Here is a 115,343-nt window from a genome sequence, read left to right on the forward strand (position 1 = left end):
CTGGCGCAGGTGCGCGGCTTCCGCGGCGCGACGGAGAAGGAAAGCGATCTCACCGGGCGGCTGCAGGCCGATCTGGAATATCTGGCGGGCTGGAGCATCTGGCGCGACATCCGCATCATCTTCGCGACCGCTCGTGTCGTGGTCCACGACCGGGCCTTCTGACCGGACCCTGACGGACCTTCATCTGCCCCAGCACTGACCGGCGGAAGGCAGCTATGCTGCACCCCGCCCTGCGCCTGGACCACTCTGCGCCCAGAGTGACCGCGCCCATAATACGCGCCGGTTTCCGGCATGCGAATTTTGCCCACCATGGTGGATCCGGACGCCCGATTGCGCGTTCTTTCGCCGAATCTCGCTTTGTCTGGCGTATGACACGAGTCGTCCGGTTCTGTACCGGCTTGGCACATCGGCAAACCACTGCCTTCGGATCATTGCTCCGCCGGATTGACCTGCTAATTGAAAAGTCACGAGGGTTGGTAATCCGGCTAGTCTTGATAACCGATCTGAAACGTCAGTGCATCAATCCGCAATCTCTTCTTCAATCTTACTTGTCGCCGGAGGCACTATGCGCCGTGACGCCCGATATGCTGAAACGGCTGAAGGCCTTCATGCAAGCGTAGTGCTGAGCACTTCAGGTCACCGCAGCCCTTCACCTGCGACCGCGCAACAGGTCCATGCCTACCCCTTGGCCGTGACACCTGGTCGACCGGACATGCGCGCCGTACCGGACGTGCGCCAGATCCTGGGCGTAAATGTCGCCGCCTTGTCCAGCCCGCAGGCGATCGACCTGATCGTCGACAAGGTTGCGCGGCGGCAATCGGGCATGTTCGCATTCTGCAACGCCCATACGGCAAACCTGGCGAACAGCCGGGCCGATCTGCGGGAGGCGCTGCGCCACGCGACCGTGTTCAATGACGGCATCGGCGTGGATCTCGCCAGCCGCCTGCTGTATGGTGCCAGCTTCCCCGACAATCTGAACGGCACCGATCTTACGCCGGCACTGCTTGACGCCCTGCCGGCCGGAACCCCCGTTTTTCTGCTGGGCAGCCGGCCAGGGGTGGCGCAGGATGCCGCGGCGCTGCTGGAACAGCGCCATGGGATCAGGATTGTCGGCGCCCAACATGGCTACTTCTCCCCGCACGAGGAGCCGCAGATCGTGCGGCAGATTGCCGATTCCGGCGCGAGCCTGGTGATCGTGGCCATGGGCAATCCGTGGCAGGAACTGTGGGCTATGCGCAACCACGCCGCCTTGTCGGCGCCGGTCCTGTGCGTGGGCGCCTTTCTGGACTTTGCCGCCGGGCGTGTCGCCCGCGCGCCGCAGATCGTGCGCAATCTGCGGCTGGAGTGGGGCTATCGCCTGCTGCAGGAGCCGCGCCGTCTGGCCAGCCGCTATCTGCTGGGCAATGGCACCTTCCTGCTGGCGGTGCTGCAGCAGCGCGCGGCACGCCAGGTGATCGCCGATGCGGTGCCCGCGACACAAGGTTGGACGGGACCGAACGAGGAATGAGAATCCTGGTGCTCGGCGGTTCCCCCCGCCATTTCGGCGGGGTGGAGACGTTCTGCAGCCGGGCCATGCAGGCCCTCTCCGACCATCTGCCATCGTCCAAGGTCCGCCACGGCGGCACATATACCGCCTATCTCTCCGCCCGTACCCTGCCTCAGCTGCTCGGCGGCATCGGCGGGGTGGTCCGGTTCCGGCTGGGCGGCCGGGGCGTGGTATGGCTGCAATATGTGAACCTGCCGGATCTTGCCTACATCCTGATCGCGCGGGCGTTGGGCCTGCGGGTGATGGTGACGCCGCATCTGGGCCGCAACTGGCGCTCGCAACGCGATCCCCGGCTGCGCGCGCTCAGCCGCATGCTGCTGGGGCGCGCACAACGGATCGCCTTGCTGGCGCCGACCCAGGCGGAGGAGATCGCCCTGCCGGCTGACGTGCCGCAAAGCGCGATCAGCACCTTTCTGCCCGCCGAAGTGCTGCAGCCGGTCCCGCGCGCGGACGACACCGGACCGCTGCGCCTGCTCCATGCCAGCCGCCTCTCGCGCGAGAAGGGCACGTTCAAGGTGATCGAGGTGGCCGCCGCCCTTCGGGATCGCGGCGTACCGTTCACGCTGGAGATCGCCGGCGGCGCGGACGAGGCGACCTTTGTGCGATTGCGCGCCATGATCGCCGACCACGATCTGGCGGATAGCGTGACCCTGACGGGCCTGATCGCGCCGGCCGCGCTGATGGATCGGCTGCGTGCCAGCGACGTGCTGGTGCATCTGTCGACCATCGATTCCTATCCATTGATCATGCTGGAAGCGCTGGCCTGCGGCATGTTTCCGATCGCTCTGGACCTGGCCGGAGCGCGCGACATCGTCGGCCGGTTTGACGGGCTGATCGTGAATCCGACGGCGGATGTGGCGGAAACGGCTGCCTTCCTGGCGACGGCGGATCCGGACGCGCTGCGCCAGCGGGGGCAGGCGCAGGCCGGCAATGTGCGCGCCGCGCTGGGCTGGCCGACAGCCGCCGCCCAGCTGGCGCAGGCATTGCAACAGACTGCGGATTGAGGGCGGATCCGACCTTGCCGGCGTTTGACCCGTCAGCAGCTCCGCCGTCAGCCCGCCTTCCGGGCGAGGCCGATGATCATCATGCCATGATGTCGCCAACGTGGTAGGCCAGCGTTGCCGGCGGGCCGATCACCTGCAGCCGGCATGCTACAGTACAAGGTTCGGATAATGGCGCCCGCAAGGCCGAAACTGGTTCACCTTCAGACGCTGCGTGGGGTCGCCGCATCCGCAGTGGTCGCCACCCATGCGCTGGAATATCCGATCCGCCGCGGAAACCTGCCGGACGAGACTTACCGGCTGGCCTGGGCATTGGGATGGCTGGGCGTGGCGGTGTTCTTCGTGATCAGCGGGCTGATCATGATCCACAGTGCCCATGGCGAGTTCGGATCGGCCGAGGCGGCCCGCCGCTTCGCCCTGCGCCGCATCGTCCGCGTGGTGCCGCTGTACTGGCTGGCGACGATCCCCTTCGCCCTGGCGCTGGTCGCGCGGGGCGAAGCGCTGACGGCTGACATGATCGTGCGGTCGCTGCTGTTCATCCCCTATGCGGGTGCGGGAATGGAGGCGGCGCGGCCGATCGTGGGCCAGGGCTGGACGCTCAATTACGAGATGCTGTTCTATGCGGTGTTCACGGCCACGCTGCTGCTGCCGCGCCGGGTCGGCCTGCCTGTGCTGATCGGATTCTTCCCGCTGGTGATTGCGCTGCGGTCGCTGGTCTGGCCGTTGGTGCCCTATCGCGATCCGACCAGTCCGCTGCCCTTCTGGTCCGATCCCGTCACCCTGCTGTTCGTGATCGGCCTGCTGATCGGGCTGGTGCAGTTGCGCCGGGTGCGCTGGCACGGCGTGCGGCACCCGATCGCCGCGACGATGCTGGTGCTGGGCGCGGCGATCGCGATCTTCCTGGCGGCGGGCGGCGGCTTTCCGATGCCGATCTGGTGGCAGGCGCTGTTCGCGGTGGCAGGCGGGCTGTCGGTCTGGCTGTGCACCAGCCATGCGGGCCATCGCTTCCCCCGAGCCGGACTGCTGGCAGAAGCGGCGGGCGATGCATCCTACAGCACCTATCTGTTCCATCCGCTGATGCTGATGGTGCTGTATGCCGTGTGGGAACGCACACCGCTGGCGACCATGTCGGCCGGGCCCGTGCTGTTCGTCGCACTGGCGCTGGTCGCGTGCAATCTGGCGGGCTGGCTGATCTTCCGCTGGCTGGAACGGCCGCTGACCCGCTGGCTGGCGGCACGGACCGGGCGCAAGCGCGCGCCGCTTCCCGTGGTGGCCTGATCAGGCGCCCGGCACGCCCCGCAACCAGCGGCGGGCGAAGCGCCAGGTCCACCATAGATAGACCACCGCACCGGCAACGATGCCGCCAATCGACCACAGCGTGCCCGCCAGCAACACCAGCGCGGTGACCGCGACCACGCTGCCCAGCGCGGACCAGACGCTGGCCATGGCCAGGTCGCGGAACTCGCCGGCGGCCTGCAGCAGCACGCTTTCCGGTGTCTGCAGCAGGCGCAGCAGCGCGAACAGCGCCCATAGCAGCGACGCGATCACCAGGAATTGGAGGTCGTAGGCGGGCGGGAACAGCAGGTCGGGCGCCCACAGGAACAGCGCCGCACCGACCGCGATCGTGCCCAGCCAGATGCCGATCAGCGCCAGCCGGAACACCAGCAGCGAACGCGGGATCGCGGCATGGTCGCCGGCGCCGATCGTGCGGGCCAGCATCGGCCGCTCGAAATCGGCCAGGGCGTTCTGCGCCACGTTGACCGGGCGCAGCAGCAGCGCGCTGGCCGCAATGGGGGCGAAGGCGGCGGCGCCGCTGATCGCGGTGACGATATAGACATGGGCGTTGGCGGTCGCTTCCGTGGTCATCACGCCCAGCAGCGCCCAGCGGGACTGGCCCTGCCAGATCGTGCGATAGTCGCGGAGCGCTGCCCGCAGCAGCGCCGGCCGCCAGCCGCCCAGCCGATCGAGGTAGAGCCGGCCGAACGGCACCAGGCCGGCCGCCGCCCCCGCCAGCAGCGCCAGGTAGCATGACAGCTCCACATCCTGCCCCAGCACGCCCGCCAGCAAGGCCAGCACAGCCACCACCACCACGCTGTAGAGCAGGTCCGACATCATCGTGCGCGCCTGCCGGCCATGGACATAGGCAAAGGCGCGCCCGAACCAGCGCAGCAGTGCCACCGCCCCGAACAGGGCAAAGCAGGCGGCACTGATGCGCGGTAGCTCCAGCGCCAGACCCAGCCCGGCAAAGACCGGCACCGACAGGATCGCGCCATGCAGGTTCAGGCGCAGCAGCGTCCCTTCCCCTGCCTCCCGTGCGGCTGCATCGCCACGGGCCAGGAACACCGGCAACGGCGCGCAAAGCAGCGCGCTCCAGATCCCCCAGCTCAGTTGCGTGGCGACCAGCAGGAAGGAGAAGGTGCCGAAGGCGGCGGGCGGCAGCAGCCGCAACAGCACCAGCGCCAGGCCGAAATGGGTGATCGCGACCGCAATCGGCCCGAGCGCTGCCGCGATGTAGCGTCCGGCCTTGTCCGCCAGCCAGTGGTTCATGCCAGTTCGGTTCGGTCTGCACGCACGGGCGGGCGGTGGATGTCGGATCGTCCGGTGACCACCTGGCCCGGTCGCCACCAGCTGCCGCACAGCCGGTTGGTCACCGCCACGGCGATCACGATCATGACCTGTCCGAAATGATCGGGCCACAGGATCGTCGATTCGGTCAGGTTGTGGAACAGGGAGAAGATCAGCACCCCCAGACACACGCCTGCCAGGTCCCGCGCAGCGGCGGGCAGGGTCAGCAGCTTGGCCAATGGCAGCACGAACAGCACGCCTATCGCCAGCACTGCGCCCGGAATGCCGATCTGCATCACCAGATCCAGATAGCCGTTGTGCCCTTCCGCGATCATCGTCGTGATCCAGTGCGACGTGGTGTAGCGGTAGACCGGAGAGGTCGGCCCGACGTTCCAGACCGATCCGAAGCCGGCACCCAGCCAGGGATTGTCCGCGATATAGTCGACCATCACCCGCCAGATCTGGATGCGGCCGGTGAACGCGGCCAGGCTGCTGTCCAGTTCCAGCAGGTATGGGGGCACATAGGTCCACGCCGCCAGTACCGCAGCCGCGCCGCCGATCGCCAGCAGCGGCAGCAGGAACACCCGCCATTGCGGGGTATAGAGCTGGTACAGCCCGCCCGTGACGATGCCGATCCCGACCAGGCCGATCGCGGTCTTGGACTGGGTGCCGTAGAGGAATATTGCCGCCAGCCCGATGCAGCCGATGCGCACCAGCAACGGCAGTCGGCCCACGCCGAAGCATAGCAGGATGATCGTGACCGCCGTAAGCAGCCCAGCGCCGTTCTTTTCCGGCATGATTCCGCGCCAGGCCCCGACAATGGAATCATCCAGGATCACGCCCCGGAAGCGGTGCACCGCCACCGGTACCGTCGCCACCGCCACCAGATTGGCGACCAGCAGCCCCAGCGAGACGTACAGCACCACCGCCAGTGCCCGCCGCGGGCCAAGCATGTCGACCGAGCGGAAACACATCCAGATCACCAGCACCGCCAGCACCAGCCGGCGCAGGCCTACCCCCGGCGCCACCGACCAGCCGAGGCTGGCAACGCACCACGCCAGCAGGATCAGGACCGACACCGGCACGGCCAGCAGCCGCGCCGGCTGGCGCAGCGGATCGGCAGTGACCAGCATGAGGCCCACGCCCACCAGATAGAGCAGCTGGCGCAGCACATTGCCTTCGCCGCTGAAATCGTTGGCGACCAGGATATCGCCCGGCAGCAGGGTCAGTCGCGTGGCGCTGATGAACACCACGCCGCCCAGCACGATGGCGGCCAGCGCCTGGCGCAGATCGTCCAGCGACAGCTCACGCCAGCCGCGCAGGTCAGTTTGTTGCATGGTGGCTCCGGCGGGTTGCGCGGCACGGAGTAGCAGGCGGCCGGATAAGCGGCAATCGCACACGGCGAAGCGGGCGGTCCCGATCTGTGCCAGAACCGCCCGCCAGATGCTTGTGCCTGCCCCGCCCCGCGCGGCCGGGATCAGGCGATCATCAGGTCGCCGCTTCCCAGCATCAGGTTCGCCGCCAGCTGGGCTACGCTCACCGCAGCACCGGCGCCGGCCCCGTCGGCATCGAACAGCACCATGCCGCTGGCCGCATCATAGGTCAGCGTGGCGGCACCTGAGCCGAAAGCCGTGCTGGCAGCGATGACATCGCCGCCGCCGCCCAGATCCAGCACCAGCCTGTCCTGCCCGGCGGTGAAACCGTCGACCGTCACGGGCTGGTCGCCGGCGGTGAGATGGATGATGTCGGTGCCGTAGCTGGCGATCACGTGATCGGCGCCGCCGCCGGTCAGCACCAGGTTGCGCCCCGCCGCCAGGTGCAGCGTGTCATCGGCCGCCGTGCCGTAATAGGTGCGGCCCGTCATTGCCCAGGCGCTGTCGAAATCGGCCTGCACGGTCACTCCGTCCGCCTGTACCCAGCGCTGTTCGGCGCCCAGGAAGCGGTCATTGCCGTCATGATGCCGCACGGTTAGCACGCCATCCGCATCCATCGTCGCCACGGTGTATCGGTCCAGCGCACCATCGACGCCGCGCTGCTCGACCCGCGTGAGCCCGCCCTTGGGGCCCGTCACTTCAACCGTACTGCCGGTCAGGCTGCCATCGGCTGCGTAGTAGCTGGTGGTGGTGGCATTGCCGGACACCGTCTGCAGCTCCCGCCCGGCCACCTGCCATTCGGCATCGTACAGCAGGGTCTCCGTGCTGCCCGCGCCGCGCTGAAATTCGTGCGCGAAGCTCAGCAGCGCGCCAGTGCTGTCGTAGGACGCGAGGCCCAGCGCATCGCCCTGCTGGAAGACGGCGTCGTGTCCGGTCTGCACCCCCTTGGCATCGAAGTGCTTGGTGAAGACATGGCCGTCCGGCGCGGTGACGATGATGTCCCAGCCGGTCAGCGTACCGGCGGTGTCGTACTGGCGGATCAGGGGATCGCCCACGGCATCCTCATGCTGGCTGGTATAGCCGGTCAGCAGGCCGAACTCGTCATGCACGGCCGTCAGCCCCGGCGTGCCTGCGTCGGGGTTCGGCGCCTGCACATCCAGAACCTGCGCGCCCGTGCCGTCCACCAGGGTGGTCGTCAGCGTCCCGTCCGCACCCTTGGCGGTCATCTCGATATCGAAGGCATTGATCGCCAGCGATCCGACACCGCCGATGATCTCCGCCCCGAAATGCACGGAGGCGAGCCATTCTTCCTGGCTCACGATGCCCAGCTGCTCCAGCTCCGCGAACAAGGCGACCAGATCGATCGTGCCGGCCATCAGGTCGTCCGCCAAGATCACCGCGGTGTAGGTGCCGACATGCCAGACCTCGGCATCGATGCCGTTGACCTGGAATTCGCCGACCTTGTCGCCCCAGGGCTGGAATTCGTGCGCATGGGTCCAGATCATGATCTCGTTGGTGACCTCGCCCCCGCCGCCATGCGGCACGCTGGTCAGCCAGATGTCGTAGGCGATGTTGAAGCTGCCCGTGCTGCCCGCCATGGTCGTGTCGAAGCTGGTGGTCAGCGACTGGATGGATGACAGCTGCACGGGAAAGGTGCGGGTCGTGTCCGCCGCATTGATCACGTCGCCGAACGGCGCCGCGCCGAAGAAGACCTCCGGATAGCCGCGCACCGGGGCGTGGGGATCGGTCGTGGCCGGGAAATCCCAGTGGAACGTCGTCGCGGCGGAAACGTCGTTCGGGTCGTATGTGCTGTCGATGAAGAAATCGACATTGGGGGTCAGGCCGTGGGCACCCCAGACATTGTTGTGCACATACAGGCCGTTGGCCGCGGCCGTGCCTTCGCCGTTGATCCGGCCCAAACCTTCGGGGGTGGGTCCGCCCACGCTGGAATAGCCGAAATCGGCGGCCTGCAGATCGGCCAGCGCAATGCCGGCCAGCACCAGCGTCTCCCCGGCACCCAGCGTAATCGACACGTCGGCCCCGGCCTGCGTGGCCGCGCCCATGATCGCCGCGAAGCTGGTGAAGCCATAACCTTCCAGCCGGATCGTATCGAAGCCGGAGGTGAAGCCGACCAGCGTATCGCTGCCATTGCCGGCTTCCACCACGAACAGGTCGGCCGAGGCACCGCTATACAGCGTATCGTTGCCGCCCTTGCCGTTCAGCGTCGCCATCACCGGGCCGCCGTGGATCTCGTTGGCGGTGCTGTTGCCGGTGCCTGCGATGCTGCCCATCGTGGTCAGCCACAGCACCTCGAACCCTTCGGGCATCGTGATCGCGCCCCAGAAGCCGGCATAAAGGGTGTCGTGACCTTCACCGTCCTGTTCGACCGGCCGCGAAGTCGCCGACCAGAGATAATAAACATCGTCACCTAGACCGCCAATCAAAAGCGTGTCGTCACCACCGTGAAACAAATCATTCCCTGCAGAACCATTAATGACTTCAGTCATCGTCTAACTCCTCGAAAGTCGCCACTTTTCGGGGTTTAGGATCGAGGGGTATGAGTTAAGTCTACATTGTCAGTTAACCCAATTTAGTGCCTCTTAATGATCCATGTTGCGTGGCCCTATTAACCTAGGTGCTTTCCGCTAATGGTCCATGTTCGCCAGGGCACCAAAAGGCCCAGTGAAATCAATAGTCTGCCAGCATACGCTGGGCGATCTGCTGCCAATCGAGCCGTTCCTCGGCGGTCCGGCGGGCGCCCGCCTGCAATTGCCGCCGCAGATCCGCATCCGCTGCCAGCCCGGCCAGCGCCTCCGCCAGGCCGTCGGCATCGCCCGGCTCCACCAGCAGGCCGTTGACGCCATGCTGGATGGTGTCGGGAATGCCGCCCACGCGGGAGGCCACGGCGAAGCGGCCATTGCCCATCGCCGCGGCCAGGACGCCGCTCTGCGTGGCGCTGTGATAGGGCAGCACCAAGGCGTCGGCCGCGCCGATCTTGTCGATCACCTGGGCAGAGGAGATGTAGCCCGGCGTGACGGTGACCCCGGGCAAGGCGGCGAAATCGGCGCCCAGCCGGTCCAGCTCCGGTCCCGACCCCGCCAGCTCCAGCGCGGCCGGCACGCCCCGGGCCGCCAATTGCCGCCATGCCGCCAACAGCACGTCCAGCCCCTTATACGCCTCCATGCGGCCGAACATCAGCACCCGGAACTCCGCTGGCGGGGGCACCGGCGCGCCGGAAAGGATGGTGCCATGCTCCGTCAGGCGCAGGCGCGCATCGCGATGCGGGGCGGGGAGGTATTCCTGCAGATATTGCGTCGCGCAGGATGGCCCGTGCACGAACAGGCGCTGCACGCGGGCGCGGGTGAACCGCCGCACGGGCGCCAGGCGCGCGGCCACCCTGGCATCGCGCCCGGAATGGGGCACGGCATCGTGGATCGTCAGCGCGGTGCGACAGAACGGGCCGGCCAGCGTGACCGTCACCGCCGCCATCACTGCCTTCACCAGGCCGGACGGCTCCTGCCAATGCAGCACCTGCGGGCGGAAACGCGCGATCGCCAGCGCCAGCCCCGGCAGCTCGGCCGCGCCGAAGCGGCAATGGCGCAGCGTCACCCCGGGCGCCGCAGGGCGCGACCGATCGGCATAGTCGGCGTCGAGCCGCCCCGTATCCACCACCAGCAACACCGCCGCATCGCGCGCCAGCGCCCGCGCCAGCAGGAAGGCATATTCCTCGAAATGCGGGGCGATCATCACGATCCGCCGAATGCTGGTCATATTTTCCCCCGGAATGGCAGTGCCGAAACTTCATGCCTGGCGGCGCCTGTGACTGGCTCTGCGCCAGCTTGCCGCCACGCTCAAGCGGCAAGAGCAGCCGCGGGTCAGGGCGCTGCCTGCATCCCCAGCCGGCTGGCCATGCCCGGCGCACCGCGCGGCCGCAGCAGACGTTGCAGCGGCGCCTCCACCAGCAGGAACACCGCCGCGCCGGCAAGGCAGCAGCCGATCACCGCCACGATGCCGAAGCCCAGCAAGCCCTGTTCCCCCGCCGGCCCCAGCGCCTGCCACCCTCGCGTAATGGCCGCAAGGCACATGGGATGCACAAGATACAATGAGTAGGACGACGTCCCCAGCGCATGCAGCAGCCCCAGGCGTGGTACCCGGTTGTGCAGTTCTAGCGCCAGCGTACCCGACAGGATTGCCGCGGCCGGCAACCCCCAGGCAACGAAACGCGGCCAGCCCGGCTGCAGCACCGGCAGCGCCAGCAGCGCTGCCAGCCCGGCCGCCACCAGCAGTCCGGCAACGTGGGCGGGCAGGCGTTGCAGCAGGTCCGTGCGGGTGAACAGCCAGCCGATCGCCAGGCCATAGGCGAACTCCAGCAGGATCGGCGCGGTATAGAAGCCGGGGAGACTCGCCGGCGGCACCCGCAGCATCGACCCGGCGACGACCACCAGAGCCAGTCCGCCCAGCGCGCTCACGATGCGCGCGCGCCCCGCCAGCGGCAGGGCCAGCGCGAACAGCAGGTAAAAGTACATTTCGTAGTTCAGGGTCCAGCCGGGAATCACCAGCGGTTCCAGCGCCGGCGTCACCGGATGGGGCCAGGCGACGAACAGATAGGACGCGGTCACATGGGCGGCATCGAACCGCGCGGTCTGCAGCAGGCCGGGCGCCAGCAGCAGCAGGATCAGGGTAAAAGTCGTCACCGCCCAGTACAGCGGCACCAGCCGGATGATGCGCTGCCTGAGGAACTGCAGCGGCGTCTGCGGGCGCAGATCGGTGGTGATCCACATGATGCAGCCGCTGATCACGAAGAAGATGTCGACCCCGCCGGCCAGCCCGGTGGGCCAGCCTCCGGAATAGCCCATCCGGGCGAGCGGAGGCAGGAGGTGGAAGACCACGACCATCAGCGCCGCGATGCCGCGCAGATGTTGGATGCCGACCAGTTCGCCAGCCTTCCTCCGCATGATCTCTGGCCCTTCCGCTACGATGCACCGGCCCGTAGCCCGCCGGATCCAGGGGCGCAAACAGTTGCAGGTCAGTGCATTTTCATTCCGCGCCAAAATGAAGCAGTCCTGTCGCGGCCCGGCGCAGCACGGCGCCCTTGCTTGCCAAGGCGGAAGCCGAGGCGTAGGAAATTGCCGTTCTGTTCGCTTTCTTGATGCGTTCCGGAAAACTGGGGGTCTGTTCAGTGCGTGTCTTGATTTGCTTACTGGCCTTTCTGGTCAGCAGCTGCGCATCCTTGGGCGCCGATACCACCATCGCCAGCGGTCCGCGCTATTCCGATCGGGTGGTGGATGACGGTTACCAGCTGGGCGTGGGCGATCGGGTCCGGGTAACCGTCTATCGCGAAGAAAACCTGTCGGGCGAATTCCCGGTGGGCCCGGCAGGCACCATCTCCGTGCCGCTGATCGGGGCCGTTCCGGTAACCGAACAGACCGCCGACGCCGTCGCGGAGGCCATCCGCACGCGCCTGGCGGATGGATACCTGAAGGACCCGCGCGTCAATGTCGAACTGGTCACGCTGCGCCCGTACTACATCCTTGGCGAGGTGGGCCAGCCTGGTCGGTATGAGTTCGCCACCGGGCTGACTGCGATGAACGCGATTGCCACCGCCGGCGGCTTCACGCCCCGGTCGGAGAAGCGGGTGCTGTATATCCGGGAAGCCGGCGCCGCGGGCGAGCAGGCCTATCGCCTGTCGGCCGACCTGCGCATCTGGCCGGGCGACACGCTGCGCATCGGCGAACGGCTGTTCTAGGCAACGGCCCGGCAATCATGATCACCAGAACGACCGGCCGCCTCCGCCAGCGCGGATCACGCCTGTGTGCCTTGCTGCTGGCGGCCTGCTGCGCCCCGGCCGCACAGGCGCAAGGGCAGGCGCTGGTGCAGGACGGGATCATCATCGATCCGGTGCTTCCCTTCGACTTCGATCAGGGTCGCAACACGTCCCTGCGCGAACAGGTCATGATGGAGAACGGCCCGCTGGGCATTAGGCGCGGCACGTTGCTGATCCTGCCGCGGGTCTCCACCGGTGTGGGCGCGTCGAACAATCCTTTCCTGGCTGGCGGCGATCCCGATGGCGATGTCTTCGTGCGCGTCAATCCGAGCGTCGACGTGCGCACCGACTGGGCGCGCCACCGCCTCAATCTGAACGCTTCCGCCGTCCTGACCCGTTATGCGCGGGAGGATCGGCTGAACCGGACCGAATGGAACCTGGGCGCCAGCGGCCTGCTGAATGTCGGCGATTACGGCACTGTGGAGGCGGAGGCGCGCGTGTCCCGCGTGCAGGAGGAGCCCTACACCAGCGGGCTCGACGCCTCGACCGCGATCCTGTCACGGTTTCGCCGCGGCTTCGGCGCTCTGCGCGCCGCGCGCCAGGTGGGCCGCACCCGCTTCAGCGCCACCGCCGCGCTGGAGGATTACAGCTACGACGATCTGGAAGCCGGCGATGGCACGGTCATCAGCCAGGGCGCGCGCAACCGGCGCGACTGGACGGGTGCGGGCCAGGCCGAATACGCCTTCTCTCCCGGCGCGGTCGGCTATGTGCAGGGAAGCTATGTGGTCATCGACTACCAGCTGCCCGGCACCCCGCTGGCGCCGACGCGCGACGGCCAGAGCTGGCGCCTGCTGGCGGGCCTGAATGCGGACCTGCCCGGCCGTCTGCGCGGCACGATCGCCGCCGGCTACACCCGCCGCAGTTTCGACGACCCGACCTACGACCCCGTTTCCGGCTTCTCCGCGCAAGGGGAAGTGACCTGGTTCGCCGACCCGCTGACCAATGTCACCCTGCTCGGCCGCCGGTTGCTGCAGGAGGCGCCGATCGGCGGTGACGCCTTTTTCGAAAGCAGCGCCCGGCTGTCGGTCGACCGATCCGTCCGCCGCAACCTGCTGCTGGGTGTGTCCGGCTATCTGGGCAAGATCGAATATGGGCGCTCCCCGGTCGACTTCCGGGTTCGCCAGGCCGGCGCATCGGCCGAATATTTCGCCCCGCGCTGGTACGATGTGCGGCTGGGGCTGACCTGGACCAGACGCAATGCCCGGCCCGCCACGATCGGCGTGGCGGATTTTGACGAACTCGCCGCGTTGCTGACGCTGACGATCCATCCATGAGGACGGCCATGACCACCGACAGCTTCGACGCACAGGACAGGACCGAAACCCCGCGGGCGGGCCGTGAGCGGGCCCCGCGTACCGCAGGCGCCCTGATCGGCGGCCTAGGTGGCGCGCTGCGCCGCCGCTGGAAGCTGGCGGCTGCCGTCGCGGCGATCGTGCTGGCCGTCGCGCTGGCCGCGATCATGAGCATGTCGCCCGATTACCAGGCGGTGTCGCGCATCCGGGTCGACCCTTCCCTCAACCCGATGGAGCAGGAAGGCGCGCAAAGCGTGCTGAACGCCGAGGCGATCGAGACCGAGACGGGCCTGATGTCCTCCCGCGCGCTGGCCGAAGCGGTGGTACGCGACCTGGAGCTGTATCGCGATCCTGAATTCGCCGGCGACGATGCACTGGCGGCCGGGCCGCCATCGGCCGCACTGATCTCCCGCACCGTCAATGCCGTGCGCCGCCGCACCGGCATCGGCCGCGACCAGCTGAGCTACATCATCTCCCTGTCGTTCAAGTCCGAGGATCCGGAAAAGGCGGCCGAGATCGCCAATGCTTTGGTCGAAACCTATATCGACCTGCGCGCACGCTCTTCTTCCGGCACGTCCGAACGGCAGGCCGGCTTCTTCCGCGAACGGCTGACCGAACTGGCGAGCGAAGTCACCGTGGCCGAAAGCCGCCTGGCCAATTACCGCGCCAGCACCGGCCTGCCGCAGACCGGCAGCTCGGGCACGGTCGCCGACCAGCAGATCACCACCTTGTCCAGCCAGCTCGCCTCCGCCGAAGGCGAGGCGGCATCGGCCCGTTCCAACGCGCAGGTCGCCAGTTCGCAGCTGGCCAGCGGCAATGTGGACGCGGTCGCCGCGGTGCAGGGTTCCAACGTCATCCGCGACCTGCGCAACCAGCGGGCGGAGATCCTGCGCGAAAAGGGCGAGATCGAAACCCGTTACGACAGCCGCCACCCCGAAGCGATCCGGGTGCGCGACCAGCTGGCGGAAATCGACCGGCAGATCCTGGACGAAGGACAACGGGTGGTCACCTCCCTGCAGGCCCAGGCGCGCGCCGCCAGTGCCGAAGTGGGTGCCCTGCGCAGCCGCATGTCCTCGCTCGAGGGCCAGCGGGCCACCAACACCCGCGCCTCGGCAGAGGCCGAGCGGCTGGAGCGGGATGCCGCCAGCGCCCGCGCGCAATATGACCGCATGAACGAACTGTCGCTGGAAAGCACGCAGTCGAGCGGTGCCGTGATCACCCAGGTGGAAGTGGTCGACGCGGCCGAGCCGCCGGTCAGCCCCGACGGGCCGCCGCGCTCCGTGCTGCTGGCGCTGGCCATGATGGTCGCCGCAGGATCGGGCATCGGCTGCGCGCTGGCGGTGGAGATGTCCCGCGGCGGCCTGCGCACGATCGACGATTTCGAGAGCGTGCTGGGCCTGCGCCTGCTCGCGTCCATTCCGCTGGCGGGTCGGCGCGGCTTGCGCGGAAAGACCCGCCACGATCCGGACCCGGCCGATACGATCACCGCCAATCGCGCGACCCTGTATATCGAGGCGATCCGCAACCTGCGCGCCTCCCTGTCCCGGGCCGGTGGCGGCAAGGGCAAGGTGGTCGCCTTCACCTCCGCCATTCCGGGCGAAGGCAAGACGGAGACGGCGCTGTCCTATGCCCGGCTGCTGGCGATCAACTCGACCCGCGCGCTGCTGATCGATTGCGACCTGCGCAATGGCCGCGTGTCGCGTCGGCTGCCGCATCGGCCCGAACAGGGGCTGGTGGAGCTGCTGGGGGGCGAGATCACGCTGGAGCAGGCCGTGACGATCGACGAGACGTCCGGTCTCGCCACCCTGTCCGTCGCCGCCGCACACTTCACCAGCCAGGATCTGTTCGAAGGCCCCGCCATGGCCGAGCTGCTGGACCGCGCGCGCCGGGAATATGATCATGTCGTGCTCGACCTCCCGCCCGTGCTGGCGGTGGCCGATGCGCGCACCATCGCCCGCCATGCCGATGGCGTCTGCGTGGTGGTCCGCTGGGGTCACACAAAGCCGGACGCCACGATCCAGGCGGTGGACCAGCTGCGTGATGACGGCGTCACCATCCTGGGCGGTGCCTACACCATGGTCGATCCCGACGCGCCGGTGATGGCGGGGGGTTACTTCACCGGGGCGCTGTACCGCAGCTATTTCGGCTGACGGCTGGCGGTCGGGGGCGCCGGTCCGCCCCGCGACGGTTGGTTGACCTTGCACCTGTAAGCTGGGATCGTGCCTGCGGAGACAATCGGCACGATAGCTGAAGATAGGATGCAAAGGCGGTGCCACGGTTCCAGTATCCGCGCTATGCCGTCCTGATCGGATGCGTCTTCCTGGCCCTCTGCCTGGTGCAGCTGGCCGGGAGCCTGATGTTCTACCAGATCATCGACCGCCAGACCCTGCGCGACGATCATGCACGCCGGGTGGCCGAACTGCTGGTGGTCAGCGACCGCCTGCACGGGATCGCCCCCGACCAGACGGCCCGCAGCATGACGACCAGCCATCTGGTGGCGGAGATCTCGTCGACACCCCGGGTCACGCGCCGCCCGCGGGACGAGATGCTGGTCGATATTGCCAGCCGGATCGTCGCGTGGGAGCCGGCCCTCGCTGATCGAGCGCTGCATCTCACGCTGGTGCCCACCAGCCGGAACAGCAAGGATCTGATCGGGTCGTTGCAGCTGTCGGACGGAACCTGGCTCAACTTCCAGTCGCATGACATTTCCACGATGTGGCCGGTGGCCTGGCGCGCCAACGTCCTCACCTTCGTCCTGGCCGTTGCAATCCTCGGCATCGGGCTGGCGGTGCTGAACCGGCTGGGCGCGCCGCTGCGCCGGTTGACCAATGCCGCCGGCGCCATCGGCCACGGGCGGGAGGTCGCCATCGACGAGAGCCATGGGCCCCGCGATCTGCGCGACCTGGCCCATGCGATGAACGTGATGCAGGAACGGATCGCCCGGCTGCTGCAGGATCAGGCGCGATCGTTCGAGGCGATCAGCCATGATCTGCGCACGCCCCTCGCCCGGCAGAAGATCGCCGCCACCTTTGTCGAGGATGAGGAAGTCGCCGCGATCATCGCCGGCAGCGCGACCGAGATGGACGATCTGCTGACATCACTGCAGAACTACCTGCGCGCGCAGCACCTCGATGCATCGCCGGAGCCGGTCGAACTGAAGACCTTCCTCGAAGAACAGCTGCAGGCCTTTGGCGATGCCGTCACGATCGCCGGTTGCGACGATGCCTGGGTGACCACCTATCGCGAACCGCTCGCCCTGGCGGTACACGCGTTGGCGGAGAACGCCGTGCGGCATGCCGGGGCGGCGCAGATCGCGATCGAGCAGCGCGAAGGAGCGTGGGTCATCGCCATTGCCGACCTGGGGCCCGGCATTCCGCAAAGCTATTTCGAGGCGATCCTGCAGCCATTCTTCCGCCTGGATGCCGCCCGGCAGCGCAACACGAAGGGGTTCGGTCTGGGCATCCCGACCGCGCATCACCTGATGATGCGCTTCGACGGTGCGCTGACCTTCGAATCGCCTGCGGGTGGCGGGCTGGTCGCGCGGCTGCAGGTGCCGGTGGCCGATTTGGGCTGAGCGCAACGGTCGGCCGGTGGAGCGACACGGCCTGCGAAAAGCGGATACGAAAAGGCCGGGGCGCGCCTCTCGGCGGCCCCGGCCCTTGCCGGATCGACGAACCGATCAGCCGAAATAGGCGGTCAGGTCGGTCGTGAACGCATCCATGACCAGCACGGTGCTGCCATCGGTGAAGGTCAGGGTCGTGCCCGTCGCGCCAACCGACAGCGACTTGAACGCCTGGCCATCCTCGAACGCGATGGTGTCGCGGAACAGGCAGAACTGGGTCAGCACGTCCTGGCCCGAATTGCAGCCGAACACGACGGTGTCGATGCCTTCGCCGGTGCTCATGATGTCGTTGCCGGTGCCGCCGAACAGGATGTCGTCACCCTCGCCGCCGATCAGCTTGTCATTGCCGGCGCCGCCATACAGCTTGTTGCCGTCGCCGCCGAAGGTGCTGAGCGTGTCGTTCCCGTCGCCGCCATACAGGAAGCTCGCGCCCATCTTGTTGTGGATGTAGGCGGTCAGCGTGTCGTTGCCGCTTTCGCCGTACAGCACGTTCACCAGGCTGTCCTGCGTGGAACCATAGCCGCGCGCGGTGATGGTGTCATTGCCAGAGCCGCCCTCGGCGTAGTTGTAGCCGGTCGATCCGTCATTGCTGCGCAGCGTGTCGGCCGACAGGTAGATCGTGTCGTTGCCCGAACCGCCGAATGCCTTGTTCGTGATGTGGCCGTCCGAATTCTCGATCGTGGCTTCGAGATGGATCGTGTCGTTGCCCGAACCGCCAGTTGCGATCATTTCGGACTTCGTGGTGCGGCAACCGGTGGAATCCAGCATGTAGCTGTATCCTTCGATGGTGTCGTTGCCGTCACCACCGTCCAGCAAGATGCCAGTGTAGCTGGCGGCGCTGGCAGCCTGGACAAACAGCTTGTCGTTGCCGCTGCCACCAGATTGCCAGGCGCGCACGTCGCGCGTGTAGTTATAGCCGAAGAGCATGGTGGTGTTGAGAACGTCATCACCGCCATTGCCGAACAGCGACGTGTTGTTGTGCGTGCTGGTCAGCCGGTCATCACCACCGAGACCGATCAATATCTGCCAATCAAAGCAGCTGCGAAGCGTGAGATCTCTGTTCAAGAAAGAAAACATCGGCCATCCCCTGGTACAACAACGTCTGACTTGCCGTTAGCAAAACAAGATGCAGCTGCAAGTAAGACGCTGCAGTAGCCATGTTCCATATCGGGACGGGATGATTTGCGGAATACTCAGCCAGCTGGTCCGATCTTTGCTTGGCCGCGCAGGGCCGGGCTTGAAGGGGGATCCGTTGGGCTGCCGCGCGCCCTTGCCGATGGCCTCGCCCGCCTCCATCTGCCCGCCATGGCCGATCCTGCCTTCTTCGCCATGCCGGATGGCCGCCGCATCGCCTACCGGCTGGTGCGCGGCGCCCGCTCAGGCTCCGGCAGCGCTACCGTGCTGTTCCTGCCGGGCTACATGTCCGACATGAGCGGCGGCAAGGCGACGGCGCTGTTCGAACAGGCGCAGGCGGCCGGCCATGGCTGCCTGCTGCTGGATTACAGCGGCTGCGGCCTGAGCGACGGCGATTTCGCCGCCGGCAGCTTGACCCACTGGGCGGACGAGGCGGTCGCACTGGCAGGGGCGCTGACCGATGGTTCGCTGGTGCTGGTCGGATCGTCCATGGGCGGCTGGCTGATGCTGCTGGTGGCGTTGCGGCTGCAGAGCCGTGTGGCCGGGCTGGTCGGCATCGCGCCCGCGCCCGACTTCACCGACTGGGGCTTCGACGCGGCCGAGCAGGCGCAACTGGCCGCAGGCGAGACGCTGCTGCGTCCCAACGCCTACGGCCATCCGCCGACGCCCACGCATCCCCTGTTCTGGGCGGACGGACAGGCCAATCGCCTGCTGGATGCCCCTATTGCCCTCACCTGCCCGGCCCGGCTGCTGCACGGCCAGGCGGATGAGGTGGTGCCTCCGGCGCTGTCGCTGCAGCTGGCTGAACGGCTCGCCAGTGCGGATGTGCAGGTCACGTTGATCAAGGGCGGCGACCACCGCCTGTCCGCCCCCGAACAGATCACCCTGCTGCTGCGCAATGTCGCCGGCCTTATCGAAAGCATCCCATGACCACGCTCTCCGTCCTCGATCTCGTTCCCATCCGCGAAGGCGAAGGCGCTGGCGAGGCCCTCGCCGCCGCGGCCCGCCTGGCCCAGGTGGCGGAAGAATCCGGCTATCACCGGTTCTGGGTGGCGGAGCATCACACCATGAACGGGATCGCCGGCGGCGCCACCTCCGTGGTGCTGGCGCATATCGGCAATGCCACCCGCACCATCCGCATCGGATCGGGCGGGATCATGCTGCCCAATCACAGCCCGTTCCTGATCGCGGAGCAGTTCGGCACGCTGGATGCGCTGTTCCCCGGCCGGATCGACCTGGGCCTCGGCCGTGCGCCCGGGGCCGGGCCGGTGCTGGGGCAGGCGCTGCGCAAGGATCTGCACCGGGCGGCGGAGGCCTTCCCGCAGGACGTGCTGGAGCTGCGCGCGCTGCTGACCGGCGATACCGACCTGCCGATCGCCGCCACGCCGGGCCTGGGCGCGCAGGTGCAGATGTGGCTGCTCGGCTCCAGCCTGTTCGGCGCGCAGCTGGCCGCGCGGCTGGGCATGCCTTACGCCTTCGCCAGCCATTTCGCGCCAGATCACCTAGATCAGGCCCTGTCCGTCTATCGCAGCCAGTTCCGCCCCTCCGTCGCACTGGAGCAGCCCTATGTCGCTGCCGCCATGAACGTGTTCGCCGCGGAGACCGATGCGGAGGCGCAACTGCTCGCCACCAGCCAGGAACAGTCCTTCGTGCGCCTGCGCAGCGGCGATCCGGGCAAGCTGCCGCCGCCAGTGCCGCATTACCGCGACACGGCCCCGCCAGCGGCGCTGGCGATGATGGAACACATGATGAAGATCCGCGCCGTCGGCAGCCCGGCCACCGTGCGCGCCGCGATCGGCCGCTTTGTCGAACGGACAGGCGCGGACGAGATCATCGTGGCCGGCGCAACCTTCGATCCCGCCGCCCGCGAAGAGTCTCTGCGGTTGACGAAAGCCGCGCTCGGCTGACAGGACGCGGGAACGATAAAGTAACAGCGGCGTGACATAATCGTGCGAACAGCTGGATTTTGAGAGGACAGGCGATGGCGACCGGAGAGACTGGCCCGATGGACGATGCGGCGCTGATCGCGACCTTGCAGGCGCAGATCACGGCATCGCTGCTGCCGAACGAAGGCGGCTTCACCGGGCCGCAGCTGGCAGAGGCTGCCGCCTTCCTGCTGGAAGCCGCCCGGCAGCGTCCGCGGACGGAAGCCGCGCTGCTGGTGCGCAGCGGGGCGGAGGGGCAACGCTCCACCCGCATCGCCATCGTCAACAAGGACATGCCGTTCCTGGTCGATTCGGTCGCAGGGGCCGTCGCGGCGCAGGGTCTGGCGATCGACATGCTGGTCCATCCGATCCTGCACGTGCGCCGCGATGCGGACGGACGACTGCTGGATCTGCCCGACAGCTCCGCCGCGGGCGAGACGCGCGAGTCGATGATCTATCTGGAGATTGCGCGGCTGGACGCCCGCGCCCGCCGCGCGCTGGAAGATCAGCTGCAGGTGACGCTGGCCGATGTGCGCGCAGCCGTGGCCGACTGGGCGCGGATGAAGGACGTGCTGGAGGAAGACGCCGACCGGCTGGCCGATGGCGAGCATGCCGCGCTGCTGCGCTGGCTGGCGGCGGACCGGCTGACGCTGCTGGGCCACCAGACCATCGTGCGCGACGGTGCCGCCACGGATCTGCTGGGCATCTGCCGGGCGGGCGAGCCCGATCTGCTGGCGGAGGAAACCCTGTCCCGCGCCTTTGCCTGGTTCGATGCAGCAGCAAGTGGCCGTTCGGGCGCCGCGCCGCTGATCGTGAAGGCCAATCGCGTCGCGCGCGTGCATCGCCGCGTGCCGCTGGACCTGTTCCTGGTGCCCGTGTTCGAAGGGGGCCGTGTCGCCGCCCTGTCGATCCACGCGGGCATCTGGACCAGCGCCGCGCTGGCCACTCCGCCGGACCAGATGCCCGTGCTGCGCCGCCAGCTGGCCGACATACTGCAGCGCCATGGCCTGACGCACGGGAGCCACGATGCCAAGGGGCTGGTCCATGCGCTGACCGCGTTGCCGCACGACCTGCTGATCGGCTTCCCGGTGGACGATGTGGAGCGGGTCGCCACCACCATGATGGCGCTGACCGACCGTCCGCGCCCGCGCCTGGCGCTGGTGCAGGCCCCGCTGGAGCGGCACATCTTCGCCTTTGTCTGGCTGCCGCGCGACATGCTGGGCTCCTCCATCCGGCGGCAGGTGCAGGAACTGCTGGAACACGCCATCGGGGCGGAAACGCTGGACTGGTCCATGCAGATGGAGGGCGGCACGCTGGCCACCCTGCGCTTCGTGCTGGACGTGCGCGGCCTTGGCCGGCCGGTCGATCCCGCTGCCGTGGATGCGCGGCTGCAGGCCATGCTGCGCGGCTGGTCCGATGCGGTGGAAGATGCGCTGGGCGGACTGGAGGAGCCCGGCCGGGCGGCTGCGCTCGCCAGCCGCTATGCCGAGTGCTTCCCCGCCAGCTACCGCACCGAATATGGCGCGGCGGAGGCGGCGCAGGACATTGCCCGGCTGCGCCACCTGGCGGTGGCCGAACCGCAACGGCCGCTGGGCCGCGATGCCCGGCTGTACCGCGCGAACAACGATCCGGCGGACCAGCTGCGGCTGAAGCTGTACCAGGCGGGCGGCGCCATGCCGCTGTCCGACGCGGTCCCGGCGCTGGAGAATTTCGGATTTCGCGTGCTGGCCGAAATGCCGACCGAACTGGCCGGCGACGATGCCGACACCATTCACGATTTCAGCCTGCAGCTGACCGGCGGCGGTGATGCGGCGGCCCTGCTCGACCGGGCGGCGCCGATCGAGACCGCCATCGTGGCGGTGATCAATGGCCGGGCGGAAGACGACGTGTTCAACCGCCTGGTCACCAGTACCGCGCTGGTCGCCGGCGAGGCCGACTGGCTGCGCGCCTTCTACCGCTATCTGCGGCAGACAGGCGTCGCCTTCACAATCTACACCGTGGTCGATGCGCTGCGCGGCGCGCCCGCGGTGACGCGCGCGCTGGTGCAGCTGTTCCGCGTGCTGCACGACCCGGCCTTCGCCGGGGACCGCGATGCGGCGGCGCGGGAACAGGCGGATGCGATCACCGGCGGGCTGGCGCAGGTCAGCGCGCTCAACGATGATCGTCTGTTGCGCCTGTACTGGGCCACCATCAACGCCGTGCTGCGCACGAACGCCTTCGCGCCCGCCGGACAGGAAGCGCTGGCGCTGAAGCTGGATTCGTCGCTCGTCCCCGGCCTGCCCCGGCCGGTGCCGTGGCGGGAGATCTTCGTCTATTCGCGCCGGGTGGAAGGCATTCACCTGCGCGCTGGGCCGGTCGCGCGCGGCGGCCTGCGCTGGTCCGACCGGCGGGATGATTTCCGCACCGAAGTGCTGGGCCTGATGAAGGCGCAGCGGGTGAAGAACGCCGTTATCGTGCCGACAGGCGCCAAGGGCGGCTTCTACCCCAAGCAGCTGCCCAGTCCGGCTGTGGACCGCGACGCCTGGTTTGCGGAAGGCAAGGACAGCTACAAGCTGTTCATCCGCACGCTGCTGTCGGTGACGGACAATCTGCAGGGCGGCCGCACCGTGCATCCCGAAGGCATCGTGATCCGCGACGGGGCCGACCCTTATTTCGTCGTGGCGGCGGACAAGGGCACCGCTACCTTCAGCGACACCGCCAACGCGATTGCGGAGGAACACGATTTCTGGCTGGGCGATGCCTTCGCCAGCGGCGGTTCCAACGGCTACGATCACAAGGCGATGGGCATTACCGCCCGCGGCGCATGGATCTCGGTGCAGCGCCACTTCCTGGAACGGGGCGTGGACGTGCAGAGCGAAAGCGTGCGCGTGGTTGGCTGCGGCGACATGTCGGGCGACGTGTTCGGCAACGGCATGCTGCTCTCGAAGGCGATCAAGCTGGTCGCCGCATTCGATCACCGGCACATCTTCATCGACCCGGCGCCCGATCCGGCCGCCAGCTGGGCGGAACGGCAGCGCCTGTTCGACCTGCCCCGGTCCAGCTGGGCGGATTATGACAGCAGCCTGATCTCCACCGGCGGCGGCGTCTGGCCCCGCACCGACAAGCGCATCGAACTGTCGGCCGAGGTTCGTGCGGCTCTGGGCGTGGAGGACGAGGCGCTCGATCCCGACAGCCTGATCGCCGCGATCCTGAAGGCGCCGGCGGACCTGCTGTGGTTCGGCGGCATCGGCACCTATGTGAAGGCGCGCGGCGAAAGCCATGCCGATGTGGGCGATCCGGCGAACGATACCCTGCGCGTCGATGCGGCCGACCTGCGCGTGGCGGTGATCGGCGAAGGCGCCAATCTGGGCATCACCCAGGCGGCGCGGATCGAATTCGGCCTGAAGGGTGGCCGGTCGAACACCGACTTCATCGACAATTCGGCCGGTGTCGACTGTTCCGACAACGAGGTGAACATCAAGATCGCGCTCGCCGCCGCCAAGGCAGCGGGGCGGCTGGAAGAGGATGGCCGCCGCGCCGTGCTGCGCGAGATGACGGACGAGGTCGCCGCCCTGGTGCTGGAGGACAACCGTCTGCAGGCGCTGGCGCTGTCCATTGCCGAGCGCGGCGGCGCGGCGGCGGTGCCGTCGCTGGCCGGCCTGATCGACGGGCTGGAGGAGCGCGGTGATCTGGACCGCCGGACCGAAGGACTGGCCGGGGCGGAGGAGCTGGCGCGCCGGGCCGCGGACGGGCTGGGGCTGACCCGGCCGGAACTGGCGGTGCTGCTGTCCAGCACCAAGCTGGCGCTGCAATCCGCGATCGAGGGCAGCGAACTGGCGGCGGACGCTTCGGCCGAGCCGATCCTGCTGGCCGACTTCCCGGCCACCATGCAGGAACGTTTCCGGCCCGAGATCCTGGGCCACCAGCTGCGCCGCGAGATCGTGGCAACGTCCATCGCCAATCGCATGATCAACCGGATGGGCGTGATCCATCCCTTCATGCTGGCGGCGGAGGAAGGCGCGCAGCTGGCCCATGTGGCGGCCGCCTTTGTCGGCGCCTGCGACCTGCTGGGCATGGAAGCCCTGTGGGACGCGATCGACGCGACCGCCATGCCCGAAGCGGCGCGGCTGATGCTGTTCGACCAGGCGGCACTGGCGCTGCGCGGGCACATGACCGATCTGCTGCGCTCCGGCGACAGCACGACCCCGTCGGCCACGATCACCGACATGGCGGACCAGGTGGTCGAACTGGTCAACAATGTGGACGATCTGCTGGCGGCGGAGGCGCGCGGCCATGCCGGCGCGATCGAGGCTGCGCTGACCGAAGCGGGTGCGCCGGCCGAGCTGGCGGCGGCGGTTGCCCGGCTGTTCGCCATCGACGGCGCCATCGGCCTGGCGCGGCTGGCGCGCACTACTGGGCAGGGTCCGGTGGCACTGGCCAACGCCTTCATCATGCTGGGCGAGGAGCTGGGCCTCGACTGGGCGCAGGCCCGCGCGGCGGTGATGGCCCCCTCCGATCCGTGGGACCGGATGCTGGTGTCGGGCCTCGCGCGCGATTTCCAGCAGATGCGCTTCGCCTTCCTGCAGGCACGGTTGCAGGAACCGGCCGCCGGGCGCGATCCGCTGGCCGAAGTGCGCGGCTGGCTGGGCGAGCATACCGATGCAGTCCAGTCGCTGCGCCGGATGACCGCACGGGCGCGCGCCGCCACCCCGGTGACGCCGGCGATGCTGGCGCATCTGGCCGGGCAGGCGCGCAGCCTGCTGCAGCGATGAGCGAGAGCGGGGGAGAGGCTGGGAGCATCACCGGTGCTGACGTGGTGATCGTCGGCACCGGCCATGCCGGGGCGCAGGCGGCCATTGCCCTGCGCCAGCATGGCTTTGCCGGCTCCATCCTGCTGGTCGGGCGCGATCGCGACCTGCCATACGAACGCCCGCCCTTGTCCAAGGAATATCTGACCGGCGCCAAGAGCTTCGAACGCATGCTGATCCGTCCACCCGCCTTCTGGGCGGAACGGCAGATCGCCTTTCTGCCGGGCACCAATGTCGGCAAGGTCGATCCGATGGCGAAGCAGCTGGGCATCAGCGGCGGCCGCACGCTTGCCTATGGCACGCTGATCTGGGCCACCGGCGGCGATCCCCGGCGCCTGTCCTGCAGCGGAGCGGATCTGGCCGGCATCCATGCGATGCGCGATCGGGCGGATGCGGATCGGCTGCTGGCGGAACTGCAGGGTGGTGCCCGCCGCGTGGTGGTGGTGGGCGGCGGCTATATCGGTCTGGAAAGCGCCGCCGTGCTGGTGCAGGCCGGCTGCGACGTCACCGTGGTGGAGCAGCAGGACCGCGTGCTCCCCCGCGTGGCCGGCGCGGATCTGGCGCAGTTCTACCAGGCGGAGCACGAGGCACGCGGGGTGCGCTTCCGCCTTGGCCGGACGGTCGAATGTGTCGAAGGCGTGGACGGCCGCGTCGCCGCCGTGCGGCTGGATGGCGGCGAGACGCTGGCCTGCGACATGGCGGTGGTCGGCATCGGCATCGTCCCGGCGATCGGCCCGTTGATCGCGGCTGGCGCGGCCGGCGCCAATGGCGTGGACGTGGACGAATTCTGCCGCACCAGCCTGCCTGACATCTACGCCATCGGCGACTGTGCAGCCCATGCCAACCGCCATGCCGGCAATGCGGTGATCCGGCTGGAAAGCGTCGGCAATGCGCATGACATGGCGAACACCGCCGCGCGCGACATCTGCGGCGATCCGCAGCCCCATGATGCGCTGCCGTGGTTCTGGTCCAATCAGTACGACCTCAAGCTGCAAACCGTTGGACTCGCCTTCGATTACGATGCCACCGTACTGCGCGGCGATCCGGCGACACGCAGCTTCTCGGTGATCTATCTGCGCGCCGGCCAGGTGGTGGCGCTCGACTGCGTCAACGCCACCCGCGACTATGCGCAGGGGCGCAAGCTGGTGGAGGCGCAGGCGGTGATCGCGCCGGAGCTGCTGATGGACACGGACACGCCGCTGAAGGCGATGCTCTGAAGCCGTTCAGCATCCGTTCGCACGGGATGGGGTAATCGCCCCGGCATGACCCTCACCATCAACCGCCGCCACGCCGTCGCCATGCTGCTGGCGGGCCTTGCCCTGCCCGGCTGCGGTTCGGCGGCGGAGGCGCGGCCGTTCCGCGTGCAACTGAGCGAGGCCGAATGGCGCCGACGCCTGTCCCCTGGCGCCTTTGCCGTGCTGCGGCAGGAAGGCACAGAGCGCGCCGGCACCTCGCCGCTCAACCGGGAAAAGCGCACCGGCACCTATCATTGCGCCGGCTGCGCCAAGCCGCTGTTCGCCAGCCGCACCAAGTTCGAATCCGGCACCGGCTGGCCCAGCTTCTGGCAACCGCTGACCGGCGCGGTGGGCACGGGCACCGATTACGGGCTGGGCCTGCCCCGCACCGAAGTGCATTGCGCTGATTGCGGCGGCCATCTGGGCCATGTCTTCGATGACGGTCCGCGGCCGACCGGCAAGCGTTACTGCATGAATGGCGTGGCGATGACCTTCCGGCCTGCCTGAGGGAGCTAGCCAGCCAGGCTTCGGCTGTCGGCACCTGGCGGTACAGGGGCCGATCTGGGCGGATCCTGCGGCTTGGTCCCGTTCAGGAAGAGGTTCGACCACACGTTCAGCCGGGCGAGGCGATAGCACAGATAGCTGATCAGGAACGTCAGCGTCACGATGAGCGAGAATTCGACCGCAATCGGCCAGTCTACCGTGAACATGGCAATGCCCAGCAGCTTCAGCACCGGTTGATGGACGATGTAGATGGCCATCGCGCCCGCCACCAGGGTGGTGACGACCCGGTTCGGGCGATCGAACCAGCGCCGGGCTCCGCTCAACACCACATGCGCCATCAGCACGCCCGAAAAGGCGCCCAGGAAGCTGGTCACCGCCTTGCCGATATTGCTGCTTCCGCCATAGGTCCGGTCGACATAGCAGATGATCCCGACGGCGATGGCTGCCCCGGCCCACAGCACGGGCCGCGGCCTGGTGAAAGCCTCCAGCACCGCGGGCGCGCGCGACAGAACCATGCCGCCGACAAAATATGGCACGAAGACAAGGAAGTCGATCAGCGACACCAAGGTTGCGAGCTGGTTATCATACAGGCCGGTGACGCTCATGAAGACGCGGGTGGCCACCCAGTATGATCCGGCACCGGTCATGAAGAGCAGCAGCACGGGGGTCAGGTGCCGGTTGGTGAACTCGACCGCCCTGGCCGGTACCTGAAGGTGCTGCAGCTTCGGCCACAGATAATGGGCCGCTGCCGCCAGTGCCGAATATTCCAGCACCACGACCAGGAACCACAGGTGACTCAGCCAATGTCGCCCGGGGGTTGTCAGCAGCGTCAGGAAGCTCCGGCTCGCCTGCTCCATGTCCCGCGGTTGCGCCGCTTCCATGCCATAGGCCGTGATCCACATCTGCAGGATGTTGATGAGCAATATGCCGGCGAGCAGCGGAGCCCCGAGGCGGATGACACGGTCCTTGAGCCACTGGTCCGGCGATCTACGTGCCAGAAGAAGGCCGGCGAAGTAACCGCTGACCAGGAAGAAAGCCTGCATCCGAAACGAGTGGATCGATACTTCCAGATATTCGAGGGCCACCGAGTTATCGACCGTATAGATGCCGAAGCCAGGGGTCACATAGATCAAAGCCGAATGGAACGGGATACCCAGGAACATCAAGAATGCCCGGGCCACATCCCAATATGCTTGCCGCGCGCTGGCCTTGCTCGGTAGAACGGTCATGGCACTCTCTGCGTAATCGTGAACACTACTCAGAGCGTGCCGGCTGCAAGCTCATTCATGCTCCCGCCCCCTCGTCGCGTCGAACCGATGTGTTGCGGCGCAGCATAGTTCAGAATCTATTGTAGGTCTAAGGAGTAATTGTGTTTGCCGGACCACATTCGGCGGCCGCATCGAACCGTAAGGCAGTCGCCCGGCGTGAACGGCGTGGAAACCGCTCGCCGTTGACGACCGGCTCCTGCAGAGCACCGCCGGAAATCGGATGCGTGACGGACAGGCGGCTGGTGCGGGCGGCGGGACTCGAACCCGCACATCCAAGGGATAGGGGATTTTAAGTCCCCGGCGTCTACCATTCCGCCACGCCCGCAATGGCGGGGGCTTAATCAACGCCGGCGGCAATGGCCAGCGGCGGCGCGCCTAGTCGGTATTCAGCCGCTCACGCATTTCCTTGCCCGGCTTGAAGTAGGGGACGCGCTTCGCAGGAACGTCCACCGCGTCGCCCGTGCGCGGATTGCGCCCGGTGCGGGCTTCGCGCGCGCGCGTGGTGAAGGTGCCGAAGCCGCGCAGTTCCACCCGCCCCCCTTCGGCAAGGCGCGCGGCAATCTCGTCAAAGAAGATGTCGACGATCTGTTCGACCTCCTCCACCCGCAATTCGGGATTGTCAGTCGCCAGCGCCTCGACCAGTTCGGAGCGGATCATTGCTTTCCCCTTGGCGCAGCGCCGGACGATGTACCGCCCGACCATGCGTGACCACCAGAATGACGACCCCCGCCGTCAGCCCATCACGTTGCCGTGCCGTAACTTGCCAAAAATCAAGCGAACAGGCAACGAACTTTGCCAAGCAGTCCCACTGCCGGACATCCTTGAACCCGCGCGACAACATGCCGCAAGGATCAGGCCGGGTCCAGCAGTTCCGCCAGCCCGATGCCCAGCCGATCCATCCGGTCGCGGATGACCGGCCATTCGGCCTGCAGGAAGATCGCGCGTTCTGCCGCCAGCAGGGCATCGGCCGCGCCTTCGCGCACGAACATGCCCACGCCGCGCTGCACGCGAATCAGTCCGTCCGCCTGGAACTGCTGATAGGCCTTGGCCACCGTCAGCGGATTGGCGCCCTGCTGCGCGGCAAAGGCGCGCACCGATGGCAGCATGGCCCCTTCGGCATAGCGCCCGTCGATGATCGCGGCGGCGATCTCTTCCCGCAGGCGCAGATAGACGGGGCGGCTGTCCGGCATGGGTGCTGCAGTGCCATAATACAGCGCGGCAGGCAAGAACCGCGCCCTTTATGTCCAGCCGGTTACGCGGTGGTTACAGGGGCAACGAACATCTTGGCATTCGGCGCAGCGGCGTTAGGGTGCGCGGTTTCAGGCTGCAACGGCAGCACGCAACAGGGACACAGCAGCGCATGGCATCAGCCCCACTCCGATCGGCAGACGAAGGCGGCACGATCTTGGGCCATCCCAAGGGCCTGTTCATCCTGTTCTTCGCCGAAATGTGGGAGCGTTTCTCCTATTACGGCATGCGCGCGCTGCTGATCCTGTACCTGACGAAGCACTGGCTGTTCTCCGACGGCGAGGCCGGCGTGATCTACGGCGCCTATACGGCGCTGGTCTACATCACCCCGGTGCTGGGCGGATATCTGGCGGACCGTTACCTGGGGCAGCGCAAGGCGGTGCTGTATGGCGCGGTGCTGCTGACCTTCGGCCACCTGCTGATGGGCTTCGAAGGCGATGGCGGACAGGATCCGGCCGCGCTCAACCTGTTCTGGCTGGCGCTGGCCTTCATCATCGTGGGGTCGGGCTTCCTGAAGGCCAACATCTCCGTGATCGTCGGATCGCTGTACCCCCGCACCGACAAGCGCCGTGATCCGGCCTACACGATCTTCTACATGGGCATCAATCTGGGCGCTTTCCTGGGCTCGCTGCTGTGCGGCTATATCGGGGAGACCTGGGGCTGGTCCTACGGCTTCGGCCTGGCCGGCTTCGGCATGCTGCTGGGCCTGGTGGTGTTCGTGATCGGCAAGCCGCTGCTGATGGGCCGGGGGGAGCCGCCGGCCGTACTGCGCAAGAGCCTGGAATGGTCGCTTTACGCCGTGGGCCTGGTGGCCGTGGTCGCCTGCTGGTGGATGGTCCAGAACCAGAGCGTCGTGGGTACGCTGCTGGGTGTGTTCGGCGGCATCCTGGTGCTGTATGTCCTGGGCACCGCCGTCATCAAGCTGCCGGCGGAGGACCGCGACCGGATCTTCGCCGCGATGTTCCTGATCGTCGCGTCCATCGTGTTCTGGGCGCTGTTCGAACAGGCCGGCAATTCGCTGAACCTGTTCACCGACCGCCATGTGGATCGCGTCATCTTCGGCTGGCAGATGCCCGCATCGATGTTCCAGTCGCTGAACGCGGCCTATATCTTCATGCTCGCGCCGCTGTTCGCCTGGGCGTGGACCGCGCTGGGGCGTCGGGGGGCGGAGCCGTCCGCTCCGTTCAAGTTCGGCCTGGGCATCGTGCAAGTCGGCATCGGCTTCCTGGTGCTGGTCTGGGGCGCCAACGCGGCTGGCGCGGGTGCCGCGGTGCCCGTGCTGTTCATCTTCCTGATCTATCTGCTGCACACGACCGGAGAGCTGTGCCTGTCGCCTGTCGGCCTGTCGGCCATGAACCGGCTGGCACCGGCGCACATGGCCTCGCTGATCATGGGCACCTGGTTCTTCGCGTCGGCCACCGGCAATTTCGCCGCCGGCCTGATCTCCGCCGCAGCGGGGGGCGAAGGGCTGGAGGGCGAGGAAGCCGGCAGGGAGCTGGTGCTGGGCGTCTATTCCAATGTGGGCTGGTACGCGATCGGCATCGGCGTGGTGGTGCTGGTGATCTCCCCCCTGATCAAGCGGCTGATGCACCTCGACACGCTGCAGGACGCCTCCGCCGTCGACCATGCCATGCTGGGCGAGGACGAGCTGGCCGAACCCATCGGTGCCGGCATCCACCCGGGTGTGAAGCGGCCCTGACCGCTCAGCCGAGCAGCGCGGCGATCTGCTGCGCTGCCAGCACGGCGAACAGCAGCGCCGATCCGGCCAGCGCGCCATTGGCCCACCAGCCATTGCGCGCCTCGGCCGGCAGCCGGGCCGAGTTGTTCAGCAGCAGCAGCGTGACGGCGAGGAACGGCATGAACAGCGCGCCGAACGCGCCATAGATCACCACCAGCAGCAGCGGCCGTTCGGCAAACAGCAGCAGCATGGGCGGGAAGGTCAGCCACAGCAGGTAGAAGCGGTAGGCGCCGCTGCCTTCCCCATTGCTGACGGCGTGATCCGCGCCCGGCTCGCCACCCCGCAGCTGGTACCACCAGTCGGCGAAGAACAGGCTCATCCCCTGCCACACGCCCAGCAGGCTGGACAGCGAAGTGGCGGCGAAGCCGACCAGGAACACCACCGCCACCACCGGCCCGAACCGCGCGGCCAGCACGTCCGACAGGCCCAGCAGCCCGCGATCGCTGTCCTCCAGCGCGGTGCCCGCGGCATGCAGCAGTTCCGCCCCCACGATCATCATGGCGATGACGAACAGACCGGTCACTGCATAGGCGATCGTGTTGTCGAACCGCATCATCGGCAGCCAGGCCGGCCCGCGCCAGCCTTTAGCCTGCGTCCAGTAGCCATAGGCTGCGGTGGTGATAGTGCCGCCCACCCCGCCGATCAGCCCCAGCGTGTAGAACAGCGAGCCTTCTGGCAGCCGCCCCGTCATGCCGCCCAGCAGATCGGGCAGGCGCGGCGCGACCAGCACGGCAAGGCCGACCATGATGACGAACATCATCGCCACCAGCACCTTCATCACTGCCTCGAACACGCCGTAACGGTTCAGCGACACGAAGATCAGGCCGAAGATCCCCGCCAGCACCGCCCAGGCACCCAGGGGCAGGACGGGGAACAGGGCCGCCAGCGGCAGCGCGGTCGCACTCATCGCCGTGGCGCCGTAGATAAAGCCCCAGATCAGCACGTAGATGCCGAAATACCAGCTGGTCCACCGCCCCAGCGATCGCCAGCCGGCCAGGATGGTCGATCCGGTAGCCAGGTGATAGCGCGCCGATCCTTCGGACAGGGCGATCTTCACCAAGCAGCCGATCACCGCCGCCCACAGCAGGTCATACCCGAAGCGCGATCCGGCGATCAGCGTCGCCACCAGATCGCCCGCGCCGACACCCGTGGCCGCGACCACCAGCCCCGGCCCCAGCGCCTTCAGCCGGCCGGAACCGGTCGGCGGGGCATTCATGCCAGCCGCGCCAGCGCTTCCGTGGCGGAGCGTTCCTGCGCGGCCTGGTACAAGACGAAGGGGTCCAGCACGGCGCGGCCCAGCGCCTCCTCGAACGCCGCCTGCGATCCGCCGGCGGCATAGCTGTCCGCGGCATCGCCTGCCCCCAGATTGGAGCGGAAGATGCCGGCCGCGCTGACCGGCAGGAAATCCTCATATGTCAGCGGCGCCAAGGTGACGAACCCGTCCGCCAGCGCCTGCCCGATGCTGGTGGCGCGGCCCGGTCGATCGGTGGGCAGGAACTGCGCATAGGCCAGCCCCTGTTCGTACAAGGCGGTGAAATCGTCGGGGAAGGTGGCAAAGGCATCATCCTCCCCATCGCCCGCCCGGGCGAGGCAGCGGTCGTACAGCGCGCGACCCGCCGGGGTCAGCGCGGCGCCGCGCTGCTCGATCTCGCCGAAGCGGGCGGTGTGCTGCGCGGGTGCGTCATTGCCGCCGGTCGGCACGAACGTCTCGGACAGCGCATGGAAGCTGGTCTGTCGCAGCAGGATCGGCACGGCCCGGCGCGGTGGCCCTTCGATGCTGGCCTTCGCCGCCATGCCGCGGCGCTGCATCTCCGCCTGTGCGGCGTCGATATCTAGCGTGCGCGGGGTCAGGTGGTTGATGTGCGGCCCGGGAAAGGCGACGATATCCGCCACCAGCCGGTGCTGCGCCAGCAACGCCTGATAGGTCGCCGCATCCACGATCGCGCGGCCCTGCCAGCGGAACGTCTCCAGCGCGGCGGCAACGAAACGCTCGGCCTGGCTCGGGCGCAGGCCGCCCTCCCGCTCCGCCTGTTCGACCAGCGCCAGGCATGCCTCCGACACGATGCGCCGGCCGGCCAGGATCGCCGCCGCCTGCTCCCGCAGGGCCGCATCCCCGATCAGCTCCAGCCGCAGCAGGGAGGTGAACACGCGAAACGGGCTGGCGGCCAGCTCCGCCGGGTCGGTCGCGCGGAAGGCGGTGGAGTGGACCGGGATGCCGGCGGGGGCGAGGTCGTAGTAGCCCACCGGCGCCATGCCCATGACCGCGAACACCCGTGCCAGCAATTGCAGTTCCGCCGCGGTGCCGACGCGGATGGCGCCGTGCCGCTCCTCGCCCAGCCGCGCATGTTCTCCGCTGGCGCTCAATTGCCGGTCCAGGTCCGGGTCGCGCGCCAGCACGGTGTCGTTCACCGCCGCCACGATCTCCAGCAGGTCGCCATAAAGCGGCACCTCCGCCCGATACATGGCCGACATTGCGGCGGAGAAGGCGGCACGAATGGCGGCGGGGGCGACGGTCTGGTCCATGCCCGCATGTCTAGCGCGTCAGGCGCGGCCGGTCACATCCTTACGCTGGCGGTCGTCAGATCCGCCGCGGCCAGGATGACGATGCCGGTCAGCGCCACGAACATCTGCGGCCCGCGCAGCCGTGCGAAATAGCGCGGGGCCATGCCGTGACGGGCAGCCCGCGGATCGAACAGTAGGACGGTCAGGTACCCTGCGAACAGCAACAGCCAGGACAGGAACGGCGCCGCCCCGATCGGCAGCATCGGCAAGGCCAGCGCCAGCACGCCGCAGACGAAGCGCACCAGCATGGCCGCCAGCTGCGCCGGGCGCGGCCCGCCTTCCGTGAAGAAGCTGAGCCCGCGGGCGACGCCGGCCAGGAACAGCAGGATCGCCGCCGTCCACAGCCGCCCGGCCAAGATCGCCGCCGGCCAGCCCGCCCAGCCCAGCAGGCCCAGTGCGACGATCAGGCCGGCCGGGCCGAACGCCAGCACCGCCGATAGCGGCGGCGTCCGGTCAGGTGTGTCGTTGCGCGGGGCAGGTGAGGTCATGCAGACAGGAAATGCGCCCGCCAACATTCGTTTCCGTCGCGCGACCTTTCGTGAAATAAGATGGACCCAACCATCAAGAGAGTGGGCCTGCAATTCTGGATCCGGCATGCCAACCCTGCGATTGATCCTGATCGGGCTGGCCCTGGCGCTGTGCATCGGCTGGCCAGGGCAGGCTGCGGCAACGATCGTGCCCCTGCGCGATCAGCTGTGCCTTGCCACCGCTCCCGCCGCTCTGCCCGACGATGCCCGCACAATCTCTCGATTGTCGTTCAGCTGCGATACCTCGCAGCATGCGGCCGTTTCGGAGGACGGGTGGCTGTGGCTGCAGTTGCGCGACACGGCCGCATTGTCGACAATGCCGGCCAGCTGGACCCTGCTGACCGATCAGCTGGTGTTCAAATCGCATACTGTCCTTATCATCGGCACTGACGGTTCGGTGCAGACCGAACGCTTCGCACCGGGGCAGGTCGGTAATCGCTGGATGCCGGGCGGTCTGCTGAGGGTCACAGTCGAGCGGCCAGGTGCACAGATTGCGGCGGTCTATCTCGGTTATCGCCAGCTGGCTTCGCTGGATCCGTTGCATCGGGTATCCGCCGCCACGCCGGTGGACATGCTGTGGCTGGGCGGCACGTGGCTGGCGGTGGCCGGCACCTTCGCCGGCGCGATCGTGACGGTGCTGGTGTTCAGCCTGCTGGTGCGGACCGGTCCGCTGGTGCCGGCGCAACGTTGGTATGTGGTATGGTCTGTGCTGGCGCTGGCCTTCGGCCTGATATCGACCAACATGCTGGCACTGGCATGGCCCGCTCTGGCCGGGCCCTGGTCCTTGCGGCTCACCTATGCCCTAGTCGGCGGGACCAGCGGCGCGGCCACCATGGTGTTCCTGAGCTTGCTGGAACGGCGCAGCCTGCCCCGCTGGTTGAAGCGCACGGGAATGGCCGCCGCTGGGGGCTGTGCGCTGGCCGGCCTCGCCACGACGGCAGGCTGGCCGCTGCCGTTGCGGCACATGGAGCCCTGGCTCAGCGGCTTGTCGATGCTCAACGGGCTGGTCCTGGTGATCGGCATCGCCATCGCCATCAGCCGGCGCAGCCGTACCGTATGGCTATATCTGATCAGCTGGGCGCCGGTGCTGGTGGTGTGCTGCCTGTGGCTGGCGCAAAAGCTGCAACTGGTGACCCAGCCGGATTTGGTGAACATGAGCAGCCTGCTGGCGCTGGCCACCGAATCGGCGGCGCTGTCCGTGCTGATGGCCGACCGGGTCCGGCGGCTGAGCGGGGAGCGGGATGCCGCCGAACAGGCGCGGCTGCGGCTGGAGGCGGAAAGCAGCGCGTTCCGCCGTGCGGCGCTGACCGACCCGCTGACCGGCCTGGGCAACCGTGCCGCGTTCCAGGCGCAGCTGCGCCGGATGGCGGAAAGCAACCTGCTGCCCGATGCATCGCCCGCCCCTTTCATGCTGCTGCTGGTGGATGTCGACCATTTGAAGCAGATCAATGACCGGCTGGGCCATGATGCCGGCGATCGGCTGCTGATGGCGGTGGGTGCGGGGCTGGCGATGGCGGCCGGGCCAGATGGGCATGTGGCGCGCATCGGTGGGGACGAATTCGCGATATTGCTGCCCGAAGGTGTGCCGGCCGCCGCCCGGATCGAAGCAGCGCTGGAGGCATTGCAGGGCACCAGCGTCACCCATGAAGGTCGCGGCTGGACGATGACCTTCAGCGCCGGCCTGGCCTGCCACCCGGCCGACGGAATGGAGCCGGAGGTGCTGGTCAAGCATGCCGATCTGGCGCTGTATCAGGTCAAGCATCGGGGGCGGCGGGGCCTGTACCGGTACGACCCGTCGCTGCGCGCCCGCAACGACCGGCGCGCCCGCTTCGCGCAGGAGGCGGCAGAGGGGCTGCCGCGTGGCGAGTTCATGCTGCATTTCCAGCCGATCGTGCAGATCGACACCGGCGCGCCCGTCGGTTCGGAGGCGCTGCTGCGCTGGCAGCATCCCCAGCACGGCCTGCTGACCCCCGCCACCTTTGGCGAGATGCTGACCGATGGCCGCACGGGCAGCGCGGTGCAGAGCCGGGTCATCGATCTGGCGCTGACCGCCCTGCGCGACCACCCGGACCTGCTGCCCAGCGTGGGGATCAACCTGACCTGGTCGGAACTGGACGGTGCCGCATCCGCCCACCGCCTGCTGCAGCGCATAGCGTACCATGGCGTGGACCCGAGCCGGGTGTCCGTGGAGGTTACGGAGGAGCTGGTGCTGGATGGCCGGCTGAAGCAGACGGCGGAGGCGCTCGGCGTGCTGCACGATGCGGGCCTGCCGATCTCGCTGGACGATTTCGGCACCGGCTATGCCAGCCTGATCCATCTGAAGCATCTGCCGTTCGACACGCTGAAGATCGACCGCTCCTTCACGCTGACCCTGTTCGAGGATCACGGGGAAAGCGAGACGATCATCCGCGCCATCATCGGCCTGGGCCAGGGACTGGGCAAGCAGGTCGTGGTCGAAGGGGTGGAAACGGAGGCGCAGCGGCGCAAGCTGATGGCGATGGGCTGCCGTCTGGCGCAGGGTCACCTGTTCCGCCGGCCTGCCCCGCTCGCGATCCTGGCGCAATCCGACGCCGCGCAGGCGAGCTGACGGTGTTCAGTCCGCGGTGATGATATGTGGGACGAAGCGGGTGGAATCGCGCGTGATCCGCCCCGCATCTTCCCGCACCCCCAGCCCCGCGGCCCGGTCGCCCACGACCCAGCTGCCCAGCACCGCATGGCCACCCTCGCCCGCGAACAGCGGGGCATAGGCCTGCACGATCTGCGGCCCGTCCGCGTAATCGCCGCCCGTCCGGTCCGTGACCGTGCCGTTCCGGCGAATGGCGACATTGCCGCCCTCCCGCCCGAACACCGGCTTCACCACCGCGTGATCCAGCGCCGCGGCCTGCGGGTCATCGGCGAAGAAGGCCGGCAGCAGGTTGGGATGGCCCGCATGACGTTCCCACAGCAGCGGCAGGATACCCTTGTTGGACAGCAGCGCCTTCCATGGCGGCTCCACCCAGATGCCAGGCGCCAGCGCGCGGGCGAACGGCTCGCGCAGCAGGTCTTCCCACGGATACAGCTTGAAGCAGCGGGTGATGACGCGATCGGCTTCGTCGGTGAAGTGCCCGGCCTGATCCGTGCCGATCGCGCGGATGTCCAGCAGGTGGACCTGATGCCCGGCTTGCGCCGCGCAATCCATCAGATAGGCGACCGTGCCGCGATCCTCCGGATTGTCGGTCCAGCAGGCGAAGTGGAACAGCCGGTCGCGGGGGAAATGGGCAAAGGCTTCGACCAGGCATTCCTGCAGCAGGTTGAACTGGTCCGTCCCGGGCGGCAGCACGCCCGCCGCCTGCTGGCCGATCAGCCAGTTGTGCTGGAAGAACGCCGCCTCGAAGATGCTGGTCGGGGTGTCGGCGTTGTATTCCAGCAGCTTCGCCGGACCGGTGCCGTCATAGGCAAGGTCGAAACGGCCATAAAGGTGGCGGTCCCCCGCCTCCCAGCTGGCGCGCACCACGTCCCATGCCGTCTCCGGAATGGCCAGCCGGCGCAGTGCCCGATTGTCGGCCACCACCTCCGCGACCAGGTCGAGGCACAAGGCATGCAGCTGTTCGCTCGGATCTTCGATCCGGTCCTCGATCTCGGCCAGGGAGAAGGCGTAGGCGGCATCGTCCACCCAGTAGGGCGCGCCATACATGGTGTGGAACCCGAAGCCGACGGCGCGGGCCTGATCCCGCCAGTCGGGCCGTTCCGGAACGGCAATACGGCGCATGTCAGCCCCCGAAACGGGAGCCTCCGCGCGACCCGAACCCTCCGCGTGCCACAGTGCGGCTGTTCATCGTCACCGGCGTCAGGCGCTGGCCGTTGCGGGTCAGCTGGCTGGCGACAGCGCGCCCGGTCCGGTCGCGATAGATCGGCTGCCCGAGGAGGCCGGCGCCTCCGCCATAGCGGCCCAGGCGATAATTCCGGTCGCAATCCTCGTCGCGGCGGCAATCGCGGGCATAGTTACGCTGCAGGGACCGGCCGAGAACGAAGCCGGCGAGAGCAGGCGCGAACATCATCCCGGACGATGCGCGCTGGGTCGTCCCGTCGTTACCCGGCGCCGTGGCACTGTCGGTCGCAGGTGCACAGCTGTCCGATCCCCAGTCTTCCTGACACGCCGCCAGTGAATCGAAGCGCGGAACGGTGTTCTCATGCTCTTCGGCCGCGGTCCTGTAGCCGGCAGCGCACAGCCCTTGCGGATAGCCGGCGGCGGTGCATTCGGCGATGGAGCTGAACGGCGCATCGGCCAGTTCGGCCGGCGCCCCGAGCGCGCAGCCGGACAGCGACAGGCCCGCCGCCACGCCCAGCCCGCCCAGCGCCAGCGGCAGCGGCACCGATCTGGCGAAACGCCGTGGCCGCACGGGCTTGCCGGTCACCATGTCATGCACGCCGCATTCAGCAGCCCGGTGACCAGCGCGACGCCGCCCGCCCACAGCCCGGCGGCCATTTCCCCTTCGGTGATGCGGGTCGCCAGCCGCGGCTGCACCAGCGCGGCGACGCCGAACGCCAGCAGTTGGATGGCGGCACCGATCAGCGCCCAGATCGCAAAATCGGCCAGCGACACCGAATGCGCCGCGGCGGAGGCGAGCGGCAGGGCGAAGCCGATCAGCGCGCCCAGGAAGGCGGTGGCGGCGGCGCAATTGCCGCCCGCAATCAGGTTGAACTCGTGCTGCGGGGTGATCCGGGAATACAGCACGGCAAATCCGGCCAGCAGCGCCGCACCGACGCCGAAATAGGCCAGAAAGTCCGGCAGCCCCGCTACGTATCCACCCACGCCCTGCCCCCTTGTGCCGTATCCTGCCCCCTGCTGCGCGATGCGCCGGCCACTGTAAAGATCGGACAGGCTCGACAGCCTGCAAGCGCCTGTTACAAGCCGGCACATGGCCCTCCCTGCCCCGCCTGGCGAAGCCGCAGAGGTCCCCCGGCCCGACCTTTCGCCCGAAGCCCGCCGCAAGGCAGCCTTGCGCCAGCCGGCCGAGTTCCAGTCCGGCATGCGCCGCCGCATGGGGCCGGGCAGCCGCGCGTGGGAGGTGACCAAGCGGGTGCTGATCGGCACCTACAATGACGGCTTCATCCATGCCGGCAACCTGGCCTACATGGCGGTGCTGGCGATCTTCCCGTTCTTCATCACGGGGGCCGCCATCTTCAGCCTGATCGGGGACGAGGCGGACCAGCAGGCGACCATCAATGCCGTGCTCTATGCCCTGCCATCTGATGTCGACCAGGTGATCGGCCCGGTTGCCCGCAGCGTGGTCGACGGGCGCAGCGGCATCGTCCTGTGGCTGGGCGGGCTGGTCGGGCTGTGGACCGTGGGCAGCCTGGTGGAAACGATCCGCGACATTCTGCGCCGCGCCTATGGCACCCGCGCCTTGCGATCGTTCTGGCAATACCGGCTGCTGTCCACCGGCATCATCATCGGCGCCGTCGTGCTGCTGCTGCTGTGCCTGATCGCGCAGGTGATGATCGGTGCGGTGCAGGAGGTGATCGACGCCTTCCTGCCGCAGCTCAGCACATTGCTGGGCCGGCTCGCCTGGTCGCGCATTGTCCCGGCCATCGGCCTGTTCGGCTCGCTCTACCTGCTGTTCTACACGCTGACGCCGCACACCTACCGCGACCGGCGCTATCCCAAATGGCCCGGCGCCGCGCTGGTGACCGGCTGGTGGGTGCTGGTGTCGCTGTTCCTGCCATCGCTGCTGCGCAGTGTATTCCGCTACGATGCGACCTATGGTTCGCTGGCGGGGGTCATGATCGCGCTTTTCTTTTTCTGGCTGGTAGGATTAGGGATGGTGATGGGCGCGGAACTGAACGCCGCCCTGGCCGAAACGCCGGAGGAAGCGCGCCGACTGGGCCGGATGAATGGCACCAGTGCAGAGAGTGAAGGCAGGGAATGACAAGGAATATCGATCGATGACGGGGCTGATGCAGGGCAAGCGTGGCCTGATCATGGGGCTGGCGAACGACAAGTCGCTGGCCTGGGGCATTGCCCGCAAGCTGGCGGAAGCAGGGGCGGAGCTGGCCTTTTCGTATCAGGGGGATGCCCTGGCCAAGCGCGTGCGCCCGCTGGCCGAGCAATTGGGCAGCGATTTCCTGTTCGAATGCGACGTCGCCAACATGGATGCGCTGGATGCCGGCTTCGCGAAGCTGCAGGAACGGTGGGACACGCTGGACTTCGTGGTCCATGCGATCGGCTTTTCCGACAAGACGGAATTGCGCGGCCGCTATGTCGACACCAGCCTCGACAACTTCCTGATGACCATGAACATCTCCGCCTATTCGCTGGTCGCCGTGACCAAGCGTGCAGCGGCGATGATGCCGCCACGCGCTGAGGACGGCAGCGGCGGCGGTTCGATCCTGACGCTGAGCTATTACGGCGCGGAAAAGGTCATCCCACATTACAACGTAATGGGCGTGGCCAAGGCCGCGCTGGAAAGCAGCGTGCGCTATCTTGCCAACGATCTGGGACCCGATGGCGTGCGCGTGAACGCGATCAGCGCCGGCCCGATCAAGACGCTGGCAGCCAGCGGCATCGGCGATTTCCGCTACATCCTGAAGTGGAACGAGCTGAACAGCCCGCTGCGCCGCAACGTCACGATCGAGGATGTGGGCGGCGCGGGCCTGTATCTGCTGTCCGACCTCGCCAGCGGGGTCACGGGAGAGGTGCATCACGTGGATGCCGGCTATCACTCGATCGGCATGAAGCAGGAAGACGCACCAGACATCTCGCTGGTGTAACTCGGGAGGCAGGGTGATGGCACTGGATGGTGGATGCCGCTGCGGCGCGGTGCGCTACACGGCGGATGTGACGGAGCCGGAGCATCATGCAGTCTGCCATTGCGCCGACTGCCGGGCGGCCAGCGGTGCGCCGATGATGGCCTGGCTGGCGGTGCCGGCTGCCAGCTTCACCGTCACCTCGGGCGAGGCGACCATGTTCGAAGGACCGACGGGATCGCAGCGCCACTTCTGCGCGCGCTGCGGCACCGGGCTGTTCTTCGTGAACGGGGACATGCTGCCCGGCATTGTCGACATCCAGTCCGCCACTCTGGACGATGCCGCCACCCTGCCCCCGGCGGCGCAGATCCAGTGCGCGGAGCAACTCGACTGGATCACCGCGCTGCCCACCATGCCGACCTTCGACCGCTACCCGGGATAGCGCAGGCACCTCAGGCCGCGGGCGCAAGCCGCGCCATCAGTTCGACGATGCGCCCCGCGCTGTGCCCGTCGCCGAAGGGATTGTGCGCCCGGGCCATGTCGGCGTGGGCGGCGGGATCGCCCAGCAGGCGGTTCGCCTCGGCCAGGATGGCCTGCGGATCGGTGCCGACCAGCCGTGCGGTGCCGGCCTCGACCCCTTCCGGCCGCTCCGTCGTCTCGCGCAGGACCAGCACAGGGGTGCCCAGCGCCGGCGCCTCTTCCTGCACGCCGCCGCTGTCGGTCAGTACCAGATGGGCGATGTCCAGCAGGTGGACGAAGGCGGGGTAATCCAGCGGCTCCACCAGCGCCACGTTGGGGAACTCGCCCAGTTGCTCCTGCATCGCGGCGCGGGCCAGCGGGTTGTGGTGCAGCGGGGCGACAAGCGCCACGTCGTCCCGCTCCGCCAGTTGCGCCAGCGCCGTCGCGATGCCGCCCATGCCGGCGCCCCAGTTCTCCCGCCGGTGACAGGTCACCGCCACGATCCGCCGTCCGGCAAAGCGCGCCTGCAGCTGTGCGATCGGCCCGGCCAGCCGTGGCTCCGCCGCCAGCCGGGCACGAACCCAATGCAGCGCATCCACCACCGTATTGCCGGTGACATGCACCGCTGCGGGATCGACATTCTCCGCCCACAGCGCCGCAGCCGCGCGCGGCGTGGGCGCGCAATGCAGCGCGGCAAGGGTGGCGATGATCCTGCGGTTCACCTCCTCCGGCCAGGGCTGGTGAATATCGCCGCTGCGCAGGCCCGCCTCCACATGCACCACCGGGATATGCCGGTGATAGGCGGCCAAAGCCCCTGCCATGGCGGTGGCGGTATCGCCCTGCACCACCACCAGATCGGGCGCCTCCCGATCCAGCACCGCGCCAGCGCCGGTCAGCAGCCGGGCGACCAGCTGGTCCAGCGATTGGCCGGGTTGCAGCACCGCCAGATCATGATCGGGCACGATCCCGCTCAGCGTGAGCACCTGGTCCAGCATGCCGCGATGCTGCCCGGTCACGCAGACGCGGCTGGCGAAACGCGCATCGCCCGCCAGCGCGTGCAGCAGCGGGAACAGCTTGATTGCTTCGGGCCGTGTGCCGAAGATCGTGAGCACGCGGCGAGGAACGGGCATCACCGCCGCGCAAAGATGATCAGCGGATCACGGCACTGCCATCAACCGGCTGGGTGCCGGCATCGTCGTCGCTCTCGAACGGAACGTCTTCTGCCGGGGGTGCAGGGGGGCGCTGCGACGGGTCGGTCACGCCCGCCGGCGCTGCGCTGGGGTCGACGGCAGCCGGCGTCTCGCCTGCCTGCGCGGCGCGCTGGCGCTCCAGGATGATCGCCTCCTGCTCCTCCACCCGGGCCTGCGTCGCGGCTGCTTCGGCGTCGATGGTGGCCAGCCGCTCCGCGCGTTCTTCCTCGATCAGCTGGCTGAAGCGCACGCTGGAACCGGCGCGCCGCTCGGCATAGGCAGCCTCGATCAGTTGCGGGGTGCAGCCCAGTTCGGACCCGGACCCGGAGGTGGAGCAGGATAGCGGCCCGAAATCGCCCACCGTCTCGAACGCCTGCACGCGGCTGGCCCATGACTCGTTGGCCGGGTCCTCGCTCTGGCGCAGCCGTTCGGGAATGCGGAACCGCTCGGATTCGTCCAGCCGGGCGCAGACGGTGATCTCGTCGGCGCTCGATCGCGGACATTCGTCTTCGCCATAGATGATCACGGTGTTCACGCGATCACCGGCATTGTCCTGCGCCACGGCCGGCAGAGGCAGCGCGGCAAGGCCGGCGGGGGCGGCAATCAGGGCGATCAGCAGACGGTTCATGGCACTGTTTCCTGCGTGGCCGGCAGACGGGCCGGCGACGTTGTGATGTGGCGCTTCACCCCCTTAACCGGGCTTGAAGCAGGCGGGTTCCCCCGCCGGATGTATCAAATCCGTTCCGACAGGCGGATCGCCGCGCGGCAACCCAGCCGGATTGCGGCATGCAGCAGCGGATAGGCCGGCGCGCGTTCGGCCCCGGCGGCCAGCGCGGCGTCGCGATGGTCTCGCTCGTCATCGCGGAAGCGTTCGATCATGCCCTCCAGTTCCGGATCGGCATCGCCGGCGGCGCGATCCTGCGCCAGCCGGTCCAGCTGCGCGGTATAATGCCGGTCGATCTCCTCCTCCACCGCGGCGGTGCAGGCCATCGCGGCTTCCGGCCCGATCAGCGCGGTGGCCGCGCCTAGCGCATAGCCGGCGGCGGACCAGAAGGGCTGCAAGGCGGTGGGGCGCACGCCGCGACGGGCCAGCAGCGCATCGAACTGCGCGCGGTGCTGCGCCTCCTGCTCGGCCATGCCGCGGATCTCCGCCGACAGGGGCGAATGCTCGCCCATGACCGCCAGTTGCCCGGCATAGATGCGGGTGGCGCCGAACTCGCCCGCCTGATCCACGCGGATCATCCGCTCGCGCTCCGCCTGCACCGTATCGGTCATGGTCGCTCCCTCAGGCCCAGCAGCCGAAACAGGGCCAGCCCTGCCAGCATGGAGTACAATGCATTCCAGCCAGCCAGCGAAATGCCGGCCAGGCTCCACGGCGCGACGTCGCAGCGCACCAGCGGGGCGTTCATGATCGCCGCGAGCGGATCACCGCCGGCACCGAACCCGGCCGGCTGCGCGCAGGTGGTGATGCCCTGCCACCAGCCATATTCCACACCCGCATGGAAGGCGCCGATCACGCCGGACACGCAGATCGCCAGCGCAGCCAGCGCCAGCAGCCCCGCCCGCAAGCGGCCGACCAGCAACGCCACCAGCGCCAGCGCCAGCGCGGCCAGATGGGCATAACGCTGCCACCAGCACATTTCGCACGGCGGCAATCCGCCGGCATATTGCGACAGATACGCGCCCGCCAGCGCCAGCGCGGGCGCGGCCAGGGCCAGGTACTGGGCCAGGCGCATGTTCGAGGTCACGGCGCCCGAAGCCCGATCAGCGCCGCGCGGTCAGCACGCCCGCGCCCGTGCGGCGCAGCGTCTTCAGCGCATAGTCGAGCTGGAAATCGTCCACCCCTTGCGCCGCCAGCTCCTCCGCCGTGGCGGTGAAGCGCGGATCGACGCGGCGATCGGTTTCCAGCGACTCGTCCTCCAGGTCCACCTCGTTCACCAAATGGCGGCGCAGGTCGCTTTCGCGCATCGCATACTGACTGCGGGTGGCGGCATCGGGATCGGACAGCTGCGGCACGCGGATGTCGGGCTTGATCCCGCCTTCCTGCACCGACCGGCCCGACGGCGTGTAGTAGCGCGCGGTGGTCAGCTTCAGCGCGGCATCCTGCGTCAGCGGCAGCAAGGTCTGCACGCTGCCCTTGCCGAAGGAGCGTTCGCCCATGATCAGCGCGCGATGCTGGTCCTGCAGCGCGCCGGCGACGATCTCGCTGGCGCTGGCGGAGCCCACGTCGATCAGCACGATCATCGGCACACCGGCCGCGGCATCGCCGCGATAGGCGGTCTCCGCCTCGTAATAGATCGTGTCCGACTTGCTGCGGCCGCGCTGCGACACGATCTGCCCCTTGTCCAGGAACAGGTCGGACAGGGCGACCGCTTCGTCCAGCGAGCCGCCGGGATTGCGGCGCAGGTCCAGCACCAGCCCGGCCAGCGTACCGCCCGCCTGAGTGCGCAAGGCGTTCAGCGCGGAATTGACGTCCGCGCCGACATCGCGGCTGAATTCGTTCACGCTGATATAGCCGATCCGGCCATCCTTCAGCTCGTGCGTGACCGGCTCCAGCTCGATCAGGCCACGCGTCACGGTCACGTCGAACGGCGCATCGCGCCCGGCGCGGAAGATCGACAGGCGGATAGAGGTGCCCGCGACGCCGCGCATCTGCTCGACAGCCTCGTCCAGCTCCATGCCGTAGATCAGCTTGCCGTCGATGTGGGTGATGTAATCGCCCGCCTTGATGCCGGCGGCCTCCGCCGGGCTGCCCTTGAACGGGGAGACGACCTTCACCGCCCCGTCGTCCAGCTGCACGGAAATGCCCAGGCCCTGGTAATTGCCGTCGATCATCGTCTCCAGCCGCTGCAGCGCGGAGCCGTCCAGATAGGCGGAGTGCGGATCGAGCGCGGCCAGCATGCCGTCAATGGCGCCGCGGATCAGCACCTCGTCGGTCACCGGCTCCACGTAGGAGGCCTTGATCCGCTGATAGGTGGCGAACAGCTTGGCGAATTCGGGAGACGCACGCCCTTCCACCTGCGCGAAGCCGGCGGTGGTGGCGGGCAGCAACGCCACCGCGCACAGGAGGGCGGCGGCACGCAAGGGGCGGGCGAGACTCATGCGGGCGGGCTTTCTGGTGTGCGACACAATTGTCATTCTAGGCACGATGCGTGCTGAACGCCAGATGAGGCGTGGAATGAGGGCGCGCGGATAACGGTCGGTTCGATCGGCGCGCTGTTCCGAATGGCGCCGGGCCGACGATCACGCAGGCTTGCTCGCGCCGACAGACCGGCAGCGATCGGAACAGAACTTCACATTGTCCCAGTCCCGCGCCCATTTCTTGCGCCATGCGAATGGCCGCGCACAGGCGACGCAGATCTTGCTCGGCAGGTTGACCTTCTTGTGCACCACGGCACTTCAACGCGGCCGGCCCACAAAGTTGCCCCGCCGCGGGGTGCGGGCGACGAAAATCCGTTCAGCCTGAGCGATGGTAGGGATGCCCCGCGATGATGGTGGTCGCGCGGTACAGCTGTTCTAGCAACATGGCGCGGGCCAGCAGATGCGGCCAGGTGGCGCTGCCGAAAGCCAGGAGCAGATCGGCCCCGGCGCGGCCATCGTCGCCGTGACCGTCGGCGGCGCCCAGTTCGAACCGACATTCGCGCACGCCGCTGTCACGCCATTGGCCCAGCTGCGCGGCCAGCGCCTCGCTCGTCAGCTGGCGGCCACGCTCGTCCAGCAGCACGCGGCGCAGCGGCGTGGCGGCATCGGGCACCCGTCCGCCGCGTTCCGGCAGCTCGGTCAGCTTCAGCGGCCAGGCGATCCGCTGCGCGTAGCGATCGACCAGCTCGCCTTCGGGCGAGCGGGCGATCTTGCCGCGGGCGATGACGTGAAGCAGCATGGGGGTGCCCCGAGGGGCAGGCCGTCAGGCCCGGCCCACCATGGAGGACGCGGATCCTTCGTCGCCGAAGCCCCACATGCGTTCGAGGTTGTAGAAGGAACGGACTTCCGGGCGGAACAGGTGGACCACCACATCGCCGGCATCGATCAGCACCCAGTCGGCCGCGGGCAGCCCTTCGATGCGGGAATTGCCGTGACCTTCCTTCTTCAGCCGCTCGGCAATCTTCTGCGCCATGGCGGCGACCTGCCGCGTAGAACGGCCGGAGGCGATCACCATGTGATCGGCGATGGAGGATTTGCCGGCAAGCGGGATGGAGACGACATCCTGCGCCTGATCCTCGTCCAGCTGGTGCAGGACAAGCGCGTGGATGGAACCGGGTTCGGCCTCGATGGCCAGGGGGGCGGTGTCAGACATGGTGGAAAGCGGTGCGGGCACGGCCGGATTGTTCGTAGGCCTGTGTCATCGCAGCGTTTCATGCTCCTTTGCAGTGGTGGTGGATCGCACCGCAGACGGACCGGGCCGGCATGATTACCGGGCCTGCATGTCTGGCGGGGCGGAGTCGTGGATGAGACGATGCGTCAGCTGATCCCGCAGACCCGCACCGTTGATCGGTCGGGAATGGCGCGCGGCCCAGTCCGGATCCGACAGGCGGACCACAGTGGCCGATCGCGGATCGGGATCGAAACGCAGCTCTATCAGCGCAGGTGCGCTCCATTCACGCCGGCAGCGCGACTTCGCGTCGCGAAGGCTGGTGGCAGGCAGCCGGTAACGCCGCAACCAGGCCATCGCGGGGCTCGCGATTGCCGCTCCATCATAGCCCGGCCGGGCAATCACCGCAATCGGCATTTGCCGGGCGATCCGCCGCCACTGTCGCCAGCGGTGGAACTGCGCCAGATTGTCCGCCCCCATCAGCCACACGAAACGCCGCCTGGGATAGCGGCGCAGCAGCGCGGCCAGCGTGTCGGCGGTGAACACGGTGTCCAGTTCCCGCTCGATCGCGGTCACCACGATCGGCGCCCGCCGCGCCTGCGCCCGAGCCGATCGGCAGCGGGTTGCGAGCGGCGCCATGCCGGCGCGGGGTTTGAGCGGATTGCCGGGAGAGACCAGCCACCACACCTCGTCCAGCCCCAACGCATGCTTGGCGAACAGCGATATTCGCCGGTGCCCGCCATGTGCGGGGTTGAAGCTGCCGCCCAGCAGGCCCGTGACCGGGCCCGTCCTGTTCATTATGGACGCGCCTGCCCGGTGCCGCGCACCTGCCACTTGTAGGTCGTCAGCCCTTCCAGCGCGACCGGGCCACGGGCGTGCAGGCGGCCGGTGGCAATACCGATCTCCGCACCCAGGCCGAACTCCCCGCCATCGGCGAACTGGCTGGAGGCGTTGACCATCACGATCGCGCTGTCCACGCGGGCCAGGAACTGTTCGGCCACGCCCTCGTCACCGGTGATAATCACGTCCGTATGGCCGCTGGAATGGCGGGCGATATGTGCCAGGGCCTGCTCCAACCCGTCCACCACCGCGACCGACAGCACCGCATCCAGATATTCGGTGTCCCAATCATTGGCGGAGGCCGGCTGGATCCGCGGATCGATCGCCTGCGCCCGCGCATCGCCGCGCAGGGTGCAGCCGGCATCCAGCAGCGCGGCCACCACGCCGGCACTGTCAGGGAAGGCGGCGTCCAGCAGCAGCGTTTCCATCGCGCCGCAGATGCCGGTGCGGCGCATCTTGGCATTCAGCGCCACCTCCCGCGCCATGACCGGGTCCGCCGCGGCATGGACATAGGTGTGGCAGATGCCGTCCAGATGGGCGAGCACGGGCACGCGGGCATCGGCCTGCACGCGAGCGACCAGCCCCTTGCCACCGCGCGGGATGATCATGTCGATCAGGCCGGCGGCCTGCAGCATGGCGCCCACGGCGGCGCGATCCTGCGTCGGCAGCAATTGCACGGCGGCGGCGGGCACGCCTTCGGCGGCCAGCCCGCCGGCGAAAGCCGCCTGGATCGCGCGATTGGTGTTCACCGCCTCGCTCCCCCCGCGCAGCAGCGCGGCATTGCCGCTCATCACGCACAGCGCGGCGGCATCGGCCGTTACGTTGGGCCGGCTTTCATAGATGATGCCGATCAGCCCGATCGGGATGCGGATGCGCGACAGGGCCATGCCGGCGGGGGCCTGGCTCTTGTCGATCACCTGGCCGACCGGATCGGGCAGGGCGGCAACCGCCTCCACCGCGGCGGCGATGCCGGACAAGCGGGCCGCATCCAGCCGCAACCGGTCCAGCATGGCGCCGCTGGTGCCGTTCGCCTCGGCCGCGGCGCAATCCTGCGCATTGGCGGCCAGGATCGCCGGGCCCGCATGGCGCAGCGCGGCGGCCGCGGCGCGCAGGGCGCGGGCCTTGGCGGCGCTGTCCAGCAATGCCAGCTCGCGCTGCGCGGCGCGGCCGTCGCGGGCGAGATCCTCCACCATCTGGGCGGAACTGTCGGGACGGGTCTGGTGTGCTTGGGTCGACATGGCGCGAGGGTGTAACAGCCACCCGCTACCCTGTCAGGGGCGAATCTGGGCACGCTTTACGCGCCATCCGGTTCCTGGCTGCTGCAGAAAAAATCGTTATGAGCGATCATTTCATCCCGCACTGCTTTCAGCTGACCCGTTTTCAGGGAGTCGCGCGGTCGACTCTGCAGGCCACCTGTGTGTAGCGCCGCAGCCAACGGGGTCGTATTATCCAACGGGATCAATCTTTTGCTTCATCACACGAGCCGCAAGGCAACGCGTATCCAGCACCTGTTCGCCCCGCGGGAAATCGTCCTGCGCACTGGCGGACGTGATGGTGGCGGGATCCGCACCCTGCGCCTGTCCACCCGCAAGCAGATCATCCTGGCCGGTGTCGCCGGCGCCCTGGCGCTCGGCTGGGCGGGGTCGCTAGCGGCGCTGGCGACCAGCCGCGTCGAGATCGCGCAGCACCAGGCCGGCCTGGCCGCGCGTGAGGCGACCGTGACGGGTGAAGCCGCGCAGATCGCCCGCTGGCGCGCCGAGATGGACAAGGTCGCGGGCGACCTGGCACAGCGGCAGGAGCTGCTGGAGACGGTCGCCGGCATGCTCCCCGCAGATGCCATTGCCGACCAGGAAGCGGCCGCTGCCGCTCGTCCCGAGGAAGCCAGTAGCCGGACCCAGCGCGTGAGCGCAGCCCTTCCGCAAGGTGCCGCGCTGCTCCGGCTGGAACAGCGGCAGCTGGCGCTGGCCGCGCGCCTGACCCGCTATGCCGAAACCCGCGCCGACCGGGCCGAAGGCGCGATCCGCGCGCTGGGCGTAGATCCGCGCGTAGTGCGTGCCAATCTGAACAAGGACGAGCGGCAGGCCATGGGTGGTCCGCTGGAAGCCTTTGCCAGCGGCGCCGACGGAGAGCTGACCGCGCGGTTCGAACGGCTGGGCAGCAGTCTGACCCGCATGGCGGAACTGGAACGCTCCATGACCCGCGTGCCGCAGGTGATGCCGGTTGCTGGTGCGCGCTTCTCCTCCAGCTTCGGCTATCGCCGCGATCCGTTCCACGGCACGGCCGCGCTGCATGCCGGCCTCGACTTCGCCGCCCCGATGGGGTCCCCCGTGCTGGCGACAGCCGGCGGCCGGGTGAGTTTCGTGGGCACCAAGGGCGGCTATGGCCGCACCGTGGAGATCACGCACGGCAACGGGCTGATGACGCGGTACGGCCACCTGTCCGGCTGGAAGGCCAAGGTTGGCGACCGGGTGCGGGCGGGCGACCAGGTCGGCATGTTGGGCAGCACCGGCCGCTCCACCGGCCCGCACCTGCATTTCGAGGTGCGCGTGCATGGCCGGGCGGTAAACCCCATGCCGTTCCTGCAAAACGCCCCGGCGCTGCTGGCAGGCGTGCGCGAAGGCTGATCCCGCCGCGTTCGGTGTGCTAACTTCTGGCAAGCTCCGCCAGATGCGCCTGCGCCAGGCGGCAGTAGCGTTCGGTCTGGAAGCGGATCTTTGCCACCTGTTCGGGCATCTGGGCACGCAGGAACCTGGCTGGGCGGCCGACCCAGATCTCCGCCGGGGGGATCGCCTTGCCGGGGCCGAGCAGCGCGCCGGCGCCCAGCATCGCGCCGGCGCCAATCACCGCGCCGTCCATCGCCACTGCACCCATGCCGACGAAGCCGCGATCATGCACCGTCGCGCCGTGGACCACCGCCATGTGGCCGATCACGCAATCCTCGCCCAGGATGCTCGGCTGGCCATCGGTGTCGGGACGTGGCCCTTCCACGTGGAAGACGCTGCCATCCTGCACATTGCTGCGCGCGCCGATCACGATGCGGTGGATGTCGCCGCGCAGCACGCAATTGTACCACACGCTGGCATCGGCCCCGATCGTCACGTCGCCGATGATGCGCGCGCCCGGCGCAACAAAGGCGGTGTCGTGGATCTGCGGCATCTTGCCGGCAAAGGGCATGATGGTGGCCCAGGGGAAGCGATCCTGCGGGCTCATGCTGCCTGCCACCCCTTGCGATTGACGCTGAACACCACGTGCGGCCGGTGCAGGCGAGCGCCGGTCCGGCGCGAATGGCCGAAGTCCAGCTCCGGCCGATGTTCCATGCCCAACCGCAGCATCAGCCCCCAGGATCGGCTGTTGGCCGGCGCAGTCATGGCCATCAGCCGCTCATCCTTTAGATGGCCGAAACCCCACTCGATCGCCGCCGCCGCCGCTTCCCGTGCATAGCCCTGGCCCCACACCCGCTTGGCCATGCGCCAGCCCAGTTCGGCCTGCCCGGCCAGCGGTGTGCCCGGGCAGGCGCGCCGGATGCCGCAGAAGCCGATGAAGCGCCCCGTGGTGCGGTGCTCCACCGCCATGAAGCTGTGACCGTCGCGCCGGCGTTCCTGCCGGTATTGAGCGATTTCCTTCGATGCTTCCCCCCGCGTCAGGTCCGGGCCGACGAAGCGCATCACTAGCGGATCGCGGCACATGGCATGGAACGGCGCGACATCCGTTTCCCGCCATTCGCGCAGCACCAGCCGGGGCGTGGAGAGGGTGAAGTCAGGCACCGAGCAACCGCGCCGCCAGAGGTGCGTGATAGGTCAGGATGCCGGAACAGCCCGCCCGCTTGAAGCCGATGAGCTTCTCCATCACCAGCGCCTCGCGCGATGCGATGCCGGCTGCAACACCCGCCTCGATCAGGGCATATTCGCCGCTGACCTGGTAGGCGAAGACCGGCACGCCGAACTGCTGCTTCACCCGCCAGATGATGTCGAGATAGGCCAGGCCCGGCTTCACCATCACGCTGTCGGCGCCTTCAGCCAGGTCCAGCGCCACCTCGCGCAGGGCCTCGTCGCCGTTGGCGGGATCCATCTGGTAGGTCTTCTTGTCGCCCTGCAGCACGCCGGTGCTGCCCACTGCATCGCGGAACGGGCCATAGAAGGCGCTGGCATACTTCGCGGCGTAGCTCATGATCTGGACATTGTGGTGGCCGCCCGCCTCCAGCCCGGCGCGGATCGCGCCGATGCGGCCGTCCATCATGTCGGACGGGGCGACGATGTCGGACCCGGCCTCCGCCTGCACCAGCGCCTGCCCAACCAGCATCTCCACCGTAATGTCGTTGGCGACGTAGCCGGCATCGTCCAGCAGCCCGTCCTGCCCGTGGCTGGTATAGGGATCCAGCGCCACGTCGGTCAGCACGCCAATGCTGTCGCCGCAGGCATCGCGGATCGCGCGGATCGCGCGGCACATCAGGTTGTCGGGGTTCAGCGCCTCCGCCGCGTCGGCGCTGCGGGCGGCGGCAGGCGTGTTGGGGAACAAAGCAAGGCACGGAATGCCCAGCGCGACCGCCTCCTTCGCCCGGGCCACGATACCGTCCACCGACCAGCGCGACACGCCCGGCAGACTGGCAACCGGCTGCTCCACATTGGCGCCTTCGGTGACGAACAGGGGCCAGATCAGGTCCGCCGGGGTCAGCACCGTCTCGCGGTGCATGGCCCGGCTCCAGGCGGTGGCACGCGGTCGGCGCAGGCGGGTGGCGGGGTAGGCTGCGTTCATCCCCCGGCGGTGCCGCAGAACGGCCGCCGCTGCAAGGTCAGCCAACGACCTGCGGGTTGTCCACCCGGTCGATCTCGCGCAGCGGCTCTTGCTCCGCGGCGGCGGCCGGTGCCGGTGCCAGCGGCTCCAGCGCCGCCCCCGGCTCCACTCGCTGCAGCTCTGCCAGCCGGCCGCGGAAGTTTGCCAGTTCACGCCCTTCCAGCACCGCACGGGTGACAAAGCGGACGCTGTTGGGGTTCACCGTGCGCCCGCCGCGATAGACCTCGAAATGCAGGTGCGGCCCGGTGGAAAGGCCGGTCGAGCCGACATAGCCGATCACCTGCCCGCGCTTCACCCGCGCGCCGTTGCGCACCGCGATCCGGCTCATATGCGCATAGCCGGTGCCCAGCCCGCCCGCATGGCGCAGGCGCACGTAATTGCCATGCCCGCCATGGCGCCCGGCATAGGTGACAGTGCCGTCGGTCACCGCATGGATCGGCGTGCCATGGCCCGCGCGGTAATCATTGCCGGCATGCAGCCGCGTGAAGCGCAGGATCGGATGGCGGCGCGGGCCGTAACGGCTGGTGACGGGGCCGGGCACCGGCTGTACCATGCCTTCGCGCTGCTGGCCCACGCCCGATGCCTCGAAGAACTTGCCCTCCCGGCCCCAGCGCAGCAGCTGGTGGCGCGGGCGGCCATTGCGCAGGACGCCGGCATAGAGCAGTTCGCCCTCCTCCACCTCGCCTGTGGCGGCGCGGCGCCAGTCGATCACCATGTCATATTCGTCATCGGCGGCCAGCCGCGCATCCGACCCCAGCGCGCGCAGATATTGCTGCACTGCCCGGCCCGGCGCGCCGGCGGCCCGGGCCGAGCGATAGAGGCTGTCGCCCACCCTGCCGCGCAGGCGCAGCGGGGTGGTGTCCACGCGGATCGGGCGCGGTACCAGTGCCAGCCGCCCGGCCTGCTGCTCCACCCGCAGTTCCAGGTCGAAGCGGGCACGGAAGCCCAAGCGTTCCAGCGGACGCGGCTGCCCGGGGCCGATACGGCGGCCCAGCGTCAGGTCCACCGGTGTGCCCGCGGCCACCTGCCCGGCCGGCATCGCACCGCCGATCAGCCGCGCAACCAGCGCCGCCTCGGCCCCGCCCAGCCCGGCGCGGCCCAGCAGCCGTTCGTAGGTGTCGCCGGAAGCGAAGCGCGCCTGCAGGTCGATACGCGGGCGTTCGGGCGTGGCCTTCAGCGGCGTGACCGCGACAGTCGCGCCCATGCGGCGGCCGCTATCGGCCCCCAGCGCCAGCGGCGCGATGCCGAGCGAGCGGAACTCGTCCGCCTCCCTCGCGCGCAGGTTCACCGGCGGCGCGGCGGCGAGCGGCGACATGTCCGGTACCGCGGCCAGCGCCAGCGCGGTCAGCACCACCAGCGCCGCCATGCCGGTCAGCCAGCGGCGCGAACCGACCGCGCGGCCCAGGTCGATGGCGAGACGCGGGCGGCGGATGGTCCGGCGGGCGAGCGGGTGGCGCGCCCGGCGGGGCCCGTCCTGCCGGGCCGGTGCCGTCATCCTGCCTGCCATCTGTGCTGCCGTGCTCACCAGAACCCCATCACCCTGTCCGCCTGCCTGCCGCAAGCCGCTACCCGCTTGAAGTTGCAACCGGGTGAACGGCGACGAGCCGGGCCATTGCTGCGCCGGATCGAACAGAGCCGCGCATCACGCGCCGCTTGCACCTGTGCCCGGCACCCGCCACACTGTTGGTCATCGTGTTGTTTCCCCCGTCAGACAGCCGCCTTCGCGCCGTGCTCGGTCCCACCAACACCGGCAAGACGCACCTGGCGATCGAGCGGATGGTGGCCCATTCCAGCGGCGCCATCGGCTTCCCCCTGCGACTGTTGGCGCGCGAGGTGTATGACCGGGTGCGTGCGATCAAGGGCGACGACAAGGTCGCGCTGATCACCGGGGAGGAGCGGATCGAGCCGCCGAACGCCCGCTACTTCCTTTGCACTGCCGAGGCGATGCCGCGCGACGGTGGCGGGCACGCCTTCGTGGCGCTGGACGAGGCGCAGATCGCCGCCGACCGCGAACGTGGCCACATCTTCACCGACCGGCTGCTGCATGCGCGCGGGCGGGAGGAGACCATGCTGCTGGGCTCCTCCACGCTGGAGCCGCTGGTGCGCGCCCTGTTCCCCAAGATCGAACTGGTGGAGCGGCCGCGCTTCTCCACCCTGACGCATATCGGCCCGCGCAAGCTCAGCCGCCTGCCGCCCCGCTCCGCCATCGTGGCCTTCAGCGTGGAGCAGGTCTACCAGGTGGCGGAGATGCTGCGGCGGTTCCGCGGCGGAGCGGCGGTGGTGATGGGCGCGCTGAGCCCGGAGACGCGCAATCGGCAGGTGCAATTGTTCCAGTCGGGCGAGGTGGACTACATCGTCGCCACCGATGCGATCGGCATGGGCCTGAACCTGGACGTGACGCATGTCGCCTTCGCAGGTCTCAGCAAGTTCGACGGCGTGAAGCAGCGGCGGCTGACGCCTGCAGAGATGGCACAGATCGCCGGCCGTGCCGGGCGCCACCAGCAGGATGGCACTTTCGGCACGCTGGGCGGTGGCGGTCGCGGCGGCGATCCGGAGTTCACCGAGGACGAGGTGTACGCGATCGAGCAGCACCGCTTTGCCCCGCTGACCAGGCTCTACTGGCGTGAGGCGCAGCCGCGCACCGGATCGGTCGGGCAGCTGATCGCCGATCTGGAGGCCAAGCCCGACCGGCCCGAACTCGCCGCCGCGCCCGAGGCGATCGATCTTGGCGTGCTGAAGCGGCTGGCCGACGACCCGGACATCGTGGGCAATATGCGCGGCCCCGGCACGGTGCGGCGGTTCTGGGAAGCATGCCAGCTGCCCGATTTCCGCCAGCAGGGTGTCGATACCCACGCCCGCTTCGTGGCGCGGCTGTGGCAGGATCTGCGCGGCGGTCATCTGGGTGCGGATTTCGTGGCGGCGCGGATTGCGGAGCTGGACCGGACGGGTGGCGATATCGACACGCTGCAGGGCCGTATCGCCGCGATCCGCAGCTGGGCCTATATCTGCCAGCGGCCCGACTGGGTGCTGGCGCGCGACGAGATGGCGGCACGGGCGCGCGGGGTGGAGGCGCGGTTGTCCGATGCCTTGCACGGACGGCTGACGGAGCGGTTCGTCAACCGGCGCACCGCCGTGCTGATGCGGGGAATGGGGAAGGATGGGGGATTGATGAAGGTCGAAGCGGACGAGTCCGGGCGCGTGCTGGTGGAAGGCGAGCAGATCGGCCATCTGGAGGGCTTCCGCTTCGTGGTGGATGCCAATGCCGGGCACGAGGATCGGCGCCTGATGTTGGCCGCGGCGGAAAAGCACCTGCCGCAACTGCTCGCCAGCCGGGCGGAAGCGCTGATCGGCGCGGAGCTGGGCACGGTGGAGCTGCGCGACGGTCAGGTGTGGAGCGGCGGACGTGCCATCGCCGTGCTGGAACGCGGCCGCACGCTCAGCCAGCCCAGGCTGAAGCTGGCGCGCGAACTGGGCCAGCTGGATGCCGCCCAGCGCTCCCGGCTGGCCGATGCATTGGCCACCTGGCTGGAGGCGCAGCTGGCGCCGCTCACCCCCTTGCGCCGGATCGAGGAGGCCGCGGGCGATCCTGCCACCGGCACCGAGTTGCGCGCCGTGCTGCTGGCGTTGGCGGCGGGTGGCGGAATTGTACCGCGCGATGCGGCTGGACTGGATCACCTACCCAAGGATCGCCGCCCGCTGCTGCGCCGGTTGGGCGTGACCGTGGGCGCGCTGGACCTGTTCGTGCCGGCCCTGCTGAAGCCGGCGCCGCGCGCGCTGCTGCACGCCATTGCGCCCACTGGTCCGCTGAACCCCGGCATGGAGCCGGTCGTCGCCGGCGGACGGGAAGCGTTCGCCGGGTACCGCCGTGCCGCGCGCCAGCAGATCCGGCTGGACATGGCCGAACGCGTGCTGCGCGGGGCGTTCGAGGCGCGCGCGCAGGCGGGGCGGCGACCCTTTGCGCTGGATGGCGCACTCGCCACGTCCATGGGGGTGCAGCCCGCCACGCTGCAGGCGCTGCTGCGGGACGCCGGGTTCCGCCCGGCCAATCCGCCACGGGCATTGGCGGAGGGGCAGTTCGGCCCGCCGGCCCCGCAACGCTGGACTTGGCGACCAGTGCGCCCCGATGCCCGATCCGGCGTACGACCGGCCCGGCGAGCGGAAGAACCTCGCCCTGCACCGGCGGCAGAAGGCAACGCCTTTGCCGCACTGGCTGGCCTGGTGCGGTGAGCCACGACCCGGCGGCACAGGCGATGCGGCTGGACAAGCTGCTGTTCGCCCTGCGTCTGGCCAAGAGCCGCAGCCTGGCGCAACGCTGGATCGCCGACGGGCATATGCGCCGCAACGGCGCGCGCGTGCTGCGCATCGACCAGCCGGTCTGCCCCGGCGACACGCTGACGCTGCCCATGCCGGACCGGGGGCCAAGTGCCAGAGCCGCGCCTGTGCTGGTGATAGAAATCCTGTCGCTGCCTTTGCGGCGCGGTCCGGCTACGGAGGCGCGCATGCACTACCGGGCGGTCGGCGCGGCCTTGACTGGCGCCGATCACTCACCATAGCAGGCCCGCCCCGCCATAAAACATCGGCACCGCCGGCGGCGCACAGGAAGGAAAGTATTCGCAATGACCTATGTCGTCACGGACGCCTGCATCCGGTGCAAGTACACCGATTGCGTGGAAGTGTGTCCGGTGGACTGTTTCTATGAAGGCGAGAACATGCTCGTCATCAATCCTTCCGAATGCATCGATTGCGGCGTGTGCGAACCCGAATGCCCGGCCGAAGCGATCCTGCCCGATACCGAAAGCGGGGTGGAGAACTGGCTGGAACTGAACACCCGCTATTCCGCCGAATGGCCCAACATCACGCAGCGCAAGGATGCGCCCGCCGATGCGGACGAGATGAAGGGCGTGGAAGGCAAGCTGGAGAAGTATTTCAGCCCTGAGCCCGGTGAGGGCGACTGATCCTGCGACGCCGATTGCTGCGCGAATCGGTCGGGCTGGAAATTGTGTTGCGAATCTGCTACATGCTGCCGCGACTGTTCCGCCAGGCATTCCGGTGCGCGGCGGCATCAGGCTGACAAGGAAGGCAGGCTCCCCCCAATAGCAGCAGTGTCGTGCGTCACAGCGACAGGTTTCCCGAGGTCGTACGGGTTCCGTCGTCTGGCACTGACTGCGGGCCTGTCCGACAAGAAAGGACTGCTTAATGGCTTCCAGCGCCCCCGCATTCGACGTTGGCGATTATGTTGTATACCCCAAGCATGGCGTCGGCCGTGTGATGGAAATCCAGAAGGAAGAGATCGCCGGCATGAAGCTGGAGCTGTATGTGCTCCGCTTCGAAAAGGAGCGCATGACCCTGCGCGTGCCGACGAACAAGGTCGAATCCATCGGCATGCGCAAGCTTTCCAGCGACAAGACGCTGCGCGAGGCGATGGAAACGCTGAAGGGCAAGCCCCGCGTCAAGCGCACCATGTGGTCGCGCCGAGCGCAGGAATACGAAGCGAAGATCAATTCGGGCGACCTGGTCTCCATCGCGGAGGTCACGCGCGACCTGTTCCGTCCGGAAGACCAGCCCGAACAGAGCTATTCCGAACGGCAGATCTTCGAAGCCGCCTCCAGCCGCCTCGCCCGCGAGCTGGCAGCGATGGAGAAGACGGACGAGCCGACCGCGCTGAACAAGATCCTGGACGTGCTGCGCCAGCACGCCCCGCAATATTACGACAGCACCGAAGTCGCCTGAGCGACCGTTCGATGTTGTGAAATGAAAGGGGCTGCCCCGGTGCCGCTGGTGCCGGGGCAGCCCTTTTGCTTGTAAAGGACTGCCGATGCGCCTGCCTGCCCTGATCGCCCTTTCGCTGCTGCCCACGCTGCTGGGCGGGTGCCTCGCCAAGGCGGCCTATGATGTCGCCACCCTGCCTGTGCGCGCCGTCTCCAAGGGCGTGGACCTCGCCACCACCAGCCAGAGCGAGGCGGACGAGAATCGCGGGCGCGAAATTCGCCGCCGGGAAGAAGAACTGGGCAAGCTGGACCGGGAATATCGCCGCCAGTCCGACCGGTGTCAGGACGGGCGTGAAGATGCCTGCCAGCGGGCGCGGGACATCTATGCAGAAATGCAGCGGTTGGCGCCCGGCGTGCCCGTCGAACGCGACTGATCAGCCTGCGGCGGCCCGCCGCAGGCGGTCGTTGATCGCTGCGCCGACGCCCTCTTCCGGCACCGGCGCCACCGCCACGCGGGGCTGCGGCGCGGCGGCAGCAAGGTGCAGCGCCGCGTAGAGCCGGGCCGCCGCCTCCGCCAGGTCGCCCGTCGCGGACAGGCTGGTGTCGCCAGGGAGCGGGCCGAAGCCGATCCAGTACTCGTCCGTGTCCGCGCTCGTGGCCTGCAGGCGCAGCGGCTTGCCCGGTGAGTAATGGCTGGCGAGCTGGCCCGGCGCCTCGATGCGCGCATCGGTGAGGGACACCGGCGACCGGCCCAGCAGCGCGGCGAGCGCTCCTTGCGGGACCGGCCCGTGGCGCAGCAATTGCCAGCTGCCATCCGCACGTAGTGCGACGATGGTCGATTCCACTCCGCTCTCGCATGTGCCGCCATCCAGGATCGCCGGGATGCGTCCACCCAGCGAGGTGGCGACATGGGCCGCGCTGGTGGGGCTGACCGCACCGCTGCGATTGGCCGACGGCGCAGCCAGTGGCAGGCCAGCCGCCGTCAGTACGGCGCGCATCAGCGGGTGCGCGGGGCAGCGCAGCGCGATCGTCGGCAAGCCGGCGGTGACGGCGGGGGTGATGGCAGCATCGGGCCGCAATGGCAGCACCAGCGTCAGCGGCCCGGGCCAGAATGCCTGCGCCAGCCGCTCCGCCCGGTCATCGAACTCGGCGAGCGCGCGCGCCGCCGGAATGTCCGGCACATGCAGGATCAGCGGATTGAAGTCCGGCCGGCCCTTCGCCCGATAGATCGCCGCCACCGCCGCCGCATCATCGGCGCGGGCCGCCAGTCCGTAGACCGTCTCCGTCGGCACGGCGACCGGCGCGCCTGCGCGCAGCAGCGTGGCCGCGCGTTCGACACCGGCCGCATCGGGGGTCAGCAACTCTGCCGGCTTGTCGCTCATGGGTCCAGCCTATAGGCGGGCGGGCCATGGATGACACCCTGAAGCGCATCGCCGCCGCGCTGGAGCGGCTGGCCCCGCCCGCCCCCGCCGCCACCGACTGGTTGGGCGCGCCGGCCTATGTCTGGACCGGCGCGGGCGCCCGTGCCGTGCCCCAGATCACCGCCCCGCCGCTGACGTTGCTGCAGGGGATCGACAAGCAGAAGGCGGCGGTCGCCGGCAATGTGCAGCGCCACGCGGCCGGCCATCCGGCGCATGACATGCTGCTGTGGGGTGCGCGCGGCATGGGCAAGTCCGCGCTGGTGCGCGCCAGTGTGGCCGCGGCGCAAGCGGAGCATGGCGCGGCGCTGGCGCTGGTGCAGGTGGGCGCGGATGCGCTCGCCAGCCTGGCGGAACTGTTCGCCGCCCTGGCCGGGCAGCCGCGCCGCTTCGTGGTGTTTATCGACGATCTCGGCTTTGCCGAAGGCGACAGCGAAGGACCGCGCCGCTTGCGATCGTGGCTGGATGGCGGGGTCGAGGCGCGGCCTGCCAATGTGCGGCTGGCGGTCACGTCGAACCGCCGTGCCGTCGTGGCGCGCGACGTGGGCGAGCAGAACGATCCGCTGAACCCGCGCGACGTGGTGGACGACCAGCTGGCCCTGGCCGACCGCTTCGGCCTGTCGCTGGGCTTCCACGCCTGCACGCAGGACGATTACCTCGCCATGGTGGACGGCTATGCCCGCGTGCAGGGCCTGGACTGGGACCGGGCGGACGCGCTGGAATGGTCCAAGCGCCGCGGCGCCCGGTCCGGCCGGGTGGCGCTGCATTTCGTGACGGAGCTGGCGGGGCGGCGGGGGATGGCGGGCAGCTGACGCTTGTACCCGCGCAGCCATCCCCTGAGTTGACGCCCCCATCGCCATCACGACCGCAGCGATGGCGACGCCTGCTGCCCTCGGCTGAGAACCCAGCCGGACTTATGCCCCCGGCTGGGCTCCGGCCGGCGGGGTGTCGAAGGCGCGGCGCGGATCGCCGGTCAGCTCGCGCACCGGCGGCAGCGACGGGCCACTGTTGCGCGCAGGTGCGGCGGCCGGCTGCGCGCGGGGATCGATAACGCGCCAGATGATGTTGGCAGTGTCGTCGCTCACCAGCAGCGCGCCGGTGCGGTCAAAGGCGACCCAGGTCGGGCGACCACGCGTAGTGTCCTGATCGGTCAGGAAGGGCAGCAGCACCGGCACCGGCTTCCCCTGTGGATTGCCGCGCGCGTCGAACGGCACATAGACGACGTCGTACCCGACCAGCGGCTTGCGGTTCCACGAACCGTGACGGGCGATGAATGCGCCTTGCGCAAAGTTCGGCCCCAGCCGCGTGCCGCCCTGCGTGAAGGCCAGGCCCAGAGCGGCCACATGCGGCCCCAGCGCATATTCCGGCGTGCGGGTATATTCGGTCAGGAACTGCGGCATGGGCGCTTCCACCCGCTCGTCGATCTCTTCGTTCCAGTAGACCCACGGCCAGCCGTAATTGACGCCAATCGGCACGTTGGTCAGGTAATCGGGCACCAGGTCGCCGCCCAGCATGTCGCGCTCGTTCACCGTAGTCCACAGCTCGCCGCTCCAAGGATTCCAGCCGAGCCCATTGGGATTGCGCAGGCCCGCGCCATAGATGCGGGAGGACCCGCTCACCAGGTCCAGCTCGTGGATGGCGGCGCGGCCTTCCTCTATCTCGATGCCCTTTTCCGCGATGTTGGAAGCGGAACCGACCGTGACGTAGAGGCGCGTGCCGTCTTCGTTCAGCACGATGTTGCGCATCCAGTGATTGCCGCCACCGGGCAGGTCCATCAGCTTGACCGGATCGCCGGTCAGCACGTTGGCGCCCAGCTCGTAATCGAAGCGCAGCACGGCGTTGTGATTGGCGACATACAGCCGCCCGTCGCGCCAGGCCATCCCGCCGGGGCTGGCCAGATCGTCGCGCAGAAGGTGGCGTTCCTCTGCCACGCCATTGCCGTCCGCATCGCGCAGCAGCACCAGCGAATCGGGTGACGGTACCGCCGCGCCGGCACGCTTGAACAGGATGCCCTGGACCCAGCCGGCGACCTTCTCGAACAGGCCGCCTTCCTCGCCCTCGCCTTCCGGCGTCTCCGGACGGTTGGCCTGCGCCACCAGCACGTCTCCATTCGGCAGGGTGTAGATGATGCGCGGATGGTCCAGCCCTTCGGCGAAGCGGTTCACCACCAGACCCTGTGCCGCCTGCGGCTTGGCACCGTCCGCCCAGCCGATCGGCTTGGCGACGCCGATCGTGGGGAAGGTCTCCTCCTGCGTCGCCGAAATCACGGGGTCGGTGCCGGTGACCTGTTCCAGCGACAGTTCGGCACGATTGCCGCGTGTCAGCCACCAGCCCAATGCGGCAAGCAGCAGCAGGATGACGACGACGGCGATACCGATCTTCTTGGGCGTGCTCATGACCGGGATGAATAGAGGCGGCGCCCCTTTCCGGCAATGCCGCACGCACCTATGTTCCCGCGCATGTTCGACTACCTGATAGATCATCCCGCCGGCTCGCCCGAATTCCATGCCGAACTGCGGGGGGCAGCCGACGCGCTGACCACAGGGGAAGCGGATGCGGTGGCCAACATGGCGAACCTGGCCGCGCTGATCTGGCAGCTGGTGCCCGACCTGAACTGGGCCGGCTTCTACCGCGTGCAGGGAGATACGCTGGTGCTGGGGCCGTTCTGCGGGCGCCCGGCCTGCATCCGCATCCCGATGGGGCGCGGCGTGTGCGGTGCGGCGGCAGCCAGCGGGACCAGCCAGCTGGTGGAAGATGTCCACGCCTTCCCCGGCCACATCGCCTGCGACGCCGCCAGCCGCAGCGAACTGGTGGTGCCGGTCATCGTGGACGGGCAGGTGATCGCGGTGATCGACCTCGACAGCCCGCTGCCGGGCCGCTTCACGCCTGCGGATCAGGACGGGTTCGAGGCGCTGGCCGCACTGATCGCATCCCGCATCCGGGAGATGTAGGCCGCCCTGCCGCAGCGGCATGTTGCATTGTATCAAGCACTTGCCGCATGTCAGGTCGGGAACCTTGCACCCGCCCAGCCCTTCACCTGCCAAGACCCATCCGCATACAGCAAGGAGGCGCTTGGTGGCAGGACAGGATGATGGAGTGGCGACACTGGGCAAGGCGGCCGCGATCGGGCTGGCCGTCGGTGCCGCGGCGATCGGTTTTCTGGCGACCCGCCGGGACACCGGCAATGATGGCGACGATGCGCCGGGCTATGCCGCGCGGCGAACCGCCGACGACGTGACCGGCCGGACCGTGACGATCCGCAAGGACCGGCAGGAGCTTTACAGCTTCTGGCGCAACTTCGGCAATCTGGTGCCGATCATGGAGAATGTCACCGCGATCCGCACTGCGGGCCCGGGCAGCGACCGGTCCGTCTGGACCATCCGCGCGCCGGGCGGCCGCACGGTGGATGTCGAGACCGAGGTGACCGAGGATCGCGCGGGCGAGATCATCGCGTGGAAGTCGGTTGAAGGATCGGAGATCACGACCGAAGGCCGCGTGACCTTTGCCGATGCGCCGGGCGACCGGGGCACCCGCGTGACGCTGGTGATCGACTATGCCCCGCCGATGGGCGAACTGGGCCGGGTCGTCGCCAAGCTGGCGCGGCGCGAGCCGGCGGTACAGGCGCGTCACGACCTGAAGCGCTTCAAGATGCACATGGAAACCGGCGAGATCGCCACCAGCGCCCGGCGCCGGGACCAGACCCGCGCCGCGCAGATGGACGATGCCGCAAAGAAGGAGACAGCCTGATGCGCGCGCTCACCTGGCACGGCACGCATGACGTTCGCGTGGACAGCGTTCCCGATCCCGAGATCGTCAATCCGCGCGATGCGATCATCAAGGTGACCAGCACCGCGATCTGCGGGTCCGACCTGCACCTGTATGACGGCGTGATCCCGTCGCTGCAGCCCGGCGACATCCTGGGCCATGAGTTCATGGGCGAGGTGGTGGAAACCGGCAGCGGCAGCAACCTGAAGAAGGGGAGCCGCGTGGTGATCCCCTTCACCATCTCCTGCGGGGGCTGCTTCCACTGCAAGGTGCAGCAGTACTCCGCCTGCGAGAACAGCAACCCTGCCGAGAAGCAGGACATGTCCGCCGCGCTGTATGGCCAGCCGATGGCCGGCCTGTTCGGCTATTCCCACCTGACCGGCGGCTACAGCGGCGGGCAGGCGGAATATGTCCGCGTGCCGTTCAGCGACGTCGGCCCGGTGGTCATCCCCGACCACCTGGAGGACGAAAAGGTGCTGTTCCTGTCCGATATCCTGCCCACCGGCTGGATGGCGGCGGAAAATGCCGACATCCAGCCCGATGACACGGTGGCCGTGTGGGGCTGCGGGCCGGTCGGCCTGTTCGCCATCCAGTCCGCCATCCTGATGGGCGCGTCCAAGGTGATCGCGATCGATCATTATCCCCACCGGTTGGAACTGGCAAAGAAGCTGGGCGCCGAGGTGATCAACTTCCGCGAAACCCATGTGCAGGATGCCCTGATGGAGATGTCCGGCGGGATCGGCGTGGATGCAGTGATCGACGCCGTCGGCATGGAAGCCCATGGCTTCGCCTTCGACAACATGCTGGAAGTGGTGAAGCAGAAGGTCGGCATCGGCGCCGATCGCGCCCACGCCCTGCGCATGGCGCTGATGGCGGTGCGGTTCGGCGGCAAGGTGTCCATCCCCGGCGTCTATGGGGGCATGACCGACAAGTTCCCCACCGGTGCGCTGATGGAGAAGGGCCTGCAGGTACGCTCCGGACAGACCCATGTGCAGAAGTACACGGCCAAGCTGCTGGAGATGATCGAGCAGGGCAAGATCGACACCACCTTCCTGATCAGCCACCGCCTGCCGCTGGAAGAAGCGCCGCGCGGCTACAAGAACTTCAAGGAAGAGCAGAACACCTGGACCAAGGTGATCCTGAAGCCGGGTATGGCTGCCACGGCCTGAACTGATATGACAACTTGACGGGCCCCATTCCACCAATTAGCCCTATGTTCCAAGATATGGAACGAGGTGCCGATTGGTGGTGCGGGTCGCGCCCGAACGGTCATCGCTCGTCAACAGAGAGGTGACTTCGGCATGAATCCGCTCGTCGGCGTACTCTATCACTGGCTGGGCGGCTTCGCCTCGGCCACGTTCTACGTCCCCTATCGCGGCATCCGGCAATGGAGCTGGGAAATCTTCTGGCTGACCGGGGGCATCTTCTCCTGGCTGCTGGCGCCGTGGCTGTTCGCCAGCGTGATGACGCAGGATCTGCTGGGCGTGCTGGCCGCGACGCCGGATCGCACGGTCATGCTGTGCGTGCTGTTCGGCCTGCTGTGGGGCTTCGGCGGCCTGACTTACGGCCTCACCATGCGCTATCTCGGCCTGTCTCTGGGCATGGCGGTGGTGCTGGGCCTGTCCACTGTGTTCGGCACGCTGATCCCGCCGATCGTGGAAGGCGACTTTGCCAGCACGCTGCTGGGCACTGCCAGCGGGCGCATCGTGCTGCTGGGCCTGTGCGTGACGCTGGCCGGCATCATCACGGTGGCGGTGGCGGGCGCGCGCAAGGACGCCGCGCTCAGCACGGAGCAGAAGGCGGCCGCCATCGCGGAGTTCGATTACCGCAAGGGGCTGGCCGTCGCGATCTTTTCGGGCATCATGTCATCCTGCTTCGCCTTCGGCCTCGCCGCGGGGGAGCCCGTGCGCGACCTGTCCGCTGCGGCGGGCACCGGGGCGCTGTGGGCCGGCCTGCCGGTGCTGTGCCTGGTGATGTTCGGCGGGCTGGTGACCAATGCCATCTGGTGCGCGCACCTGATCCGCAAGAACCGCTCCGCCGGCCAATGGCTGGGCAAGCCGGCCGCCTATGGTGGCGCTGCGCCCGCCGCCACCCTGCCCCGCCGCGCGCCTTTGCTGCGCAACTACCTGCTGGCGGCGCTGGGCGGCACGCTGTGGTATTTCCAGTTCTTCTTCTACTCCATGGGCGAAAGCCAGATGGGCCGGCTGGGCTTCTCCTCCTGGACGCTGCACATGGCCTCCATCATCATCTTCGGCACGCTATGGGGCTTCGCCTTCCGCGAATGGAAAGATGCCGCACCCCGCGTACGGGCCATGGTCTGGAGCGGCGTGGGGCTGCTGGTGCTGGCGACGGTGATCATCGGCTATGGCAACAGCATAGCCTGAGGCCGGGCGAATTCGGCGGGGCGTGCTATCCCTCGCATGGGCCGGGGCTGGGCGCGGCTCAGAGTACCGCATGACCTAGCATGTGCCCTCGGCCTGTAGCCGCTGATGGTGCTCCGCCACCATCTCCTGCGCCATCCGGAGCGCAGTGGCCGTATCCGTCTTGCGCTCGTTGCTGCGGAACCGGTTGACGATGACGTTGCCGTCCGCGTCGGACAGGTTGCGGAGGGTGCATTCGGCTGCCGGGTTCCGCTCGCGCAATTGGGCGAACAGCTCCGTCTTGGCCTCCCACTCGCCGTCGTTCTCGCCCTTGTATTCGTGGTTGGTGGTGTTGGCCCAGCCGGGCACGTAATTGTAGTCCTGCCCGAAGGCCGACGCGAAAATGCCGCCGATTGCGAGCAAGATCGTGGCGCATGTGAAGCTGTGATGTCGCATGGTCTCTCCTGACAAGCGGTGACCCGCCGCGCGGGCGTCGATGATTCAAGCCCGCGCCCCACCATGCGGTTCCGCGACCTGGCTGCGGAGGCACCAGGCGTGGACGGAGGCGCCAGCCGACCGGCGCCCCCGCCTTACAAGCACCCGCTAGTCGGCCAGCCGCCGTGGCGCGGGCACCTGATCCACCTTCACGCCGCCACGCACATTGCGCATCGTCACCAGCCGCACTGGCTCCAGCGCATTGCCCGGCGTGCCGTCGCTCGTCACCGCCAGCGCCACCGTGTTGTTGCCGCGATGGTTCAGAATCCCTTCGGGAATGGGAAAGGTCCGCTGCGGGCCGATATGGGCGATGAACTGGCCCATGTGCCAGCCATTCACGAAGATCAGCACACGGTACTGCGCCTCCGACCGAGGCACGGACGGGTCACCGAACTGCAGCGCCAGCGTGGCGTCCTGCCCCTGCGGCACGGCCAGGTCGAACTTCGTGCGGAACCAGGTGGTGCCGGGGTCGAGGTCGCTGGCCGGCGCCGCCTGTCGCTGCCACGCAGCGTCGTTGAAGCCGGGCAGGTGCCAGCCCTGGCGCTCGCCGAACAGCCCGCCATTGTTGGGCACGCCGCGCACCGGGTCGACGATGTCCTCGCCACCTTGCCGGCCCTGGATCTTCCATTCGAGCGGGATGGCGAAGCTGCGCCCGCCGCGCGGCTCCACCGAGACGGAGATCAGGCCGCGCGCCTCCTTGTGGAAATCGTCCGCCTCCAGATCCCAGTTATGGCCGTTGTTGCGCACCATCACGCTGAGCACATGCTTGCCCGGCGTGCGGGCCGCTGCGGGCAGGTCGAACTCTGCGGTGCCGGTGGTGATAGGGCGCGGCAAACCCCAGGGCAGGTCCTGCTGCCCGACCAGCTCGCCATCCAGGAACACCTGCACCATGCCGCTGCCGCCCGCGCCATAGGCCAGGCGGATCCGTTCCGCATCGGGCGTGCCGGTGAAGCGGCCGCGATACCAAACGTCGCCTTCGTGGAAGCCATAAGCGTCCATCGACATGTTGGGCTCGCCATCCGGGCGCGCGGTGGTGCTGGCATAGGCGCGGCGATCAATCGGCTGCCAGCTGCTGTCGTCGAAATCGGGCGCGACCTCGGGCGAGCCATGCGCCACGCGCCAGTCGGTGAGCTGCGGCAGCGTCACCGGCTGCGGCCCGGCCAGCTGGGTAACGGCCACGCGGCTGCCAGCGGTGCCGGGCTGCAGGCGCACCCGCTCCCCGTTCCATGTCACATTGCGCGCGGCGCGCGGGGCCCACACCTCCAGCGGGCTGGCCTGCGCCGTGTCGCCGGTCAGCGCCAGGCGGCTGCCCTTCAGTTCGGCCGAACGCAGCAGATGCGGCCCGCGCACCAGCACGTCGCCATCCTTCCAGAAGCGCCAGCCTTCCTCCTCGTCCGCGATCAGCAGCGTCAGCGGTGGCCGCCCGCCGCCTTCAATCCGCACACGCGCCAGGCCGCCATGGGTGTAGTCCAGCTGCAGATCACCCTTAGCGGCATCGAAGGAGTGGCGGACATCGCCCTCCACCACGGTCACGGTCGGCGCGCTGGTATAGCGCAGCAGGGTGCGCCCTTCCTCCGCCATGCGGCCATATAGCAGCATGATGCCGGCATCGTCCTGGGTGAAGCCGTGCTGCACCTCGCTGGACGACCAGACCAGCCGCTGCCCGGCGATATCCACGCCCGCCACCAGCCACTTGGCATCGAACCCGTTCAGCCGCATCGGCAGCGTATAGCGCCCGTCCGGCAGGTCGGCGGTGATCGTGAAGCTGTGATCGCCGCTGTTGTTGCTGGGGTTCTGCGTCACCAGCATGAAGCGCGCATCACTCTCGGGCGAGCGGTTGTGATAGACCTGCACCTGGTCGGTCGATTTCTCGACCGGCCCGGCGGGCACCATGCCGGCCATGTCCGGCACCGCCGCGATCAGGCCGCCCAGCTGCTTCAGCTCCTGCCCCTTGTCGCGGATCTCGCGCGGTTCGCTGATGGCGGCGCCGTAATCGTAGGACGTGAACACCACCGGCGCCGGCAGCCAGCCCCAGCTGGTGCCGCCATACCCCATGTAGAAGCTCTGGATGCCGATGCCGTTGGCGATGTTGGTGCCGTAGAACACCCGCTGGTACCGCCGCCCGCGCTGCACGGCGTTGCAGTCATAGCCGCCATTGCTGCCCCAATAATCGAACCAGCCGCCGCCGAACTCCGCCGCGAAGCCGGGCGTGTTGGGGCTGGCGCTGGCCCCGCCCCTGGCCCCGCCAGTGCCGTAATAGCCCCAGTCGGGCGCGGCCGATCCGCGCGTCGGTTCGCCGCCAACGGTGCAGGTACCGCCGGGATAGGCGTCGAAGGCGTACATGTCCTGCGGCCCCTCGACCACCTTGTCCACGCCCGATCCCTCCGGCACCCAGTACCCGTTGCGGCCCTGGTCGTTGTGAAAGATCGGCACGGTGATGCCATCGGCCTTCGCCTTGGCATAGAGGTGATCCATGTAGCGCCGCTGCGTCGGGGTGGTCAGCGCCAGCTCGTTCTCGATCTGGTGCAGGATCACGCTGCCGCCATTGTTGATCTGGTGCTTGGCGATGATCGCGTTGATCTGCGTCAGCCATTCATCGACCGAAGCCAGATAGGCCGGATCGTCGGTCCGCGCGCGGGCGCGCTGGTTGACGAGGTAGCCGGGGAAGCCGCCGCGCGTCAGCTCCGCATTCACATAGGGCCCGGCGCGGGTCATGACATAAAGGCCCTCCTCCTGCGCCACGGTCAGCAGCCGGTCGATATCGCGAATCCCGCTGAAATCGTACACGCCGGGCTTCGGGCTGTGGAAGCCCCAGTCGAAATAGAACGCGACCGTGTTGAAGCCGCTGGCCTTCATCTTCTGCAGGATATCGCGCCACAGATCGGGGCTGGGCAGGCGGAAGGCATGGACCTCCGCGCTCCAGATCACCTTGCGTTCGCCGTCGATCATCAGTGACCGGCCATCGAAGGATACGCGACCGAAGCTTTGCACTTCCTGGCCCAGCTGCAGGTCGGGCCGCACCGTCTGCGCCTGCACAGGCACGGCGATCGCTCCCGCAAGCATGGTGGCGGCGAGCGCCAGGGCGCGCAATTGCTGTCCGATCATCGTAATCCTCCCGCTGCCGACCGTCCCCCATTTGGCAGGGGATCGGCGGCTCATCTCACATCGCGGGATTTTGTACTACAATTTGGCACAGGGTCAAACGAGGCCCTGCCCCTCCATCCGCATCACCGGCACCATCTCGTCCGGGCCCGCGGGCGGCAGCGTCACCTCCAGCCCGCCTGCCGTGCGCCGGAACGGGACCGGGCGGCCATCGGTCAGGGTGACGCGGGCAATGCGCGCCGCCGGCAGCGCCGCGCTCCCCAGCGCCGCGATGCTGACGGGCGCGGTCGGCCAGTCCAGCAGCACGGCGTTGAGCACATCGCCGATGACGGTGAAGCGCACATCGCCCGGCTGGAAAAGCGTGTCCCCTTCGGTGTGCATCCCGGCGCGTACCTGCGTCGGCCCCTCCCCATAGATCCGCCACGGGCGGCTGCCGTAGATCGCGGCCTCGCCGTTCAGCTGCATCCACGCGGTGATGCCGTCCAGGATGCGCTCCTCCTCCGCATCGATGGTGCCATCGCCGCGCATCGGGATGGACAACAGCAGGTTGCCGTTCTTCGACACGACATCGCACAGTCGCTGGATCACCTGCTTCGCCGGCACGTAACTCTTCTGCAGGAAGCGCGCGCGGTTGTAGTGCCAGTCGCCGATGCAGGTGCAGGTCTGCCAGGGCTCGTCACGCAGCCGGTCGCTCCAGCCGCGCTCCACATCCTCGACCAGCCCTTGCCGCTGGAACGGGCTGAGCACCTTCGCGGTCAGCACCACATCCGTCTCGCCGCTGCGGGCGATCGCGCCATTGTAGTAATGCGCCGCCGCCTCCATTCCGACCGGGCCGAAGGGCAGGCCGTAATCGTCCAGATAGACGATGTCCGGGCGGTAGCGATCGACCAGATCGTTCGACCTGAGCAGCCATTTCGCCACAAAGGCCGGGTTGCCGGGCGGTGCGAACTCCATCCAGCGGCCGCTATGCGTGTCGTGCCAGCCATTCATCGCCGCGATGGAACCGATGCCTGCGGGCGGCGCCATGCTGGGGCCGGTATACAGCTCCTGCGGGTCCAGCCCGTCCCACCACTTGCCCGCGCCATCCTCCTTGCGCAGGGTCCAGGCATCGTAGCGTTCGCCGGCGCGCGGCCCTTCGGCATCGTAGCCGTAAGCGGTCTGCCACCAGTGCCAGGCATGGCTGATATGGTTGGACACGCCGAAGCGCAGCCCTTCGGCGCGCACCAGCTTCTCCCAGGTGCCGACGATGTCGCGCTTGGGCCCCACACGCATGGTGTTCCACGGGTGATGCGCGCTGTCCCAGCAATCCAGATTGTCGTGATGCGCGCCCAACGCCATGAAGTACTTCGCGCCCGCCGCCTTGTAGCGACGGACCAGATAGGCCGGGTCCCATGCCTCGGCCCGCCAGCGGTTCTCGATCTCCATGAAGCCGGTGTCGGCCGGGTGGCCATATGTCGCCAGGTGATGGTCGTACATCGGGTGGCCCTGCTGGTACATCAGCCGCCCGTACCAGTCGCCCGCCTCCGGCACGCATTGGGCCGACCAGTGCGCCCAGATGCCGAACTTCGCATCCCTGAACCATTCGGGCGTGCGATAGCCGGCCGTCAGCGACGACCAGTTGGCGGCCACCGGCGCGCCTGCCGCGCGGGCCTGAGCGGCAATCGGCAGGCTGGCCATGCCGGCCAGCAGGGTGCGTCTGTCCATCGGGTTCCTCATGTCGAACGTGCCGCACAGTGGCGGGCAATGAAGTCGTCATGCGCCGGCATCACCTCTGCCCCGCGGCGCACGATCTCGCGCATCTGACGCAGCTGAGGCGCGATCTCCGCCGCCGGCATCGCGGCCGCCACCGGGTCCGCCTTGCGCGGGTGCAGCCCTTGCCCCAGCATCACCGCCAGCCAGCTGGTTTCGGTGAACAGCGCACCGGCATCGGGCATGATCCGTCCATGGCTGGCGAACAGGTCCATGCGTTGCTGCAGGCTGTCCGGCACCGCCATTGCCCGCATCTGCTGCCAGAACGGGGAATCGTCGCGCCGGGTCAGGTGATAATGCAGGATCAGGAAATCGCGCACCTGTTCGAACTCGGTCGCCATCACGCGGTTGTACTGCGCCCGGTCCGCGGGGTCGAAGCCGGTGTCGGGAAACAGCGACATCAGCGTCACCACGCCCTGCTGGATCAGGTGGATGCTGGTCGATTCCAGCGGCTCCAGAAAGCCGGAGGCGAGGCCCAGCGCGACCACATTGCCGCGCCACATCTCCTGCCGCCGCCCGGTGGTGAAGCGCAGTGGGCGCGGATCGGCCAGCGCCGGCCCGTCCAGCCCGGCCAGCAGCTGCGCCGCCGCCTCGTCATCCGACAGATGCGCGCTGCAATAGACATGGCCGTTGCCGGTGCGATGCTGCAGCGGGATTCGCCAGCGCCAGCCCGCCGTACCGGCAGTGCTGCGGGTGAACGGCGTGCGCGGTGTCGTCGCGGCGGAGGGGACCGCCAGCGCCCGGTCCATCGGCAACCAGTGCGACCAGTCCTGATAGGGGGTGCCCAGCGCCTCCCCGATCAGCAGCCCGCGAAAGCCGGTGCAGTCGACGAACAGCTCCCCTTCCGCGCGGCGGCCATCGTCCAGCAGCAGCGCGGCGACATGGCCGCGCGCGTCCAACTCCACCCGCTCGATCCGGGCCTGGAGGTGCTCCACCCCGCGCGCGACCGACTGCTCGCGCAGGAAATCGGCATAGCGCGCCGCGTCGAAATGCAGGGCGTAGCTCAGCCGTGAATGGATCTGGCGCTGGTCCTCCACCGGCCGCGTGAACCGCCCCGCGCGGGCGGCGGCAACCGTGATCGAATAATCGTCCAGCGGGGCGTCGCCATGCAGCATCCAGTGCTGGTGGAAAGCCAGACCGCGCAGATTGGCGCCATAATGGCCGAAGGGGTGGAAGTAGGTCTCGCCCAGCGCACCCCAATCCCGGAACTCGATCCCCAGCTTGAAGGTCGCGCCGGTGCGACGGACCAGTTCGTCCTCGTCCAGGCCCAGCAACCGGTTCAGCGTCAGGATCGGCGGAATGGTCGCCTCACCCACCCCGACCGTGCCGATGGCAGGTGATTCGACCAGCGCGATCGAGACCTCCGGCCCCAGCGCCCGGCTCATCACGGCGGCCGCCATCCACCCGGCGGTTCCCCCGCCCGCTATCACGATCCGCCGGATCGGAACCGCCTGTTCCACCTTCTCCATCCCCCTTCATTTTCACGTGCGCAAGTTGTTTGCAAATTCATACTTGTAACATTTATACTTATAGCGCTAACATTGCGGCGAACGATCGGCACGCAAGGTCCGTCGACGACAGGGGAGGTTTTGCATGATGAAGGGCTCGATCAACCGCTATTCCGGCGCGTCCGCACTCGCGATCGCACTGGCTGCGGGCATCGTACCGGCCGTGGCACAGGCGCAGACCGCCGATCGCGTACCGCCGCCGGCGGGCGATGCCGCGGCGACGGACGGCACGGTTGGCGATGAGATCGTCGTTACCGGTCTGCGCGCCGCGTTGGAAAGCTCGCTGGCGATCAAGCGCGATGCCGACCAGTTCGTCGATTCGATCACCGCGCAGGACATCGGCCGACTGCCCGACGTGAACGTGGCGGAGGCGCTGCAGCGCGTGTCGGGCGTGCAGATCACCCGCACCCGCGGCGAAGGCAGCGCCATCGCTGTACGCGGCCTGACGCAGGTGCGCACCGAGCTGAACGGGCGCGACATCTTCCAGGCCAGCGGCGGACGCGGCCTGTCCTGGGACGAGGTCGGGTCCGAACTGCTGGCCGGCGTCGACGTGTTCAAGAACCCGGCCGCCAACATGATCGAAGGCGGACTGTCCGGCACGGTCAACCTGCGCACCCGCCGCCCGTTCGATCAGGACGGCCAGCTGATTTCCGCGCTGGTCGGCTACACCCGCTACGACCTGATCGACGATGACGGCATCCAGGCGTCGGGCCTGTACTCCAACCGCTGGGACACCGGGATCGGCGAGGTCGGCGTGCTGGCCAATATCGGGTATCAGACCACGTCCTTCCGCGAGGACGAAGTGGTGGTGGAACCGTTCTACCAGCATGGGCCCACCGCCCCCGGCGTGCAGGGGCCGGTGCCCGGGTTCGCGGACCGGACGGTGCTGCTGCCGCACGGCGGCGGCTTTGCCGTGACTTATGGCGACCGCGAACGGATCAGTGGCACGGTGGCGCTGCAATGGCGTCCTGTCCCCGAGGTCGAGATCTACACCCAGTTCTTCCAGGCCAACTACACCTTCAACGAAGCGGGCGTATCCTTCTTCGCCGCTGGGGCTGACGTCGGCCCGTCCGCCGGGCGGGACTTCACAGTGGATGAAAACGGCATCGTGCGATCCGGCTACCTGGCCAATCCGGTGGTGGATTCGGTGAATTACGCAACGCTGCGCGACACCAAGACGACCGACTTCTCGGCCGGTGCGCGATGGGACGTGACCGACAATCTGCAACTGTCGGTCGATTACCAGCGCATCGATTCGACGGTGAACCAGAACACCATGAACCTGACCGCAAGCGCGCTGAACCCACGCACCAGTGTGCCGGGCCTGGGGCAGGATTACGACCTCTTCTTCGACATCTCCGACAAGATCCCGGTCTTCCAGTCCAGCGTGCCGGGCTACTTCTCCGACATCAACAATTACGGCATGACCGCCATCCTGCCCTATGGCGAAAACAATGACGCGACGTCCGATGCGGTCCGGGGTGACCTGACCTGGGATTTCGACGACAGCTTCATCACCAACCTGCGTGCCGGCGTGCGGCACACCAGCCAGAGCGCGATCAATCGCAACACCACTTACGGCACCTGGACGGCGATCGGCCAGTCCTGCGCCAACTGGTCGGCGGAATGCGTTCAGCTGGCCGATTTTCCGCAATATGCCGAACTCAACCGCTTCCAGCCGGACCTGCTGCGCGGCGACGCGGCAGATACGGTGTTCGGCCCTGTCTGGCAGTTCTCCGACGATCTGGTGCGCAACCCGCAGGCCGCTTTCGACGCCATCCGTCAGATCAATGGGCAGGAGGTCGGCTTCCGCCCCTATGATGCGCCGAACGCATTCTTGGGGACGATCGACGAGAAGACCTACGCTGCTTATGCGCGCCTTGATTACGGCAGCACGCTGGGTGGGCTGGAGTTCGACGGCAATGTCGGCGTGCGGGTGGTGCGTACCGAGACTGCCGCGCTTGGCCGCCGGGTACTGAGCTACCGCGCTCCCGGTGCCGCACCGGGCACGCCCAATGTCACGGAGGACGAACCCTTCAATGGTGGGCGGGAATTCACGAAGTGGCTGCCATCGGCCAATCTGCGGGTATTCCTGACCGACGAGCTGATCCTGCGAGCGGCAGCGTCCAAGAACTTCGCCCGGCCGAGCTTCACCCAGCTGAACCCGCAATTCAATCTGGGTGTCAGCTATCTGGATGCCGCGAGCATTCTGCCTTCGCTGCTGGATCCGACGCAGGCGTATAATGCCGATACCAACCCCTATGTCGGCACCGGCGATGCGCTGGGCGACCCGAACCTGCTGCCGGAAGAAGCCACCAGCTACGACCTGGCGCTGGAATATTACTTCAGCGCGTCCGGCTTCGTCTACGCCACGGCCTTCTACAAGGATCTGAAGAACCTGATCGTGCAGCGTCCCACAGCGCCGGTGCGGCAGGACATCGACGGCATCGGCACGGTACAGTTCAACGTGCAGCGCTTCGTCAACCAGGCCGAAGGCTATGTCCGCGGGTTCGAGATCGGCGGGCAGGCATTTGCCACCTTCCTGCCGGCGCCGTTCGACGGGCTGGGCCTGCAGGCGAACTACACGCTGGCGGACAGCGATGCCGGGCAGAGCGCGGCAGGCGACATCAACAGCGTGGAACAGATCAGCGTGCCGCTGAACAACCTGTCCAAGCACAGCTTCAACCTGGTGGGCCTGTACAGCAAGGGCGGCCTGGACCTGCGCCTCGCCTATAACTGGCGCGACGACTTCCTGCAGGGCACGGCCAACACCGGTACGCAGAACCTGCCGATCTTCGGCAAGTCCTACGGCGTGCTGGATGCATCGATCAGCTACGACCTCACGGAGAATCTGGCGCTGACGCTGGATGCGCAGAACCTCCTCGATACCGCGTTCCAGACCTATCAGATCTTCGACAACCGGCCGCGCGACTATCAGATCAACGACCGGCGCTTCTCGGCCCGGGCGATCCTGCGGTTCTGACAGGTGCACCGGACCGCCGGGCTGGCGATGTGCGGCCCGGCGGGTTAATCTCGTGAAAGGGACAGGATTGCATGATGGGTCTTGGGGCATGATGGATCGCGCCTGGCAGGCAGTGATTGCCGTGGCGCTCGGCGCCGCGATGCCGATCGGCGCGGCGGCGCAGACTACGCCGCTGCCGCGGCTGGAGCGGGTGGGCGACAAGCATCTGCTGCAGGTGGATGGCCGGCCCTTCCTGATGCTGGGAGCGCAGGCGAACAATTCCAGCAACTACCCCGACGTGCTGCCGCAGGTCTGGCCGATGATGGCCCGGCTCCATGCCAACACGCTGGAGATCCCGGTCGCCTGGGAACAGGTGGAGCCCACCGAAGGCCAGTTCGACTTCTCCTACCTGCAGGCGCTGGTGGACGGGGCGCGGGCGCGCAACCTGCGGGTGGTGCTGCTGTGGTTCGCAACCTGGAAGAACACCGGCCCGTCCTACGCCCCCACCTGGGTCAAGACCGACACGGCGCGCTTCCCGCGGATGCAGACGGCGGAAGGCACCGCGCATTACGTCCTCTCCCCCCACGGCCGCAACACGCTGGAAGCGGACAAGCGCGCCTTCGTGGCAATGATGACCTGGCTGCGCGACAATGATCCCGATCATACCGTGATCATGGTGCAGCCGCAGAACGAGGTCGGCGCCTATGGCCAGAAGCGCGACCGATCGGCAGAGGCGGACCGCCTGTTCGCCGGTGCCGTGCCCGCGGAATTGGCGGCCAGTACGGGCCGCAACGGCAGCTGGACGCAGGTGTTCGGCCCGCTGGCCGACAACGCCTTCAATTCCTGGTACACGGCCCGCTACATCGACGAGATCGCGGCCGCCGGCCAGGCCGTGCTGGACCTGCCGATGTTCTGCAATGCCGCGCTGGGCGATCCTTTCGCCAGGCCGGGCGAGGGCGGCGGCGCCAGCGGCGGACCGGACACGCCGGTGATCGACGTGTGGAAGGCGGCCGCGCCGCATATCGATTTCGTCGCGCCCGACATCTACCTGACCGATCCGAAGCAGGTGATGGAGGTGCTGCGCCTGTACGCCCGGCCCGACAATGCGCTGCACGTGCCGGAGATCGGCAACTCGGCCGCCTTCGCGCGCTATCTGTGGCCGACACTGGGCCATGGCGCGATCGGCTTTGCGCCGTTCGGCATGGATGAAACCGGCTATTCCAACTATCCGCTGGGTGCCAGGGAGCTGGACGAGGCCACGGTCGAGGCCTTCGCCGCGCCCTATCGCCTGTTCGCGCCCATGGCAGGCGCCTGGGCCAAGGTGGCGGCAAACAACCTGAGCTGGGGCACGGCCAAGGGTGCCGATGGAGAGCCACAGAGCCAGCAGATGGGCCGCTGGACCGTGCGCGTCACTTACGACGAATGGCAGTTCGGCTCGCGCGATTCCCCGTGGCTGAAATCCGATCCCACCCCGACCGAAGGCCAGCCGGTCGGCGGCGCGGTGGCGGTGCAGACCGGGCCTGACACCTTCCTGCTGGCCGCCGCCCATGCGCGGCTGTCCATCGGCCTGACCGACCCGCAACGGGGCGAGAACGGCACGATGCTGAAGGTGGAGGAAGGCACGCTGCAGCCCGATGGCAGCTTTGCCGTCCGGCGCGTGTGGAATGGCGACCAGACCGATTACGGCCTCAACTTCACCCGCCAGCCGGTGCTGCTGCGGGTCACCATGGGTACTTACCAATGAAGGCGATCCCGATGCTGCGCACCCTGACCCTCACGGCGATGGCACTGTGCCTCGCCACCCCTACCCTGGCTGCGGAGGTCGAGCGGCTGCCGCATGGCGTGATGGTCACGCCGGACAGCGGCCCGGCGCGGCAGGTACGCGTGCTGGTCTATGGCGACGGGCAGTTCCGCATCACCGCCATGCCGGCCGATGCGACCGAGCTGCCCGAGAGCCTGATGGTCATCGCCAAGCCGGTAGAAGCCTTCACCTTTGCCGAGACGGGCGATGCGGTGACCCTGCGCACCGCCGCCGGCACAGCCGAGGTGCGGCTGTCCGACGGGCATGTGCGCGTGCTGGACGCCGCCGGCAAGGAGCTGCTGAGCGAGTCCCCGCGCACGCCGTTCCAGCCGGTGACGATCGAGGGCGAGCAGTTCTTGGCGATCAGCCAGCAGTTCAACCGCGGCACGGACGAAGGCTTCTACGGCCTGGGTCAGCACCAGAACGGGCAGATGAACTACAATGGGGAGGACGTCGAACTCGCCCAGCACAACATGGACATCGCCATTCCCTTCGTGGTCTCCACCAAGGGGTACGGCCTGCTGTGGGACAATGAATCGATCACCCGCTTCGGCGATCCCCGCCCGCCGCAACTGGTCGGGGCCGATGCCGCCGATGCGCTGAAGGTGACCACGAACGGCCAGCCGGGCTGGACCGCCGAATATTACCTGGGCGATGCGCTGGCCGTGCGGCAGGTGGAACCCACCATCAATTACCAGTTCCTGCGCGACCAGGCCCGCTGGCCGGAAGCGGCCAAGGCGGCCACGGTAGCATCGGGCGAAAGCGGGCAGAACACGCAAGGCATCGCCACGCAGGAACAGCGCGTGGTGTGGACCGGCACGCTGCAGCCGGAAGCTGACGGCGTGCACAAGATGCGGCTCTACTCCTCCAGCTATGTGCGCGTGTTCGCCGATGGCAAGGAAGTGCTGAACCGCTGGCGCCAGAACTGGAATCCGTGGTTCCACAATTTCGAGCTGCCGCTGACTGCCGGCAAGCCGGTGGAGCTGCGCATCGAGTGGGAGCCCAACCAGGGCTATATCGCCCTGTTCGGCAGCGATCCGCTGGCTGATGCGGACCGCCACTCGCTGTGGCTGACCAGCGAGGCGGCGAAGGCGATCGACTACTACGTCGTCACGGGCGAGGACATGGACGGCGTGGTCGCCGGCTATCGCGACCTGACCGGCAAGGCATCGCTGATGCCGAAATGGGCCTATGGCTTCTGGCAGAGCCGCCAGCGCTACGAGACGCAGGACCAGCTTCTGGGCGTGCTGCGCGAATATCGCGAACGCCGCATTCCGATCGACAACATCGTGCTCGACTGGCGCTACTGGACCGATCCCACCTGGGGCAGCCACGAATTCGACGCCAGCCGCTTTCCCGAACCGGAGCGGATGGTGGACGAGGTCCATGCGTTGGACGGGCGGATCATGATCTCCGTCTGGCCCAAATTCTACCCGACGACCGAGAACGGCAAGGAACTGGATGCGCAGGGCTTCCTGTATCGCCGCCCGCTGGCGGCGGGGCAGAAGGACTGGGTCGGGCCGGGCTACGCCAACACCTTCTACAACCCGTATACCAAGCCCGCGCGCGACCTGTATTTCCGCCAGATCAAGGACGCCCTCGTCGACAAGGGCTTCGACGCCTGGTGGATGGATGCGGTGGAGCCGGACTGGCATTCCAACCTCTCGGTCGAGGAACGCAAGTACCAGATGGGGCCGACCGCGCGCGGGCCCGGCGCCTTCGTGTTCAACTCCTACCCGCTGATCCATGCGGAAGGCATGGCCGACAATCTGCGACTCGCGCAGCCGGACCGCCGCCCGTTCATCCTGACCCGGTCGGGCTTCGGCGGGATCCAGCGCACCAGTTCGGCCCTGTGGTCGGGCGACGTGGCGGCGCGGTGGGACGATTTGCGCGACCAGATCAGTGCAGGCGTGAACGTCTCGCTGTCGGGCGTCCCCAACTGGACGCACGATATCGGCGGCTTCTCCGTGGAGGACCGCTACACCAATGCCGACCCGGCGCATCTGGAGGAATGGCGCGATCTCAACCTGCGCTGGTTCCAGTTCGGCGCCTGGACGCCGCTGTTCCGCAGCCATGGCGAGACGCCCTATCGCGAGGTGTACGAGTTGGGGAAGGACGACCCGGCGATGTACGGCGCGATGGTCGGGCTGATCGAGCAGCGCTACCGGCTGATGCCCTACATCTACTCGGTCAGCGCCGACACCTACTGGAACGATGGCACGATCATGCGCGGGCTGGTGATGGACTTCGCCGCCGACCGGCAGGCGTGGAACGTGGACGACCAGTACATGTACGGCCCGGCCTTCCTGGTGGCGCCGGTGACCGAGCGTGGCGCGACCTCGCGGCAGGTCTATCTGCCGGCAGGCGCGGACTGGTATGACTGGCGCACCGGCGCATTCCTTCGCGGCGGACAGGCGATCACGGCCGACGCCCCGCGGGAGAGCGTGCCCGTCTATGTGCGGGCAGGCTCCATCATCCCCAGCGGCCCGGCGGTGCAGCACACGAACGAACAGCCTGACGGGCCGATCGTGCTGCACGTCTTCACCGGCGCCGACGGCAGCTTCACCTGGCACGATGATGACGGCACCAGCCACGGCTACCTGCAGGACCAGCACGCGCAGGTCCCGCTCAGCTGGAACGAGGCCAGCGGCACGCTGACCATCGGCGCGCGCCAGGGCAGCTACCCCGGCATGCCCGGCAAGCGCGCCGTCTCCGTGCGGTTCCACGGGCCGGATCGGGCAATGGCGCCCGACTTCAGCGAAAATGGCGAGCGCAGCGTCACCTACGACGGGACGGCGGTAACGGTCCGGCGGTAAGGTGCAGGATCGGCCGGCCCCCGCCTCCTGCCGGGCCGGCCGATCCGGCCTGAGTCGTCAGGCGGCGGCGAGGGCCGCCTTCTGCTCCGCCGTCGCTGCCGCCGGGCGCAGGCCCAGCAGGTGGCAGATGGCGTAAGTCAGCTCCGCCCGGTTCAACGTGTAGAAGTGGAACTGGCGCACGCCGCCGGCATACAATGCGCCGCACAGCTCCGCCGCGATGGTGGCGGCGACCAGCTGGCGGGCGGCCGGGCGTTCGTCCAGCCCTTCCAGCACGCGGTCGATCGACGGCGGAATGGTCGCGCCGCACATGCTGGAAAAGCGCCGCAGCTGGGCCACATTGGCGACCGGCAGGATGCCGGGCACGATCTCCACATCGATGCCGCGCGCGGCGGCCTGATCGCGAAAACGGAAGAAGGTGTCGGCGGAGAAGAAGAACTGGGTCAGCGCCCGGTCCGCGCCCGCATCCACCTTGCGCCACAGATTGTCGAGGTCGGCAGCCTCGTCCGCCGAATCCGGGTGGGATTCGGGATAGGCCGCGACCGACACCTCGAACGGGTGCAACCGTTTCAGGCCCGCAACCAGCGCGGCGGCATTGGCGTAGCCTTCCGCATGCGGCGCATAGGGCTGGTCATGTTCGGGCATGTCGCCGCGCAGCGCCACGATGTGGCGCACGCCGTCGTGCCAGTACTGGTCGGCGATCGCGTCCACTTCGGCCCGCGAGGCGCCCACACAGGTCAGGTGTGCGGCCGCCTTCAGCCCGGTTTCGCGGGCGATGCCCAGCACCGCCTCCTGCGTGCGGCCGCGGGTGGACCCGCCCGCGCCATAGGTGACGGACACGAAGCGCGGCCCCAGCGGCGCGAGCCCGCCGGCGGTGGCAAGCAGCGTCTGCAGCGCGGCATCGCTCTTGGGCGGGAAGAACTCGAATGACACCTCCACATCGCCGGCGGCTGCGGCAAACAGGGGGGCGGGTTGCTGGTCGGTCACAACAGGGGCACTCATGCCGCAGCTCCTTTGAGGTGCCAATATTAAAGATTGCTTATATACGCAACCCGCTTTGACGAGCGATGGCTGCGGTGTAAGGTTGAAAGCATGATTGTGGTTCCGCCGGAAGACATGTTTCGGGTGCTGGGCGACGGAATGCGCCTGCGCACGCTGGTGCTGCTGCGCAGCCTGGAACTGACCGTGGGCGAACTGGCGCAGGTACTGGGCCAGAGCCAGCCACGCATGTCGCAGCATATCAAGGGCTTGCAGGAGGCCGGGCTGGTCCGCCGGCGCAAGGAAGGCACCGCCGTGTTCCTGCGGCTGGGGCCGGCGCCGCGGGTGCAGCCGATCTTCACCTTGCTGGACAGCTGGGCCGCCACCGGCGGCGACATGCCCTGGTTCGCGGCCGACCGCGCACGCCTGAAAGCCATTCGCGCCGACCGCGCGGCAGAGGCGCAGCGTTTCTTCGAACGCAATGCCTGGCGGTGGGACGAGCTGCGCGCCCTGCATGTGCCCGAGGCCGAGGTCGACCGCGTGATCGAGCAGGCTCTGGATGAGGAGGGGCGGGGCGAGCGGCCGCTGGGCCGGCTGCTCGACATCGGTACCGGCACCGGGCGGATGCTGGAACACCTCGCCGCCCGCGCCACCTCCGCGCTGGGGGTGGACCGATCGCCCGAAATGCTGCGCTTCGCCCGCGCACGGCTGGCCGAACGCGGGATCGCGGCAGAGCTGGGCCAGGCAGACATGTATGCCCTGCCGATGGAGGACGGCGCCTTCGACACCGTGATCCTGCACCAGGTGCTGCATTACGCGCATCACCCGGAAGCCGCGATCGCGGAGGCGGCGCGGGTGCTGGCGCCGGGCGGCACGATGGTGATCGCGGACATGGCCAGTCACGAGCGGGAGGATCTGCGCCGCCGCTTCGCCCATGCGCGGCTGGGCTTCACCGACCGTGCGGTGCTGGGCTGGCTGGGTGCGCACGGGCTGGAGGCGCGCGTGGTCGCCCATCTGGCGGGCGAACTGACGATCAGCGTCTGGGCCGCCACCCGGCCGGGCGGCTCGGCGCAGCAGCTGGCCCTGCGCTCAGTCGGCTGAAGCCTCCGCCTGCCTGCCATAACGGCCGGCCAGCACCGCGCAGACCATCAGCTGCAATTGGTGGAAGATCATCACCGGCAGCAGCACGGTGCCGATCTCCGGCGCGGCGAACAGCACGCCGGCCATCGGCACGCCGGAAGCGAGGCTCTTCTTCGAACCGCAGAATTGCAGCACGATCCGGTCCTCCCGCACAAAGCCGAACAGCCGGCCGAGCAGCGCCGTCGCGCCCATCACCACGGCCAGCAGCGCCAGCGACAGCCCGGCGATCAGCAGCAGGTCGGCGGCCGAGACGCGGCCCCACAATCCTTCCACCACCGCGGCGCTGAAGGCGGCATAGACCACCAGCAGCACCGATCCGCGATCCACCACCGTCAGCATGCGTTTGCGCCGTGCCACCCAGCCGCCGATATAGGGTTGCAGCAGGTGACCCGCGACGAAGGGCAGCAGCAGCTGCACCACGATGGTCAGCACCGCGCCGCCGGAAATGCCGTCGCCCGCCCCCGGCCCGCCGATCAGCAGCGCCACCAGCAGCGGCGTCAGCACGATCCCGGCCAGGTTGGAGAACGCCGCACTGCACACCGCGCCCGCCACATTGCCGCGCGCCATGGCGGTGAAGGCGATGGAGGACTGCACCGTTGATGGCAGCAGCGTCAGGAACAGCATGCCGGTGCGCAAAGGCGGGGTCAGCACCGGCAGGGACCAGATCGCCAGACCCAGCAGCGGAAACAGCACAAATGTCACCGCCATGGTGGTCAGGTGCAACCGCCAGTGCCGCGCCCCGTCCACCACCGCCTGGCGCGAAAGGCGCGCGCCGTGCAGGAAGAACAGCAGCACGATGCCCGCATCCGCTGCGCCGCCGGTGATCGTCGCGCCGATCCCGCGCGCGGGCAGCAGGGACGCCAGCAGGACAGTGCCGACCAGCAGCACGATGAAGCCGTCGATGCGCAGACGGGTGAACAGGGCGGTCATGGGCGGGCGGCCGCTACCGGTCGCCTTCGTGCAGCCAGTGTTCGTTCGCCGGCGGCACGAAGCCGGCGATGCGGTCGATCATCGCCGCCGGGTCGCGCTCGACGATCAGCATGGCGCGGTGGCGCGGCTGCAGGAAGCCTTCGGTCACCACATCGTCGATGAACGCGCCCAGCCGCGTGTAGAAGCCGTTCACGTCCAGCAGGCCGACCGGCTTGTTGTGATAGCCCAGCTGCGACCAGCACCACGCCTCGAACATCTCCTCGAACGTGCCGATGCCGCCGGGCAGCGTCACGAAGCCGTCCGCCAGATCGGCCATCATCGCCTTGCGTTCATGCATGGTCTTGACGACGTGCAGCTGGCTGATGCCCTGGTGATCATGCTCGCGCGCGCGCAGCGCTTCGGGGATCACGCCGATCACCTCGCCGCCCGCGGCGCAGGCGGCGTCGGCGATCACGCCCATCAGGCCCACGGTCCCTCCGCCATAGACCAGCCCGATCCCGCGCCGTGCCAGCAGGGTGCCGAAATCGCGCGCGGCTTCGGCATAATGCGGATTGGCCCCGGTGGAGGAGCCGAGATAGACACAGATACGCATGCGCTCAGCCCAGCCTTTCCGGCACGGAGCGCGCCTCTTCCACGATGGACTCACGGCTGCTGACGGCTTCCCACGGGAACACGAACCAGCGCTTGTCCGTGTCCCGGTCGATCGCATCCACCCAGATGTCGGCCGTGGCGCTGCTGCGGGTGTTGGTGATCAGCGTGGCGAAGCGCAGGTTCGCCGCATCGCAGCCATTGTCGGCCAGCAGCGCACGGATATATTCGATGGTGCCGCCGGTATCGTTGATGTCGTCCACGAACAGCAGCCGCCGCCCGCTGGCGCTCATGGCCGCGATCTTGCCCAGCAGTTCGTCGGCAAAGCCCGGCACCTTGGCCGAATGGTCGATCGACAGCATCGGCACGTCCAGCTGGTGCGACACGAACACCGCCGGCACCAGCCCGCCGCGGCCGATGCCGATGATGAAGTCGGGCTGCCATCCGCTGTTCGCGACGCGGTCCGCCAGCAGGCGCACCTTGTCTAGGAAGTCGTTGTAATATTCGAGGTAGAACAGTTCGGGCTCTTCGGTGTCGCTCATGCGGGGGCAATCCTGTGGCGGGGCTTGGTGGGTCGTTATCGCAGGCCGCCCGCTGCGGCAAACGGCGCGATAGTGCACGACCGATGTCAGTTCATTCACGCAATCGATTTCACCAAAAGCTATTTTCACAGATGGTATTGTGCGCGTCTGACACCGGTGGTATCGCTATCTTCCAAGCAGATCGGACAGCCTGAAGAACGGGCACTCCGGCATAATGCGGCAGGCAACAGCCGCCGCGTGGGAGAAGGATGAGGGCATGAGGGTTCATTCTACCGAAATCACCAGTGCTGTGTGTGACACCGGTGTCCGCAGCCGTCTGGGGCTGAGCGCCAGCCTGGTGGCCTGCGCCGTCGCCTTGGCGGCAGCGCCGGTGTGGGCGCAGGAGGTTCCGCCCGCCAACGTGCCGCAGCAGCAGCCCGATGGCACGGACGTGCCGGCCGACCGCACGCTGGGCGATCAGGCCGACGCCATCGCGCCCCAGGACGGGGCGGATGCCATCGTCGTCACCGGCTACCGCGCCTCCCTGCGCAATGCGATCGCGCAGAAGCGCACCGCCAATGTGCAGATCGACGCCATCACGGCGGAGGACATCGCCGACTTCCCCGACGCCAATCTGGCCGAATCGCTGCAGCGCCTGCCGGGCGTATCCGTCGACCGCGACAATGGCGAAGGCCGGCAGATTTCCGTCCGCGGCCTGGGTGGCGATTTCAACCGCACCCGCCTGAACGGGATCGAGGCGCTGGCCACCGCCGGTTCCAACGATGCCGGCACCAGCCCCAATCGCAGCCGCGCCTTCGACTACAACACCTTCGCGTCCGAGCTGTTCAGCAGCCTGAAGGTGCAGAAGACCCCCTCCGCCGAGACGGACGAGGGTTCGCTAGGCGCCAATATCGACCTCGAAACGGGCAAGCCGTTCGATTATTCCAGCGGTGCGCTGGCCCTCTCGGTCGAGGGGAACTACCAGCAGAACTCCGGCGCGTTCTCCCCGCGCTTCGCCGGCCTTGCCTCCAAGCGCTTCATGGATGGCGACATGGGCATCCTGGTGTCCGCCGCCTACAGCAAGTCGCGCAACGAGCTGGACCAGTACCGCCGCGGGGTCGGTTCGTCCGACTACCTGTATCGCGGGGCCGATTTCGCCGGCAACGAGGCGCCGCAGCGCGGCGGCTTTGCCGCGCCGGCCGGCACCGATCTGGGCAGCGCGATCACCAATCCGCAGGTGATCGACCTGCAGACCGGATCCGACGCGGCGGCCTACGCCAATCTGTTCCCCGGCGCACCGTACAACACGCCCGGCCGGTTCGACGATTCACAGGTCCGCATTCCGGCGCTGGCCGGGCTGGAGCAGCAGAATGTGGAGAACGAGCGGCTGGGCATCACCGCCGCCTATCAATGGCAGGTGTCCGATCGCACCCGGCTGACTGTCGACGGCGTCTATTCCCGGTTCGAGAATACCAGCCGCTACAACCAGGTCTCCTCCGTCGGACTCAACCGCAACAACACCAATGCCGTGTTCAACACCGCCGGCAACAACCTGACGCCTGCGGCTGCCCGCGCGCTCTATCCCGGCCAGTGCACGCCCGCCGCGGAGACGGAGCTGGCCGCCCCGGTCGATTGCGGGCAGCAGCTCTATGGTACGACCCCGGCCTTCGGCACCGCGCTGGACGCGGCCGGGCAGACCGTAGGTTCGGTGCTGGCGCCCTCCGCCATCGTGCCGGGCGCGCTGTCGGCCAACAACCCGGCTGGCGCCAACATCTTCAGCACCAACCCCAACAACCTCGACCCTTACGACTACTACAACAACCCGAATTCGGTCGGATACATCCCCAGCAGCAACCGGCTGGCGTTCCGTGGCCAGCTGATCGGCCGGCCCGCCGTGCGCGTGCTGGAATCGGAGGTGAACAACGGCGTCGCCGAATATCTGGTGCTGCAGAATGTCGACTTCCGCTCCGCGCAGGACCAGAACAGCTACACCACGGAATTCCGGCAGGTGTCCGGCAACATCCAGCACGAATTCACCGACAATTTCCGGGCGGTGGCGATCTATGGCGAGTCCAAGTCGACCAACCGGTCACAAGGGCTGCTGGTTGAATTCAATCGCATGGATAGCCCCGGCTCGTTCATCTATGACGAGCGCGAGGGCGGCGACATGCCGGTGATCGACTTCGGCTTCGACGCAGCCGATCCAAACAACTGGGACACGGTGAAGGGCTTCTCCGCCATCCGCAACTACACGCGGGACACCACCAACAAGCTGTCGACCGCCCGGCTGGACCTGACCTGGGAAGTGGATGACATCTTCACCCTGAAGGGCGGCGTCACGCGGCGGACCTACAGCTTCTTCACCGACCAGTACGAGCGGGTGAGCGATCTGCTCAACCCCACGCTGAAGGAAGCGGGCGCCAGTGTGGCGGACGTGTCGGAGGTGATCGAGTTCGGCCAAGGGTTGAACGTGCCCGAAGGCACGGCCACCAGCTTCATCGTCCCTTCCATCGAGAAGTTCGACGAGCTGTTCGATTTTACCTGCAATTGCGTGAACGAATGGTCCGACTGGCGCATCACGCGCAAGCGCAACCGCACCGCATCCTTCGGCGTGGAGGAGGTCGATACCGGCGCCTACCTGCAGATGGACTGGGACACGGAACTGCTCGGACGGCCCTGGCGCGGCAATATCGGCGTGCGCGCGGTGCTGACCGAAGTCGAGTCACTGGGTGAGACCACCGCCGGCCGGCCGATCACCGGCAACAACGAATATACCGACTGGCTGCCGTCGCTGAACTTCGTGTACGAGCCGATCGACGATGTCGTCGTCCGCATCGCCGCTTCCAAGGTGATGGCACGCCCGCTGCTGGGCAACCTGTCGCCGTCGATCTCCTCCATCTCCGTGCCCAACTCCGGCGACAATACCGGCGGCACGCTGACCATCGGCAACCCGAAGCTCGCCCCGTTCCGGGCGACCAATGTCGATCTCAGCTTCGAATGGTATTTCGCACCGGGCGGACTGTTCTCGGTCGCGGTGTTCAACAAGGACATCGCCAGCTTCCCGCAGACGGTGAACTTCGAATCGCAGCTGTCCGACTTTGCCGATGCCGAGACGATCCAGGCGATCCGCGCGCAGTTCAGCAACCCGTTCCAGCTGGCCTATATCGACGCGAACAATCCGTTCGTCGCCCGCCAGTTCCGCGATGCGCCGGGCGGTTACGTTCGCGGCATCGAGGTCAATTTCCAGACCGACCTGGCCTTCCTGCCGGGTCTGCTGAGCAATCTCGGCGTGCAGGTGAACGGTACCTACATCGAAAGCGAGCTGACCTACATTCTCGATCCCGGGACCGCCACCGTGCCGCAGACCGTGGATCAGGCACCGTTCCTGGGCGTGTCGCCCAAGGCGGTGAACGGCACGGTGTATTACGAGACGGAACGGATGCGGCTGCGCGTGTCGGGTGCCTATCGCGAAGGCTACAGCACGACCTATCCGCTGGCCGCAGGCAGCTGTGCGCCGGGCATCACCACCAATCCGATCCCCGCCAGCCCCAATGGCGCAGTCAGCTATTGCGGTGGTCCGCTGATCAACGACTTCGTCACCAGCGCTGCCACCTTCAACCTGGATGCAGCGGCCAGCTTCCAGGTCACCGAACGCCTGTCGATCACCGCGGAAGGGTTGAACCTGACCAACCAGACCAGCAACCGCTTCGCGTACCAGGGCAACCCCGTCGTGTCGCAATATGCCAGTTCCGGGCCGATCTACCGCGTGGGTGCGCGCGTCCGGTTCTAAAGCTCTCTCCATGCCGCCGGAAGATCCTCTCCACGGCAAACCTGGCGCTGGCGGCCTCCGGCCGCCGGCGTCCTTCTCTTCCCTGACCGGAGCCATGAAATGGCGCTATCCCGCCGGCTGACCAGCCGCCTGTTTGCCGGATTGCTCGGCGGCATTCTTGCGGCCGCGCTGCCCGTGGTTCCGGCGCTCGCGCAGGCTGCATCTGCGCCGGTTGCGCGCGAGTTTCCGCGTGACATCGTACCGTCCAAGATCATCCTGGTGGGCGATTCCACCACCGCTGTCATCGGCGGCTGGGGCCCCAGCTTCTGCGCCCGGCACGTCACCTCCTTCGCCGCCTGCCTCAATCTGGCGCGCGGCGGGCGGTCGTCGCGCACCTACATGCAGGAACGGTCGTGGGAGCTGGCCCTGCACGAGGCCGAGGTGCCCGGTTACCAGCACACATGGATGCTGATCCAGTTCGGCCACAACGACCAGCCGGGCAAGACCCGCTCCACCGAGCTGGCGGAGGAATTCCCCGGCTACATCCGCCGCTATGTCGAGGATGCACGGCGCGCGGGCGCGATCCCGGTGCTGGTCACCCCGCTGACCCGGCGCATGTTCGAGAATGGCCGCCTGATCAACGATCTGGAGCCATGGGCCGAGGCCGTGCGCCGCGTGGCGGCAGAGACCGGCGCATTGCTGATCGACCTGCACGCCAGCAGCTACGCCGCGGTGCAGGCCATGGGCGAGGAGGAAGCCAATCGCTTCGCCCAGCTGCCGCCCGGCGCGCAGGCAACCCGCCAGCAGCCCGCCGCCGCAACGGAAGTGAACGTGACGCCTACCGCCGTGCCCAAGCTCTCCTTCGACCGCACGCATCTGGGCACGCGGGGCGCCGATTACTTTGCCGCGATGGTGGCTCGCCTGCTGGCAGAGGAAGTGCCCGACATGCGCGGGCTGCTGGTCCTGCAACCTGATCCGACTGCGCCCGCCCCCTGACTCCGAGGACTCCTCCCATGCGCACCCGCCTCGCCCTTGCCCTGCTGCTTGCCGTCGCCCCGCTGCCGCTGGCGGCCGAAGTGATCGGCACCATGCAGCCCGCCGCTCCGCTGACGGAGGAACGGATCGCGCAATTGCCCGCCGCCGAACAGGCAGCCTGGCGCGACTACCTCGCCCGGTCGGTCGCGGCGATGGCGCGGGACAAGGCCGTGCTGGAGGCGGAGCGCGCCGCACTGGCGGAGGCCGGGCAGCCAACTCCCGCGCCGCCGCCGGACGGCTCCACATCCGGCACGCTGCCGCTGGATCGCGATCCTGTCTGGTATGGCGGCGCGGAAGCGCGCGCGCTGGCGGACAATGTGGTCAGCTTCCAGACGCCGGCGGGTGGCTGGGGCAAGAACCAGGATCGCAGCGCACCGCCGCGTGTCGCCGGACAGCACTGGATCGGGGCCGACCTCAAGGCTGGCCCCTATGCCGCGCAAGACGGTGCCGGCGGCTGGAGCTTCGTGGGCACGCTGGATAATGATGCCACGGTGACGGAGCTGGGACTCCTGGCCCGCGTACAGGCGCAACTACCCGGTACCGACGGCGAACCCTATCGCCAGTCCTTCCGCAAAGGCATTGCATACCTGCTGGCGGCAGAGCTGCCGGGTGGCGGCTGGCCGCAGGTCTGGCCGCTGAAGGGCGGCTACCACGATGCGCTGACGCTGAACGACAATGTGCTGGTCGGCACCACCGCCCTGCTGCAGCGCGTGGCGGCGGGGAACGACGACTATGCCTTCCTCCCGGCGGATTTGCGGCAGCAGGCGGCAGCGGCAGTGGAGCGGGCGCTGGCCGTGATGCTGGACACGCAAATGGAGGCCGATGGCCGGCCGACGATCTGGGCGCAGCAATATGACGCCATCACCCGCCAGCCCGCCGGCGCGCGCAATTTCGAGCCCGTGGCGCTCTCCACCGGCGAAAGCGCCGCCATCCTGCAATTCCTGATGCGCCAGCCGGAGCCGACGCCCGCCATGCGTACCGCGATCACGGCGGGTGCCGCCTGGTTCGCCGCGCACGCGCTGCAGGACGTCGCTTGGAATGCCTCCGATCCGGAGGCCGGCCGTCTGCTGATACCCGAACCGGGCGCCGGCCCGCTATGGGCGCGGTTCTACGATCCCGTCACGCAAACGCCAATCTTCGGCGACCGGGACCGCTCGATCCACGACCGGGTGGACGAGATCAGCCGCGAACGGCGCGACGGCTACAGCTGGTACAACACCAGCGGCAATGCCGTCGCACGCGCCTACGCCCGCTGGTCCGCGCCGGGCTGATCACTCCGGCGCGCGCGGCTCCGCATAGGTGCCGACCAGCTCGCCCGTCGCCAGCACATGCCCCTGCGCCGCCGCCAGCAGCTGGTCGCGCGTGGCGCCCAGCGGCAGGTCGAGCGTGGTGTCCAGCGCCAGCAGCTGAAAGGCGTAGCGATGCGGCCGGTCGCCGCGCGGCGGACGCGGGCCGTACCAGCCCACATTGCCATTGCTGGTCGCCCCCTGCATGATCCCGTCCAGCGCGCCGCCGCTCAGCCGGTCGCGTTCGTTCAGGCCGGCGGGCAGGCTGGTCGTACCGGACGGAATGTTCCAGGCGACCCAGTGGACGAACGGCTTGGTGGCGGCGGCATCCGGATCCTCCATCACGATGGCATAGGATTGCGCGCCCGGGACCGCGCTCCAGCCCAGCGCCGGCGAAATGCCCAAGCCATATTCGCTATGATCCCGCGGGATTGCAGCGTCGGCGGCAAAGGCCGGTGATGTCACCGCCAGCTTCCCCTGCCCCGAAGCGCGCGTTTCCGGTCGCGCCAGCGCCAGCGGAACGCCGGAACCCTTCGCTGCCTGCTCCTGCATCGGCCCGGCCGGCGGCTGCAGCGGCGCGGCGCGGCCCTGCGCATCGTTGTGAGTCACGCGATACAGCACGCCATTGGCATCGTCGGAGAACAGCAGCGATCCATCGGCCAGCACGGCCATGCCCGCCAGCCGTCCATAATGGCTGGCGCCATCGGCGGCCAGGAACCCGCTGACGAAGCTCTCGATCCCCGTTGCCTGTCCGGCCTCGTCAAACCGGACGCGCACCACTTCGTAGCCGGAGGCGGGCCGGCGGTTCCAGCTACCGCGCAGCGCGACAAAGGCATCGCCCGCCACATCCGGACCGAAGCCGCCACCGGGATGGAACGCCATCTGCATGCCGGCGGAATGCGCGACATGCATCAGCACCGGATTGGTGGAGGCCGCGATCCAGTCGGCCGCCAGGATGCCGCCCGGCGGTTCGTCCTGCGGATTGCGCTGGCCGTCCTCGAACACATAGGGCCAGCCATAGCGGTTGCCGCGCTCGAGGAGGTTCAGTTCCTCGCGCTGCAGGTCGTTGCCCAGCCAGTCGATCCCCTGGTCCCAGCCCCACAGCTGCCCGGTGGTGGGGTGCCAGCCGAAGCCGATGGTGTTGCGCAGGCCGCTGGCCCAGATCTTGCGGTTGCTGCCATCCAGGTTGGCGCGCAGCAGGGCGGCATTCTCCTGGCTCGACTCGTCGCAGGCATTACAGGTGGAGCCGGCGCTGATATACAGCATGCCGTCCGGCCCGACCGCCAGCGTCCGGTTCAGGTGCTGGCCTGCATCGGGCAGGTCGTCGATCAGGGTCCTGACCGTGCCGATCCCGCCATCCGCCTGCAGCGGCGCGCGGAACACCTCCCGTGCGGTCATGAAGTAGAGCTGCCCGTCATGGATCGTCAGGCCGTGCAGACCGGGGCGGTTGACGATGATCTGCGGCTCGCCATCCGCCTTCCCGTCGCCATCCGCATCCACCAGCCGGATGATGTCCGCTTCGGACCGGCGGCTGACATAGATGCTGCCGTCAGGCGCAGGCGCGATCATGCGGATGTTGCCCAGCCCCTCGGCCCACACGCCGACCTTGTAACCATCCGGCACCGTCAGGCTGGCGGCAAAATCCGCCGGCGGCTTCAGCGGCGTGGGTTCGAAATAGTGGGCGTCGACCGGCCGCTTGTCGGCATCCTCCGGATGGCTTTGTGCGATGGCCGGGCTGGTGGCGAGCAGGCAGGCGGAGGCGAGCAGCAATGCGGCTTTCATAAGAAGGTCCCCTTTGTTGCTCATCAGAATGTTTGGCGGGCCTCCGCGGTCCCGGTGATTCATGCCGGCCGGCCGATTGCCGCCGGGGCCCGCGCTTGGCACAAGGGACCGTACAGCAGGGGACAAGACGGTTTATGGAAACGATCGGCCGCGACTTGCGCGAGATGCAGCGTACCCCCCTGGCGCCGGAGCATGTGGCGGCGATCCGCCGCGCCGGACAGGAACGGACCTGGCCCGCCGGCACCTTCCTGACGCACCCCGGCGACCCGATCGACCGCTTCGTCTATGTCGAGGAAGGCGAGATCGAGGTCGCCGACGCCTTCACCGGCGAACGGCTGGTGCCATCGACGCTGGGGCCGACGCAGTTCATGGCGGAGATCGGCTTCCTGCATGGCGGCAGCTGGTCGATGGCGATGCGCACCGCCCAGCCGACCCGCGTGGTGGAGGTGCCGCGCGCGGCGATGCTGCAGTTGATGGCACAGGTGCCGGAGATGTCCGACATCATCATCACCGTGCTCGCCGCGCGCCGCCGCCGCCAGCTGGAGGCACGCGATGCCTCGCTGGTGCTGATCGGGGAGGAGACGGACCGCAACATCCGCCGCATCGCCAGCTTCGCCAGCCGCAATCGTGTGCCCTATCTGTCCCATCCGCTGGGCAGTGCCGAGGCGGAGGCGGTCGCCACCAGCTGCGCGATCTCCGCCGACAGGCCGGCCGTGATCTTCGGGCGCGACAATGTCGTGGCGGACCCCACCCCGCAGACCGTCGCGCGCATGCTCGGCATGAACCTGGACTTCGTGGATGACGAGGAGATCGACGTGCTGATCGTCGGCGCCGGGCCGGCCGGCGTGGCGGCGGCGGTCTATGCCGGGTCCGAAGGCCTGCGTGCGCTGGTGGTGGACGAAAGCGCCATCGGCGGACAGGCCGGCACCTCCAGCCGGATCGAGAACTACATGGGTTTTCCCACCGGCATCTCCGGCGCCGACCTGGTGTGGCGGGGCGAGGTGCAGGCGATGAAGTTCGGCACCCGCTTCGCCGTGCCGATCCGGGTCGAGCGGCTGGACCGGCTGGAGGATGGCTGCTGGTGCGCCACCTTCGACAGCGGCCAGCGCGTGCGCACCGCCGCGGTGGTGGTCGCCACCGGGGTGCAATATCGCCGTCTGCCGATCGACCGGCTGGCCGATTTCGAAGGCGCCGGCATCTACTACGCCGCGACGGAGAACGAGGCGCGGTTCTGCCGGGACGGGCAGGTGGTGGTGGTCGGCGGCGGCAATTCGGCCGGACAGGCGGCGATGTTCCTCAGCCGTGTGGCCCGCAATGTGCGGCTGCTGGTGCGTGGGCAGACGCTGGCGACCTCCATGTCCAGCTACCTGTCCAGCCGGCTGGAGGCGGACCCGGCGATCACCATCGAATACGGCGCACAGGTCGCCGCGGTGCATGGCGACGAGCAGCTGGAGGCGGTGACCATCCGCCGACCGGGTACCGAGGAGCAGCTGGACAGCTGCGCCCTGTTCATCATGGTCGGCGCGGCGCCCAACACCGGCTGGCTGGAAGGGGTGGTGCAGCTGGACGACAAGGGCTTCGTGATGACCGGCGCCTGTGTGGGCAAGGACTCCCCTTACGCTACCTCCGCCGCCGGCATCTTCGCGGTGGGCGACGTGCGCGCCGGATCAGTCAAGCGCGTGGCATCGTCGGTGGGGGAGGGATCGGTTGTGATCTCGCGCGTGTGGGATCACGTGAACACGGGTCGTTGACCGTCAGGCGTCGGGCGCCGTATCGGGCGGACCACCCAGTTCCGCCGTCAGCCGGGCCGCCGCATCGCGCAGGGCCTGACCGGTCTGTTCCAGATCGGTCAGCTGCGATCCGTCGATCATCGCCAGGAACGGGATTGTCATCGCCGCGGCGAGCTGCCCGTCGAAGCCGAACACGGGATAGCTGAGATCGGTGACGCCATTGGTGCGCGCGCTCGGCTGCATCTCGAAGCCTTGCGCCCGCACGGTGTCCAGCCGTTTCAGCGCCGACCGCAGCGCCGGCCCGCTGCCCAGCAGGCCGATCAGGATCTGCTGGCGGCGCTCCGCCGGGGCGAAGGCCAGCAGCACATGGCCCGAACAGCTGACCGCCAGATCGACCGAAGTGCCCAGGCGGATGGCGAAGCCGACCGCCGCCGGGCTTTCCTGCCGATGCACTACGATCCCGCGATCCTGCGCCCGGACGACCAGGTGGCAGGACTGATTGGTCGCCGCCGCAAGGTCGAACATGACGGGCGCGGCCGCCTGCGACAGGGTCTGTGCCGGGGTCGCGCGGAACGCCACGTCCAATGCGCGATAGGTCACGCTGTACCGGTCGTTGCCCGGGTTCTTGCGCAGCCACAGCCGTCGCTCCATCACGATGATGACGCGGAACACCTCGCTGATCGACCGACCCAGCCGCGCGGCAATTTCGCTGATGGTCAGCCCGCCCTGCTCGTCAGCGAGCAGCTCGAGGATATCGAACCCCTTTTCCAGCGCGGGCGCGGAATAGGATCGTCCGCCTCCCTCCCGCTGATCGGTCCCGGCTTGCTCCGTCTTGGCCATGCCTTTGCGTAGCCTGCGCCGGCGGATTGAGCAATTCATGCCGAAAAAGCTTGCAGCCGGCTCTTCTGGAAGTAGGTTGCGCATATGAAACCTTGATAAGTGTTTCTGATAACAGAACCGGAGAGTGAAAGAGTGACGAGCAGGCTTGCCGGAAAGACGGCACTGGTGACAGCCGCCGGACAGGGGATCGGCCTGGCCATCGCCGATGCCTTTGTGGCGGAGGGCGCCCGCGTGTGGCGGCTGGATCGCGACGCGGACACGCTGGCGGGTCAGGCGAATACGGTCACGCTGGACCTGACCGATGGCGCGGGGATTGCCGCCCTGCCCGGCACCATCGGCCCGGTGGACGTGCTGGTGAATGCCGCGGGCGTGGTCCATGCCGGCACCGCGCTGGACTGCACCGACGATGACTGGGATGCCGCGGTCGCGCTGAACGCCACCGCCATGTTCCGCCTGATCCGCGCATTCCTGCCCGGCATGGTGGATGCGGGCGGCGGCTCGATCGTCAACATCGCCTCCGTCGCGTCTTCCATCATCGGGGTACCCAACCGTTTCGCCTATGGCGCGACCAAGGGGGCGGTGGTCGGCCTGACCAAGGCGGTCGCGGCGGACTTCGTGGCGCAAGGCATCCGCTGCAACGCGATCTGCCCCGGCACGGTGGAAACCCCGTCGCTGTTGCAGCGGGTCAGCGAGCAGGCGGCGCGCAATGGCGAGCCGGTGGAACGGACGCTGGCCGCCTTTGCCGCGCGCCAGCCGGTCGGGCGGCTCGGCCGGCCGGAGGAGATCGCCGCGCTGGCGGTGCATCTGGCGGGCGACGAAAGCGCCTTTACCACCGGCACGGTCGCGGTGATCGACGGCGGGTGGTCCGTCCTGTGACGCGTATCACCGGCCTGCGCACCGCGGACGTCCGCTTCCCCACCAGCCTGTCGCTGGACGGGTCGGACGCGATGAACCCCGATCCCGACTATTCCGCCGCCTATGTGGTGCTGGAAACGGACACGCCCGGGCTGGAGGGGTATGGCCTGACCTTCACCATCGGGCGCGGCAACGACATCTGCATCGCCGCGATCGACGCGATGCGCCATCTGGTGATCGGGCTGGAGCTCGACTGGATCCGCGACGATCCCGCCCGCTTCTGGCGGCACCTGACCGGCGACAGCCAGCTGCGCTGGATCGGGCCGGACAAGGGCGCGATGCACCTGGCCACCGGCGCGGTGGTCAATGCGGTGTGGGATCTGTGGGCGCGGCATGCCGGCAAGCCGGTGTGGCGGCTGGTGGCGGAAATGTCGCCGGAAGAAATCGTGCGTTGCATCGACTTCCGCTACCTGACCGACTGCATCACGCCGGACGAGGCGCTGGCGCTGCTGCGGGAACGGGAGAGCGGCAAGGCGGAGCGGATCGCCACGCTGATGGCGGAAGGCTACCCCTGCTACACCACCTCGGCCGGCTGGCTCGGCTATTCGGACGAGAAGCTGGTGCGGTTGACGGAGGAGGCGCTGGCTGACGGCTACCGCCATATCAAGCTGAAGGTCGGGCGCGACCTGGCGGAGGATGTCCGCCGCGTGGGCCTGGTGCGCGAGGTGATCGGCCCGGACGTGACGCTGATGATCGACGCCAACCAGAACTGGGAGGTTTCGGAAGCGATCGAGTGGGTCAACCAGCTCGCATTTGCGCGGCCCTGGTTCATCGAGGAGCCGACCAGCCCCGACGATGTGCTGGGCCACCGTGCCATCCGCAATGGCGTGGCGCCCGTGCAGGTCGCGACGGGCGAGATGTGCCAGAACCGCATCATGTTCAAACAGTTCATCATGGCCGGCGCGATCGACGTGGTGCAGATCGATGCCTGCCGCGTGGGCGGGCTGAACGAGGTGCTGGCCATCCTGCTGATGGCCGCCAAATACGACCTGCCCGTCTGCCCCCACGCGGGCGGCGTGGGCCTGTGCGAATATGTGCAGCACCTGGCCATGATCGACTATGTGGCGGTCGCCGGCAGCAAGGCGGGCCGCGTGGTGGAATATGTCGACCACCTGCACGAACATTTCGTGGAGCCCTGCGAGGTGCGCCACGCGGCTTACTGGCCGCCGGAGGCACCGGGCTTCTCCATCGAGATGAAGCGGGACTCGATCGAGACCTACCGCTTCCGCGTGCCGGAGCTGGTGGCATGAAGCTGGGACTGGAAGGCAAGGTGGTGCTGGTCACCGGCGGCGGCGCGGGGATCGGCGGCGCCATTTCCACCGTGCTGGCCGAAGAAGGCGCCATCCCCGTGATCCTGGGCCGCAGCCCGCTGGACCCCGACTTCGCGCAACGCATCCGTGCCCTGCGGCCGGACATGCTGTTCGTGCAGACCGAACTGTCCGAAGATGCGCAATGCGCCGCCGCAGTGGCGCAGGTGGTGGAGCGGTTCGGTGGCATCCACGGCCTGGTCAACAATGCCGGCGTCAATGATGGCGTGGGGATGGAGGCGGGGCTGGAGGCGTTCAACGAATCTCTCCGGCGTAATCTGGGCCACTACTACGCCATGGCGCATCACTGCCTGCCACATCTGCGCGCGGCGACAGGCTCCATCGTCAACATCTCGTCCAAGACGGCGCTGACCGGACAGGGGAACACCAGTGGCTATGTCGCGGCCAAGGCCGCGCAGCTGGGGCTGACCCGCGAATGGGCCGCGGCGCTGGCGGGTGATGGCGTGCGGGTCAACGCAGTGCTGCCGGCGGAGGTGATGACGCCGCTCTACGATCGCTGGCTGCAAACCTTTGACGACCCGCAGGAACAGTTGGAGAAGATCACCGCCCGCATCCCGCTGGGAGGGCGGATGACCACCGACCGGGAGATCGCCGACATGGTCGTGTTCCTGCTGTCCGAACGGTCCGGCCATACGACCGGGCAGTGGATCGTGCCCGATGGCGGCTACACCCATCTCGACCGGGCGCTGGGCTGATGGCTTTGGCCCCGATCTCGCCCGAACGCTCCGCCCCGCTTGCGCAGACAGGGGGGCAGGGGCGCTACCTGCCGGCGCTCATCATCACGGTCAGCCTCTTCTTCCTGTGGGGCATGGCCAACAATCTGAACGACATCCTGATCGCGCAGTTCAGGAAGGCGTTCGTGCTGTCGGATTTCGGCACCAGCTTCGTGCAGCAGGTGTTCTATCTCGGCTACTTCCTGTTCGCGATCCCGGCATCGCTGCTGATGGGTGCGAAGGGGTACAAGGCCTCCATCGTGCTGGGCCTGCTGCTGTATGGCGCGGGCGCGCTCCTGTTCTACCCGGCGGCCATGTTGAGCGAGTACCTGCTGTTCCTCCTCGCACTGTTCGTGATCGCCAGCGGGCTCGCCTTCCTCGAAACCGCCGCCAATCCGCTGATGACGGAGTTGGGCGACGCGGGTGGCGCGGCCAAGCGGCTGAACTGGGCGCAGGCGGCCAATCCGCTGGGCGCACTGGCGGGCATCTGGATCGGACGCACCTTCATCCTGTCCGGCATCGAGCATGACGAGGCGGCGCTGGCCGCCATGTCCGCCGCCGACCAGCTGGCATATTACCAGATGGAGGTGCGCGCGGTGGCGCCGCCTTATGTGGTCATCGGACTGGTCGTGCTCGCCTTCGCCCTGGCGGCGGCGGTGGTCCGCTTCCCGGCGGGCGAGCGCAATGCCACGCAGGACGGCATCGGATTGCGCGGGCTCTCCGCAGCCTTCCGCCGACCGCGGCTGGTGGCGGCGGCCGCGGCGCAGCTGATGTATGTCGGCGCGCAGGTCGGGATCTGGAGCTTCACTATCCGCTATGCCCAAGCCAATGTGCCGGGCATGACGGAGCGGGCGGGCGCCGACGCGCTGTTCGTGTCGCTGCTGCTGTTCGCGGCGGGGCGCTTCGTCGGCTCCAGCCTGATGAGCCAGGCACGCTCCGCGGTGCTGCTGGCCGTGTGCGCGGGCGCGGCCTGCATCCTGACGCTGGTGGCGGTCATGGCGCCCGGCGCAGTCGGCCTCTACGCGCTGGTCGGCGCCAGCTTCTTCATGTCGATCCAGTTTCCCACCATCTTCGCGCTGGGCGTGGAGGGGCTTGGGCCGCTCAGGCGCGCGGGCGCATCGCTGATCATCATGGCAATCATCGGCGGCGCGCTGCTGACCGCACTGATGGGCTGGGTATCGGACCAGGCGGACATCGCTACCGCCATGCTGGTGCCGACGGTCGCGTTCATCTGCATCGTCATTTTCGCATTTTATGCGAGGCGGAGGGCGTGACCATGCAGGCGTGTATCTGCTGGCGATCCGCCGCGTGGGCCTGATACCCACAGTGCAGCCATGAGCGAGCTGCCCGCGCACATGGCCGAACTGATGGATCCGGCCGCCGGCGTGATCAAGGCCATAGTGACGCCGTGAACCTGCGGTTCCGGCGTGTGAGCGGAAGGACGTGACGATGACAGGATTCCACCCCCGACTGGACCGCCGCAAAGCCATGACGGTGATGGGCGCGGGCCTGGCACTCGCCCCCGCCGCCGGTGCGGCTGCAGCGGGCGGGGCCGAACGCCCGGCGGATAGCCCGCCGGCCGGCGACTCGGTCCTGTGGTATGCGCAGCCCGCCGCCAGCTGGGTGGAGGCGCTGCCGGTCGGTGCCGGGCGCATCGGCGCCATGGTCCATGGCGGCACGACGCGCGAATATCTGCAGCTGAACGAGGACACGATGTGGTCCGGCGGCCCGTATGATCCCGTCAGCCCCGAGGCGCGTGAGGCACTCCCGACCGTGCGCCAGCTGATCTTCGACGAGAAGTTTGCCGAAGCCGAGGCGCTGCTGAGCGAGAAGGTGATGGCGCGCCCGCTGAAGCAGATGAATTACAGCACGATCGGCTGGCTGGTCTTCACCCGGCTGGGCGCCACGCCGGGCCCGCCCCCGTTCAGCGCCTCGCGCGCGATCAGCAGCGAGGTGACGCCGGCCAGTGCGCCCGCGCCGCTGCCGGGCTATCGTCGCGAGCTGGACCTCGACAGCGCGATCGCCACCACCCGCTGGACCGGCGATGACGGCGTGGTCCACCGGCAGGAAGTGCTCGCCTCCGCCCCGCACCAGGTGGTCGCCACCCGCATCAGTGCCGACCGGCCAGGCAGCGTGTCACTGGCGCTGACCTTTGTCTCGCCGGTGAAGGGCGCCGCCATGTCCTCCGGGCGCAAGGGCGAGCTGGTCCTGTCTGGCAGGAATGATGGCGCGCAGGGCGTCGACGGTGCCCTCACCTTCGCCGCCCGCGCGCTGGTGCGCCACAAAGGTGGCACGCTGCGGCAAGAGGGCGACCAGCTGATCGTCACCGGCGCGGACGAGGTGACGGTGCTGGTGGCGATGGCGACCAGCTACAAGAGCTTCGAAGACGTGTCTGGCGATCCGGACGCCCTGACCGCCTCGCAGATCGACCGCGCGCGTACCCATGACTGGCGGCGCATCGCGCAGGACAGCACCGCCGATCACCGGGCGCTGTTCCGCCGCGTGTCGCTCGACCTTGGCCGCTCGCCCCATGCCGACCTGCCGACCGACCAGCGGGTGCGCCGGGGGGAAGCGGGCGATGATGCCTCGCTCGCCGCGCTGTATTTCAACTATGCCCGCTATCTGCTGATCGGCAGCTCGCGCCCGGGCAGCCAGCCGGCCAACCTGCAAGGCATCTGGAACGACAGCACCAGCCCGCCCTGGGGTGGCAAGTACACGATCAACATCAATACGGAGATGAACTACTGGCCGGCGGAACCGACCAACCTGCCCGAATGTGTGGAACCGCTGGTGGCCATGCTGCGCGACCTTGCGGTCACCGGCGCGCGCACCGCGCGCACCATGTATGGCGCGCGGGGCTGGGTATGCCATCACAACACCGATCTGTGGCGCGCCACCGCGCCGATCGACGCGCCCAGCTACGGCATGTGGCCAATGGGCGGGGCCTGGCTGACCACGCATCTGTGGGACCATTACGATTACAGCCGCGACCGCGCCTTTCTGCAATCGGTCTACCCGATCATGCAGGGCGCGGCCCTGTTCTTCGTGGACACTTTGGTGGAAGATCCGCGCACCGGTCACATGGTCACCGTTCCCACCACCTCGCCCGAGAACCGGCATGGCGGGGAAAGCGCCCTGTGCGCCGGCCCGGCGATGGATGCCGGTATCCTGCGCGACCTGTTCTGGCAGGTGGCGGAGGCGGCCGACATCCTGGGTCAGGATACGGAGCTGGCGGCGCAATTCCGCAGCCTGCGCGACCGCCTGCCGCCGTTCAGGATCGGCGCGCAGGGGCAGTTGCAGGAATGGCAGCAGGATTGGGACGATCAGGCGCAGGACCTGCACCACCGGCATGTCAGCCACCTATACGCCGTCTATCCCGCGCGCCAGATCAGCCTGGAGACAACGCCCGAACTGGCCCGGGCGGCCAAGCGGTCGCTGGACATACGCGGGGACGAGGCGACCGGCTGGGCCACCGCCTGGCGCATCGCATTGTGGGCGCGACTGCGCGACGGCAATCGCGCGCACGACATCCTGCGTTTTCTGATCGGGCCGCAGCGCACCTATCCCAACCTGTTTGACGCGCACCCGCCGTTCCAGATCGACGGCAATTTCGGTGGCGCGGCGGCCATTGCCGAGATGCTGCTGAGCAGCGCGGGCGACGATATCCTGCTGCTGCCGGCATTGCCGGACGTCTGGCCGACCGGCTCCATCAGCGGCCTGCGCGCACGCGGTGCCTGCACGGTGGACCTGAGCTGGCGCGATGGCACGCCGGACAGTGTTACCCTGCGCAGCACGGTTCCCGGCCGCCGCACCGTGCGCTTCGGGGACATCGTGCGTCAGGTCGACCTGGCCGCCGGGCAGGTGGTGCGGCTGCGCGGGCCTCAACTGCGGCCCGCCTGACCGGTCAGCGGATCACATGCTCTCCCGTCACCTGCAGCTGCGCAGCCACGCCGGCCACGGCGGGCAGGCTGTCACGGGCATCGGGCTGCCCGCCGCCGATCCACAACCCGATCGTGCCCTCGGGCACCAGCCGGCGGCCTTGCGCATCCACCATGCTCAGCGCCTCGGCATCCAGGGTGAAGGTCACCTCGCGCTCCTCTCCGCGGGCCAGTTGCACCCGCTGGAAGGCGCGCAGCGCACGCCGCGGGGCGCCTGGTGCATCATGCGTGACATAGAGCTGGACCACCTCGGCCCCGTCCCGCATCCCGTTGTTGCGCACCCGCACACTGGCCTGCACCGGCGCACCGGCCGCCACCCGCGACTGGCTCAGGCGGACGGGCTGGTAGGCGAAGCTGGTATAGCTGAGGCCGTGGCCGAAGGGGTACAGCACCTCGCCATCGAAATAGCGGTAGGTGCGGTTCGCCATCGCATAGTCCTTGAACGGCGGCAGTTCCTCGGCGGAGCGGTAGAAGGTGACCGGCAGCCGGCCGGACGGGCTGTAGTCGCCCGCGATCAGGTCCGCCACCGCGCGCCCGCCGGGACCACCGGGATACCATGCCTCGATGATCGCGGGCACATTGGCATCGGCCCAGTTCACCGCCAGCCCGCTGCCGTTCATCAGCACCAGCACCACCGGCTTGCCGGCGGCATGCAGCTGTTCCAGCAGTTCCTGCTGCGGTGCGGGCAGGTCCAGGCTGGTGCGGTCGCCGCCGGCAAAACCAGCCGCGTTGACGCGCATCTCCTCGCCTTCCAGCCTGGCGTTCAGGCCGGCCACATAGACCACCAGATCGGCATCGCGCGCGGCGGCCAACGCCGCATCGCCGCGCGTCTCGGCCGCACTCCACAGCAGGACCTGCTCGCCGCGTGTGCCGCTCTGCCGCGCCTCCACCACGATGGGCACCGGCGTGCCGGCCGTCAGCTGCGCCTCCTGCGAGACGATGTCGCCCGGCTCGCCCGCATCCCAGGCGTTCACGATCTCCTGCCCATCCACCAGGATGCGGTAGCCGTCGAAGCTGCGCAGCTGGAACTGGTAGGGGCCGCTGGTGGGCGCGGTGATCGTGCCGCTCCACCGGACGGAGCCGGCCCGGTCCGCCCGCACCGGCTGGCCCCAGCTGAACCGCACGGCCTCCTCCGTGGTCACGACCGGCGTGCCGGCAAGGTCGGGATTGTCGAACACCTCCATCCGCACCTCGCCCAGCGGCTCGCCACCCACCTCCTTCAGCGGCGTCCCGGTGAGGCCGGTCCCCTCCACATAGGTGACCTCCGCATCCGGGAAGCGCGCGCGAATGCCGGCCAGAACGGTGACCGGCTGCGACGGCGTGCCGTTGTAATTGCCGACCAGCGCTTCCACGCTGTCGGCATTGGGGCCGACCACCGCAATGCGCCGCGGCGCGGCCGTCAGCGGCAGCAGGCCGTCATTCTTCAGCAGCACCATGGACGCGCGCGCCACCTCGGCCGCCAGTGCGGCATTCTCGGGCGTGTCGAACTGGTCGGCGGTGATGCTGGCATAAGGCTGCGCGCTCACGTCACCGATCAGGCCCAGCCGGATGCGCGCGGCGACCAGCCGGGTGACCGCCTGATCCAGCGCCGCTTCGCTCAGCAGCCCCTGCTGCACCGCACGCACGATGATCGCAGGGTCGCTGCTCTTGTCACGGCCGAACTCGCGGCAGAACAGGTCGGTGCCGGCATTGATGGCGGCGGCGACGGTGTGTTCCGGATCGGGCTGCCAGCGGTGCGAGGTTTCCAGGAAGAAGTCGGCGATCGCCGCGCAATCGGACACGATGTGGCCGCGGAATCCCCAGTCGGTGCGCACGATCCCTTCCAGCATCGGCGAGGCGCAGGCCGGTATGCCGTCCACCGCATTGTAGGCGCACATCAGCCCTTCGACCCGTGCTTCCTGCACAGCGGCGCGGAAGGCCGGCAGGTAGGTATCCTCCAGGTCATGGGCGGATGGGTGAATATCGTCCCGATGCCGGTCCGCCTCCGGGCCGGAATGGACCGCGAAATGCTTCACCGTGGCCACGGTCTTCAGCACTTGCGGATCGTCGCCCTGCAACCCTTCGATGAAGGCCACACCGAACCGGCTGGTGAGGAACGGATCCTCGCCCCAGGTCTCCTGCCCACGGCCCCAGCGCGGATCGCGGAAGATGTTCACGTTGGGCGACCAGACGGTGAGGCCCTGATATTGCGCGGAGCTGCCATCGGGCTTGCGCGTAGCGAGGTACTTGGCGCGGAACTCGCTGGCGATCACGTCCGCAGTGCGCCGGATCAGCGGCACGTCCCAGGTCGCGGCCATGCCGATGGCCTGCGGGAACACGGTTGCCTCGCCCGCGCGGGCCACACCGTGCAGCCCTTCGCTCCACCAGTTGTAGCCGGGGATGCCCAGCCGCGCGACCGCCGGGGAATCATCCTTGATCTGGGATGCCTTCTCTTCCAGGCTCATCTGCGCGACGATGGCGGCCGCCTGCGCCTGAGCATTGCTGATGCCTGCATCCACCGCGGCAGCTTGCGCCGCCGTCGACTGTTCCTGCGCCTGGCTGGCAGGGGACAGCAGGGTGGCGGCGATCATCGCGCCAAGGCTGACGCACGCGCCGATACGTGCTGCTCGTGTCCGTGCCATTCCGGTGTTCCTCTTCCCGCTGCTGTCGTGTTCTGCGCAGAAGGTAACGCTAACACGACGGAGCGGCAAGTGAGGCGATCCCGGTGTCAAAGCAGACGGCACCATGTTAGCGTCATGACAAATTGGATCAACGGCGGCAGCACGTTGGCGCAAAGGCTTCCGGTCAGAGAAGCACTTCAGGGAGATGTTGATGCCTGATTTTCACAGCCGAATGACACCGGTATACCTGAATCTGCGACCGACGATCGGTGTGGCGCGATGACCGCCCTGCCGCTGTCGCGCCGCAGCTTCATCGCGGCGAGCGCCACTGCCACGCTCGCGACCGGCCTGCCCTTCATCCCCAGCGCCCACGCCGCGCCGCTGCTGGCCAGCGTGCCGGATACCGGCTGGAACCTGTGGCTCGACCGGGAGGCCGAGTGGGAGCAGGACCAGCTGTGGCTGCCCGACGATGTCGACCTCGCCACCCTGCCCCGCAACGCGCCCACCGGCGGTTGGGGCGCGCTGGGATCGGCCGCAGCCCTGACCGTGGCGCTGCCCACCACGGTGGAGGAGCACATGTGGGGCGTCGACGGCCTGCGTCCCTATACCGCGGACGAGTACCGGTATGCGGAGGATGATTCCGTCCCGCAGAACGGTGCGTATCGCGGCGTGTCATGGTGGTGGCGGGACGTTGACGTGCCCGCCGATGCCGCCGGCAAGCGCGTGCTGCTGCATATCCGCGGCGCGCGGCTGCGGGCCGAGGTGTTCCTGAACGAGCAGCTGGTCGGCTATTCGATCATGAGCGAGCTGCCGATCCATTGCGACCTGACCGCCGCCATGCGCCCGGGCGCCGCGAACCGGCTGGCGATCCGCATCACCAATCCCGGCGGCCGGTACGATTGGCGGGATTCCACCACCATGATGTGGGGCGCGGCCAAGCTGTTCGCCTCCCACGGCTTTGGCGGAATCGACCGCGGCATGACGCTGAGCGTGCACCCGCTGGACTCGCATATCGCCGATGCCTGGGTGCTGAACACGCCCGATCCGCGCGTGGTGACCGGGCATATGCAGGTCGCCTTCGCCAATCCGCCGGCGAACATCGCCGCATTGGGCGAACTGGCGAAGCTGACACTGCTGGACAGCGCCGGGGCGGAACTGCCGGCGGAGGTGCAGCTGCAGGAACTCACGCTAAACGGCAATGTGGCGACGGCGGTGTTCCGCCTCAGCAAGCCCGATGCGCAGCTGTGGTCGCTGGCCGATCCCGTGCTGCACCGCGTGTGCTTCGGCTGGGGCGGGGACGAGCGGCTGGCCGAGTTCGGCTTCCGCTGGCTGGGCGTGGATGGCGTGGGCACCGATGCCATGCTGCGGCTGAATGGCGAGCGGGTGAAGCTCTATTCCGCGATCTCGTGGGGCTATTGGGGGTTCAACGGGCTGTGGCCCACGGTCGAGCTGGCAGAGCGGGAGGTCACCGCGGCCAAGGCGCTGGGCCTCAACTGCCTGCACTTCCACCGCAACGTCGGCAAGGAGGAGGTGTTCGCCGCGCAGGACCGCATGGGCCTGCTGCGCGTGATGGAGCCGGGCGGCGGACGGCACGCGGTCGGGCGCGACCTGAAGCCGGGCGAAACGCTATCCTACGCCGACCGATTCAGCGTGGACTTCATGGTGGCCAAATGCGTCGCCATGGCGCGCACCTTCCGCTCGCGGCCCAGCCTGGTCCACTACACGCTCCAGAACGAGATCGGCGCCAACCTCGCCAACCCGGATGTGGAGAGGGTGCTGCGCGCGATCCACGCCGCCGATCCCAGCCGCTGCGTGATCCTGAACGACGGCTTCGTGGAACGCGGCGCGGCGCAGGCCATGCTGCTGCCCTACAGCGACCACCTGTACCGCTCCGATGTGGAGCAGCATGGCGGCTGGTGGGTCAATCACCAGGGCGCGGGCGACCAGTGGTACGACCGGTTCTATCAGGGGCCGGAGGAGTATATCCACCGCCAGACCGGCAAGCCGTTCATCGTCGAATTCGGCGAGATGCAGGGCTGCGCCGTGGCCGACAACCATGCGGCCATGGTGCGCGAGCTGGAGGCGCATGGGCCAAGCTACGACCTGGAGGATCACCGGGCGATCCTGCAGCGCACCGGCGCCTTCCTGGACCAGTGGGGCTTCCGCGAGGCCTTCCCGACGGACGACGCCTTCTACCTGTCGGTCGGCCGCAAGGTCTATGATGCGTGGGAGAACTACCACGAGAACATCCGGATCGGCGACAGCGTGGACATCGCCGCGATCAGTGGGTGGGAGACGACCGCGATCGAGAACCATTCTGGCATCGTGGACAATCTGCGCGGCTTCAAGGCGGATCCGGAGATCGTCCGCCGCAGCCTGCTGCCGGTGCGCCCCTGCGCCAAGCAGCGGCGGCTGGTCTATGATCCGGGCGAGGCGGCGGAGCTGGACCTGTATCTGTTCAACGACACCAACCGCCCCGTGCCCGGCGAACTGGCGCTGAGCGTGGTGGCGCCTGGCGGGCAGGAGCGGGCGGTGGGCAGCTGGCCGGTACCGGTGTATCAGCGCGACGTGTTCTCGCAACTGGTGGCCCAGAAGGTGGCGCTGCCCGCCTTCGACCGGCCGGGCACCTGGCAGGTGCGCTTTGCCCATTCGTCCGCGCCCGATGCCACGTTCACCCGCGACCTGCTGGTGGTGCCACCCGCCCTGCCGCCGTCCCGCCCCTTGCGCATCGCGCTGTCCGGCGTGGCGCAATCGGTGCAGCTGCAGCTTGCCACATTGCCGGGTGTCACGGTTGAACCGTTCCGCGCTGGCGGCACCTATGACGGCATCATCGCCTCCGGCCTGACCGCGGCGGAGATCACCCGCCGGCAGGTGGGCGAGCAGACCGGGCTGGAGGCGCGGCCACCGGGCGAGGAAGCCGTGGTGACGCGCGGCGCAATCCCGGAGGCGGTGCTGGAAGCCGTGCGAGGCGGCACGCCCCTGTTCGCGCTGGTACCCGAAGATGGTCTGGCCGAAGGCGTGGCTCGGCAATTGGCGGTGCTGGGCCTGTTCGACTATCACGGTCAGGTCGGCACCTTGCGCGCGCCGTGGATGGGCAACTGGAATTACCTGCGCAGCCATCCCCTGTTCGCCGGCATCCCCGCCGATTGTGCCACCAGCGTGCTGCATCAGGTGGAAGGCCAGCCATCCAACGGCTTGCTGGTCGCAGGGGACGGGCTGGAGATCATCGCCGGCTACAGCCGCGATCACGACCGCTTCAACGGCGCGGCCACGCTGATTGCAAACACTAAGGGCATGCGGGTGGCGGTGCACCGCCTGCCTGACATGGTGGGGCCGCTGCAGCGGCGGCTTTACGCCAATGCCGTGCGCTGGCTGGCAGGGGAGCAGACATGATGAACAGGTTGATCGCACTACTGGCCGGGGTACTGCTGCTGGGCGGTGCGCCCGCACTGGCGCAGGAGGCGCCAGAAGTGCAGGTGTCCGCCGATGCGCCGGGCGCGCAGCGCAGCGTACAGGCGGCGATCGACGCCTTGCCGGACAGCGGCGGGATCATCCGCATCGCGCCGGGCGTCTGGCGCGAGAAGCTGACGGTCGCCAAGTCCGGCGTCACGCTGATCGGCACGGGCCTGCGGCCCGAGGACACCGTGCTGGTGTTCAACGATTCCGCAATGACCGCCGGCGGCACCGGCAAGTCGGGAACGCTGACCGCCAGCGGCGATGACCTGCGCATCGGCAACCTGACGATCCAGAACGACTGGTGGCTGGACCCGGCCAATCCGCCATCGCAGGCGGTCGCGCTGCTGCTGACTGGCGACCGCGCAGTGCTGTATCGCGTGCGGCTGCTGGGGCATCAGGACACGCTCTACGCCAACAAGGGGCGGCAATATTTCTTCGACTCCTATGTCGAGGGACACGTCGACTTCATCTTCGGCAACGCCAACGCCTATTGGGAGAATTGCCGCATCCATGGCCTGGCCGGGGCCGAGGTGATGATCACCGCGCAAAGCCGCAACGCGGCGGACGAGGACAGCGCCTATGTGTTCGACCGGGCGACCGTCACCGCCGAACCAGCGGCCGGGCCGATCTGGCTGGGCCGCCCGTGGCGCGATCATTCGCGGGTGATCTTCCTCGACAGCCACATGGATGCGGACGTCCACCCTGCCGGCTGGCGCGAATGGACGCCGGGCACCACGAACAAGCTGCCGACCACCTTCTACGCCGAACATGCCTCCACCGGCCGCGGTGCCTCCCCGGAAACACGCGAGCCATTGTCGCATCAGTTGAGCGCCGAGGAGGCCGAGCGCTGGCGGCTGGAGGCTTTCTTCAAAGGCGACACCGACTGGATCCGCGCCGGCCTCGCCGCGCTGCGCTGAACCGAACACCCCAGGAAAACGGGACACGAACTGCCATGACCCATACTCGCACCCTCGCCCTGCTGCTGGCCCTCGCCACCCCCATGACCGCCGGTGCGGAGGTGATCGGCACCACCGTGCCGCTGCAAGGCCTGACGGCGGCGGATATCGCGACTGCCCTACCTGCCGGGCCGGAGCGGGAGGTGTGGCTGGCCTGGCTGGCCCGGTCCGAAGCGGCGATGGCGCGAGACAAGGCGGTGCTGACGCAGGAGCGGGACGCTCTCGCCGCCGCCGGGCAGTCCGTGCCCGCGCCCCCGCCGGAAGGCAACAGCAGCGCCACCATGCCGCTGGATCGCGACGCGGAATGGTATGGCGGCGCAGAGGCGCGCTCGGTCGCCGACAACATCGTCAGCTTCCAGACCCCGGCCGGCGGCTGGGGCAAGAACCAGGACCGCACCGGCGCGCCGCGTGCGCCCGGGCAGGGCTACACCCCCAGCATCGGCAAGGACAGCCGCTACGCCGCGCAGGATGGCGCCGGCGGCTGGAACTTCGTGGGCACGCTGGACAATGACGCGACCATTCGCGAACTCGCCTTCCTAGCGCGGGTGCAGGAACAGCTGCCCGGCGCCACGGGAGACGCCTATCGCCAGTCATTCGAACGCGGCGTGCGCTACATGCTGGCGGCGGAAATGCCGGGTGGCGGCTGGCCGCAGGTCTGGCCGCTGCAGGGCCTGTATCACGATGCGCTGACGCTGAACGACAACATGCTGGTCGGCACGGCGGAGCTGTTGCAGCAGGTGGGCAGCGGCAGCGCACCCTATGCCTTCGTTTCCGCCGATCTGCGCGCAGAGGCCGCCGCGGCCGCCGTGCGCGCGGTCGATGTGCTGCTGGAGCTGCAGGTCGAGGTCGACGGGCAGCCGACCATCTGGGCGCAGCAATACGACCCGCTGACCCGCCGCCCGGTCCCGGCGCGCAATTACGAGATGATCGCCCTGTCGACCGGGGAAAGCGCCCCGGTGCTGGCCTTCCTGATGCGGCAGGACCGGTCCGACCCGCGCATCGCGCGTGCGGTGGACGCGGGCGCGCGCTGGTATGCCGATCATGCGATCAGCGACAGGGCATGGCGCCGGGTCAGCGAGAGCGGCGGACGGCAGCTGGTGCCGGAAGCGGCCGCAGCCCCGCTATGGGCGCGATTCTATTCCATCGAGACCGGGCAGCCGATCTTCGGCGACCGCGACCTGACCATTCATGACGATGTGAACGCGATCAGCCTGGAGCGGCGCAACGGCTATGGCTGGTTCAACAGCAGCGGCGCCAAGGTGGCACGCGATCACGCGGCATGGGCCGCCGGACAGTGAAGCCGAATTGAGGATGAGCCGGGTGGTCAGACCGCCCGCCACTGGTCACTCCTCCAAGGATGGCGCCTCGGGTGTGCGACCGGGCTGCTCCAGCCGCTGCTCCGACAGGATCTGCCAACTGGTCAGGAACAAGGCTGCGGCCAGGGGGCCGAGCACGATGCCGCTCAGCCCCACGATGTCGATGCCGCCCAGCGTCGTCACCAGCACCAGCCAGTCCGGCAGGCCGGTGTCGCGGCCCACCAGCAATGGCCGCAGGATGTTGTCCGCCAGCCCGATCACGAACACGCCCGACGCAATCACCACGATGCTCTGCCAGATGTCGCCTGTGGCCAGCAGATAGACCGCGACCGGCCCCCAGATGATCGCCGGGCCGATGGCCGGCAGAAGGGCCGCGATCGCCATCAGCACGCCCCACAGCAGCGCGGCCGGCAGGCCCACGATCCAGAAGGTGATCGCCCCCAGCGCGCCCTGCACCAGCGCGACCACGCCCGACCCCTTGATGGTGGCGCGCACCACCGCCACGAACCGCTCCGACAGGCGCTCCGCCGCTGCAGGCTCCAGCGGCAGGGCGCGCACGATCGCCGGGCCGATCTGCTCGCCGTCGCGCAGCAGGAAGAAGGTGACGTACAGCCCCACGCCGAAGGCCAGCAGGAAGGCGGCCGCATTGGCGCCGATCGACAGCGCCCGGCTGGCCAGCGTGCTGGCGCTGCTGCTGACCGCCTGCGTGATGCGCGCCTGGGTCTGTTCGAAACTGTCAAAGCCGGAACGGTCCAGCAGGCCCTGCATCTGGGCCGGCAGCCCGTCATGCATGCGCTGGAAATAGGTCGCGAAATTGACCTGCCCGCTACGGATCTGGGTGTAGACGCCCGCGGCCTGCTCGACCACCAGGCTGGAGATGATCAGCGCCGGGATCACCACCGCCACCGTGATGATCAGCAGCGTGACCGCACTCGCCATGTTGCGGCGGCCGGGCATGTTGGCCTGCAGGCGCTGGAACAGCGGCTGGAACAGCAATGCCGCCAGGGCCGCCCACAGCAACGCGCCGATGAAGCCGGAGATGACCATCAGCAGCGCGATCGTGACCAGGAACACGGTCAGGATCAGGCCGCCACTCTCCAGGCGCCCACGCTTAATCATGACCGGTCCGCCTTGCTGAAGGAATGATGCGGTGGCGCAGCGCCGACCGGGGCTGAACCACGGACGCTAAAGCCATCCGTCACAGCTTGGTTCCCCTGGGCGGGGCCGCGTATCAGCGGCAGGCGCTGCTGCCCAGCGGCGTCTCCCGCATCAGGTCCGCCCGAACGGCAGAGACGTAGGGGGCCAGCGGCGTCGCCTGCAACCCGTCCGCCACCAGATTGGCGATGCGGCGGGCGCCCAGCTCGCTGAAATGGGTGTCGTCGCTCACACCCTCGGGCCAGGGTGCGGCTTCGCCCGGCGCGTAATGCAGGTACAGCGCCGCCGCTGCGTCATAGCCGACCTGATCCAGCATGGTGCGCGATGCCCGTTCCAGATCGACCAGCGGCACGCCGCGCGCTTCCGCCAGCTGGCGCACAACCGCGGAATAGGTGGGGAAGTCGGCCTTGGCCTGCCCGTTCTCGAACGATCGGCGCGCCACCGGCGTCAGCAGCACCGGCGTCGCCCCGGCCGCGCGCACATCGGCGATGAAGCTGACCAGGAACTGGCGATAGGTCGTTTCCGCATCGGCGAAGCGTTCGGGCTTGTTGTCGCTGGCATCATTGTGGCCGAACTGGATCAGCACGCCGTCGCCGGGCCGCAGATCGGCCAGCAATCGGTTCCACCGTCCTTCGCTGACGAAGGTGCGCGTGCTGCGGCCGCCGATCGCGCGGTTGTCCACCTGTGCGCCGGTCAGCACGCAACCCAGGAAGCTGCCCCAGCCAGCCTGCGGGTAGCGTTCCTGGTTGTAGTCCTGCGCCGTGGAATCGCTGGCGATGAACAGCACCGGCTCACGCGTTTCCTGCGCCTGCGCGGTGCCCAGTCCCGTCGCCAGTGCCAGCAGCACGGCCATGCGCTTGCCCATTGTCATCACATGCTCTCCCGCTTCGTTCACAGGATAGACACGGCCACCAGCATGTGGGAACCCCGTCAGGCAAAAAGGGGGATGCCGAAATGCGCCACAGGTTGAGCCATATCGTGCCGGCACTGGCACTCGCTTTGCTGACACCCGGCTGCATGCAGGCGCCACCCTCCTCCACATCGACGGCCGCAACCGACGCCTACCCCTTGCTGCTGCCGCAGATGCAGTTGCACGACCCGTTCATCGTGGCCGACCGGGCGACCGGCACCTATCACCTGTTCACCCGCAACGAGGTGGCGATGTCCGGCGACCGGCGGCTGGGCACCATGGCCTATACCAGCCGCGACCTGAAGCACTGGAGCCATCCGCGGGTGGTGTTCACCCTGCCGGAGGGCAACTGGGCGGATGGCGGGGCCTGGGCCCCCGAGGTGCACCAATGGCGGGGCCGCTGGTACCTGTTCACCACCTTCCACAACGAAGCCGCCACCCTGCCACCGGAGCCGGGCAGCAGGCGCAAGCCCCATCGCCGCGGCACGCTGATCGCGGTGGCGGACAGCCTGGCCGGCCCTTTCACGCTGGCCAATGATGGGGAGCCGGTCGTGCCGGCCAGCCGGATGACGCTGGATGGTACGCTGCATGTGGATGCGGAGGGGCGCCCCTGGTTGGTCTATGCCCATGAATGGGTGCAGGCGACGGTCGGCACGATAGAGGCGGTGCCGCTGGACGATGATCTGCGTGCCATCGGCGAACCGCGGCTGCTGTTCCGCGCCGAAGCGGCGGACTGGGCGCGCGGTCAGCCGCAGGCGGAGGGCGATACGGTGTGGGTCACCGACGGGCCGCAATTCTTTCGCACGCAAGCCGGCACGCTGGTGATGCTGTGGTCCAGCTATGGCGATGACGGCTATGTCCAGGCGCTCGCCCGCTCCACCAGCGGCACGGTGGCCGGGCCGTGGGAACAGCTGGATCCGCTGGTGGAACGGGACAGCGGCCATGGCATGCTGTTCCGCGCCTTTGACGGGCGGTTGATGCTGGTGGTCCACCGCCCCTTCACCCGCGCGCTGGGCAAGCTGTACGAGATGCGCGATGCGGGCGACCGGATCGAGGTGGTGCGGGAAGCGACCGAGCTGGATCTGGAAGCCTACCCCACGCACCGCTGATCCGGTCAGCGTGCCGTGAACGCCGCCTCCACATCCGCGCGCAGCGGCGGTTCGCGGGTGACGGTCAGCCGGCCATCCTGCTCCACCAGCTCCACCAGCTGGATCACGCTGCGCCGGCCCCATTGCGGATTGCCGGCCATCTCCGCCTCGCCATCCTGCTGCACGAAGTGGAACAGCCAGGCGCGCCCGCCCGCCACCACCACATCCGGGTGATGGCCCAGCGATCGATCGGTGGCAGCGGTGCCGGGCGTGCCCAGCAGATAACCGTCCTGCCGCTGCCAGGTCCGGCCCTCGTCATCGGAGCGCATGACCAGCAGCCCGCGCCAGGCATCGCTGATCATCCACCAGTGCCCGCGCCACTGCCAGACCACCGGCCCTTCGCCGGGCGTGTCGACCAGCGTCTCGCCCAGCGTCCAGTTGACCAGATCGGTGCTGTCCGCCTGACGGATGGCCTTGTTCTGCCGCTCGTCATTGAAGAACATGCGGTATCTGCCGTCGGGCAGCTGCACCACATCGGCATCGATCACCCGGTCGGAGCCGAGCTGCAGCGTCTCGCCGCAGGTCCAGCTGGCGAGGTCGGTGCTGGTCAGGTGGACGATGCTGCGCGGGGCGTTCCAGTCGCGAAACACGCCCGGCACCACGGTCAGCCACATGTGCCACTTGTCGCCGAAGCGCATCACTTCGGGCGCCCACAACGTGGCCCCGGTGCATTCCGCCGGAATCGTCGCCGTGCCGGTGTAGCGCCAGTCCGCTCCATTGGCGGAACGGGCGACGCCGATGGCGGTGCCGTGCACCCAGCTGACATCCTTGGGATCGGCGCTGGTGAGGTCGCCCCGGCGGTTGGTGTAGAACATCACCCACTCGCCCGTGGCCGGGTCGCGCGTGATGGAGGGATCGGCGGCGCCATCATGCACCGGATCGCGGAACAGCGGCACGGCGACGCGGGTGTCTGCGTCGGGCATCGTGGCACAGGCCGACACCAGCAGCGCGGCGGCCAGCGGCAGCAGGCGGCGCGGGCTCATGCCTGCCGCTCCAGCCAGTCGGCGAACAGCAGCGGCCAGAAGTGCCCCGGCCCGCCTGCATCCTCCACCGATCCGAAGCCGTGGCCGCCCACATCAAAGATATGGCACGGCGGGTTCATTCCCTTGGCCTTCAGCGCGGCATGCAGCATCAGCGTGTTCTCCACCGGCACGACGGTGTCATCGACCGCAGCGGACAGGAACATCGGCGGCAGGTCGTCCGGCAGGTCCAGCTCGATCGAATGACGCCGGATCAGCTCCGCCGAGGGATCGGCGCCGATCAGGTTCTTGCGGCTGGGGCCGTGGGCGTGCGGATCGGTCATGGTCACCACCGGGAACAGCAGCGCGGCAAAGTCCGGCCGCGCCGTGCGTTGGTCCAGCGCATCCACCGGGGCATAGGTGCGGTCGCCATGCCGGGTGGCGAGCGCGCCCGCCAGGTGGCCGCCGGCGGAAAAGCCGATGGTGCCGGTGCGCTGCGCGCCGATTTCCGCCGCCAGCATCCGCAGCGCGCGCTGCGCATCCTGCAACGGGGTGTCTGGCCCGGCGGCCCAGCCATCATAGGGCAGGCGGTACAGCAGCACGCCGACATGGAAGCCCATGCCCGCCAGGTGGTGCGCGATCGCGCCGCCATCAGGGCTGGCGGCGATCCGTTCATACCCGCCACCCGGCATCATCAGCAGCGCGGTGCCGTTCGGCCGCGCCGGCTGCACCAGCGTCAGCGTCGGGCGCGTGATGCCGTACCAGGCTACGTCGTCGGGCGGAGAATCCGGGCGACGCAGCACGCTGCGCTGCGTGACCGTCACTCCTTCCGCGCCCGGCGCCGCCCCCGGCCACAGCGGCAGGGTGCGATATGGCAGGCGCGCGGGTGCGGCAGCCCGCACGGGAAGTGCCGCGGCGGCGGACAGCAGCGCGGCGCCCGCCAGCAGGCGGCGGCGATCGACCTCGACAGGCGGCATCCAATCCTCCACATTCTGAATGTTTGTTCCACAATGCACGACAGGCCGCGATTGTCACGGCCTTAAAGGATGACGGTCATGGGCGAGATCAGGCGGCGGCAGGTGCTGGCCGGCATGGGCGCGACGCTGCTGGCGGGCGGCTGCGCCCACGGTCGGCGCGATGGTGCCTTGCTGCACAGCGACAGCTTCCGGAATGGTCTGGGGCAATGGCTGGTGGAGGCCGAGC

General features: G+C 68.4%; 94 protein-coding genes and 1 tRNA gene (1 of these 95 running past the window's edge). 47 read left to right on the forward strand and 48 right to left on the reverse strand.

Translation table 11 applies throughout. The features are described from left to right. The 4 genes from D5S08_RS03225 to D5S08_RS03240 all read left to right on the forward strand — a co-directional run. The coding region (locus D5S08_RS03225; RefSeq protein WP_175578862.1) for a sugar transferase at positions 1-162 on the forward strand (162 nt) is incomplete at its 5' end. Positions 163-712: 550 nt separating this feature from the next. After that, positions 713-1,507: a WecB/TagA/CpsF family glycosyltransferase gene (locus D5S08_RS03230; RefSeq protein ID WP_162301910.1), complete on the forward strand. Its 795-nt coding sequence runs from the start codon at positions 713-715 to the stop codon at positions 1,505-1,507. After that, on the forward strand, positions 1,504-2,550 hold the full coding sequence (locus D5S08_RS03235; protein ID WP_121115526.1) for a glycosyltransferase family 4 protein: 1,047 nt from the start codon (positions 1,504-1,506) through the stop codon (positions 2,548-2,550). The genes D5S08_RS03230 and D5S08_RS03235 overlap by 4 nt, the downstream gene beginning before the upstream one ends. A 168-nt stretch (positions 2,551-2,718) precedes the next feature. Continuing rightward, positions 2,719-3,825: an acyltransferase family protein gene (locus D5S08_RS03240; RefSeq protein WP_162301911.1), complete on the forward strand. Its 1,107-nt coding sequence runs from the start codon at positions 2,719-2,721 to the stop codon at positions 3,823-3,825. Here D5S08_RS03240 and D5S08_RS03245 read toward each other — a convergent pair whose 3' ends face one another. The 6 genes from D5S08_RS03245 to D5S08_RS16830 all read right to left on the reverse strand — a co-directional run bounded on the left by D5S08_RS03245 (position 3,826) and on the right by D5S08_RS16830 (position 11,735). Beyond that, positions 3,826-5,094, reverse strand: a complete 1,269-nt coding sequence (locus D5S08_RS03245; RefSeq protein WP_121115530.1) for a hypothetical protein — start codon at positions 5,092-5,094, stop codon at positions 3,826-3,828. It lies immediately after the preceding gene. Then, positions 5,091-6,449 carry an O-antigen ligase family protein gene (locus D5S08_RS03250; protein WP_121115532.1) on the reverse strand — a complete coding sequence of 453 codons (1,359 nt, stop codon included), beginning with the start codon at positions 6,447-6,449 and terminating at the stop codon, positions 5,091-5,093. The genes D5S08_RS03245 and D5S08_RS03250 overlap by 4 nt, the downstream gene beginning before the upstream one ends. Before the next feature lie 140 nt (positions 6,450-6,589). Continuing rightward, positions 6,590-8,992 carry a GH12 family glycosyl hydrolase domain-containing protein gene (locus tag D5S08_RS03255; RefSeq protein ID WP_121115534.1) on the reverse strand — a complete coding sequence of 801 codons (2,403 nt, stop codon included), beginning with the start codon at positions 8,990-8,992 and terminating at the stop codon, positions 6,590-6,592. Positions 8,993-9,173: 181 nt separating this feature from the next. Continuing rightward, the gene (locus D5S08_RS03260; protein WP_121115536.1) at positions 9,174-10,256 is read right to left on the reverse strand and encodes a glycosyltransferase family 4 protein; all 1,083 of its coding nucleotides are present in this window, start codon (positions 10,254-10,256) and stop codon (positions 9,174-9,176) included. A 104-nt stretch (positions 10,257-10,360) separates the two neighbouring features. Continuing rightward, positions 10,361-11,440, reverse strand: a complete 1,080-nt coding sequence (locus D5S08_RS03265; RefSeq protein WP_121115538.1) for an acyltransferase family protein — start codon at positions 11,438-11,440, stop codon at positions 10,361-10,363. A gap of 82 nt (positions 11,441-11,522) precedes the next feature. Then, complete coding sequence (locus tag D5S08_RS16830; protein WP_162301912.1) at positions 11,523-11,735, reverse strand: hypothetical protein; 213 nt, start codon at positions 11,733-11,735, stop codon at positions 11,523-11,525. Between D5S08_RS16830 and D5S08_RS03270 the strand changes: the two genes are divergently transcribed. The 4 genes from D5S08_RS03270 to D5S08_RS03285 all read left to right on the forward strand — a co-directional run bounded on the left by D5S08_RS03270 (position 11,716) and on the right by D5S08_RS03285 (position 17,175). Then, positions 11,716-12,231, forward strand: a complete 516-nt coding sequence (locus D5S08_RS03270; RefSeq protein ID WP_162301913.1) for a polysaccharide biosynthesis/export family protein — start codon at positions 11,716-11,718, stop codon at positions 12,229-12,231. The two genes, D5S08_RS16830 and D5S08_RS03270, sit on opposite strands and share 20 nt — an antisense overlap. Positions 12,232-12,248: 17 nt before the next feature. Further along, positions 12,249-13,583 carry an outer membrane beta-barrel protein gene (locus D5S08_RS03275; protein WP_121115542.1) on the forward strand — a complete coding sequence of 445 codons (1,335 nt, stop codon included), beginning with the start codon at positions 12,249-12,251 and terminating at the stop codon, positions 13,581-13,583. Positions 13,584-13,591: 8 nt separating this feature from the next. Further along, a complete protein-coding gene (locus tag D5S08_RS03280; RefSeq protein ID WP_162301914.1) occupies positions 13,592-15,751 on the forward strand; it encodes a GumC family protein in 2,160 nt (719 codons plus the stop codon). A gap of 119 nt (positions 15,752-15,870) precedes the next feature. Then, entirely contained in the window at positions 15,871-17,175 is a 1,305-nt protein-coding gene (locus tag D5S08_RS03285; RefSeq protein WP_241557197.1) for a sensor histidine kinase, read from the forward strand. A gap of 105 nt (positions 17,176-17,280) precedes the next feature. On the opposite strand, the gene D5S08_RS03290 is transcribed toward D5S08_RS03285, so the two are convergent. Continuing rightward, positions 17,281-18,243, reverse strand: a complete 963-nt coding sequence (locus tag D5S08_RS03290; protein WP_162301915.1) for a calcium-binding protein — start codon at positions 18,241-18,243, stop codon at positions 17,281-17,283. Between the two features lie 285 nt (positions 18,244-18,528). Between D5S08_RS03290 and D5S08_RS03295 the strand changes: the two genes are divergently transcribed. From D5S08_RS03295 to msrB, 5 genes are all read left to right on the forward strand, one after another. Beyond that, positions 18,529-19,287 carry an alpha/beta hydrolase gene (locus D5S08_RS03295; protein WP_121115548.1) on the forward strand — a complete coding sequence of 253 codons (759 nt, stop codon included), beginning with the start codon at positions 18,529-18,531 and terminating at the stop codon, positions 19,285-19,287. After that, complete coding sequence (locus tag D5S08_RS03300; RefSeq protein ID WP_121115550.1) at positions 19,284-20,264, forward strand: LLM class flavin-dependent oxidoreductase; 981 nt, start codon at positions 19,284-19,286, stop codon at positions 20,262-20,264. The genes D5S08_RS03295 and D5S08_RS03300 overlap by 4 nt, the downstream gene beginning before the upstream one ends. Before the next feature lie 74 nt (positions 20,265-20,338). Beyond that, entirely contained in the window at positions 20,339-25,033 is a 4,695-nt protein-coding gene (locus tag D5S08_RS03305; protein WP_121115552.1) for an NAD-glutamate dehydrogenase domain-containing protein, read from the forward strand. After that, positions 25,030-26,286 (forward strand): NAD(P)/FAD-dependent oxidoreductase, encoded by a 1,257-nt coding sequence (locus D5S08_RS03310; RefSeq protein WP_121115554.1) that lies wholly within the window; start codon positions 25,030-25,032, stop codon positions 26,284-26,286. Before D5S08_RS03305 ends, D5S08_RS03310 begins: the two co-directional genes overlap by 4 nt. A gap of 45 nt (positions 26,287-26,331) precedes the next feature. Then, positions 26,332-26,811 (forward strand): peptide-methionine (R)-S-oxide reductase MsrB, encoded by a 480-nt coding sequence (gene msrB, locus D5S08_RS03315; RefSeq protein ID WP_121115556.1) that lies wholly within the window; start codon positions 26,332-26,334, stop codon positions 26,809-26,811. A 5-nt stretch (positions 26,812-26,816) separates the two neighbouring features. Here msrB and D5S08_RS03320 read toward each other — a convergent pair whose 3' ends face one another. From D5S08_RS03320 to D5S08_RS03335, 4 genes are all read right to left on the reverse strand, one after another. Further along, a complete protein-coding gene (locus D5S08_RS03320) occupies positions 26,817-28,037 on the reverse strand; it encodes an acyltransferase family protein (protein WP_121115558.1) in 1,221 nt (406 codons plus the stop codon). A gap of 279 nt (positions 28,038-28,316) precedes the next feature. After that, positions 28,317-28,401 (reverse strand) — tRNA-Leu (locus D5S08_RS03325). A 50-nt stretch (positions 28,402-28,451) separates the two neighbouring features. Further along, positions 28,452-28,733, reverse strand: coding sequence for an integration host factor subunit beta (locus tag D5S08_RS03330; protein ID WP_121115560.1), 282 nt, complete (start codon positions 28,731-28,733; stop codon positions 28,452-28,454). A 194-nt stretch (positions 28,734-28,927) separates the two neighbouring features. Beyond that, complete coding sequence (locus D5S08_RS03335; RefSeq protein ID WP_121115562.1) at positions 28,928-29,266, reverse strand: GntR family transcriptional regulator; 339 nt, start codon at positions 29,264-29,266, stop codon at positions 28,928-28,930. A 170-nt stretch (positions 29,267-29,436) separates the two neighbouring features. Here D5S08_RS03335 and D5S08_RS03340 point away from each other — a divergent pair, with 170 nt between their 5' ends. After that, entirely contained in the window at positions 29,437-31,023 is a 1,587-nt protein-coding gene (locus D5S08_RS03340; protein WP_121115564.1) for a peptide MFS transporter, read from the forward strand. A 4-nt stretch (positions 31,024-31,027) separates the two neighbouring features. Here D5S08_RS03340 and D5S08_RS03345 read toward each other — a convergent pair whose 3' ends face one another. From D5S08_RS03345 to D5S08_RS03355, 3 genes are read right to left on the reverse strand one after another with little or no spacing between them, the layout of a single operon-like run. Continuing rightward, entirely contained in the window at positions 31,028-32,278 is a 1,251-nt protein-coding gene (locus tag D5S08_RS03345) for an Nramp family divalent metal transporter (protein ID WP_121115566.1), read from the reverse strand. Beyond that, positions 32,275-33,585, reverse strand: coding sequence for a 2-oxoadipate dioxygenase/decarboxylase HglS (gene hglS, locus D5S08_RS03350; RefSeq protein WP_121115568.1), 1,311 nt, complete (start codon positions 33,583-33,585; stop codon positions 32,275-32,277). Before hglS ends, D5S08_RS03345 begins: the two co-directional genes overlap by 4 nt. 32 nt (positions 33,586-33,617) lie before the next feature. Next, positions 33,618-34,112 (reverse strand): DUF3429 domain-containing protein, encoded by a 495-nt coding sequence (locus tag D5S08_RS03355; protein ID WP_121115570.1) that lies wholly within the window; start codon positions 34,110-34,112, stop codon positions 33,618-33,620. 106 nt (positions 34,113-34,218) lie between these two features. On the opposite strand from D5S08_RS03355, the gene D5S08_RS03360 reads away from it, so the two are divergent. Continuing rightward, a complete protein-coding gene (locus D5S08_RS03360; RefSeq protein WP_121115572.1) occupies positions 34,219-36,738 on the forward strand; it encodes a putative bifunctional diguanylate cyclase/phosphodiesterase in 2,520 nt (839 codons plus the stop codon). 6 nt (positions 36,739-36,744) lie between these two features. Here D5S08_RS03360 and D5S08_RS03365 read toward each other — a convergent pair whose 3' ends face one another. From D5S08_RS03365 to D5S08_RS03375, 3 genes are read right to left on the reverse strand one after another with little or no spacing between them, the layout of a single operon-like run. After that, positions 36,745-37,899, reverse strand: a complete 1,155-nt coding sequence (locus tag D5S08_RS03365) for a glutathionylspermidine synthase family protein (RefSeq protein ID WP_121115574.1) — start codon at positions 37,897-37,899, stop codon at positions 36,745-36,747. Between the two features lies 1 nt (position 37,900). Then, positions 37,901-38,548 (reverse strand): DUF1190 domain-containing protein, encoded by a 648-nt coding sequence (locus D5S08_RS03370; RefSeq protein WP_121115576.1) that lies wholly within the window; start codon positions 38,546-38,548, stop codon positions 37,901-37,903. Continuing rightward, positions 38,542-38,943 carry a DUF350 domain-containing protein gene (locus D5S08_RS03375; protein WP_121115578.1) on the reverse strand — a complete coding sequence of 134 codons (402 nt, stop codon included), beginning with the start codon at positions 38,941-38,943 and terminating at the stop codon, positions 38,542-38,544. The genes D5S08_RS03370 and D5S08_RS03375 overlap by 7 nt, the downstream gene beginning before the upstream one ends. 106 nt (positions 38,944-39,049) lie before the next feature. Between D5S08_RS03375 and D5S08_RS03380 the strand changes: the two genes are divergently transcribed. From D5S08_RS03380 to D5S08_RS03390, 3 genes are read left to right on the forward strand one after another with little or no spacing between them, the layout of a single operon-like run. Next, positions 39,050-40,060: a YihY/virulence factor BrkB family protein gene (locus tag D5S08_RS03380; protein ID WP_121115580.1), complete on the forward strand. Its 1,011-nt coding sequence runs from the start codon at positions 39,050-39,052 to the stop codon at positions 40,058-40,060. Positions 40,061-40,076: 16 nt separating this feature from the next. Beyond that, on the forward strand, positions 40,077-40,901 hold the full coding sequence (fabI, locus tag D5S08_RS03385) for an enoyl-ACP reductase FabI (protein ID WP_121116180.1): 825 nt from the start codon (positions 40,077-40,079) through the stop codon (positions 40,899-40,901). 16 nt (positions 40,902-40,917) lie between these two features. Further along, the gene (locus tag D5S08_RS03390; protein WP_121115582.1) at positions 40,918-41,319 is read left to right on the forward strand and encodes a GFA family protein; all 402 of its coding nucleotides are present in this window, start codon (positions 40,918-40,920) and stop codon (positions 41,317-41,319) included. A 10-nt stretch (positions 41,320-41,329) separates the two neighbouring features. Here D5S08_RS03390 and wecB read toward each other — a convergent pair whose 3' ends face one another. The 10 genes from wecB to D5S08_RS03440 form a co-directional block, all read right to left on the reverse strand. After that, positions 41,330-42,466: a non-hydrolyzing UDP-N-acetylglucosamine 2-epimerase gene (gene wecB / locus D5S08_RS03395; protein ID WP_121115584.1), complete on the reverse strand. Its 1,137-nt coding sequence runs from the start codon at positions 42,464-42,466 to the stop codon at positions 41,330-41,332. A 19-nt stretch (positions 42,467-42,485) separates the two neighbouring features. Beyond that, positions 42,486-43,154 carry a hypothetical protein gene (locus tag D5S08_RS03400; RefSeq protein WP_175578863.1) on the reverse strand — a complete coding sequence of 223 codons (669 nt, stop codon included), beginning with the start codon at positions 43,152-43,154 and terminating at the stop codon, positions 42,486-42,488. 104 nt (positions 43,155-43,258) lie between these two features. Continuing rightward, entirely contained in the window at positions 43,259-43,801 is a 543-nt protein-coding gene (locus D5S08_RS03405; protein WP_121115586.1) for a demethoxyubiquinone hydroxylase family protein, read from the reverse strand. Further along, positions 43,798-44,274, reverse strand: a complete 477-nt coding sequence (locus D5S08_RS03410; RefSeq protein WP_421757445.1) for a disulfide bond formation protein B — start codon at positions 44,272-44,274, stop codon at positions 43,798-43,800. Before D5S08_RS03410 ends, D5S08_RS03405 begins: the two co-directional genes overlap by 4 nt. 16 nt (positions 44,275-44,290) lie before the next feature. After that, positions 44,291-45,628: a S41 family peptidase gene (locus D5S08_RS03415; RefSeq protein ID WP_121115590.1), complete on the reverse strand. Its 1,338-nt coding sequence runs from the start codon at positions 45,626-45,628 to the stop codon at positions 44,291-44,293. Positions 45,629-45,769: 141 nt separating this feature from the next. Beyond that, a complete protein-coding gene (locus tag D5S08_RS03420) occupies positions 45,770-45,919 on the reverse strand; it encodes a DUF2256 domain-containing protein (protein WP_121115592.1) in 150 nt (49 codons plus the stop codon). Positions 45,920-45,983: 64 nt separating this feature from the next. Continuing rightward, positions 45,984-46,406, reverse strand: coding sequence for a 23S rRNA (pseudouridine(1915)-N(3))-methyltransferase RlmH (locus D5S08_RS03425; protein WP_121115594.1), 423 nt, complete (start codon positions 46,404-46,406; stop codon positions 45,984-45,986). Between the two features lie 24 nt (positions 46,407-46,430). Then, positions 46,431-46,820 (reverse strand): ribosome silencing factor, encoded by a 390-nt coding sequence (rsfS, locus tag D5S08_RS03430; RefSeq protein WP_121115596.1) that lies wholly within the window; start codon positions 46,818-46,820, stop codon positions 46,431-46,433. A gap of 114 nt (positions 46,821-46,934) precedes the next feature. Then, positions 46,935-47,633 carry a nicotinate-nucleotide adenylyltransferase gene (locus tag D5S08_RS03435; RefSeq protein WP_121115598.1) on the reverse strand — a complete coding sequence of 233 codons (699 nt, stop codon included), beginning with the start codon at positions 47,631-47,633 and terminating at the stop codon, positions 46,935-46,937. Next, positions 47,633-48,913 carry a glutamate-5-semialdehyde dehydrogenase gene (locus D5S08_RS03440; protein ID WP_121115600.1) on the reverse strand — a complete coding sequence of 427 codons (1,281 nt, stop codon included), beginning with the start codon at positions 48,911-48,913 and terminating at the stop codon, positions 47,633-47,635. Before D5S08_RS03440 ends, D5S08_RS03435 begins: the two co-directional genes overlap by 1 nt. A gap of 228 nt (positions 48,914-49,141) precedes the next feature. Between D5S08_RS03440 and D5S08_RS03445 the strand changes: the two genes are divergently transcribed. After that, a complete protein-coding gene (locus D5S08_RS03445) occupies positions 49,142-50,299 on the forward strand; it encodes a M23 family metallopeptidase (protein WP_121115602.1) in 1,158 nt (385 codons plus the stop codon). 19 nt (positions 50,300-50,318) lie between these two features. Here the strand turns inward: D5S08_RS03445 and D5S08_RS03450 are convergent, their stop codons facing one another. The 4 genes from D5S08_RS03450 to D5S08_RS03465 are packed head-to-tail and all read right to left on the reverse strand — an operon-like array spanning position 50,319 to position 53,991. Then, positions 50,319-50,885 (reverse strand): gamma carbonic anhydrase family protein, encoded by a 567-nt coding sequence (locus tag D5S08_RS03450; protein WP_121115604.1) that lies wholly within the window; start codon positions 50,883-50,885, stop codon positions 50,319-50,321. After that, positions 50,882-51,439 carry a GNAT family N-acetyltransferase gene (locus D5S08_RS03455; protein ID WP_162301917.1) on the reverse strand — a complete coding sequence of 186 codons (558 nt, stop codon included), beginning with the start codon at positions 51,437-51,439 and terminating at the stop codon, positions 50,882-50,884. Before D5S08_RS03455 ends, D5S08_RS03450 begins: the two co-directional genes overlap by 4 nt. Continuing rightward, the gene (gene hemB / locus D5S08_RS03460) at positions 51,432-52,427 is read right to left on the reverse strand and encodes a porphobilinogen synthase (RefSeq protein WP_121115608.1); all 996 of its coding nucleotides are present in this window, start codon (positions 52,425-52,427) and stop codon (positions 51,432-51,434) included. The genes D5S08_RS03455 and hemB overlap by 8 nt, the downstream gene beginning before the upstream one ends. 37 nt (positions 52,428-52,464) lie before the next feature. Further along, the gene (locus D5S08_RS03465) at positions 52,465-53,991 is read right to left on the reverse strand and encodes a M23 family metallopeptidase (protein ID WP_126665482.1); all 1,527 of its coding nucleotides are present in this window, start codon (positions 53,989-53,991) and stop codon (positions 52,465-52,467) included. 251 nt (positions 53,992-54,242) lie between these two features. On the opposite strand from D5S08_RS03465, the gene D5S08_RS03470 reads away from it, so the two are divergent. The 5 genes from D5S08_RS03470 (at position 54,243) to D5S08_RS03490 (ending at position 58,608) form a co-directional block, all read left to right on the forward strand. After that, positions 54,243-56,693 (forward strand): helicase-related protein, encoded by a 2,451-nt coding sequence (locus D5S08_RS03470; RefSeq protein WP_121116182.1) that lies wholly within the window; start codon positions 54,243-54,245, stop codon positions 56,691-56,693. Continuing rightward, positions 56,690-57,019, forward strand: coding sequence for a S4 domain-containing protein (locus tag D5S08_RS03475; RefSeq protein ID WP_338322934.1), 330 nt, complete (start codon positions 56,690-56,692; stop codon positions 57,017-57,019). The genes D5S08_RS03470 and D5S08_RS03475 overlap by 4 nt, the downstream gene beginning before the upstream one ends. Positions 57,020-57,082: 63 nt before the next feature. Next, positions 57,083-57,421: a ferredoxin FdxA gene (gene fdxA, locus D5S08_RS03480; protein ID WP_121115612.1), complete on the forward strand. Its 339-nt coding sequence runs from the start codon at positions 57,083-57,085 to the stop codon at positions 57,419-57,421. Positions 57,422-57,662: 241 nt separating this feature from the next. After that, positions 57,663-58,196, forward strand: coding sequence for a CarD family transcriptional regulator (locus tag D5S08_RS03485; RefSeq protein WP_121115614.1), 534 nt, complete (start codon positions 57,663-57,665; stop codon positions 58,194-58,196). An 85-nt stretch (positions 58,197-58,281) separates the two neighbouring features. After that, entirely contained in the window at positions 58,282-58,608 is a 327-nt protein-coding gene (locus D5S08_RS03490; protein WP_121115616.1) for a hypothetical protein, read from the forward strand. Here D5S08_RS03490 and D5S08_RS03495 read toward each other — a convergent pair whose 3' ends face one another. Further along, entirely contained in the window at positions 58,609-59,556 is a 948-nt protein-coding gene (locus D5S08_RS03495) for an L-threonylcarbamoyladenylate synthase (RefSeq protein ID WP_121115618.1), read from the reverse strand. 26 nt (positions 59,557-59,582) lie between these two features. Between D5S08_RS03495 and D5S08_RS03500 the strand changes: the two genes are divergently transcribed. Next, positions 59,583-60,404: an ATP-binding protein gene (locus D5S08_RS03500; RefSeq protein ID WP_121115620.1), complete on the forward strand. Its 822-nt coding sequence runs from the start codon at positions 59,583-59,585 to the stop codon at positions 60,402-60,404. 102 nt (positions 60,405-60,506) lie between these two features. Here D5S08_RS03500 and D5S08_RS03505 read toward each other — a convergent pair whose 3' ends face one another. After that, positions 60,507-61,988, reverse strand: a complete 1,482-nt coding sequence (locus D5S08_RS03505) for a PQQ-dependent sugar dehydrogenase (protein ID WP_121115622.1) — start codon at positions 61,986-61,988, stop codon at positions 60,507-60,509. Positions 61,989-62,051: 63 nt separating this feature from the next. Between D5S08_RS03505 and D5S08_RS03510 the strand changes: the two genes are divergently transcribed. From D5S08_RS03510 to rhaT, 4 genes are all read left to right on the forward strand, one after another. Further along, entirely contained in the window at positions 62,052-62,543 is a 492-nt protein-coding gene (locus D5S08_RS03510; RefSeq protein ID WP_121116186.1) for a GAF domain-containing protein, read from the forward strand. Positions 62,544-62,667: 124 nt separating this feature from the next. Then, positions 62,668-63,339 (forward strand): SRPBCC family protein, encoded by a 672-nt coding sequence (locus D5S08_RS03515; protein ID WP_241557198.1) that lies wholly within the window; start codon positions 62,668-62,670, stop codon positions 63,337-63,339. Further along, complete coding sequence (locus D5S08_RS03520; RefSeq protein ID WP_121115626.1) at positions 63,339-64,526, forward strand: zinc-dependent alcohol dehydrogenase; 1,188 nt, start codon at positions 63,339-63,341, stop codon at positions 64,524-64,526. The genes D5S08_RS03515 and D5S08_RS03520 overlap by 1 nt, the downstream gene beginning before the upstream one ends. Before the next feature lie 132 nt (positions 64,527-64,658). After that, positions 64,659-65,741 (forward strand): L-rhamnose/proton symporter RhaT, encoded by a 1,083-nt coding sequence (gene rhaT, locus D5S08_RS03525; RefSeq protein WP_121115628.1) that lies wholly within the window; start codon positions 64,659-64,661, stop codon positions 65,739-65,741. A gap of 75 nt (positions 65,742-65,816) precedes the next feature. On the opposite strand, the gene D5S08_RS03530 is transcribed toward rhaT, so the two are convergent. The 4 genes from D5S08_RS03530 to D5S08_RS03545 all read right to left on the reverse strand — a co-directional run bounded on the left by D5S08_RS03530 (position 65,817) and on the right by D5S08_RS03545 (position 72,532). Continuing rightward, positions 65,817-66,173: a hypothetical protein gene (locus D5S08_RS03530; RefSeq protein ID WP_121115630.1), complete on the reverse strand. Its 357-nt coding sequence runs from the start codon at positions 66,171-66,173 to the stop codon at positions 65,817-65,819. Positions 66,174-66,320: 147 nt separating this feature from the next. Continuing rightward, positions 66,321-69,317, reverse strand: a complete 2,997-nt coding sequence (locus D5S08_RS03535; RefSeq protein ID WP_241557199.1) for a glycoside hydrolase family 35 protein — start codon at positions 69,315-69,317, stop codon at positions 66,321-66,323. Between the two features lie 93 nt (positions 69,318-69,410). Further along, positions 69,411-71,018 carry an alpha-L-fucosidase gene (locus D5S08_RS03540; RefSeq protein WP_241557200.1) on the reverse strand — a complete coding sequence of 536 codons (1,608 nt, stop codon included), beginning with the start codon at positions 71,016-71,018 and terminating at the stop codon, positions 69,411-69,413. Positions 71,019-71,026: 8 nt separating this feature from the next. Beyond that, on the reverse strand, positions 71,027-72,532 hold the full coding sequence (locus D5S08_RS03545; protein WP_121115634.1) for a tryptophan halogenase family protein: 1,506 nt from the start codon (positions 72,530-72,532) through the stop codon (positions 71,027-71,029). Positions 72,533-72,656: 124 nt separating this feature from the next. Between D5S08_RS03545 and D5S08_RS03550 the strand changes: the two genes are divergently transcribed. The 3 genes from D5S08_RS03550 (at position 72,657) to D5S08_RS03560 (ending at position 80,150) form a co-directional block, all read left to right on the forward strand. Continuing rightward, positions 72,657-75,554, forward strand: coding sequence for a TonB-dependent receptor (locus D5S08_RS03550; protein WP_121115636.1), 2,898 nt, complete (start codon positions 72,657-72,659; stop codon positions 75,552-75,554). Between the two features lie 88 nt (positions 75,555-75,642). Further along, positions 75,643-77,277, forward strand: coding sequence for a DUF5597 domain-containing protein (locus D5S08_RS03555; protein ID WP_241557201.1), 1,635 nt, complete (start codon positions 75,643-75,645; stop codon positions 77,275-77,277). An 11-nt stretch (positions 77,278-77,288) separates the two neighbouring features. Then, positions 77,289-80,150, forward strand: a complete 2,862-nt coding sequence (locus D5S08_RS03560; RefSeq protein ID WP_241557202.1) for a TIM-barrel domain-containing protein — start codon at positions 77,289-77,291, stop codon at positions 80,148-80,150. Positions 80,151-80,207: 57 nt separating this feature from the next. Here D5S08_RS03560 and metF read toward each other — a convergent pair whose 3' ends face one another. Continuing rightward, positions 80,208-81,149 carry a methylenetetrahydrofolate reductase [NAD(P)H] gene (gene metF / locus D5S08_RS03565; protein WP_121115640.1) on the reverse strand — a complete coding sequence of 314 codons (942 nt, stop codon included), beginning with the start codon at positions 81,147-81,149 and terminating at the stop codon, positions 80,208-80,210. Between the two features lie 90 nt (positions 81,150-81,239). Between metF and D5S08_RS03570 the strand changes: the two genes are divergently transcribed. Beyond that, positions 81,240-82,226 (forward strand): ArsR/SmtB family transcription factor, encoded by a 987-nt coding sequence (locus D5S08_RS03570; protein ID WP_121115642.1) that lies wholly within the window; start codon positions 81,240-81,242, stop codon positions 82,224-82,226. Here the strand turns inward: D5S08_RS03570 and D5S08_RS03575 are convergent. Genes D5S08_RS03575 through D5S08_RS03585 form a run of 3 tightly spaced genes read right to left on the reverse strand, consistent with a single transcriptional unit; the run spans position 82,215 to position 84,325 of the window. Next, complete coding sequence (locus D5S08_RS03575) at positions 82,215-83,195, reverse strand: bile acid:sodium symporter family protein (protein ID WP_121115644.1); 981 nt, start codon at positions 83,193-83,195, stop codon at positions 82,215-82,217. The genes D5S08_RS03570 and D5S08_RS03575 overlap by 12 nt on opposite strands. 13 nt (positions 83,196-83,208) lie before the next feature. Next, positions 83,209-83,787, reverse strand: a complete 579-nt coding sequence (locus tag D5S08_RS03580; RefSeq protein WP_121115646.1) for an LOG family protein — start codon at positions 83,785-83,787, stop codon at positions 83,209-83,211. A 4-nt stretch (positions 83,788-83,791) separates the two neighbouring features. Beyond that, positions 83,792-84,325, reverse strand: a complete 534-nt coding sequence (locus D5S08_RS03585; RefSeq protein WP_121115648.1) for a phosphoribosyltransferase — start codon at positions 84,323-84,325, stop codon at positions 83,792-83,794. A 256-nt stretch (positions 84,326-84,581) separates the two neighbouring features. On the opposite strand from D5S08_RS03585, the gene D5S08_RS03590 reads away from it, so the two are divergent. The 3 genes from D5S08_RS03590 (at position 84,582) to pelA (D5S08_RS03600) (ending at position 90,379) form a co-directional block, all read left to right on the forward strand. Beyond that, positions 84,582-88,094 carry a TonB-dependent receptor gene (locus D5S08_RS03590; RefSeq protein WP_121115650.1) on the forward strand — a complete coding sequence of 1,171 codons (3,513 nt, stop codon included), beginning with the start codon at positions 84,582-84,584 and terminating at the stop codon, positions 88,092-88,094. Positions 88,095-88,193: 99 nt separating this feature from the next. Then, the gene (locus tag D5S08_RS03595) at positions 88,194-89,069 is read left to right on the forward strand and encodes a rhamnogalacturonan acetylesterase (protein WP_121115651.1); all 876 of its coding nucleotides are present in this window, start codon (positions 88,194-88,196) and stop codon (positions 89,067-89,069) included. Between the two features lie 17 nt (positions 89,070-89,086). Further along, positions 89,087-90,379 carry a pectate lyase gene (gene pelA / locus D5S08_RS03600; protein ID WP_241557203.1) on the forward strand — a complete coding sequence of 431 codons (1,293 nt, stop codon included), beginning with the start codon at positions 89,087-89,089 and terminating at the stop codon, positions 90,377-90,379. Here the strand turns inward: pelA (D5S08_RS03600) and D5S08_RS03605 are convergent, their stop codons facing one another. Next, positions 90,380-92,176: a YbhB/YbcL family Raf kinase inhibitor-like protein gene (locus D5S08_RS03605; RefSeq protein WP_121115653.1), complete on the reverse strand. Its 1,797-nt coding sequence runs from the start codon at positions 92,174-92,176 to the stop codon at positions 90,380-90,382. It lies immediately after the preceding gene. A gap of 134 nt (positions 92,177-92,310) precedes the next feature. Between D5S08_RS03605 and D5S08_RS03610 the strand changes: the two genes are divergently transcribed. Next, entirely contained in the window at positions 92,311-93,927 is a 1,617-nt protein-coding gene (locus tag D5S08_RS03610) for an FAD-dependent oxidoreductase (RefSeq protein ID WP_121115655.1), read from the forward strand. Positions 93,928-93,930: 3 nt separating this feature from the next. Here D5S08_RS03610 and D5S08_RS03615 read toward each other — a convergent pair whose 3' ends face one another. Further along, complete coding sequence (locus D5S08_RS03615; RefSeq protein ID WP_121115657.1) at positions 93,931-94,746, reverse strand: IclR family transcriptional regulator; 816 nt, start codon at positions 94,744-94,746, stop codon at positions 93,931-93,933. Positions 94,747-94,911: 165 nt separating this feature from the next. On the opposite strand from D5S08_RS03615, the gene D5S08_RS03620 reads away from it, so the two are divergent. The 5 genes from D5S08_RS03620 to D5S08_RS03640 all read left to right on the forward strand — a co-directional run bounded on the left by D5S08_RS03620 (position 94,912) and on the right by D5S08_RS03640 (position 101,602). Further along, on the forward strand, positions 94,912-95,622 hold the full coding sequence (locus D5S08_RS03620; RefSeq protein ID WP_241557204.1) for an SDR family oxidoreductase: 711 nt from the start codon (positions 94,912-94,914) through the stop codon (positions 95,620-95,622). Next, complete coding sequence (locus D5S08_RS03625; protein ID WP_121116194.1) at positions 95,619-96,911, forward strand: L-fuconate dehydratase; 1,293 nt, start codon at positions 95,619-95,621, stop codon at positions 96,909-96,911. The genes D5S08_RS03620 and D5S08_RS03625 overlap by 4 nt, the downstream gene beginning before the upstream one ends. Continuing rightward, on the forward strand, positions 96,908-97,684 hold the full coding sequence (locus D5S08_RS03630) for an L-fucose dehydrogenase (protein ID WP_121115661.1): 777 nt from the start codon (positions 96,908-96,910) through the stop codon (positions 97,682-97,684). Before D5S08_RS03625 ends, D5S08_RS03630 begins: the two co-directional genes overlap by 4 nt. After that, positions 97,684-98,976, forward strand: coding sequence for an L-fucose:H+ symporter permease (gene fucP, locus D5S08_RS03635; protein ID WP_121115663.1), 1,293 nt, complete (start codon positions 97,684-97,686; stop codon positions 98,974-98,976). Before D5S08_RS03630 ends, fucP begins: the two co-directional genes overlap by 1 nt. A gap of 175 nt (positions 98,977-99,151) precedes the next feature. After that, a complete protein-coding gene (locus D5S08_RS03640; RefSeq protein WP_121115665.1) occupies positions 99,152-101,602 on the forward strand; it encodes a glycoside hydrolase family 95 protein in 2,451 nt (816 codons plus the stop codon). A gap of 4 nt (positions 101,603-101,606) precedes the next feature. On the opposite strand, the gene D5S08_RS03645 is transcribed toward D5S08_RS03640, so the two are convergent. Further along, the gene (locus tag D5S08_RS03645) at positions 101,607-104,261 is read right to left on the reverse strand and encodes a glycoside hydrolase family 3 C-terminal domain-containing protein (protein WP_206610277.1); all 2,655 of its coding nucleotides are present in this window, start codon (positions 104,259-104,261) and stop codon (positions 101,607-101,609) included. Between the two features lie 258 nt (positions 104,262-104,519). Between D5S08_RS03645 and D5S08_RS03650 the strand changes: the two genes are divergently transcribed. The 3 genes from D5S08_RS03650 to pelA (D5S08_RS03660) are packed head-to-tail and all read left to right on the forward strand — an operon-like array spanning position 104,520 to position 109,950. Next, positions 104,520-107,633, forward strand: a complete 3,114-nt coding sequence (locus D5S08_RS03650) for a glycoside hydrolase family 2 protein (RefSeq protein WP_121115669.1) — start codon at positions 104,520-104,522, stop codon at positions 107,631-107,633. Continuing rightward, positions 107,630-108,613 carry a pectinesterase family protein gene (locus tag D5S08_RS03655; RefSeq protein ID WP_175578864.1) on the forward strand — a complete coding sequence of 328 codons (984 nt, stop codon included), beginning with the start codon at positions 107,630-107,632 and terminating at the stop codon, positions 108,611-108,613. The genes D5S08_RS03650 and D5S08_RS03655 overlap by 4 nt, the downstream gene beginning before the upstream one ends. Before the next feature lie 35 nt (positions 108,614-108,648). Then, the gene (gene pelA, locus D5S08_RS03660; protein WP_241557205.1) at positions 108,649-109,950 is read left to right on the forward strand and encodes a pectate lyase; all 1,302 of its coding nucleotides are present in this window, start codon (positions 108,649-108,651) and stop codon (positions 109,948-109,950) included. A 45-nt stretch (positions 109,951-109,995) separates the two neighbouring features. On the opposite strand, the gene D5S08_RS03665 is transcribed toward pelA (D5S08_RS03660), so the two are convergent. Beyond that, complete coding sequence (locus tag D5S08_RS03665) at positions 109,996-111,087, reverse strand: AI-2E family transporter (RefSeq protein ID WP_121115671.1); 1,092 nt, start codon at positions 111,085-111,087, stop codon at positions 109,996-109,998. Between the two features lie 112 nt (positions 111,088-111,199). Beyond that, the gene (locus D5S08_RS03670) at positions 111,200-111,994 is read right to left on the reverse strand and encodes a rhamnogalacturonan acetylesterase (RefSeq protein WP_121116200.1); all 795 of its coding nucleotides are present in this window, start codon (positions 111,992-111,994) and stop codon (positions 111,200-111,202) included. Between the two features lie 83 nt (positions 111,995-112,077). Here D5S08_RS03670 and D5S08_RS03675 point away from each other — a divergent pair, with 83 nt between their 5' ends. After that, positions 112,078-113,142, forward strand: a complete 1,065-nt coding sequence (locus tag D5S08_RS03675; protein ID WP_241557206.1) for a glycoside hydrolase family 43 protein — start codon at positions 112,078-112,080, stop codon at positions 113,140-113,142. A gap of 5 nt (positions 113,143-113,147) precedes the next feature. Here D5S08_RS03675 and D5S08_RS03680 read toward each other — a convergent pair whose 3' ends face one another. Together D5S08_RS03680 and D5S08_RS03685 are read right to left on the reverse strand one after the other, a co-directional pair. Continuing rightward, a complete protein-coding gene (locus tag D5S08_RS03680; protein WP_121115675.1) occupies positions 113,148-114,164 on the reverse strand; it encodes a glycoside hydrolase family protein in 1,017 nt (338 codons plus the stop codon). Next, positions 114,161-115,117, reverse strand: a complete 957-nt coding sequence (locus D5S08_RS03685; protein WP_121115677.1) for an alpha/beta hydrolase — start codon at positions 115,115-115,117, stop codon at positions 114,161-114,163. The genes D5S08_RS03680 and D5S08_RS03685 overlap by 4 nt, the downstream gene beginning before the upstream one ends. A gap of 78 nt (positions 115,118-115,195) precedes the next feature. Between D5S08_RS03685 and D5S08_RS03690 the strand changes: the two genes are divergently transcribed. Further along, positions 115,196-115,343, forward strand: partial view of a DUF6250 domain-containing protein gene (locus D5S08_RS03690; RefSeq protein ID WP_241557207.1) — the beginning only. 557 nt of this gene lie beyond the right edge of the window; 148 of the gene's 705 nt are visible here — the first part of the coding sequence; it begins with the start codon at positions 115,196-115,198; the stop codon falls past the right edge of the window.

Origin of the sequence: Croceibacterium ferulae (assembly GCF_003660445.1) — a bacterium.
GTDB lineage: Bacteria > Pseudomonadota > Alphaproteobacteria > Sphingomonadales > Sphingomonadaceae > Croceibacterium > Croceibacterium ferulae.

Coding starts and splice junctions, on each gene's coding strand:
- D5S08_RS03670 (WP_121116200.1), bottom strand. CDS start 111,994: ATGACAATGGGCAAGCGCATGGCCGTGCTGCTGGCACTGGCGACGGGA.
- D5S08_RS03675 (WP_241557206.1), top strand. CDS start 112,078: ATGCGCCACAGGTTGAGCCATATCGTGCCGGCACTGGCACTCGCTTTG.
- D5S08_RS03255 (WP_121115534.1), bottom strand. CDS start 8,992: ATGACTGAAGTCATTAATGGTTCTGCAGGGAATGATTTGTTTCACGGT.
- D5S08_RS03495 (WP_121115618.1), bottom strand. CDS start 59,556: ATGAGCGACAAGCCGGCAGAGTTGCTGACCCCCGATGCGGCCGGTGTC.
- D5S08_RS03640 (WP_121115665.1), top strand. CDS start 99,152: ATGACAGGATTCCACCCCCGACTGGACCGCCGCAAAGCCATGACGGTG.
- hglS (WP_121115568.1), bottom strand. CDS start 33,585: ATGGACCAGACCGTCGCCCCCGCCGCCATTCGTGCCGCCTTCTCCGCC.
- D5S08_RS03560 (WP_241557202.1), top strand. CDS start 77,289: ATGCTGCGCACCCTGACCCTCACGGCGATGGCACTGTGCCTCGCCACC.
- D5S08_RS03230 (WP_162301910.1), top strand. CDS start 713: ATGCGCGCCGTACCGGACGTGCGCCAGATCCTGGGCGTAAATGTCGCC.
- D5S08_RS03530 (WP_121115630.1), bottom strand. CDS start 66,173: ATGCGACATCACAGCTTCACATGCGCCACGATCTTGCTCGCAATCGGC.
- D5S08_RS03575 (WP_121115644.1), bottom strand. CDS start 83,195: ATGACCGCCCTGTTCACCCGTCTGCGCATCGACGGCTTCATCGTGCTG.
- D5S08_RS03245 (WP_121115530.1), bottom strand. CDS start 5,094: ATGAACCACTGGCTGGCGGACAAGGCCGGACGCTACATCGCGGCAGCG.
- D5S08_RS03365 (WP_121115574.1), bottom strand. CDS start 37,899: ATGCGCCGTATTGCCGTTCCGGAACGGCCCGACTGGCGGGATCAGGCC.
- D5S08_RS03355 (WP_121115570.1), bottom strand. CDS start 34,112: ATGACCTCACCTGCCCCGCGCAACGACACACCTGACCGGACGCCGCCG.
- D5S08_RS03615 (WP_121115657.1), bottom strand. CDS start 94,746: ATGGCCAAGACGGAGCAAGCCGGGACCGATCAGCGGGAGGGAGGCGGA.
- fucP (WP_121115663.1), top strand. CDS start 97,684: ATGGCTTTGGCCCCGATCTCGCCCGAACGCTCCGCCCCGCTTGCGCAG.
- D5S08_RS03650 (WP_121115669.1), top strand. CDS start 104,520: ATGACCGCCCTGCCGCTGTCGCGCCGCAGCTTCATCGCGGCGAGCGCC.
- wecB (WP_121115584.1), bottom strand. CDS start 42,466: ATGCCCGTTCCTCGCCGCGTGCTCACGATCTTCGGCACACGGCCCGAA.
- D5S08_RS03370 (WP_121115576.1), bottom strand. CDS start 38,548: ATGGTGACCGGCAAGCCCGTGCGGCCACGGCGTTTCGCCAGATCGGTG.
- D5S08_RS03310 (WP_121115554.1), top strand. CDS start 25,030: ATGAGCGAGAGCGGGGGAGAGGCTGGGAGCATCACCGGTGCTGACGTG.
- D5S08_RS03240 (WP_162301911.1), top strand. CDS start 2,719: ATGGCGCCCGCAAGGCCGAAACTGGTTCACCTTCAGACGCTGCGTGGG.
- rsfS (WP_121115596.1), bottom strand. CDS start 46,820: ATGTCTGACACCGCCCCCCTGGCCATCGAGGCCGAACCCGGTTCCATC.
- D5S08_RS03305 (WP_121115552.1), top strand. CDS start 20,339: ATGGCGACCGGAGAGACTGGCCCGATGGACGATGCGGCGCTGATCGCG.
- D5S08_RS03360 (WP_121115572.1), top strand. CDS start 34,219: ATGCCAACCCTGCGATTGATCCTGATCGGGCTGGCCCTGGCGCTGTGC.
- D5S08_RS03665 (WP_121115671.1), bottom strand. CDS start 111,087: ATGATTAAGCGTGGGCGCCTGGAGAGTGGCGGCCTGATCCTGACCGTG.
- D5S08_RS03510 (WP_121116186.1), top strand. CDS start 62,052: ATGTTCGACTACCTGATAGATCATCCCGCCGGCTCGCCCGAATTCCAT.
- D5S08_RS03300 (WP_121115550.1), top strand. CDS start 19,284: ATGACCACGCTCTCCGTCCTCGATCTCGTTCCCATCCGCGAAGGCGAA.
- D5S08_RS03490 (WP_121115616.1), top strand. CDS start 58,282: ATGCGCCTGCCTGCCCTGATCGCCCTTTCGCTGCTGCCCACGCTGCTG.
- rhaT (WP_121115628.1), top strand. CDS start 64,659: ATGAATCCGCTCGTCGGCGTACTCTATCACTGGCTGGGCGGCTTCGCC.
- D5S08_RS03605 (WP_121115653.1), bottom strand. CDS start 92,176: ATGAAAGCCGCATTGCTGCTCGCCTCCGCCTGCCTGCTCGCCACCAGC.
- D5S08_RS03655 (WP_175578864.1), top strand. CDS start 107,630: ATGATGAACAGGTTGATCGCACTACTGGCCGGGGTACTGCTGCTGGGC.
- D5S08_RS03340 (WP_121115564.1), top strand. CDS start 29,437: ATGGCATCAGCCCCACTCCGATCGGCAGACGAAGGCGGCACGATCTTG.
- fdxA (WP_121115612.1), top strand. CDS start 57,083: ATGACCTATGTCGTCACGGACGCCTGCATCCGGTGCAAGTACACCGAT.
- D5S08_RS03320 (WP_121115558.1), bottom strand. CDS start 28,037: ATGACCGTTCTACCGAGCAAGGCCAGCGCGCGGCAAGCATATTGGGAT.
- fabI (WP_121116180.1), top strand. CDS start 40,077: ATGACGGGGCTGATGCAGGGCAAGCGTGGCCTGATCATGGGGCTGGCG.
- D5S08_RS03580 (WP_121115646.1), bottom strand. CDS start 83,787: ATGCGTATCTGTGTCTATCTCGGCTCCTCCACCGGGGCCAATCCGCAT.
- D5S08_RS03570 (WP_121115642.1), top strand. CDS start 81,240: ATGATTGTGGTTCCGCCGGAAGACATGTTTCGGGTGCTGGGCGACGGA.
- D5S08_RS03235 (WP_121115526.1), top strand. CDS start 1,504: ATGAGAATCCTGGTGCTCGGCGGTTCCCCCCGCCATTTCGGCGGGGTG.
- D5S08_RS03590 (WP_121115650.1), top strand. CDS start 84,582: ATGAGGGTTCATTCTACCGAAATCACCAGTGCTGTGTGTGACACCGGT.
- D5S08_RS03295 (WP_121115548.1), top strand. CDS start 18,529: ATGGCCGATCCTGCCTTCTTCGCCATGCCGGATGGCCGCCGCATCGCC.
- D5S08_RS03280 (WP_162301914.1), top strand. CDS start 13,592: ATGACCACCGACAGCTTCGACGCACAGGACAGGACCGAAACCCCGCGG.
- D5S08_RS03400 (WP_175578863.1), bottom strand. CDS start 43,154: ATGAACCGTCTGCTGATCGCCCTGATTGCCGCCCCCGCCGGCCTTGCC.
- D5S08_RS03485 (WP_121115614.1), top strand. CDS start 57,663: ATGGCTTCCAGCGCCCCCGCATTCGACGTTGGCGATTATGTTGTATAC.
- D5S08_RS03265 (WP_121115538.1), bottom strand. CDS start 11,440: ATGCGGAGGAAGGCTGGCGAACTGGTCGGCATCCAACATCTGCGCGGC.
- D5S08_RS16830 (WP_162301912.1), bottom strand. CDS start 11,735: ATGGTGGTATCGGCGCCCAAGGATGCGCAGCTGCTGACCAGAAAGGCC.
- D5S08_RS03425 (WP_121115594.1), bottom strand. CDS start 46,406: ATGCTGCTTCACGTCATCGCCCGCGGCAAGATCGCCCGCTCGCCCGAA.
- D5S08_RS03390 (WP_121115582.1), top strand. CDS start 40,918: ATGGCACTGGATGGTGGATGCCGCTGCGGCGCGGTGCGCTACACGGCG.
- hemB (WP_121115608.1), bottom strand. CDS start 52,427: ATGAACGCAGCCTACCCCGCCACCCGCCTGCGCCGACCGCGTGCCACC.
- D5S08_RS03630 (WP_121115661.1), top strand. CDS start 96,908: ATGAAGCTGGGACTGGAAGGCAAGGTGGTGCTGGTCACCGGCGGCGGC.
- D5S08_RS03545 (WP_121115634.1), bottom strand. CDS start 72,532: ATGGAGAAGGTGGAACAGGCGGTTCCGATCCGGCGGATCGTGATAGCG.
- D5S08_RS03470 (WP_121116182.1), top strand. CDS start 54,243: ATGGTGGCCCATTCCAGCGGCGCCATCGGCTTCCCCCTGCGACTGTTG.
- D5S08_RS03535 (WP_241557199.1), bottom strand. CDS start 69,317: ATGATCGGACAGCAATTGCGCGCCCTGGCGCTCGCCGCCACCATGCTT.
- D5S08_RS03440 (WP_121115600.1), bottom strand. CDS start 48,913: ATGTCGACCCAAGCACACCAGACCCGTCCCGACAGTTCCGCCCAGATG.
- metF (WP_121115640.1), bottom strand. CDS start 81,149: ATGAGTGCCCCTGTTGTGACCGACCAGCAACCCGCCCCCCTGTTTGCC.
- D5S08_RS03540 (WP_241557200.1), bottom strand. CDS start 71,018: ATGGACAGACGCACCCTGCTGGCCGGCATGGCCAGCCTGCCGATTGCC.
- D5S08_RS03260 (WP_121115536.1), bottom strand. CDS start 10,256: ATGACCAGCATTCGGCGGATCGTGATGATCGCCCCGCATTTCGAGGAA.
- D5S08_RS03435 (WP_121115598.1), bottom strand. CDS start 47,633: ATGAACAGGACGGGCCCGGTCACGGGCCTGCTGGGCGGCAGCTTCAAC.
- D5S08_RS03505 (WP_121115622.1), bottom strand. CDS start 61,988: ATGAGCACGCCCAAGAAGATCGGTATCGCCGTCGTCGTCATCCTGCTG.
- D5S08_RS03550 (WP_121115636.1), top strand. CDS start 72,657: ATGATGAAGGGCTCGATCAACCGCTATTCCGGCGCGTCCGCACTCGCG.
- D5S08_RS03585 (WP_121115648.1), bottom strand. CDS start 84,325: ATGAGCGACACCGAAGAGCCCGAACTGTTCTACCTCGAATATTACAAC.
- D5S08_RS03380 (WP_121115580.1), top strand. CDS start 39,050: ATGGCCCTCCCTGCCCCGCCTGGCGAAGCCGCAGAGGTCCCCCGGCCC.
- D5S08_RS03645 (WP_206610277.1), bottom strand. CDS start 104,261: ATGGCACGGACACGAGCAGCACGTATCGGCGCGTGCGTCAGCCTTGGC.
- D5S08_RS03405 (WP_121115586.1), bottom strand. CDS start 43,801: ATGACCGATACGGTGCAGGCGGAGCGCGAGCGGATGATCCGCGTGGAT.
- msrB (WP_121115556.1), top strand. CDS start 26,332: ATGACCCTCACCATCAACCGCCGCCACGCCGTCGCCATGCTGCTGGCG.
- D5S08_RS03345 (WP_121115566.1), bottom strand. CDS start 32,278: ATGAATGCCCCGCCGACCGGTTCCGGCCGGCTGAAGGCGCTGGGGCCG.
- D5S08_RS03680 (WP_121115675.1), bottom strand. CDS start 114,164: ATGAGCCCGCGCCGCCTGCTGCCGCTGGCCGCCGCGCTGCTGGTGTCG.
- D5S08_RS03450 (WP_121115604.1), bottom strand. CDS start 50,885: ATGAGCCCGCAGGATCGCTTCCCCTGGGCCACCATCATGCCCTTTGCC.
- D5S08_RS03685 (WP_121115677.1), bottom strand. CDS start 115,117: ATGCCGCCTGTCGAGGTCGATCGCCGCCGCCTGCTGGCGGGCGCCGCG.
- D5S08_RS03610 (WP_121115655.1), top strand. CDS start 92,311: ATGGAAACGATCGGCCGCGACTTGCGCGAGATGCAGCGTACCCCCCTG.
- D5S08_RS03275 (WP_121115542.1), top strand. CDS start 12,249: ATGATCACCAGAACGACCGGCCGCCTCCGCCAGCGCGGATCACGCCTG.
- D5S08_RS03555 (WP_241557201.1), top strand. CDS start 75,643: ATGATGGATCGCGCCTGGCAGGCAGTGATTGCCGTGGCGCTCGGCGCC.
- D5S08_RS03595 (WP_121115651.1), top strand. CDS start 88,194: ATGGCGCTATCCCGCCGGCTGACCAGCCGCCTGTTTGCCGGATTGCTC.
- D5S08_RS03250 (WP_121115532.1), bottom strand. CDS start 6,449: ATGCAACAAACTGACCTGCGCGGCTGGCGTGAGCTGTCGCTGGACGAT.
- D5S08_RS03520 (WP_121115626.1), top strand. CDS start 63,339: ATGCGCGCGCTCACCTGGCACGGCACGCATGACGTTCGCGTGGACAGC.
- pelA (WP_241557205.1), top strand. CDS start 108,649: ATGACCCATACTCGCACCCTCGCCCTGCTGCTGGCCCTCGCCACCCCC.
- D5S08_RS03330 (WP_121115560.1), bottom strand. CDS start 28,733: ATGATCCGCTCCGAACTGGTCGAGGCGCTGGCGACTGACAATCCCGAA.
- D5S08_RS03335 (WP_121115562.1), bottom strand. CDS start 29,266: ATGCCGGACAGCCGCCCCGTCTATCTGCGCCTGCGGGAAGAGATCGCC.
- pelA (WP_241557203.1), top strand. CDS start 89,087: ATGCGCACCCGCCTCGCCCTTGCCCTGCTGCTTGCCGTCGCCCCGCTG.
- D5S08_RS03500 (WP_121115620.1), top strand. CDS start 59,583: ATGGATGACACCCTGAAGCGCATCGCCGCCGCGCTGGAGCGGCTGGCC.
- D5S08_RS03415 (WP_121115590.1), bottom strand. CDS start 45,628: ATGAGTCTCGCCCGCCCCTTGCGTGCCGCCGCCCTCCTGTGCGCGGTG.